The sequence below is a fragment of the Methylobacterium sp. J-118 genome, from assembly GCF_057836565.1.
Genome location: NZ_JBYQFA010000001.1, coordinates 3,725,652 through 3,840,994, shown reverse-complemented (window position 1 = coordinate 3,840,994; position 115,343 = coordinate 3,725,652). Strand labels below are relative to the sequence as shown.

The window sequence follows — 115,343 nt, the reverse complement described above, 5'->3', positions numbered from 1 at the left end:
CGCGGTGACCCGCTCGTTCTCCGCCCGGATCACCGAGCGGGCGGTGCTGGAGGAGGCCGTGGCCGCCCACGCGACGCGGCTCGGCGAGAAGCTGCGGCGGGAGGGGCTGGGCACCGACCACGTCACGGTATTCTACCACACGAGCGAGCACGACCGGGACGCGCCGATGCGCTCGGTCTCGACGACCGTGAGCCTGCCCGAGCACACCTCCGACACGCTGGCGCTGATCAAGGCGGCGCGGCACGGGGTGGCCAAGACCTGGCGCGAGCCGGGGGAGCGGCCGTGGCGCTACTCGAAGGCGGGGATCGTCACCAACGACCTAGTGCCGCTGTCGCACAGCCCGCGGGCGCTGATCGGCGCGCTGGACCGCGCGCGATCCGAGCCGCTGATGGCGGCGATGGATGCGTGCAATGCGCGCTGGGGCCGGGGCGCGGTGGTGCCGGCCCGCGCCGGGCTGGTGAGCCGGCGGGACTGGAGCACGAAGTTCGAGATGCGCACGCCGCGCTACACGACGCAGGTCGGCGAGCTGCCGGTGGCTTACGCTTGACTTTTGATGGTCATGGCTCGACGCCCTCACGGATCCCGAGGATAGACAGAAGATCCCGCCCCGCCCTTGTCAGGTGCCAGGCGTGCCGACCGGTCCAGCCTCGGGTCGCACGCTGCTCGACAAAGCCGAGCTCTTGTAGCACCGGCATGGCGGTCGGATAGGCGTCGAGCCGGAGGCCGCCCCGGTTGACCGCGACGGCGCGTAGAGCTTCGAGGTAGCGTCCGCGGACCGGGGCGTGCGGCTCGGTGGGCATGGCGCCCGGCTATTGCAGGCCGCCGGGGGAGTCCATCAGGCCCAGCCGGATAGCCAAAGCCAAAAGGTCGCTGTCGGTAAGCGACCCTCCGTCGACCAGCCACAGGGCGAAATCGTCGCTCCATGGCTCGACCTGGCGGCCGAGTGCTCGAAGAGCTTCGACGGCCTCACGGACCGGGTCGGCGTCGTCGAGCGTCACCACTGCACCGGGAAGCCCATGATGATAGCGGTTCTCACCATCGTGCGACGCATGCTCGGCGACGTCGCCTCATCGGCCAGCAGCTTCTTGGCCTGCGGGTGCATCTCGATCGCCTTGGCCACGTCGACCCGATGGCCGGACTGGAAGACGAACGGTTCGGCGTTCTCGTCCTTCAGGAAGGCGGCGGTCGCGGCGGTGATCTCGTCGTCCGTCACCTCGGATTTCCGGCGCAGGTCGCCGACGGATGGGATCTCTTTGGCCATCGATTCCCGTCAGTTGGTGGGGCAGATGGAGGGGTAGAACGCTGCCGGCGCTGAATTTCCCAGTGCGGTCAACGCGCGCTGGCGGAAGGGGTGGGATTCGAACCCACGGTGGAGTTGCCCCCACGGCGGTTTTCAAGACCGCTGCCTTAAACCACTCGGCCACCCTTCCTGGCGGCACCCGCGACCCCACGGTTACGGCCGCGAACGATGCCGCGTCAACCGGCGACGGACCGGTTGACCTGCGCAGCCATTCCGCCTATCCCACCGCCCACGCCTGACGCCGCCGAAAGCAGCGCTGCCGGTTCGATGCCGTTCCCAGGACGGCGTGGTCCGGCTGATGGCCGATTGGGGGATAGTTTAACGGTAGAACGGTGGACTCTGACTCCTCTAGTCCTGGTTCGAATCCAGGTCCCCCAGCCACCGAACATCCCGGCCTTCTGAAGTCGTCGAACGGCTGACCCAACCATTTGTTTGGCTCAGAACGGATCACCGCAGACGGTTGGTGTCGCCTGAAGCGTCCGACGCGCGCGGCATAATCGCCAGATCGCACATTCCAATCTTCGAAGGTCTCGACGCCGCTGGTTCCGCCGACCTACTCGGGCAGCGGTTTTCCCGTGGTCTCCGGCATGAACCACGGCACGATCAGGCCGATCCCGTAGACGCTGGACATCGCCAGGGCCGCGGCGGCGACGCCGCCGAACGAGGTCACGATCTGCCCGGCGATGATCGGGAAGATCCAGGCGATCAGCCGGGCCCCGTTGAACACGAAGCTGGCAGCGGTCGCCCGCACGGCGGGGGTGAACAGTTCCACGAGATAGATCGCCATCCACGAGAAGGCGAAGCCCAGGGTGAAGAACCCGTTCAGGAAGGCAAGGCCCATGAAGGGCACTAGACCGCCGCTCCAGAGATAGCATGCGAGCGACGTCGCGATGCAGCCGATATAGGTGACGACGAGGAAGGCGCGGCGCCCGAGCGCGTCGGCCACGAAGCCCGAGATCACGTAGGCGGTGATCGCGCCCAGGTTATAGATGATGCCCATGCGCGGGCCCCAGACATTGGCCGGCTCGCCCGCCGCTTTGGCCAGCCCCTCGGTATAGGCCGGCAGCCAGGACGAGACCGCCCACCAGCCGACCGTCGTGGCGAAGGACATCGCGGTGGCCAGCAGCACCCGGCGCCGGCTCTCCGGCTCGCGGAAGATCTCGGCCAGGGTGAACGGGCGCTGCGCGCCACGGGGCGCCTGCCCCGAATCGTCGGCCGTGGCGGACCAGCGCTGCGCCTTCAGCGCCTGCAGCCACTGCTCGGATTCGTCGAGGGCCCGCCGGAGGTACAGGCAGACGAAGGCGGGCAGCGCGCCGAGCGCGAACAGGATGCGCCAGGATTGCTCCCCCAGCGGGTTGGTGGCCGCCAGCACGGCCCACACGATGGCGGCGAGCACCGCACCGCCGCCGAAGCCGGACTGCAGGAAGCCGCATCCCTTCGGTCGCGCCCGATTCGGCCAGGTCTCGGCCACGAGCGCGATACCGGTGGACCATTCCGAGCCGATGGCGAGGCCGGTGATGAAGCGCAGGACCGCGAGCTGCGTGAAGCTCTCCGCGAAGGCCGTCATCCCGGTGAAGATCGCGTAGCCTAGGATCGACAGCATCATCATGCGCTTGCGCCCGATATAATCGGCCGCGATCCCGCCGATCAGACCGCCCAGCCCCCAGCCGAGCAGCGTGATCCCGATGGCGAGGCCCACATAGTAGGCCGGTGCCTGGGCCTGTTCGGGGTTCAGGATCGTGTTTAGCGCCGGTCTCAGGGCGTAGACAAGGGCCACCGCCTCGTAGCCGTCGAAGATCCAGCCGAGATAGCTGCCCCACAGGATGCGCCAGTGCCGCCGGGTCAGACCGGCGTGCCACGGTGCATCGGCGTCCTCGCGCAGCAGCGCCTCGCCCGAACTCATGCCATCCTCCCGACGACGATAATGGCCCGCACCGCTCTGTCGCCCCGCGCCCCCTGACAGGTCCCCGCGCTTCAGGCAACGGTCCGGGCGGGCTCGGCCTGGATCCGTCCGCGCAGCCACGCGATGACGCCGCCGGCGAGCAGGATCTCGATCTGACGCGGCGACAGGTCATGCCGCAGCCGGATCGTCTGCCGGCCCCCGCGGATCGTCGCCGTGATCGTCGGGCCGGCCGCCAGCGCCTCGGCGATGCCGGCGATCTCCACGGTGTCGCCGAGTTCCAGCCGGTCGTAGTCGGACGGGTCCTGGAAGGTCAGCGGCAGCACGCCGAAGTTGACGAGGTTTTGCCAGTGGATCCGCGCGAAGCTCTTCGCCAGCACGGTCTCCAGACCCAGATAGCGCGGGGCGAGCGCCGCGTTCTCGCGGCTCGATCCCTGCCCGTAGTTCAGGCCGCCGACGATGGCGTGGCCCGACCGCGCCGCGCCGCCCTGCTTGGCCCGCCGCGGATAGGTGTCGTCGATCGGCTCGAAGGTGAAGTCGCTCGTCTTGGGGATGTTCGACCAGTAGGGCATCACCCGCGCGCCCGCCGGCATGATGTCGTCGGTGGAGATGTCGTCGCCGGTCTTCAGCATCACCGGCACGCGGATGTCGGCCCCGAGCTTGCCGAGATCGGGCAGCGTGGTGATGTTCTCGGACTTCTCCAGGCGGACGGCGCGGGCCTCCGCCTCCGGAAGCGGCGCCACCAGCATGGTGGTGTTGCCCGGCACCATCCCGGGCGGCGCGATCCGCGGATAGGGCATGTCCAGCGTGCGCGGGTCGGTGATGTATCCCGTCAGCGCCGAGGCCGCGGCCGTCTCCGGGCTGCACAGGAACACGCTGTCCTCGCGGGTACCGGAGCGCCCGGGGAAATTGCGCGGCACCGTGCGCAGGGAGTTGCGCCCGGAGGCCGGAGCCTGGCCCATGCCGATGCAGCCGTTGCAGCCGGCCTGATGGACTCGGGCGCCGGCGTGGATCAGGTCGGAGAGCTGCCCATCCCGGATCAGGGTTTCGAGCACGACCCGGGTCGAGGGGTTGATGTCGAACGAGACCCGGTCGTGGGTGTTGCGGCCCTTCACGATGGCGGCCGCCACGGCAAAATCCCGAAACCCCGGATTGGCCGAGGACCCGATATAGGCCTGGTAGATCTCGGTGCCGGCGACCTCCGAGACGGGGACGACGTTGCCGGGGCTCGACGGTCTGGCGATCATCGGCACGAGGGACGACAGGTCGACCTCCTCGTGGTCGTCGTAGCCCGCATCCGCGTCCGGGCCGAGGGGCGTCCAGTCGCCGCTTCTGCCGACCCCGTCGAGGAAGGCCTTCGTCGACGCATCGGAGGGGAAGACGCTCGTGGTGGCGCCCATCTCGGCGCCCATGTTGGCGATGACGTGCCGGTCCAAGGCGGTCAGGCAATCCAGGCCCGGCCCGTAATACTCGATGATCCGGCCGAAGCCGCCCTCGACGCCGTGACGGCCGAGCAGCGTCAGGATCACGTCCTTGGCGCTGACCCAATCGGGCAGCGTCCCGGTGAGCTTCACCCCCCAGACCCGGGGCATGCGCAGCTGCAGCGGCTCCCCCGCCATGGCGAGCGCGACTTCGACGCCGCCCGCCCCGAAGGCGAGCATGCCCAGTGATCCGGCCGCGGGCGTATGGCTGTCGGAGCCGACCAGGGTCTGACCCGGCTTGCCGAAGCTCTGCATGTGGACGGGATGGCTGATGCCGTTGCCGGGCCGCGAGTACCAGACGCCGAAGCGGCGGCAGGCCGAGCGCAGGAACATGTGCTCGTCGGCGTTGAGCTGGTCGTTCTGAACGAGGTTGTGGTCGATGTACTGCGCCGCGAGCCCGACCTTGACCCGCTCGACGCCCATCGCTTCGAGCTCCAGCATGACGAGGCCGCCGAGCACGTCCTGCAGGAGGGTCTGGTCGATCCGAAGCGCGATCTCGCTGCCCGGCCTGAGGTCGCCCTGGACGAGGTGCGACTGGACGAGCTTCTGCGTGAGGTTCAATCCCACCGTGTCGTCTCCCCCTATCGCGCCGGGCTGTCGGCCGGATCGCGCCGCCGCTCGGCGTCGTCGTGTTCGGCCCAGACTAGTGTCGGGCCCTGTCCGTGGAAGTCGATCGCGTTACAGGGGGCGTTGCGTGTCGAGCTTGGCCGGACCGTATCAGTCTGACCCGGCGCTGATCCGAGTCGCCTCCCGGCGCTCGAGCGACACGCGGCGCTATGCCAGCGCGGGCGGCCGGGAACGGAGAGCCCGCTTTCGGTGCGGACCGTCGGCAAACCCGCACGCTTTCACCAACCTGTCACCGGTCTTTTCTGGACGCCCGACTTGAGATTGGGCGTCACGGCGCCATCCTGGCCGCATGACCCGCCGCAAGAGCGGGTCGAGACCAGTGCATTCGGAGGAAACCCATGGCGACCGCATCGGCCGACCGAGCCCGCAACGCGCGCGCGGCCTCAGCCGAACCCGACAGCGGACGGGACGCAGGCGCACTGGAGCGGCTGGGGGTGCGCTTCACCAACTGGGCCGAGCGCTGGTTCCCGGACGCCTTCATCTTCGTCGCCATCGCGGTGGTGATCGTCGCGCTGGGCACCCTGGCCAACGGCGCCCCGCCGGCCGCGATCGCCAAGAGCTTCGGGGACGGTTTCTGGAGCCTGATCCCCTTCACCATGCAGATGGCCTTCGTCACCATCGGCGGATACGTCGTGGCCGTATCGCCGCCCGTCCAGGCCTTGATCGAGCGGCTGGCCCAGATCCCGAAGACCGGTCGGGGCGCAGTCGGATTCGTGGCCGGTGCGACGATGATCTCGTCGTTCATCAGTTGGGGCCTCAGCCTGATCTTCGGCGGATTGCTGGTGCGGGCGCTCGCCCGTCGGACGGACCTGCGCATGGACTACCGGGCCGCGGGGGCGGCGGCCTATCTCGGGCTCGGCGCGACCTGGGCGCTGGGGCTCAGTTCCTCGGCGGCGCAGTTGCAGGCGAATCCGGCGAGCCTGACCAAGAACCTCCTGGCGATCTCCGGCGTGATCCCGTTCAGCGAGACGATCTTCCTCTGGCAGTCGATGCTGATCGCCGCGATCTTGTTCGTGGTCTCGGTCGCGATCGCCTACGCCTCGGCGCCTCGCCGCGAGACGGCGGCGACCGCCGAGACGCTCGGGGTCGACGTGGGTCGCGAGTCGTCCGACCTTCCGCCCGCCCGGCAGCCCGGCGAGTGGCTGGAGCATTCGCCGATCCTGACGATCCTCCTCGTGCTGATCGCCGGCGGCTGGATCGTGCAGGAATTCGCCCGCCAATCCTGGATTGTGGCGATCTCGAATCTAAACACCTACAACCTGCTGTTCCTCACGCTCGGCCTGCTCCTGCACTGGCGGCCGAAGCGCTTCCTGGCGGCGGTCGCGAAGTCGGTGCCCGCGACGGCCGGCATCCTGATCCAGTACCCGCTCTACGCGGCGATCAGCGGCATGCTGACCGGCCCGAAGAACGCGGCCGGCGCCTCGGCCTCCGACGCGATCACCCACGCCTTCGTCAGCCTCAACACCACCGGCAGCTTCCCGCTGACCATGGGCGTGTACTCGGCGATCCTCGGCTTCTTCGTGCCGTCGGGGGGTGGAAAATGGCTCCTGGAGGCCCCCTACGTCCTGCAGGCGGCCAACGAGCTGAAGGTCCATCTCGGCTGGGCGGTGATGATCTACAATGCCGCCGAGGCGCTGCCGAACCTGATCAACCCGTTCTGGATGCTGCCGCTGGTGGGCATCCTCGGCCTAAAGGCCCGCGACATCGTCGGCTTCAGCTTCCTGCAGCTGATCGTCCACCTGCCGCTGGTGCTGTTCCTGCTCTGGGCGCTGGCCTTCACGCTGACCTATCACCCGCCGGTGATGCCGTGAGGCCAGGGCATCGCGGCACAGCTTAAGCCCGCTCCCGCATTGACGCGTCCCGGCGCCGGCGCCTAGATCGCCCCATGTGCAGGCGCCCGCCCCGGACGGTTCGAGGCCGCGCGATCATCGGACTGGTCGCGCTCTACGCGCTGCTGCTTCAGGCCTTCCTCGGGTTCGCCGCACCGGCCCGCGCTTTCGCGGGACCCGGCGCGGTCCTCTGCACCGAGCACCCGACCGGCGGTCCGGACGACCGGCCGGTTCCGATCCACGTCCATGCCTGCTGCACCCTGGTGCAGGCGGGGGCTCTGGCGCTGCCGGTGTCCGGATCGGCCACGGCGATCCCGCCCACCGTGGCGGCCGTGCCCCTCGCCTGGCGCCCCGAAGCCGAGCTTCCGAGAACCGGCCCGCCGCCGCGCGTCGGCACCGCCCGAGGTCCCCCCGCCGCCTGACGATCCCATCCCCAGATCGCTCACCAGGCCCGGACCCTTTTCCATGTCGATCGTCTATCCCGGCACCGCTCCCATCGAGGGGGCGGGCGCCTTGCTGCGCGCCGCCTGCTCCGGCGTGTGGCGGCTCGGCCGCAGCGACTGCCGCCGCCGCTCCGTCCAGAGTCCCTGTCCGCCCGATCGCCCGACCGCGGATCGTCCAGTCGCCCTGCGCCGCGGCACCCTCGCCCTATTGCTGGCCGGAAGCCCCCTCCCCGCGCTGGCGGAAACCACCGTGACGCTGGAGGAACTCACCGTGGAGGGCGAAGCCCATCCCGGCTCTGGCAATCCCGCCCCATCGGCCTTCGGCGTCGCGGCGCCGCCGGGTTCGGCACCCTCCGTCATCGAGCACCCGGTGGGCGAGGTCGTCAGCGGGATCGGCCGGGACAACACCATCGCCGACAGGCCGGCGACCAGCCTCGGCTCGGTGCTCGTCAACAGCCCCGGGGTCACCGTGCGCCAGGGCAACGGCGGTCGCGACGTGATCGTCTCGATCCGCGGCAACAACGCCCGCTCCACCGGGGTGATCAAGAACACGGTCGTGCTGGAGGACGGTTTCATCCTCACCCAGCCGGATGGCGCCGCGCGCTTCGACCTCACCGATCCCAGGGCCTATAGCCGGATCGACGTGTTCCGCGGTCCGCAATCGCCGCTGTTCGGCAACTACGCCACCGGGGGCGCGATCGCGTTCCGCACCCGCACCGGCCGAGAGATCGACGGCTACGAGATCGGGCTCGATGCCGGGAGCTTCGGCTATCTCAGCCGGTACTTCACGGTCGGTGGCGTCAGCGGCCCGTTCGAGATCAGCCTGTTTTCCAGCGACGTCCGGGCCAATGGCTACCTGGATCACGCCGCCTACGACACGCAGACCATCAACCTCCTGGCGAGCTACACCCCGACGCCGGACAACCGCTTCACCCTGAAGGTGATCAACAACACGCTTGACACCAACCTCCCCGCCCGGTCCTCCCTCGCCCAGTACCGGATCAATCCGTACCAGCGCGGCTGCGCGACGGCGGCGAGCGCGGCGCCGGGCTGCACGACCTTCAACCTGCCGCGCAACGGCGCCTTCGGCGCCACCGTGCCGGTCACCGCGGACCAGGGCGGGTTCGGGCGCAACGACCGCCGCACCGTCGTGGCGGCGCGCTGGGAGCACGATATCGACGCATCCACCACGTGGCGCACGCAGCTCGGGTTCGACGAACGCAACTTCGACCAGCCCTTCTACGTGAACGCATTCCTGGGTTCATTCCCGTCCTGGAACGCCCAGAGCGACATCACGCGGCGCGGCGACCTGTTCGGCCTGCCGGCGGTGGGCTACGTGGCGCTCGCCTACACCACGATCGACATTCATACGCCCACCTACACCCTGACGCCCTATGCCGCGTCGCGCCTCGGAGCGCTGATCGGCGTTCAGGATGCGGGACAGTCCAATCTCGGTGGCCGGGCGCGGCTCGAACTGGGCCTGTCTGACCGCTGGACCGGGGTGCTGGGCCTCAGCGCCGAGGGGACTAGCATCACCGGCCGCAATCTCGCCTACAGCTACGCGGCGAGCGGCACGACCCGGACGGTGGCGGATGCCGACCGATCCTTCCTCAACGTCGCCCCCGAGCTGGCGCTGGTCTATCGGCCGGACGAGGCTTGGGCGTTCCGGGGCCGGGTCGCCACGGGCTACACCACGCCGGCCGCCTCCAACCTGTTCGTCACCCCGGCCGGGTTACCCGGCAACAACACCCAGCTGCAAACCCAGCACAATCTCGGGCTCGACCTCGGAGCGGATTGGAGCCCGGCCGAGAGCCTGCGCCTCAGCGTGACCGGATTCTACGAGTTCTTCCGCAACGAGCTGGTCTCGCAATCGCCGGGGGCGGGCCTGCAGAGCTACACGTTCAACGCCCCCGCTTCCGAGCATCGCGGTATCGAAGTCGGCGCCGATTGGGCCTTCGCGCCCGGCTGGCGGGGGACGCTGGCCTACAGTTTCGACGACCAGATCTACACGCGCTACGCCGAGCAGCTCAGCGCGGGCAGCCTGATGCGCCGGTTCGACCGAGCGGGCAACCGGATCCCCGGCGTGCCGGCCCACCAGCTCCTGACGCGCGTCGGCTACGACATCCCGGCCGGCCCGCTCGCGGGCCTCGGCGCGTTCGTAGAGGCCGTGGTCCAGGGCGACTTCTACCTCGACAATGCCAACCTCCTGAAGGCGCCGGGCTACGCGGTCGTCAACGCCAACCTGCACTATGCGAAAGATCTGATCGGCGGATATGCGAAACGGCTGAGCGTCTATCTCGAAGTCCGCAACGTATTCGACACGACCTATGTCGGATCGGCCCAGAATCTGTCGAATTCCATCAGCGGCGCGACCGGTCTTCAGAACAACGCCGCCGTGCTGGCGGGCACCACCGGGTCGGTGTTTGCGGGTGCGCCACGCAACATCGTCGGCGGGATGCGGCTGTCATTTTAGTAACCGCAGTCCGGCCCGCGCGTGGTGTTAAAGCTGAGCTTACACTAAGCTGCGGTCCGGGCAGTCGGTGCGCGCCGCGCGCGTGCAGCCCGGCCCCTCCGGCCGGTCGACGGCGGTTGAGGGGGGCTCGGGGGTCGGATGAGGCGGCGAAACGTGATCGCTGGGCTGCCCTGGATGTTGGCCGGCCTGCCGGTCGCAGCCCGGGCCCAGGCGCGGACCGTGGTGGCGGCGCTCTGGCCGTTCCAGGACGACGACGCCGAAGGCCGGGCGCTGTCGGCGGCGTTCGACGCAGCCCTGCGCGCGCGTGCCCAGGGGGAGATCGCGATCCACCATCGCTGGGGCGGAGCCGATGGCGAGCGCATGCGGGAGACCGCCGCCGATCTGGTCCGCGCCGCGCCGCAGGTGATCTTCACGTATCTCAACGCGCAGCTGCGCGCCGTCTCCGCGCTGACCCGCGGAATCCCGATCGTCTTCGTCGGCGCATCCGATCCGGTCGGCGCCGGCCTCGTCGCGAGCCTCAAGCGCCCCGGGGGAAACATCACGGGCTTCACCCTTTACGAGACCTCGCTCGGCGGGAAGTGGCTCGCCGCCCTGAAGGAAGCCGTGCCGACGATCGGACGGGTCACGCTCCTGCTGAACCCGAGCACCGAGATCCGTGGCGGCCATCTCTACGCGAACGCCTTCAAGACGGCCGCTGCCGCCCTGGCCATCGAGCCCGCCATCGTGGTGGCCGGGACAGCCGCCGACATCGATCGCGTCATGGCCGATCTCGCGCGGCAGGGGAACGCGGGCTTGATCGTGGCGCCGGGCACCTTCAGCGAGGCCAACGGGGACTGCCTCGTCGCGCTCGCCGCGAGCGGCAGGATTCCGGCCGTGTTCGCCATCCGGCGTTTCGCCTACCGCGGGGCGCTGATGTCCTACGGACCCGACCCCGCCGAGGCCGTGCGCCGCGCGGCCGTCTACGTGGACCGCATTCTCCGCGGCGACGATCCCGCGGCCCTTCCGATCCAGGCGCCCACGAAGTTCGACCTCGTGGTCAACCTCAGGACCGCCCGAAGCCAGGGTTTCGACATCCCGTCGGCGCTGCTCGCCCAAGCCGACGAGGTCGTCGAATGACGAGCCCCGTCACCGCGACCCGGCCGCGGAAACCGGGCCGGAAGCCGTTCCACCTGCCGCTCTCGGGGAAGTTCGCGGTCGCCTTCGTCGGTCTCGTGACGCTGGTGCTGCTCATCAACGGCGCGGTCGATCTGACGCTGAACTATCAGGAGGCCAAGCAGAACGCGATCACGGTCCAGCGCGAGAAGGCGCAGGGCGCCGCGGAACGCGTCGAGGCCTTCGTGTCCGAGATCGAGAACCAGATCGGGTGGACGACCCGGGCCGAGTGGCGCCGCGTCTCTCCGGAACAGCAGCGCTACGACTTCATCCGCCTGATGCGTCAGGCCCCTGCGATCACCGAGGTCGCCTATCTCGATCCGAGCGGTCGGGAGCAGCTGCGGGTGTCGCGCCTGGAGCCGGACGCCATCGCCAGCGGAAAGGACTTCTCGACATCGCCGCGCTTCACCCAGGCCCTCCAGGACAAGACATGGTTCGGCCCGGTCTACTTCCGGCGCGGCTCCGAGCCCTACATGACCGTCGCCGTGGCGCATGCGGGGCGCGATCCGGGGGTGACCGTCGCGGAGGTCAACCTGAAGCTGATCTGGGACGTGGTCAGTGCCATCCGCAACGGGGTGAGCGGGTACGCCTTCGTGACGACGGCGACCGGGCGGCTGATCGCCCACCCGGACCTCAGCCTGGTCCTGCGCGACACCGACCTGGCCAGCCTGTCCGAAGTCGCCGGGGCGCTGCCTGGAATCGCAGGCGCACGGGATTACGGGATCGCCCGCGGGCTCGACGGCGGATACGTGCTGGCGGCCCACGCCACCGTTCCCCGGGTCGGGTGGATCGTGTTCGTGCAATTGCCCCTGTGGGAGGCGATGGAGCCGCTGATCGAATCGATCATCCAGACCGTCGCGCTGATGGGCCTCGGCGTGCTGCTCGCGGCGGTGGCGGGCACCTTCCTAGCCCGGCGCATGGTGGTGCCGATCCGCCAGCTTCAGGACGGGGCCGAACGCTTCGGGGCGGGCGACTTCTCCGAGCGCATCGTGATCAACACCGGCGACGAGATCGAGACCCTCGCGCATCGGTTCAACCTGATGGCAGGCCGGATCCAGGAATCCTACGAGACCCTCGAAGCCAAGGTCGAGGAGCGGACCCACGACCTCAACAAGTCCCTCGACGATCTTCAGAAGACACAGAGCCGTCTCGTGCAATCCGAGAAGCTCGCCTCGCTGGGCCAGCTCACGGCGGGCATCGCCCACGAGATCAAGAACCCGCTGAACTTCGTCAACAACTTCGCGTCCCTGTCGAAGGAACTCGTCGACGAGCTCGCGGAGATGCTGCAACCGGCATCCCTCGATCCGGACACCCGCGCGGAGGTGGACGAGACCGCCCAATTGTTGAAGAGCAATCTCGATAAGGTGGTCCAGCACGGAAAGCGTGCCGACTCGATCGTCAAGAACATGCTGCTGCACTCGCGCACCGGGTCCGGCGAGCACCGGCCCGTGGACGTCAACGCCCTCGTCGAGGAGAGCCTGAACCTCGCCTATCACGGTGCCCGCGCATCCAAGCCCCGCTTCAACGTGACCCTCGTGCGCGACTTCGATCCCGCCGCAGGGGTCGCCGACATCTATCCGCAGGAGATCACGCGCGTCCTCCTGAACCTAATGTCCAACGCGTTCTACGCCACCGAGAAGAAGTGCGACGGGGCCGAGGCGGGCTACGCCCCGACCCTGGCCGTGTCCACGCGCGATCGGGGCGACAGGGTCGAGATCCGGGTGCGGGACAATGGCACGGGCATCCCGGACAACGTCAAGGCCAAGATGTTCGACCCGTTCTACACCACCAAGCCCGCCGGCGAGGGCACTGGGCTCGGCCTGTCCCTGAGCCACGACATCCTGGTGAAGCAGCATGACGGCGCCGTCGATGTCGCCACCGAGCCGGGTCAGTTCACCGAGTTCACGATCACGCTGCCGCGCGGTGGCGTGGCGACGGCCGGTCCCGGTCCCGCGGGCGTGGCCGTGGTCGAGCCGAGGAGCCAGCCATGAACGTCCTGATCCTCGTCGTCGATGACGAACCCGATGTCACCGAGCTGTTTCGCCAGCAGTTCCGCCGCGAGTTGCGGGCCGGACGTTTTGAGATGGCCTTCGCGCATTCGGCGCCGGAGGCCCTTGAGCGCGTCCAGGCCGCGAGCGGGCCGAACCTGCTGCTGATGTTCTCCGACATCAACATGCCCGGGATGACCGGGCTGGAACTGCTGCCGCTGGTGCGCAATGCGCGGCCCGAGGTGCCGGTGATCATGATCACCGCCTATGGCGACGCCGAGACCCGCGCGCGGGCCGAGGCCGCGGGGGCCGTCGGCCTGATCACCAAGCCCATCGATTTCACCGCGCTGAAGGCCGAGATCGACCGGCGGCTCGCCCTCCGCGCGGTGACGGAATGATCGACGGTCTCCCCAGCGCCAAGATCCTGGTGGTCGACGACGAGCCGGATCTCGAGACGCTGATCACCCAGAAGTTCCGGCGGCAGATCCGGCAGGGCGTGGTCACGTTCCTGTTCGCGCGTGACGGGCAGGAGGCGCTGGACAGCCTCGCGGAGCATCGCGATGTCGACATGGTGGTGTCCGACATCAACATGCCGCGCATGGACGGACTGACGCTGCTCGCCAGGATGCAGGCGCTCCCCGAACGGCCGTCGATCATCATCGTCTCGGCCTACGGTGACATGGCCAACATCCGCACGGCGATGAACCGGGGCGCCTTCGACTTCCTGACCAAGCCGATCGACTTCGCCGATCTGGAGACCACGATCGCGCGGACGCTGCGGCATGTCGAGGTGCTGCGCGAGGGGCGGCGGCGGCAGGCGCTGGCGGAGCGCGCGCACGCCTCCCTGGCGCGCTACTTCTCGCCGAACCTCGCCGAGCGGCTGGCCGGGGACGCGTCGGGCCTGGAACTCGGCGGCCACCGGCGCGACGTGGCCACCCTGTTCACCGACATCGCGGGCTTCACCAGCCTCGTGGAGAGCCTCGACCCGACGCTGCTCGCCGAGATCCTAAACGGCTACTTCGCCGAGATGACCGACGTCGTCTTCGCCCACGAGGGGACGGTGGCCAAGATCGTCGGCGACGCGCTCCACATCCTGTTCGGGGCGCCGGGCGATCAGCCGGATCACGCCGCCCGGGCCGTCGGCTGCGCGCTGGCCCTCGACCAGGCGGCCGAGGCGTTCCGGGCCCGCTGGCGCGAACGCGGGATCGCGGTCGGCATGACCCGGATCGGCGTGCATGCGGGGCCGGCGATCGTGGGGAATTTCGGTGGCGGCCGTTATTTCGATTACACGGCCTACGGCGACACCATCAACACCGCGGCCCGCTTGGAGAACGCCAACAAGGCGTTCGGGACGCGGATCTGCGTCAGCGCGACCACGGTGACCCGCGCCGGCACCTTCCGCGGCCGGCCCCTCGGGGATCTGCTCCTGCGCGGCAAGCAGGAGGCCTTGCGGGCCTTCGAGCCCCTCACCGAAGCCGCCTGCGGCGACGCCGCGCTGGGCCAGTACCAGGACGCCTTCTCCAAGCTGGAGGCCGGCGAGACCGCTGCCCTGCCGGCCTTCGCGGCCCTGGTCGGACTGCGGCCCGACGACGGGGTCGCGGCCTATCACCTGAAGCGGCTGCTCAACGGTTCGAGCGGCACGCGGATCGAGATTCCCTGACGCCGTCACCGATCGGCCTTCGACTCGCGCCGGTCGAGATATTAAGTGCCCGGAGACAGATTGGCAGCGCCTGATAGATGGTCCGATGCCCGCGACGGTCACCGGGTCTCACGGTGGTCACACGGCATCGTCGGCCGGCCCGCGGCCGGACTTAACCCTTGCGCGATCGATCGGAATCGTGGTGGCCGGGAGAGCGGCGTATGAGGCGGCGCGACGTCATTGCGGGGCTGGGTGGCGCGGCGATCTGGCCGACGTCCGGTCGGAGCCAGACCAAAGGGCAGCGCCGGCTCGGGATCCTCCTCGTCTACGGCGAGACGCATCCCGACAGCCCCGTGATCGTCGAGACCCTGCGGGACAACCTGCAGCGCGCGGGATGGGTCTGGGGCAAGAATCTCGCGGTCGATCTCCAGTACGGCGACGGCGATACCGAGCGTATGCGCCGGCAGACGGACGCCATGCTCGCGCGCAGGCCCGACCTCGTCCTCGCGCAGGGCATCGTCGGCGCGACCGTGCTGCAGCGCGCGACCGCGACCACGCCCGTGGTGTTCATGATGCTGCAGGATCCGGTGGGCGCCGGTTTCGTCAGCAGCCTGGCACATCCCGGCGGCAATCTCACCGGGTTCACGAATTTTGACTTCGGGTTCGTGGGGAAATGGCTTCAGTTGCTGAAGGAACTCAGCCCGGGCGTCGACCGGGCGCTCGCCCTGATCAATCCGGACTACCCCGCCCGTCTCGCGGGCTACGCCGCCGAACTGGCCCGGATCGGCCCGGACCTCGGAATCGATGCCCGGATCGCCGGCGTCCACGACGCCGCCGAGATCGAGCGGGCGATCACCGGCTTCGCCCGGGAGCCGCGGGGCGGTCTGATCGCGCTCCCGGACGCGGTCACGGGGATCCACGGCCCTCGGATCATCGCCCTGGCCGCGAGCTGCCGCCTGCCTGCCGTCTACGCCTACGAGGCGCAGGTGCGGCTCGGCGGCTTGGCCGCCTAAACGACCAGCGTCGCCCAGGACGTCCAGCGGGCGGCCGGCTATATCGACCGGATCCTGCGCGGCGCCGTGGTCGGCGACCTACCGGTGCAGGCCGCCGAGCGATTCCTCACCGTGGTCAATCTCAAGACGGCCGCAGCGTTGAATCTGACGATCGCCCCTTCGCTGATGGCCAAGGTCGATCACCTGATCGAGTAGCCCGGGCCCGCCGGGACGCGACCGTCACGGCGGGGATCACCGCGGCGCCTCAGCCGAGAGCCGGCAGGCGTCCGTCCGGCGAGTAGCGGTCGATCGCCGAGGGCAGATCGCGCGACAGACGGGCGACCAGTTCGCTACGGCTCAAGCCAGTCCGCTGCTCGAGGGCCGTGAGGGTCTCCGGCCCGATCACCCGCTCGAGGTCTGCGGCCGGGATGTCGCGGTTCGGCCCGTGATCGATCCAGGACTGCGCCGTCTCGGCATGCCCGCCCTTGCCGAAGTGATTGACCAATTCGCCGATCCCGTGGGCGAGGAGACCGCCCACACCCACGGAGCCCGCGCCCCCGAGCAGGCGATCCAGATTGCCCGGCGCCGCCGTGCCCGAACCTGCGGACACGGGCGGGACGCGCGGGGCGGCGCTTGAATTCTCACCGTGGCTACCGAGCCATTCGGAGATCTTGTCGCGGTGCTGGTAGCCGGCTACGGCCAGCAAACCCAGCAGCGCGGTCATCGACGGGTATCCCTCACTCATCGGAGTCTCCTTTTTGCGAATGGGCTCGTCGGCCCGGCTGATAGACGGCGATAGGCTGCCGCTGCTCCCGCCCGACCTCCGGGGTCATCCCGTCCGTTCGATCGGGATGGGTGCCATCGGGGGCCGGGCTCGGGGGTGGGGCCGGCCGGCGCCACCCCCGGTCGCGGCCTCAGTGCTTGCCGGTGACCTTGTCGGCCAGGCTCTTGGCGCCGTCCTTGACGTCGCCCACCGTCTTCTGCGCCTCGCCCTTCAGCTCCTGCGCCTTGCCCTCGGCCACGAGCTTGTCGTTGCCCGTCGCCTTGCCGGCCGCCTGCTTGACGTTGCCCACGGCCTCGTTGGCCAGGCCCTTGATCTTGTCGCCGGTGCTGCTCATCGCGTGCGCTCCTTCAGGTTGAGGTTGCGGTCGAGGTTCGCGGTTGCGGGTTGGCCGGGCCCGCGCCGGTGGTGCCGGCCCCAGCAGCCCGCGGGGGCCGACCGGATCGCGCCGGGTCAGACGCGCCGGGTCTCGTAGGTGCCGAGCAGCGTCGCCGGCTTGGGCGCGCCCAGGCGCCCGCCCAGGAAGGCCGCCAGCGCCCCCAGGACCAGGGCGATCGCCGCGTAGAACGCCCCCTGCGTGGCCGCCGACTTGGCTGTCACCGCCGCGGCCTCGGCCTTCTGCTTGGCCGTGGCCACCGCCTGGTCGTACTGCTTCTCGTAGTCCTGGATCTGCTGCTTGGCCTGATCGACCGGGATGTTCTGCGCCTTGGCCAGGGCGTCGGCCGCCCGCGCCTCGGCCTGCTGCTTCTGCCCGGCATCACCCGTGAACAGCGCCTTGACCGCCGCCACCGCCGCGTCGCGGGCCGCCTGCGGGTCCTGGCCGGCCGCCTGCTGGCGCACGGAGTTCTCGATCCCGTCGAGGGGGTTCGAGATCTTCGACAGGGACGGCGCCGCCGCCTGGGCCGCCGTCTGCACGGTCCCGCCCACGAGGTTGCCCGCCCCGCCCAGCGCCCCCGAGACGGTGCTCAGCGTCCCCCCGACCAGCCCGGTGGCCGCCGAGGTCAGCAGGTACAGGACCACGAGGGTCGTCACCGCCCAGGACACCAGCCCGTGCAGCGCGGCCGCCCCCGGCAGGGTCTTGCCCGAGAGCCGGCCCGCGATCGCCCCGCCGGCCAGCGAGGCGACGATGCCCGAGGCCACGAACCACACGCCCGCCGACATCGACACGGTCGAGGCGGCCGGGTTGTCGGCGGCGTTGGGGCCCACCGAGGCCAGGCCGACGCCGACGCCGATCAGGTTGACGATCACCTGGGTCACGAGGGCGGTCACGGCGCCCGCGAAGATGGCGCCCCAGGACACCTGGTTGAGCAGGACGGCGCGCGTGTCGGCATGCGCGTCGGGGGAAAGCGGTGTCGCGGCGGTCTGGATGGGGGTCACGCTGTCACTCCGGAAAAGGGATCGTCGAGGATCTGAAGCGCCCGCCGCCGACAGGGATACCGGTTCGGCGTCGGCGGGCGCGTCGAGGCGAGGGGATGGCTCAGTCGCGGGTGGCGCTGACCAGCAGGCCGAGGCCGAAGCCGGCCAGACCGGCGATGAGCAGCGAGGCGAGCGGGTATTCGGCGACCTGATGGCCGACCTCGCGGGTGCCCCGGCGCAGGTACTGGCTGCCGCGCGCGTAGGCGTCCTCGGCGTAGTCCGAGGCCTCGTCGGCGGCGTGGCGGACGCCGCGCTCGGCGCGGTCGTAGTGATCCTGGGCGGCGCCCTGGGCGCGGCGGGCGCGGTCCTCGACATCGCCCGATCCGACGACGTCGCCCACGGTGTCGCGGACCTTGCCGCCGATGTGGCGGGCGGTGTCGGCGACGTGCCCGGCCGCGTCGCGGACGGTGTCCTTGGCCTGGCCGTACAGGCCCTCGGCCTGTCCCGCCGCCTCCCGGGCGCGGCCCTCGGCCGAGTCCCGATGCGAGCCGGTCAGGTCGCCGACCGCGCCCTGCACCTTCCCGCCAAGCTCCTTCGCGGCGCCCGTGATCCGATCCGTGTCCACCATGTCGTTCTTCCTCTCTGTTCTGTACGTTCCGGCGACCCGCCGGGCCGCCACGCGATGCATGACGCTCAGCCCCGGACCCCGGCCGGGTTTCGGCGGGGGATTGACGTTGGCGTCCTGGACCGCACGCTTGCGCTCCCCGGCCGGCTAACGCGCTCGAGCCGTCCGTTCGTCCGGGGTTAGGAAAGACCGACCGTCAGATGTCGATCGCCCCGCCCGTTACAATAGTGCTTTCGTACCGGTATTCTGAAATTCAGCTACCGGCCGCGTGAAGTGGAAACCCGTTTTCGCGCCCCCAGACGAGCGCCTCGGTGCGTCGGTGGACGCCGAGCTTCCGGTACAGCGCAGCCCCGTGATTGCGCACGGTGTTGCGCGACAGGCCGAGCTTGCGCGCGATGGCGTCGTCGTCGAGACCCGCGCAGATCAGGTTCAGGATCTGACGCTCCCGCACCGTCAGGTTTGGGGCGGATCCGTCCGCGCTCTCCCGGCCGGGGCGGCGGAGGTTGGCGAGCTTCTCGATCAGGCCGCGGCTGAACCACGAGGTATCGGCCATCACCGCCTCGATGGCGCCGAACAATTCGCGCTCGGTGTGCTTGCGGTCCGTGATGTCCTGCAGAACCAGCAGCACGAAGTCGGCATCGTTGATGGTGACCCGCTCCGCGGAGACCATGCAGTCGAGGTTGGATCCGTTCTCGTGACGCAGGCACACTTCGACGCCGAGGACGCTCCCGTCCCGGGCGACCGCGGCCTCGAAAGCCGCCCGCTGGGCATGCGCGACCCAGAGACCGGCCTCGTCCAGGCTGCGCCCGACGACCCGATCCTCACCGAGGCCGAAGACCCGCCCGAAAGCCTCGTTGACGCCGGTAACCGTGAAGTCGTCCGCCCGGACCAGGATGGTCGGGATCGGCGTGAGCCGGAACGACGTGGCGAACCGCTCCTCGCTCTGGCGGAGCGCGGTCTCGGCTTTGCGGCGCAACTCCAGATCGGCGAAGGTGAACAGCATGCACGGCTCGTCGCCCATCTCCATGGGCTGCCCGGCCACGATCACGAAACGCCGTCCGCCATCCGGCAGGTCGAGGCAAGCCTCCATCTGCGGGATCGTGCCGCCCTCGTTGAGACGCGAGACCGCCAAATCCCGGTTGCGGGCATTGGCGAGCACGTCGACCTCGTAGACGCTCCGTCCGATCACGGCCTCACGGGTGTAGCCGGTCATCTCCAGGAAGCCGTGATTGACCTTGACGTGACGCAGATCTGCGAGCCGCGTGATCAAGGCCGGCGCCGGATTGGCGTTGAAGGTCCGCTCGAAGCGATCCTCGGCCTCGAACTGGTCGGAGACGTCCTTCAGGATCAGGGCGAGGCAGCTCGGGGCACCATCGCGGTCGGTGGCGACCAGGCTTCGGAGCGAGTGGACGAAATCGCAATCGGGCCGGTCCGCGCGGGTGACCTCGACCACCACATCGTGGAAGGTTTCGCCGGCGACGACGCGTTCGATCGGGTAATTCTCCGGCGCCCGATGGTTGCGGTAGCGGAGCGAGAAGCGCGCGCGATAGGCATCGACCGTCGAGCCGAGCTCGTCGAGCGTTTCGACCCCGTGCATCGCCAGGGCGGCGGCGTTGGCATAGGCGATCGACTGGTCGGGCTCGACCAGGATCACGCCCTCGCTAAGGCCAGCGATGATCTGCCGAAGTTCGTGCCTGTCGACGCCCTCCGTCACGATCCGACCGGTTCCCATCCGCGCGCCGCTGCCCCATCGGCAACGCGGCTCAAACGGGTCGCGCGCAACGTGGTTCCGGTCGGTCGGGAATTATCACTGGTATACTTGCATCATTGGCGCCGTCGATATCGACCAGAGATGAGTGCCGGCCGCTCTTTGCGTCGAAGAACCCGACGGGTTCCAGACCATCGGTCGATGTGAATCATTCGAACGGGCAACCGGTCGGCAAACAGCGGGAACCGCCCAGCGATGCCAGTTCCGGTCACGCCCAGATGCAGGGGCAACACGGCGACAGGCCGCGCCAAAACGATTCGGACGGTGTTGCGAAAGACCCTCGCTCGCCCCTCAGCGCGATCCTGTGACGCCTGACCCAATCCTCGGTGGTGCCGCGATCGTCCGGCACGCCCGGGCGTCTTCATGGACAACCTGATCGGCCTGGTGCCGCGGTTGCGCCGCTATGCCCTGTCGCTGGCCATCGACCGGCTCGCTCCCGCGTTCCAGTTCAGGCTCCCGCCATCCCGACGACTGCTTTCATCTGTTAGGCGATGGATCGGGGCGCATCCTCAACCGTGCCGCAAGGAGAACGGAGCGCAGCTCGGCCGGGCGAGCCGGCTTCGACAGGATCGGGATGTCCGGCGCGCCCAGGTCCGCGCGTACGCGCGTCGCGTCGTGGCCACTGATCACCACCGCCGGCAGCGCGCGCCCCAGGAGGCCGCGGACCGCCGCGATGCACTCCGTTCCCGTGACGCCGTTCCCGAGTTCGAAGTCGGTGATGAGGAGATCGATCTCGGCGACGGCGTCGGGGATCGCGGATTCGGCCAGAACCCGGCATCCCCAGGTCTCGAGCAGGCTCGCCGTCGCCCTCAGCACGGCCTCGTCGTCCTCGACCAGAAGCACCCGCAAGCCGCCCATCGTCGGGGACGGGTCGCGTGCATCCCCGGCCGCCGCGGGCCCAGGGTCCCGGGTGACCGGCAGGTTGCCGATGCTCACGCAGGTCCCGCGGCCCGGTACCGAGCGAAGCGTCACCGTCAGGTCCAGCAGAGCCCCGAGGCGGCGAACGATAGGCAGGCCGAGACCGACTCCCTCAAGATCCCGGTCGCCGCGTTGGCGGACCCGGTAGAACTCGTCGAAGACCCGCTCCTGATGCTCGACCGCGATCCCGGGACCGCGATCGTAGACCTGGATGGCGAGGCGGCCCCCCCGTCGGCGGCAGGCGATCAGGATCGGCCGGCCGGGGGCGTACTTGATCGCGTTGTTGACGATGTTCTGCACCATCGTGGTGAGCAGCGCCCGGTCGGTGTTCACGACGCACTTGCAGGGACGCGCGCGCAAAGCGGTCCCGTCGCGCAGCGCCGCCTCGGAATTCTGGCGCCGCACGTCCTCGATGATCGCGTCGATCGACACGGGCTCCGGACGGGGCTCCAACTTGCCGCTGTCGAGGGTCGAGATGTCCAGCAGCGACTTGAACAGGCGCGAGACGCTCTGCAGGGACCGGTCGATGTTCTCGACCATCTGCAGTTCGTCCCGACCCAGCCTGGCGCTCCGCAGGCAGGCGGTGAACAGGCTGATCGCGTGGATCGGCTGGCGCAGATCGTGGCTCGCCTGCGCCAGGAAGCGCGACTTGGACAGATTCGCCTCTTGCTCGCGGGCGTAGGCGCCGCGGAGACGCTTCAGTAGGGTGTAGATGTAGGTCGGCACGAGGAGCGTGATGGCCGTCAGCGTCAGGACGACGAAGGGATTGTCGCGCCAATAGGCGTTGCAGTACGTCGTGACCGCGATCGAGATCAGGGCGGCGGCCGTAGAGGCCGTCAGGGCGCCGGTCCCGTAGCGCAAGCCGTTGCCGACGATCAGTCGGATCACGATCATGTACAGCGGCAGGAACGGGGCGCCGCCCACGGCCATCGCGTAGGTCATCCCACCCAGGTCGAGGAGGACGGTGATCACGCGCCGCGGTGTGTTGCCGCCGGGATGCCGGGCGATCCAGCCGTACAGCGCTACGGCAAAAAGCCAGTGGCACGTCACCAGGTACGCGACGAACCGGGCCTCCGGCGGGGCGATCCCGCCGAGGATCTGGGGCAGGAGATACAGGCAGACGCAGCCGATGATGACGGCCCGGATGAGCGCCTGGGCCTTCTCGTTGTCGTAATCCTCGTCCGGCCGGCTTCGCGATAGGGTCATCGGCGGCTCAGGGCTGCCCGGCGAGGCGCAGCGCGGCGCCGATGCCGTCCCGTGCCTTTGCTCGGAGCACCCCTCCGGCGTCCGCTCCGGGCCGGCCCCGGCGCGCTGTCCTCGACTCGTCGAGTCCAGGGGCCCTGTCGCGTCGAAGCTCGGCCGCGGCCCCGTCATCCCCCGAGGCCGGCATTGGCCGCCTTCGCGGCGGCCGCGGACCGGGAGGGGACGTCGAGCGCCCTCAGGAGCGACGAGACATGAATACGCACCGTGAAGGGCGAGATGTCGAGCTCCCGGGCGATCTCCTTGTTGGTGCGCCCCTGGGCGACTAGGCGCAGCACCTCGTGCTGGCGCCGCGTCAGGGGCGGGAGCGGACAGCGCGGCGTGCCGAGGCCCGAAACGGCGCTGCGCCGGATCACCAATTCCCCGTCGCGGATCGCCGCGATCGCCCGGGTGATCTCGCACGCGGGCAGCGATTTGCCGATGAACCCGTCGGCGCCATCCGCCATCACCGCCCGAATCAGGCTCTCGTCCTCGATCATCGACACGACGACGATCGAGGCGCGCTCGAATTCCACGCGCAGCGCGCCGATCGATCGCCGCGGATCGAGGCCGGGAAACAGGAGGTCCAGGAAGAACGCCTGCGGCGGTGGCCCGGCACGGGCCGTCGCCAGGACCTGCTCCATCGTGGCGGCCTCCCGGACGAGAGCCTGCGGGTAGAGCCGTTCGGCGATCTGCCGCATGCCCTCACGGAACAGCGGATGATCGTCGGCGACGATCAGGGTCTCGCAGGCTGAGCCGTTCATTCCACTCCCAGAAGCGGCATCGCAATCGGTCCTCCGAGGCCGCGTCGACGCTGCCAGACCGGGAAAGACCTGCGCCTCGTCAAGCCTGTTGCGATAGGTCCTGCGCACCAATAGATCGGTTTTTTCCGTCTGCCCAGAAGTCGGTTTGGTGGATGCCTAGGCAAAGACCACGATGTTTTTGAAACAATATAATCAATCTTAGTCGATTGAAGGATCTTTTATAAGAAAATACAGCACGAGAATTACATCATTGCGTGTTATTGGACCTGAAGAATATCAGATATCGAACACGATAGTAGTGGGCACCGAGTGCAGGTCGACGACACGGTTTCCGATCGCGGCACAGCCCGCCCCGGCGCGGGCAAGCCGATGCTCTCGCCGAGCCGCATCGTGATCGTCGGCGGGTTGGTGGCTGCGGGCGCAGTGGCGGGCGTGCTGCTTGCGGGCGGCCGCGAGGCGGCCGAGGCCTGCCAGGCGTCGCTGGGCATGATGCGGCTGTTGAAAACGACGGCCGAGCCCGGCGGCGCGGTGCGCATCCGGACCGGCAATGACCTGTCGCCGGCCTTCACCGTCGCCGACGGGCCGATCAACCTCGAGATGTCGCGCGTAGTGCTACCGGTACACCGGAGTGGACAGGGGCCATATTCTGCGCGGGCGCATTAGCTGGCCATAAGAAAGTCCGCTGCAATTATTGCAAATTTAGCAGTCGTATTGCTTAGAATAGTCAACTATTTAGGCTGTAACTGGATGATAACTCAAAAAATATTCAGCATCTAAGCTGAAAAACCTGATTTCCGCGGCCAGCTCGGCCGACGACACTACCCAACCCGCCGAGCGTCTTCTACCGTCACGCACCGGTACCGAATCGGCACGACTACATCCGATCGCATGACCCTGACCGCCGACCAAATCCTCGATCTCGCCCCGGATGCGGCCAGCCGCAAGGCCGGCCAGGATCAGGCGAAGCCGGCGCTATGGCACGGGCTCGGGCGCACCGGCACCCTGGTCTGGGGCGAGATCAAGGGCAGCGGAGCCGCGCCCTACCGGACGGTGGCGGATCCGGCCGGGCCGGCGGCCAAGTGCAGCTGCCCGAGCCGGAAATTCCCCTGCAAACACGCGATCGGACTGATGCTGGTCGGGGCCGCCGCGGCGCTGCCCGAGGCCGAGCCGCCGGACTGGGTCGCCGCCTGGAGCCGCGGGCGGGCAAATCGCGTCGCCGCGAGCCGAGCGGGAGACGCCGCCAAACCCGTCGACGCAACCGCACAGGACCGGCGGCGGCAAGCCCGCGCCGAGAAGGTCTCCGCCGCCCTGGATGAACTCGACCTGTGGCTGCGTGATCTGATGCGGCGCGGGCTCGCGGCGGCCCGGGCCGAGCCCTACGCGTTCTGGGACCGCATGGCCGGGCGTCTGGTCGACGGGCAGGCGCCCGGCCTCGCCCGTCGGGTCCGCGCCCTGCCGGGCCTCGCCGCGGCGGGGTCCCGGCCGGGCGCGGCTGCCCCCGAGACGGCTCTGGCCCTCGGCATCGGCCGGCTCGTGCTCCTCGTCCGGGCGGCCCAGCGCCTCGACGCGCTCGCGCCGGAGCAGGCGGCCGGCGTGCGCGGTGCCATCGGCTTCCCCGTGAGCGCCGACGCATTGGCGGCCCGTGCGGGGGTACCCGACGCGTGGGCCGTCCTCGCCCACACCGTCACCGAGGAGGACAGGCTGACGGTCCGCACCGTCTGGCTCGTGGGGCGCCGGACCGGCCTTCCGGCTCAGGTGATCGATTTTGCCGCCGGGGCGGGAGCTCTGCCGCTCGTGCCGTCCCCGGGCCAGGATTACGTCGGGAGCCTCGCCTTCCATCCGGGGGACCCGCCGCTCCGGGCGGTCCTCCGCGACCGCACGGTCGTGGCCGCCGCCGCCGCGCTGCCGGGCGCTGGGAGCGTGGCGCTGGCCCGGGACACCTTCGCGGCAGCCCTGGCACGCGCACCCTGGACCGAGGCCTGGCCGGTCTGCGTGGCCGGCGTGCGGCTCGGGCATCTCGCGGGCGGCGGCGGCCTGGCGGCGGGCGATTCCACCGGCTGCCTGCCCCTGCGGGCCGACCCGCACCTCCCCGCCGTGCTGGCGGTGTCAGGGGGCCATCCGGTCGATCTGTTCGGTCTCTTCGATGGCTTCGGCCTCCAGGTCCTGGCCGTGGGCGCCGCCGGGCGCCGCTTCGCGGTCCCGGCGCAGGATCCGCGCCCGATCCTTCTGCGGGCGGCCTGATGGACGCCGTATCGCCCGGATCGACCGCGGTCGCGGAGGCCTGGGATCGGACCCTGGCGGCCGCCCTGCTCGGGGCCGACCGCGCCGGGGCGCATGGGACCGACGGCGACCTCGTGGTGTTCGACCCGAGCGGCGATGCCGGCGCCATCCTGCTGGAGCGGCTCGCCGCCCACGGGATACACCGCCTCGCCGGGTCAGGCTTTGCGCCGGACGCGCTGGTGCCGGTGACCGTGCGCCCACCCGCGGGTGCCGAATGCCCGCCCGCGGCGGCGTCGCGCCTCGCCTTGCTCCTGACCACGGGGGACCGGGCCCGCTTGGCGGAATGGTGCGATCTCGCGGGCGAGGCGGGGCTGCGGGCCCCGGCCTGGCTGCTGCCGGCACTGGCGGCCCGCCGCGGCGACCTGCCAGAGGCGGTCGCGCGGGTCGCCGGCGCCGAACTCCCCTGGCTCGACCGGGCCTGTGCCGGCGCGGGCCAGCCGGAGGCCACGCCAACCGCGCCCGACTGGACCCTGGGCGCTCCCGCGGAGCGCCAGGCCGCCTTCCGCAGCTTGCGCGCAGGCGACGCCGCGGCGGCGCGCGCGGCCCTCGCAGCCGGGTTCACCGCCGAGAAGGCGGGGCTGCGCGCGCGGTTCGTGGCGGCCCTGGCGGTCGGGCTGTCGGAGGCGGACGGTCCGTTCCTCGAAACCTGCCTGAATGACCGCGCCGCCGAAGTCCAGGCGGAGGCGCAGTACCTGCTCCCCCGCCTGCCGGGTTCGGCCTTCGCGGCCCGCATGGCGGCCCGGGCGCGGGAAGCCCTCCGGATCGAGGCCAAGCGCCGGCTGCTCGGAACCGCCTACACCCTGAGCGTCACCCTGCCGGAGGAAGATCCGGCGCTGGCCCGGGACGGAATCGCCCCGCGTGCCCATGCCGGGCAAGGGAGCGGCATCCGGGCCGGGCTGCTGCGGGAGGTGCTGGCGGAGTCACCGCTCCACGCCTTGGCCGAACACCCGCCGCGGCGCTGGATCGAGCTGGCGCTGCGCACCGACTGGTCGCGCGAGATCTGCGCCGGTCTGCTGACCGCTGCGCGCCGCGCGGGCGAGCCCGCCTGGAGCGAGGCTCTGGCGACGGTGCTGGGCGAGGCCTGCGCCGGGCGGCTCCCGGGCGTCGCACCCTCCGAAGCGCTCCGGGCCGACTGGGCGGCGGCGGCGGCCCTGCTGCCGGCGACGGATTGGGAACGGCTGGTGGAGGGACTCATCCGGGCCGACGCGACGGCGAACGTGCTCGTGCATCTCGGACAGGGACCGTCGCGCTTCTCCGAGCCGTTCACGCGCGGCCTGCTCGGTTGGCTCGCCGCCCTGATCGGGCGCGGCACGGTACCGGACCCGCCCTGGCAGCTCGGCCGCCTGATCGACGGCTTGGCCGAGCGGGCTTCGCCAAGCCGCGATGCCGCGGCCGCGGCGGGCGCACTCCGCGACCGGTTCCCGCAGGACGGCGACCGGCATCTGGCCGGCGCCCTCGCTCGCCTCGCCGAGACCCTGGAGCTGCGCGCCGCCATGCGGCGCGACTTCGCCGCCTGACGTGACCCTTTCGGAGACCGCCCCACGATGAGCCCGACCGACACGTCCGCCACGGCCCGGCTGCGCCTGGCCGCCGAGGAGGCCTTCGCGGAGGAGATCGCGGCCCTGTGCGCCGCCGACGACCGGGCCCGGCCGCCGAACTGGCGGATGTCGCCGCAGGCGGTCGTCACCTATCTGATGGGCGGGTCGCTGCCCTCCGGCGCTGCGATCAGCCAGAAATACATCGGTGACCGGCGGCTCATGGAGATCGCTGTGGCGACGTTGGCGACAGATCGGGCCCTGCTGCTGCTCGGGGTTCCGGGGACCGCCAAGAGCTGGGTCAGCGAGCATCTCGCGGCGGCGATCTGCGGCACCTCGCGGCTCACCGTGCAGGGCACGGCCGGGACCAGCGAGGAAGCGATCCGCTACGGCTGGAACTACGCCCTGCTGCTCGCCAAGGGGCCGAGCCGCGACGCCGTGGTTGCCTCGCCGGTGATGCGGGCGATGGAGCGGGGCCAGATCGCCCGGGTTGAGGAGCTGACCCGCATCCCCTCGGAGACGCAGGACAGCTTCATCACCATCCTGTCCGAGAAGACCTTGCCGATCCCCGAACTCAACGACGAGGTGCCGGCCCGGAAGGGCTTCAACCTCATCGCCACCGCCAACAACCGCGACCGGGGGGTGAACGAGTTGTCGAGCGCGATCAAGCGCCGGTTCAACACCGTGGTGCTGCCGCCGCCTGCCACGATCGAGGCCGAGATCGCCATCGTGGAGACGCGGGTGGCCGCCCTCGGGCGCGCCTTCGAGATCCCGGCCCAGCCCCCGGGCGCCGACGAGATCCGCCGGGTGGTGACGATCTTCCGGGAGCTGCGCGAGGGCGTGACCGCGGACGGGAAGGCCAAGGTGAAGCAGCCCTCGGGGACGCTCTCCACCGCCGAGGCGATCAGCGTGGTCGGCAACGGGCTCGCGCTCGCCGCCCATTTCGGCAACGGCCGGCTCACAGCGCGGGACCTCGTCTCGGGGATCGGCGGCGCCGTGGTGAAGGATCCCGTGCAGGATGCCATCGTCTGGCGGGAATACCTGGAGACCGTGGTCAAGGAGCGGCCGGACTGGTCCGACTTCTACCGCGCTGCCCGCGAAATCGGCTGAAGGCGCGTCATGGCCGAGATCCGGATCTTCGGCATCCGCCACCACGGCCCGGGCTCGGCCAAGTCTCTTCGGGCGGCGCTCGACGGGTTCACGCCGGATTGCCTGCTGATCGAGGGGCCGCCGGAGGCCGAGCCGCTGCTCCCGCTCGCCGCCGATCCCGGCATGAGCCCGCCGGTGGCGCTCCTGGTCTACCGGCCGGACCGGCCGCGCTCCTGCGCCTTCTTCCCCTACGCCGGGTTCTCGCCGGAATGGGTCGCCCTGCGCCACGGCCTCGCCACCGGGATCCCGGTCCGCTTCATCGACCTGCCGCAGGCCGTCCGGCTCGCGGACGGGTTTCCGCCCGGGCCGAGGCCTCCGGAGGCCGCGGCAGCCGATGCCGCAGCGGAGCCCGCGATCGAACGCCCGGACCCCGCCGCCGCGATGCGGCGCGATCCACTGGGCGAGCTTGCGCAGGCGGCCGGGCACGCCGACGGCGAGCGCTGGTGGGACGCCCTGGTCGAAAGCCGGGGCGGTGAGGCCGGCGACGTGTTCGGGGCCATCGCGGAGGCGATGACGGCCCTGCGCGAGGCGGAGCCGGAGGGGGCCGAACCCGAGGACGCGGCCCGTGAGGCGCAGATGCGGGCCGGCATCCGGCGCGCCGCCCGGGACGGGTTCGCGCGGATCGCCGTGGTCTGCGGCGGGTGGCACGTCCCGGCGCTGCTGCGCCACGACGCGCGCGGCCAGGCCGCGGCCGACACCGCGATTCTCAAGGGCCTGCCCAAGGCCAAGGTCGCCGCCGCCTGAGCACCGTGGTCCTATCCGCGGCTGGCGGCGTCGAGCGGCTACCGGGCCGGCGTGCTGTCGCCCGAATGGTACGACACCCTGTGGAACCACGAGGGCCGGGTCGCGGCCGGCTGGCTCGCCCGGGCGGCCGCGCTGCTGCGCGCGGCCGATCTCGACGCCTCGCCGGCCTCGGTGATCGAGGCCACTCGCCTTGCCGAGGCCCTGGCGGGCTTCCGCGGCCGGGCGCAGCCCGCCCTGGAGGATCTCGACGAGGCGGCTCTCGCGACCCTGTGCTTCGCCGACCCGGCTCCGATGGCCCTGATTCGGCGCAAACTCGTGATCGGCGAGCGCCTCGGCGCGACCCCGCCGGGCAGCGCTGGCACCCCCGTGGAGGCCGATTTCGAGGCCCAGTGCCGGCGCCTGCGGCTCAAGCCCGGCGCGGAGGCCGGCGAGATCACCCTCGACCTGCGCAAGGAGACCGACCTCGCCCGCAGCCGGTTCCTCAACCGGCTGCGCTTGCTCGACATCCCCTGGGGGACGCCCCGCCACGCGCGCGGGCGCGGCACCTTCAAGGAGGCGTGGGCCCTCGCCTGGCAGCCCGATTGGGTGGTGGAGCTGGTGGCGGCCTCCGCGGATGGCGGCACGGTCGCGGAGGCCGCCGCCGAGCGGGTCCGCGCCAAGGCGCGGGGCGCGACCCGGATGGCCGAGCTCGCGGCGCTGATCGGCACGCTGCTCGATGCCGACCTCGCGGCGGCGAGCGGCGACGTGATCCGGGCGCTCGATGCCCGCGCCGCCGTCTCGGCGGACGTGTTCGACCTGATGGAGGCGTTGCCGCCGCTCGCGGAACTCGCCCGCTACGGTTCGGTCCGGGCCTCCGACACGGCACCGGTCCTGGCCCTGGTGCGGGGGCTGCTGCCCCGGGCCGCCGCCGGCCTCGTCGCCGCCTGCCAGAGCCTCGACGACGCGGCCGCCGCCGCCGCGAAGACCCGCATCGTCGCGGTCTCCGGGGCGGTCGCGCTCCTGGAAGATCCGGACCTCACGTCGGTGTGGCGGGACGCCCTGCGGGCGCTCGCCGACCAGGAGCATGTCCACGGCCGGGTGGTCGGCCGGGCCGTGCGCCTCCTCCACGAGGGTGGCGCCCTGACGGATGCCGAGGCGGGCGACCATCTGCGCCGCGCCCTGTCGCGGGCGACCGGGGCTCTGGCGGCGGCGGCCTGGATCGAGGGTTTTTTGGAAGACAGCGGCACGACGCTGATCCACGGCCGGGGCTTGCTCGCCTTGGTGGATTCCTGGCTCTGCGGCCTGTCCCAAGAAACCTTCGCGGAACTCTTGCCCCTGGTGCGCCGGACCTTCGCGACGCTGGCCCCGGCCGAGCGCCGCGCCATCGGCGAGGCCGTGGCCCGGCCGGAGGGCGCGGGCGCCGGCGACGGACTCCCGGGGGCGACGTTCGATGCGGCGCGCGCCGAGCGGGTGCTGCCGATCCTGCGCCTGCTCCTCGGGCCCGAGCCCGCTGCCTGGGAAAAAACATCGGAGGCGACGGCGTGAGCGAGACCGAGCGCCTGCGCCGCTGGCGCCTCGTCCTGGGCGGCGGCCCGGCCGACGGCACCGGCTGCTCCCTGTCGGAGCGCGACCTGCGGATCGATCAGGCGCTCGGTGCCCTCTACGATTCCGACCGCAAGGGCGGGCTCGGCGCCTCCGCGCCCTCCGTGCCGCGCTGGCTCGGCGATATCCGCGACTACTTCCCGGCCTCCGTGGTGCAGGTGATGCAGCGCGACGCGTTCGAGCGGCTCGACCTCAAGCGCATGCTCACCGAGCCCGAGATGCTGGAGGCCGTGGTGCCCGACGTGGCGCTGGTCTCGACGCTGATCGCGATGCGCAGCCTGCTCGGCGGCCGGACCAAGGAGACCGCCCGGCTGGTGGTGCGCCGGGTGGTCGAGCAGCTGATGCGCAAGCTCGAAGAGCCGGTGCGGCAGGCGGTGAACGGCGCGATCGACCGCTCCCGGGTGAACCGGCGGCCACGCCATGCCGAGATCGACTGGAACCGCACCATCCGGGCGAACCTGCGCCACTACCAGGCGGACTATGGCACGATCATCCCGGAGACCCGGCTCGGCCACGGGCGCCGGAGCCGCGGCTCCCTGAAGGACGTGGTTTTGTGCATCGACCAGTCAGGCTCGATGGCCGCCTCCGTGGTCTATGCCAGCATCTTCGGCGCCGTGATGGCCTCGCTGCCGGCGGTCTCGACCCGGCTCGTGGTGTTCGACACCGAAGTGGTCGACCTCTCTGACACCCTCGATGATCCGGTGGAGGTGCTGTTCTCGGTGCAGCTCGGCGGCGGCACCGACATCAACCGGGCGGTGGGCTACTGCGCCTCGCGCATCACCCGGTCCGAGGACACGATCCTCGTGCTCATCTCTGACCTCTACGAGGGCGGCGTCATGGAGGGGCTGCTCGGCCACGCGCAGCGCCTCGTCGCCGCCGGGGTGCAGTTCGTGGCGCTGCTGGCCCTGTCGGATTCCGGCGCCCCGGCCTACGACCGGGCGCTCGCAGCCCGGCTGGCGGCCTTGGGCGTGCCGGCCTTCGCCTGCACGCCGGACCTGTTCCCCGACATGATGGCGGCGGCGATCCGCAAGGCCGACCTCGAAGCCTGGGCGGCCGCGGCCGGCATCGCGGCAGTGCGGGCGGATCCGGGGCCGGACGCCTGACCCTTCAGCGGGCACCGATCGGGTGCGACCTGTTCAGCCGCGCTCCAACCCGTTCGCGCGCACGCATTGACGGGCCGCGTGCCATCCCTGCGTAAAGCCCCGGCGTCTCGCCGATCTCGGCACGGGCCGACCGATGATTTGCAGAGGACTGGATGCAGAGAATCCGTCCTTGTTTGCTGATCGGATCAAAATTCTGCGCGTCTTCCGCCTCGGCGCAGACCTGTGCGGAAAAGTACCGGAGCGACGGCATCCCGATGCTTCAGCCGCTCACGTATCAATCCTGGGCCATCATCCCCGGCGTGAACCCCAAGGTCGCATTCGACCGGACGACCCAGGCTGTCCTCGCGAAGGGCGTCATGGCGATCCGCACGGGCCTGATCACCAGCCAGACGCACTGGCTGGCCGCCCGCAACGCGCGGTTCGGCGAAGGGCGACAACGCGCTCTACCGGGAAACCCCGACCGAGCGCCTGCACAGGGTTGCCGGTGAGCACTACGTCAACGGAGAACGTGGTCCCACCGCAATTGCGGGTTCCGAGCACACCTTTGTTAAGGCGCTGTCAAACTTGCGGAAAATGCACCGGTGGCGCTCCCAAGGGGAATCGAACCCCTGTTTTCGCCGTGAGAGGGCGACGTCCTAGACCGCTAGACGATGGGAGCTTTCCGGCGGTGCGGGGGTGCTATAGCCACGTGCCGCCGGGGGGGCAAGGGCCTTCCTTGGGAAATCCGCCGCGACCGGGCGGATCGAGCGCGGACAGGGATCGTGGTGGATAGGGATATCGAGGACCGCACCGGGATCGTCGCGGAGGGTGGCCTGCGGCTCGACCGCGCCCTGGTGGCGCTGTTTCCGGACCTGTCCCGAGCCCGGTTGCAGGATCTCATCCGGGACGGCCACGTGACCAGGGATGGCGCGCTGGTGCGCGATCCCGCCCAGAAGGTCGCGGCCGGTGCCCGCATCGCCCTGACGCTGCCCCCGCCGGCGCCGGCCGTACCGGCCGCGGAGGCCGCGGATCTGCCGATCGTCTACGAGGATGGCGACCTGATCGTCATCGACAAGCCGGCAGGCCTGGTGGTTCACCCCGCCCCCGGCCACGAGAGCGGGACCCTGGTCAACGCGCTGATCGCCCATTGCGGGGCGAGCCTGTCGGGGATCGGCGGGGTGCGCCGCCCCGGCATCGTCCACCGCCTCGACAAGGATACGAGCGGGCTCATCGTCGTCGCCAAGAACGACGCCGCCCATCAGGGGCTCACCGCACAGTTCGCCGATCACGGCCGCACCGGGCCGCTGGAACGCGCCTACGCGGCCGTGGTCTGGGGCCTGCCCCAGCCGCGCGCCGGCACGATCCGCGCGAATCTCGCCCGCTCCCGCTACCACCGTGAGAAGATCGCCGTGGTCTCCGACGAGTCCGGCCGGCACGCGGTCACGCACTACGCCGTCACCGAGGTCTACCCGGAGGCCGCCCTGGTACGCTGCCAGCTGGAGACGGGGCGGACGCACCAGATCCGCGTGCATCTTGCCCATCGCGGCCATCCCCTGCTCGGGGATCCGGTCTATGGCGGCGCGTTCCGGACCAAGGCTGCACGCCTGGCACCGGATGCCCGGGCCGCCCTGGAGGCTCTGGGGCGACAGGCGCTGCACGCGGCGCTGCTCGGGTTCAGCCATCCGCGCACCGGCGAGACGCTGCGGTTCGAGAGCCCGCTCCCCGCCGATCTCGCCGCGCTCGTGACGCATCTGCGGGCCGGCGTGAGGGATGGCACGGTGCTGTAACCGCTCCCCTGCGGCGTGCGAAAGATCACCCCGTACCGCGTCACATCGTGCCATGGTACGACCAAATCGGCCGATGGCGCGTTGGTGGCGACGTAGGTGTCCTCAATCGCGACCGGCTCGCCGGCGGCTCATGCGAACATGGGTTGCCGACAGGGTCGGCTCAAGAGCGGCCCGAGTGGACGGCACTGTTGTCCGTCGCGTCCGCCCGACAGGGGGACATAGGTTCAGGAGATTGCCATGGCCGGTACGCTGCCCGTGCTCGCCAACGAAGGTGGCCTGTCGCGCTACCTCGACGAGATCCGCAAGTTCCCGATGTTGGAGCCGACGGAGGAGTTCACGCTCGCCAAGGCATGGCGGGACGCGGGTGACCGCGAGGCCGCGCATCGCCTCGTGACGTCGCACCTGCGCCTCGTCGCCAAGATCGCTATGGGCTACCGCGGCTACGGTCTGCCGATCGGCGAGGTCGTGTCCGAGGGCAATGTTGGCCTGATGCAGGCGGTCAAGCGCTTCGATCCGGACAAGGGTTTCCGGTTGGCGACCTACGCCATGTGGTGGATCAAGGCCGCGATCCAGGAATACATCCTGCGCTCGTGGTCGCTGGTGAAGATGGGCACCACTGCCAACCAGAAGAAACTCTTCTTCAACCTGCGCAAGGCCAAGGGCCGGATCTCGGCCCTGGATGAGGGCGACCTCAAGCCCGACCAGGTCGCACACATCGCCACCCGCCTGGGCGTGCCCGAGCAGGACGTGATCGACATGAACCGGCGTCTGTCCGGCGACACGTCGCTCAACGCGCCCCTGCGCGAGGAGGGTGAGGGCGAGTGGCAGGACTGGCTGGTCGACAACGCCCCGAGCCAGGAAACCGTGCTCGCCCGCGAGCAGGAGGGACAGAACCGTCTCTCGGCCCTGCGCGACGCCCTCGGCGTGCTCAACCCGCGCGAGCGCCGCATCTTCGAGGCCCGGCGGCTCGCCGAGGATCCGATCACCCTGGAGGATCTCTCCGGCGAGTTCGGGGTCTCCCGTGAGCGGGTCCGGCAGATCGAGGTCCGCGCCTTCGAGAAGGTGCAGGAGGCGGTCAAGCGCAACATCGCCAACCGGGAATTGCCGCGGGCGGGTATCGAAGCCCACTGATCCCCGGGGTAGGCGCGCCCGTCGCGCCTCCCCACCGCCGGGGCCGCGGCGCTCACTGCCAGGCGTCGAACGCGCTCCTCATCACCTGCGTCCCGGCCGAACCCTTCTCGAACGTCAGGACCGCGCGCCGGCCGGACGTGTAGCGCAGGGCCAGATCGAACCAATTCCGGTGCAGCAGCATGTCGGTGTTGCGCTCCACGTCGTTCGGGAGCGACGAGAGCCCGATGAGGAACAGGTTGTCGCGAACGCGCACCGGCAGGCCCGAGACCGGGGAGCCGCGGGCGTTCTGATCGTCCTTCGCCTGAAGCAGGCCGACATCCTGGACCATCCGGCCGCCGCCACCGCCGGTCTGGCTGAAGGCCAGGTTCACCGTGTGGGACGCCGGCAGGGTCGTGTCCAGATTGCGCTGGATCGTCATGACCAGCGTGAGACCCGCATCCGGAACGGTCACGGTTGCCACCACGGCGTTCTGAAGCGGCTGCCCCTGCTCACCGTTCACCGTATCGAGGCGCCAGGTCACCCGGCCCGGGAGCGATGTCGGCTGCGCATTCTCGCCGCCCGCCCCCTCTTCGATGAGTTCGGCCCGCTGGGCGACCGAGACCGTCGACTCGTTGGCCGGCGCGGCGGCGCGCGGCGGCGCGGCGCTTTCCTGTCGCGGAGCGGCGCGTGGGGCGGGCGTCGCGTCACCGCCGACGCGGTCGCCGAACTTCGTCTCGCCCTCGGGCTGCTGCGTGTTCGCTGTTTCGGCACCCCCCGAGGCGAGGATCTGCGGCCGGTCGCGGAGCAGGAAGGCCGCAACGGCGATCAGGGCGATGACCACGGCGAGCACGCCGCCGACGAAGACATTGCGCAGCACCCGGGATCGGCCGGCGCGCGGGGGCACGACCTCGATGCGTGGGCGTTGGCGGGCGTTGCCGGGATCGATCGCCGCCGCGGCGGGATCGGGATCCCCGGCCGGTGGGGCTGCGGCGGCCGGCGCGAACGGCTCGGGCGCGGCCGCCTGGGCCGGGCCTGGGCGCCGCGGGGTGATCGCGATCGGGGCCTCACGGGGCTCCGGCTCGGGTGTGAGCGTCGGCGGTTCGTAGCGCGCCTCCACGGGCGCGTCGTCGGGCGCATTGAAGGGCGGCCTAGCGGCGGGAAGGGTGGGCTCGGGAGACGGCTGGGGGGGCGACGGCTCCGGGAGCACGGGCTGCACGGCGGGCTGTCGGGCGGCCTCCGCCGCCTGCGCGGCATCGTTGGCCGGGGCCGGAAGTCCGCCGTGATCGACTTCGAGCCGCTCGATCGCGGCGTCGAGGGCCCGGCGCTCGAGGTCGATATCGGCCTCGGATAGCGGCGGGTCGAGGGAGCGGAGCTGGCTGATCAGGGCGTTGCGCGCACGGTCGTAGACCGCCTTGCGCAGGGCGGGCGTTCGATCGGGCAGCGCATCGAGTGCGCGTGCCAGAAGCGGGTAGTAATCGGCCATGTGCCCCTGATCCGCCCCTACGGCCGCTATCCGGCGATGCCGGTCGGTGGCCGGAAGCCGAACACCGCGCCCGTCCCGGCCGGGTCGGTCACGGCCCTCGGCCGGTGATGTCGTGTCCTCCCAGCGCGAGGCCGCGGCCGAACGCCGGTCGTGTCTTCGTTGGCCGCCGGCCTCCAGGACGGCTGCCGAGCCGCGTGTCCGTTTTAGATCGCGGTCACGCGGCGTGGATACAGACGGGATCGTCGAAAAGACGCGTCGTCAACGGGATAGCGTTCCGCGCGTCAATCCTCGAAGGGGTTGTGCATGAGGATCGTGTCGTCGCGCTCCGGCGAGGTTGACAGCAGCGCCACCGGCGCGCCGATCAACTCCTCGATCCGGCGGACATACTTGATCGCCTGCGCCGGCAGGTCCGCCCAGGACCGGGCACCCGCGGTGGTCTCGGACCAGCCGGGGATCACCTCGTAGACCGGCTCGACGCGGGCCTGGGCGGCCTGGCTCGCCGGGAGGTGATCGATCGGCTTCCCGTCCAGCATGTAGCCGGTGCAGACGCGGATCTCCTCGAAGCCGTCGAGGATGTCGAGCTTGGTCAGGGCGATCCCGTGGATGCCGGAGGTCCGGACCGTCTGGCGCACCAGCACGGCGTCGAACCAGCCGCAGCGGCGCTTGCGTCCGGTGTTGACGCCGAACTCCCGGCCGCGGCTGCCGATGGTCTCGCCGATTTCGTCGAACAGCTCGGTGGGGAACGGCCCCTCCCCGACCCGAGTCGTGTAGGCCTTGGCGATGCCGAGCACGTAGCCGATCGCCCCTGGGCCGAGGCCCGAGCCGGTGGCGGCCTGCGCGGCCACGATGTTCGACGAGGTGACGAAGGGATAGGTGCCGTGATCGACGTCGAGCAGGGCACCCTGCGCCCCCTCGAACAGGATCCGCTTGCCGGCCCGGCGCTCCTCGTCGAGGAGCCGCCAGACCGTGTCGGCATAGGGCAGGACCTTCGGTGCGATGGCCTTCAGCTCGGCCAGCAGGGTCTCGGCGTTGACCTCGTCGATTCCGAGGCCGCGCCGCAGGGCGTTGTGGTGGGTCAGGACGCGCTCGATCTTGGCCGGCAGTGCGTCCGGGTCGGCGAGGTCGACCACGCGGATCGCCCGGCGCCCGACCTTGTCCTCGTAGGCCGGCCCGATCCCGCGCTTGGTGGTGCCGATCTTGAGGCCGGCATTGGCGGTCTCGCGGAAATGGTCGAGCTCGCGGTGAAGCGGGAGAATCAGTGTCGCGTTGTCGGCGATACGCAGGGAGGCGGGCGAGACCTCGACGCCCTGCGCCCGGATCCGGTCGATCTCGTCCACGAGGTGCCAGGGATCGACCACGACGCCGTTGCCGATCACCGAGAGCTTGCCGCCGCGCACCACGCCCGAGGGCAGCAGCGCCAGCTTGTAGGTCACGCCGTCGATGACCAGCGTGTGGCCGGCATTGTGCCCGCCCTGGAACCGGACGACGATGTCGGCCTGCTCGGACAGCCAGTCGACGATCTTCCCCTTGCCTTCGTCGCCCCACTGGGCGCCCACAACGACGACGTTGGCCATGTCTGCCTGCTTACCCGCGACGGAAACCGGGACGGCGCCATCCACGGGTGCAGGCGGCGCACGTCGTGAGCCGTTTCCGCGATCCAGGCAGCGAAATCAAGCAATCCGGCCGCATGGCGGCCCCCGAGACCGGTCGCGGCGGATTACTTCGCCTCGGTTCCCGGCGAACGCCCCGGCAATTCGTTCGGCTTGATCACCGGCATCGAGCCGGACTGGTCCGGGCTCACCACGGTCCCGGTCGTTCCGGTTTCGGGCGGCTTGATGACGCCGTCGTTCTGCCGGAGCCTGTCGCTGAGCGACTGGTCCCGGGACGGCGTCTCGGTCGCCGGCGGCCGGGCCGGGTCGGGCGTCTGCGCGTCGGCCGACCCGGCAAGGGTCGTCGCGGCGAATGCGGTCGCCGCGAGGGCGGCCAGCAGGAGCGTCTTCGGCAAGAGGAGCCTCCCCGTTTCGGGATACGAATTCGGGGAGGAACAGACGGAGCGTGGATCCGTTCCTGCCGTCGGCTCGGGCTGCGGCAGCGCCCCCGGGCGGGATCCGGGCCTCAACCCTGGCGGGCCGTCTCGATGTATAGCTCGCGCAGGCGTCGGGTGAGCGGACCGGGACTGCCCTCTCCGATCGGCCGGTTGTCGATCTCGACCACCGGCATCACGAAGGCCGAGGCGCTGGTGTAGAACGCCTCCTGGGCCTCGTAGGCCTCCGCGACGGGGATCAGGCGCTCCTCGATCCGCAGGTCGGCCTCCTGGGCGAGCCGCAGGACCGAAGCCCGGGTGATGCCGGGCAGGAGCGCCGTCGACAGCGGCCGGGTCACCAGCACCCGGTCGCGGCTGACGATGAACGCCGTGGACGAGGAGCCCTCCGTGACCGCCCCGTCCTCCACCATCCAGGCCTCCGCGACGCCGGCCTCCGCGGCCTGCTGCTTGGCGAGCACCTGGGCCAGCAGAGCCACCGACTTGATGTCCCGACGCTTCCAGCGGAGATCCTCGACGGTGATCACCCGGGCGCCGGTCTCGACCAGCGGGTTGGCCAGCACGGTCTTGGCCTGCGTGAACATCATCACGGTGGGCGCCACATCCCCCTTCGGGAAGGCGAAGTCGCGCTCGGCGACGCCGCGCGTCACCTGCATGTAGACCAGCCCTTCGGTGACGCCGTTCCTGGCGACCAGCTCGGTCTGCAGGCGCTCCCAGCCGGCCGCATCGTGCGGGTTACGGATACCGATCTCGCCCAGGGAGCGATCCAGGCGGGCGAGATGCGCGGCGTTGTCGACGAGCCTGCCGTCGAGGATCGCCGAGACCTCGTAGATCCCGTCGGCGAACAGGAAGCCGCGGTCCATGATCGGCACGCGGGCCTCCGCGAAGGGGAGGAATTCGCCGTTGAGGTAGACGATGCGGCTCATGATGGTGGCTCTCTATCGAAGTCTCAGGTCAAAAATCCGAATGGCGCTTATCGACCGCGTTGCCTGCATGGCCAACACCATTCGGACGTTGGCCACCCCAGACGAACACACCGGCCAGTCCCGCGATCGGCGTGACCAGGGCTGCGATGGCGTAGACATTGGCACCTTGAGCCACTGCGAATGCACCCAGGGCTATGGTGCCCGACGCGAGAGCCGTGCCGAGAAACAAGCACAGATGCCGATAGATCCGCGCGTGCGAAGCATCGGCCACCATGGTCCGTAGCTGAGCCCGTCGTTCGTCGTCATCCGTTTCCAAGGCACGAAAGTATGCGTCCAGGAAGCGCGCGCCACTGCCCGGAACGAGCGCTTCGAGGTCCGCCACGACACCGAGATCGGGCCAAGCGCCGTTCGACGGCTTCGGTGGCCCGGACATCTCAGTGTTCGAAAGCCTTCAGGAAGAAGGCGGCGAAGCCCACGCACGCCCCGGATGCGGCGATCAGCAGTGAACCGTAGGATAACAGCCGCGTAAAACGCTCCTCGCGCGCGAGCAGCTTCTGAACCCAGAGATCTCGATCGGACCTGCGTTCTGCGAGCGCGACGATGCGCTCGGCAGATCCGGGCAGGACCTGCTCATACTTTTCCAAATCGCTTGGCGCGGGCAATGCGGAGGAATCGGCCATGCCGAACCTCATAGCACGACCTGCGCCTTCCCGGCGCATTCAGGCCGCGCCGAACACCCGCGAAAAAATCGTGTCGACGTGCTTGAAGTGATAGCCGAGATCGAAGCACGCCTCGATCTGCTCGGGGGTGAGCGCGGCGGCGACCTCGGGATCGGCCTTCAGCAGCGCCAGGAAATCGCCCTCCCCGCGCCAGACCGGCATCGCGTTGCGCTGGACCAGCCGGTAGGAATCCTCGCGGGAGACCCCGGCCTGGGTGAGCGCCAGCAGCACCCGCTGCGAGTGGACGAGGCCGCCGAGGCGGTCGAGGTTCTTCTGCATGGTGGCCGGGTAGATCAGCAGCTTCTCGATCACCCCGGTCATGCGGGCCAGGGCGAAATCGAGGGTCACGGTGGCGTCGGGGCCGATCATCCGCTCCACGGAGGAATGCGAGATGTCGCGCTCGTGCCAGAGGGCGACGTTCTCCAGGGCCGGGGTGACGTACCCGCGCACCATCCGGGCCAGGCCGGTGATGTTCTCGGTGAGCACCGGGTTGCGCTTGTGCGGCATGGCCGAGGAGCCCTTCTGGCCCTCGGAGAAGAACTCTTCCGCTTCCAGCACCTCGGTGCGCTGGAGATGGCGGACCTCGATGGCCAGACGCTCCAGCGACGAGGCAACGACGCCGAGCGTCGCGAAGAACATCGCGTGGCGGTCGCGCGGGATGACCTGGGTCGAGACCGGCTCGGGCGTCAGGCCCATCTTCGCCGCGACGTAGTCCTCCACCCGGGGATCAATGTTGGCGAAGGTGCCGACCGCCCCCGAGATCGCGCAGGTGGCGACCTCCGCGCGGGCCGCAACGAGGCGCGCCCGGTTGCGCGCGAACTCGGCATAGGCCTGGGCGAGCTTGAGACCGAAGGTCACCGGCTCGGCATGGATGCCGTGGGAGCGGCCGATGGTCGGCGTGTGCTTGTGTTCCAGAGCGCGGCTCTTCAGCGCCGCCAGCAGCGCGTCGACGTCGGCGATCAGGATGTCGGCGGCGCGCACGAGCTGCACATTGAGGCAGGTGTCGAGCACGTCCGAGGAGGTCATCCCCTGGTGGACGAAGCGCGCCTCGGGACCGACGATCTCCGCGAGATGGGTCAGGAAGGCGATGACGTCATGCTTGGTCACCGCCTCGATCGCATCGATACGGGCGACGTCGAAGACGGCGTCCCTGCCCTTCGCCCAGACCGTCTCGGCGGCTGCCTTCGGGACGACGCCGATCTCGGCGAGCGCCGTGGTGGCATGGGCCTCGATCTCGAACCAGATCCGGAAACGAGTCTCGGGCGACCAGATCGCCGTCATCGCGGGGCGGCTGTAGCGGGGGATCATGGGGCCTCGGCAGGGTCCGGAACACGTGCCAGGCGGGTAGCATGCACCGCCCCGGGCGCTCAATGCGGATCCGTCATGGCGGAACGGCACCGGATGCGGAGCGTCAGTCCGCCCGTACCCAGCCCTGGCCCATCAACCGCTCCTGCGGCAGGAAGCGGGACTTGTAGTCCATCTTGCGCGAACCCTCGACCCAGTAGCCGAGGTACAGATACGGCAGGCCGAGGCGCTGGGCGCGCCGGATATGGTCCAGGATCATGAAGGTGCCCGGCGAGCGCCCGGCCTCAGCGGGATCGTAGAACGAGTAGACCATCGACAGACCGTCGGCGAGGACATCCGTCAAGCAGTAGGCCAGCGGCGGGCCCGAACCGCGCCCGGTGATCGCCGTGTCCGGCCCATGCCGCCGGTAGGACACCAGATGCGTGTCGACATGGCTGTCCTCGACCATCATGGCATAGTCGAGCACCGTCATGTCCACCATGCCGCCGTCGCCGTGCCGGGCATCCAGATAGCGGCGGAACAGGGCGTATTGCTCGGAGGCCGGCCGGTTCGGCTCCGGCGTGCCGACCCAATCCGCATTGCGGGCCAGGGTGCGCCGCTGGCTCGCGCTCGGCTCGAACGCATCGACCACCACGCGTACCGAGATGCACGCCCGGCAGGTCTCGCAGGCCGGCCGGTACGCGATGGTCTGCGAGCGGCGGAATCCGCCCTGCGTCAGGATCTCGTTGAGATCGCGGGCGCGCCGTCCGACGAGGTGGGTGAACACCTTCCGCTCCTCCTGACCCGGCAGATAGGGGCACGGCGAGGGCGCGGTGAGGTAGAATTGCGGTGTGTCGCGCGGATGACTGGTCACGCTCGGTCTTGACCCTGCACCGGGTCTGTCCTCTCGGCGCCGGCATGCCAATGTACAGGCGTGGCGGCCCGGCTCAATGCCCAGGGCCGCCGCCGGGCGAGATTTTCACCGCGGCACAGACGCCTCAGCGTGCGTGGACGACGGCGAGGCCGAGCAGCACGTCGTGCCCGAGCCGCCGGTCGGACCGGACGAGGCCGAAGGCGACGTCCACGCACCACAGCAGGAAGGTCGAGACCGCCACGTAGAACAACAGGGCGTGGACGGCCGCCGTGATGATGTCCACCCGGGCACCGCTCTCGGGTGCCACGACCCGCAGGCCCATCAGCCGCTGCCCGATCGTGCTCTGCCGTGCACCGCCGACGGTGATCGCGCTGTAGATGATCCCGCTCGCCGGCAGGACGGCGAACAGGGTCCAGCCCAGCCCGAAGGTCACGACGCCCACCACCGTGATCAGCAGCGTCAGAAGGGCGGTGAAGCCCATGATGAACAGGATGTCGAGGAGGTAGGCCACGGTGCGGCCGCCCAGGCTCGCGCGCACGAACGGGACGGGCAGCGAGGCCGTGTAACCGGGCGTCTCGAATCGCGGGGCGTAACCAGATTGCGTGTTCTGCATGATGTCGCGTCCTGCAAGCGAGGCTGCGCGAGATGAAGTGGGTGCGGGGCGCGGGGGTCGCAAGGGGCCTCCGCGCGGAGCCGCTCGGGCCGGTCAGCGCTCGACCGGGTCGCCGGCTTCGGCATCGGGCGTGTCCAGATAAAAGCGCTTCAGCATGTACAGCGCGGGACCCGACAGGCTGCGACCCTCGGTGCCCAGGGCCAGGAGGGTTGTGCCCGCATCGAAGCGGCAGGTGAGCCAGTGCTGGCGGGTGCCCTCGACGTAATCGACCCGGACCGTATCGGCCGCCGACCCCGGTGCGGCGCGCAGCAGGCGGATCCCGGGTTGCGGCGCGATCGCCGGTAGCGCCCGGCGACAGGTGGCGACCCGCTCGCGCCGCTGGGTGTCCTGGCAGGCCGCGAGCCCGCCGAGGAAGCCCGCCGCGACCGCCGCCCCGAGGAGCCAGCGGTGCGCGGGCTTCACGGTTGGCTGCGCAGGCGCTCGGCGACCCGGGGGGCGTGATAGGTGAGGACACCGTCCGCTCCGGCCCGCTTGAAGGCCAGCAGCGCCTCCACCATCGCGCGGTCGCCGTCGAGCCAGCCGTTCCGCGCGGCCGCCTCGATCATCGCGTACTCCCCCGACACCTGATAGGCGAAGGTCGGCACCTGGAACGTGTCGCGGACCCGGCGGATGATGTCGAGATAGGGCAGCCCCGGCTTGACCATGATCGAATCGGCGCCCTCGTCGAGGTCGAGGCGCACCTCGCGCAGGGCTTCGGCCGAGTTGCCCGGGTCCATCTGATACGTGCGCTTGTCGCCGACGAGCGCGGCCTTGGTGCCGATCGCGTCGCGGAACGGCCCGTAGAAGGCGCTCGCATACTTGGCCGCGTAGGCCATGATCTGCACGTCGAGGTAGCCGGCCTTGTCGAGCCCGGCCCGAATCGCGCCGACGCGCCCGTCCATCATGTCGGAGGGCGCGATGATGTCGGCCCCGGCCTCGGCCTGGATCAGGCTCTGCTCCACGAGGATCGCCACGGTCTCGTCGTTGAGGATCGCGCCGCCCCTCATCACGCCGTCATGGCCGTGGCTGGTATAGGGATCGAGGGCCACGTCGGTCATGATCCCGACCTCGGGGACCGCCTGTTTCACGGCGCGCACGGCCCGGCAGACGAGGTTGTTGGCGTTGAGCGCCTCCGATCCCGTCGGGTCGCGCAGGGCCACCTCGGTGAACGGGAAGAACGCCACGGCCGGAATGCCCAGCCGCGCCGCGCGCTCGGCGTCGCGGACGATCTCGTCCACGGAGAGCCGCTCGACCCCCGGCATCGACGCGATGGGCTCGCGCCGCCCGGTCCCGTCGATGACGAACATCGGCCAGATCAGGTCGTCGACGGTGAGGGTGTGCTCGCGGACCATGCGACGCGACCAAGCAGCCTTGCGGTTGCGGCGCGGGCGCTGGGTGATCTTGAGGCCCTCGACGCGGGCGGCCTCCAGGGCGAGGGGACGCGGCTCTGGCAAGGTGTCTGACATGCGGCTTCGCTACCGTTCGCGCGGCCGACGCCGCGGATCGCTCGGCGCAGGCGCGCCGGAAGCGCCGGATTAGCACACCGGGCCGAGGCGGCGAAACCCGACCGTTGACGCAGAGTCGCGGAACCGCTTCAACCCGGCATCCCCGCCGCCATCAATCAGGATCCCGGCCCTCATCATGCACCGGCCCCTCCCCTCCGCGAGCACGCCGTAGTGCCCGGCTACCTTCCGATCCGGCGCAAGGCCCCCCGGCCCGGCGAGATCCCGACCGACCGGATCGAGCGCGCCCAGGGCCCCGCCTCCGGCACATGGGACACGGTGCTGATCTGGTTCATGCGGCTCACGGCGCTGCTCTGGCTGCTCAAAAGCATCGCATCCTGGGCCACGATCCTCGACGTCATCCCCGGGGCGCGGCCGTTCGAGACCGAGCCGTTCGGCCGGCAGGCGGCGATCGTCGCCTTCGCTGTGGTGGACGCCGCGGCGTCGATCGGCCTGTGGCTGACGAGTGCTTGGGGCGGCGTGATCTGGCTGCTGGCCGTGACATCCGCAATGACGCTCGCGGTCCTGACACCGCAACTCCTGCCGATGCCGCTCGCGCTGCTCGTATTCGGGGGCTGTGTGGTGACGCTGTACTTCCTGCTGTCCTGGCTGGCCGCGCAGGAAGCACGGTGAACGAACCGTTCTGATCTTCGCTTCAGTTTGTCTTTACCGCGAAGTGTAAATCGGGAATTCATCCTGTCGCTTAAATCGCCTTTCATTCCCGAGCGATAGCTTATCCATCATCAGCTGCACCGCATCGAACGGACACCGCAGCATTGGATGGCGAGGCAGAGATGAAGACGCAGAGCGCCCGGGTCACGCAGATCGAGACCGCCGACGAGCCGCTGGCCGGGAAAGGCTCCTATCTGGAGGCTCTCCACCTGGTGGAACGGCTGCACCGCCGGCTCCTCGACGTGATCAAGGACGAGTTCGAGCGCCGCGGCCGCGAGGACGTCAACAGCGTCCAGGCCCTGCTCCTGTACAACATCGGCGACAAGGAGCTCACCGCGAGCGAGCTGCGGACGAAGGGCTACTATCTCGGCTCCAACGTCTCCTACAACGTCAAGAAGCTCGTGGAGTCGGGCTACCTGCACCACGCCCGGTCGAAGACCGACCGCCGCTCGGTCCGGATCAGCCTGACCGACAAGGGTCGCCAGGTGCACGAGATCATCCAGGGTCTCTACGACAAGCACGCCCGCACGATCGCGCCGATCGGCGGCATCTCCGACGACGACTTCAACCGGCTCAACCTGGCGCTCGGCCGTCTGGAGCGGTTCTGGACCGACCAGATCCGCTATCGCCTCTGACGTGCCCTACCAGAGGTTCAGAAGTCCCAGGATCCCGGCGATGACCGCGTAGGCGAAGCCGGCGTTGATCGCGACGCCGAACAGGCCGATGACCAGGCCGCAGATCACCACGATGCCGTCCCGCTCGACGAGGCCGAGGCCCACGAGGCAGACGGCGAGCCCGAGAGGGATCTGCCCGACGATGGGCGCGGCCACGATCAGGGCGAGCGCCAGGGCCAGCAGCGCGACGCCCATGCCGCGCATACCCAGCGCGGTCTCGAACACGCTCATGCGCGGGCGCGACCAGCGCTCGAGGCGCCGCAGCACCGGCACCGCCCGGGTCACGGCGCGCCGCACGTCGGCCAGAGCGATGGAACGGCCGAGCAGCATCCGCGGCAGCCAGGGCGCCGACATGCCGGCGGCGATCTGAACGGCCACGAGCAGCAGCAGCAGGCCGCAGATCAGCGGGATCGGCGGCGGCATCGGCAGGCAGTTCGGCAAGCCGAGCAGCACGACGAGCAGCGCGAAGGCGCGATCCCGGAGGACCGCGACGATGTCGCCCACGGTGAGGCGCTCGCCCTCCTGGCTCGCCAGCACCGTGAGGACGTCCGACGTTCGTGCACCGGAGGTCAAGGATCCGCCAACCTTCGCTGTCCCGCGGGCGCTCTAGCCGAGATCCTGTGGCAGGCCAAGCATGGCAGCTTTGCGACAGGGCGGCACGGAGCCGACCGCAAACGGTCGCGATCAGAAAACGGCGGCCGCAGACCGAGCAACGGTGATGTTTCTTGAAGATCTATCGATGAATCTCATCGTCTCCTGCGACGCTGCGGAACCAAAGGCGATGCTTTTTTTCCGTTGATACGTCGGGCGTATCTCTCGTTTTGCTCGGGTTCGTCAGACATCGTCCCTGCATCAGGGCCGATCGGTGCGACTCGTGCGTATCTTATCGAGGCAGAGCGGCATTTTCATCTGCGCGGCCACGGACCTTCTCCGTTGCGCGATGTTGCCCGCCGGAGCCCGGGCCGGGGAAATCGACACGCTTCTGTTCGGCAGCCTCGACGCCGCGGCCGCGACCTTCGTGACGACCGGGGTGAAAATCGGCCTGCCGGCCCTCGATCGTGACGGCGCCGTCGTGCTGGCGAGCCTCGGCGGCGGAGGCCGGGACGAGCGCGGCCCGGACGGCGCCCGCCGGCGCTACACGGCCGCCGGCGCCCTGGTTGTCGGCTACCAATGGTACTTCGATTGGGGCGTGGTCGCAGCCTTCGCGGGCCCCGAGTTCACGCGGGAGATGCTCGTGGGCAACCGGGGGCCGGCCCTTCTGCCCGCCCGTTACGCCCTGCGCCTCCACGGCGAAATCTGGGCGCGTCCGACCGAGGCGACTTTGCTCCAGATGACCGTGATCGTGGGCTCGGCGCGCGACAGCCTGTGGGCCCGCGCAGCCTGGGGTTACCGCCTCTGGGGGGCCTATCTCGGGCCGGAGCTCAGTCTGTACACGGACGCCACCGGCTATCGGAAATGGAACTTCGGCCTGCATGCCACGGATTTCGCCGTCGGTCGGTTCGCTGTCCGCGTCTCCGCCGGCGTCCAGACCGAGACCAGTCGGCGGACGACCGGTCCCTATATGGCGCTCGCGGTCTGGTCGCCCTGGTGAGCGGCATCGGGCCGGCTACTCAAGGACTCCAGGAACGCGGCGGCGTCGCGGCGGATCTCGGCGCGCCGCTTGTCCGTCATGCCGCGCAACGTCCGGTACGGCATCGCCATCCGGGGATTCTGCGCCAGCCGATCCTCGTTCTCGAGCAGAAAATTCCAGTACAGGTAGTTGAACGGGCAGGCCGCGGCTCCTGACTTGACCTTCACGTCATACGTGCAGGATCCGCAATAATCCGACATCCGGTCGATATAGGCCCCCGATGCAGCATAGGGCTTCGAGCCCATCACGCCGCCATCGGCCCAGAGTACCATCCCGTGCACGTTGGGCAGCTCGACCCATTCGTAGGCGTCGGCGAAGACGATCAGATACCATTCCTCGACCTGCGCCGGATCGAGGCCGGCGATCAGGGCGAAGTTGCCCGTGACCATCAGGCGCTGGATGTGGTGGGCGTAGGCATGGGCGCGCGTGTCCGAGACCACCTGGGCGATGCAGTTGAGCTCGGTCTCGCCCGACCAGTAGAACCACGGCAGCGCCCGTCCCGCTTCCAGGGCGTTCGTCTCGCGATATGCGGGCATCCGCGCCCAGTAGACTCCTCGGACGTATTCCCGCCAGCCGAGGATCTGCCGGATAAACCCTTCGACGCAGTGCAGGGGCGCCGCGCCCTCGCGATAGGCCCGCTCGGCGGCCCGGCAGACCTCTTCGGCGGTCAGCAGACCGGCATTGAGGGCCGGCGAGATCAGCGCGTGGTACAGATAAGGCGCACCGGTCTTCATGGCGTCCTGATAGTCACCGAAGGTCGGCAGGCACGTGGCGATGAAATCCCGCAGCGCGGCGAGGGCATCGTCCCGCCTCACGGGCCAGGAGAACGTGGCGAGATCGCCGAAATGCCCGCCGAACTCGCGCTCCACCAGGGCGATCACCTCCCGTGTGACCGCGTCCGGCTGGAATCCGATCCGGTCGGGTACTCGATGCCCCCGCGGCAGGCGCTTGCGGTTCTCGGCGTCGAAGTTCCAGCGCCCGCCGACCGGCTCGCCGTTCTCCATGAGCAGACCGGTGCGGCGGCGCATGCCGCGGTAGAAGGTTTCCATCCGCAGATGGTGCCGGTCCTCGGCCCAATTGGTGAAATCCGCGCGCGGGCAGAGGAAGCGGTTGTCGTCGCGGATCTCCACCGGCACGGCGAGCGTCTCCCGCCAGTCCTGCATCATCGCCCAGACCCGCCATTCCCCGGGCTCGGTGACGACCACGCGCTCGGGACGGTGCCGAGCGACCGCCCGCTCCAGTTCACCGGTGAAGCTGCCGGTATTGCCAGGGTCGGTCAGGCGAACGTAGTCGACGGTCACGCCCTCGGCGGCGAGGTCGGCCGCGGCGTGGCGCATAGCGGCGAACAGGAAGGCGATCTTCTGCTTGTGGTGGCGGACATAGGTCGCCTCGTCCCGCACCTCGACCATGAGCACGACATCGCGCTCCGGATCGAGGTCGATCAGACTCGAGACGCGGCGGGTGAGCTGGTCGCCGAGGACGAAGCGCAGCGTTCCACAGGATCCAGCGGGGCGCTTTACGGGCATCGCCTCAGCCCTTCGTCCGCAGGTTGGAACGGCCGCCATCGACGCCGATCACCTGACCGGTGATCCAGGCCGCCTCGTCCGAGACCAGGAAGGCGGCCAGCGCACCGACATCCTCCGGCCGGCCGAGCCGCGGGATGGCGTGCATCGCGGCGATGCCCTGGGCGAGGGTCTCGTTGCCGGTGATCGCGGCGGCGAGCGGCGTCCGGGTCAGCGACGGCGCCACCACGTTGACGCGGATCTGCGGGGCGAGTTCGGCCGCCAGCGACAGCGCCAGCCCCTCGACCGCCCCCTTGGCCATGGCCACGGAGGCATGCGCCGCGAAGCCCTGGGCGACCGCGACCGTCGAGAACAGCACGATCCCGGCGCCCGCCTCGCCACCGCCGCGCTTCAGCGCACCGGCCGCCGCCTGTACCGCCGAGAAGGCGCCGAGGGCGTTGATTCGGAAATCGGTCTCCACGTCCGCCCGCGTCAGCCTGCCCAGGGGACGCAGATTGATGGTCCCGACCGCGTAGACGAGCCCCGCGAGGTCCGGGCCCGCCTCCGCCGTCGCTGCGGGGAAGAAGGCGGGATCGGCGATGTCGCCGGCGCTGAACGTGGTCTCGCCAAGTCGCTCGGCGGCCTCGGACAGCCGATCGCCGTCCCTGGCGGCGAGATGCAGGGCATAGCCGCGGGCGCGCAGGGCGGCTGCGGTCGCCAAGCCGATCCCCCCGGTTCCGCCGTAGATGATGACCCGTCCCACGTGGAACCCCCGCGCTACCCAATCCGATGGGATCAAGGTAAGGCCCGTGGCGGTGTCGGGCAGGCGATAGGCCTGCGCGCAGCACGTGCACAGAGTCGCAGGCGGGAAGCATGAAGTTCGCGTTCGCCGGCATCGATTTCCTCGGCGGCGTGTTCGAGGGGCTTCTGAATGCCGGCTGGACGCCGATCAAACTGTTCACCCGCCCCTGCGACGGGATCTACGACCACAACGACGTGATCGTCGCCCGCGCACGGACGCTGCGCCTCCCGATCCAGCTCTCGCGAATCCGGGAGCGCGACATCGAGGCGATCCAGGCCGAGCACGGCAAGGACTGGGCGCTCGTGGTGGCGGGCTATCCGTGGCTGGTGCGCGGCTGGCGCGGCCGCGCCGCCTACGGGTTCAACATCCATCCGTCGCCGCTCCCGATCGGGCGCGGCCCCTACCCGCTGTTCCGCGCCGTGCTCGACCGTTACGAGACCTGGGGCGTGACCGCCCATGTGCTCGCCGACGGCTTCGACACCGGCGACATCCTCGCCCAGGACATGTTTCCGCTGAACCCGCAGGAGAATCACGAGACCCTGCTGGCCAAATGCCAGATGGCGGCCCGGCGCCTCGTCGCCGGCCCCCTCGGCCGCGACCTGCCGAACCGATGGCGCTTCACCGAGCCGCAGGGAGACGGCTCCTACTGGCCCCGCGCCAGCGATTCCGACCGCACCCTCGATTTCCGGCAGGACGTGACCGCGATCCTGCGGCGGGTGCGGGCCTTCGGCACCGTCGAGACGATCGCCCGCCTGGGCGAGACCCGGGTCTTCGTCGCCGAGGCCCAGGGTTGGCAGGAACGCCACACCCACGCGGCCGGTGCGGTGGTGCATCGGCACCGCCGCCACATCGTGGTCGCGGCCCTGGACGGATACGTTCAGATCACCCGGTGGTCGCCGCTGCCGCTGACCGAGGCGGCCCAGATCGGCCGCTGAACGGAGCGGGGCGGGAACCGATCCGGGATCGGCGGTGTTTCCGCGGTCCCTGGTGGTCACGGAGCCCGACATGTCGAAACGCGCAAGCCTCGCGGCCGCCCTCGGGTTCGCCGCCCTGTTCACCGGATCCGCCTTCGCGCAGGCCGTGATTGTGGAGCCAGACGAGTTCGGCCCCGACGACGATGTCGTCGTGCGCGACTACATCGTGCGCCGTCCCGTCGGGCCGGGCCCGATCGTCGGCTCGATCCCGCTGCGGCCGGGCAGCATCGTGCCCGAGGATGTGCGGCTCGCGCCCTTCACGGAGGCCCCGAACCCGCGCCTGCGCCGCTTCGGCTACTTCGTGGCGCCGGGCGACAAGATCGTTGTGGTCGATCCCGCCACGCGCGCGGTGGTGCGCATCCTCGACCGCTGACCACCGGCGCCGCGGCGCTCACCAGTCGCTCAGCGGCGCGCGCTTCCAGCGGTTCGGCGCCACGCAGCGGTACTCGTAGGCTTGGTCCCAGGCGTGGTCGCCGGGAAGGCAGGCCTCGCCGCTGCTTCGGGGCGGGTGTGGCAGCGTCTCGCGAATGGCGGCGGCCTCGACTCGGCCGGCATCGCTCACGCGGAACACCGGCGCACCGCCGATCCCGTAGATCAGGTCCCGCCCGTCGAAGCCGAGGCTTCGGGTGAAACCACCCTGGCGCGTGCCGTCGAGGCCGATCATCTGCCCCGGGCCGAGCAGGAGCGGGACGCCGGTGAAGCGGGCCGCGGCGGCGTCGATCCCGATGCCGTAGGTGCCCTCGCCCTGGAACGAGAGTCCGCGGTCGGTGACGGACCCGGAGAGATTGCCCACCAGGATGCCGTATCCGGTGTGGGCGCCCGGCACGCCACCGGTGGAGACCTGCAGGCCGACCCGCTGGCGGTTGCGATCCGTCGTCGGCGATTGCGCCGACACGTCGATCTCGGCGCCGATGCAGGAGGCGACTGGGTCGGCCTCGCTGGTCATGTCCACGCAGTTGAAGTTCCCGGCCCAGGACGGCCCGACCGGCCCGAGGCCGTTGGGCTCCTTGAAGATCGTCCCGTTGACCGCGACGTTCTGGGCGCCGGCGCTGGCAAGCGCCCGGTTGTGCTGTTCGCCGGTGATCGTCCACTCGTAGCCGGCGTTGTGGGGCCCGGAGGAACCGAGCACCCAGAGCGCCTTGTAGGTATGGGTGGCCTCCCCCGACCCCTCCGGCACGTGCCGGTCGACCCGGAGGGTCGAGACCGGATCGAAACCTCCGGGTCGGTTCCACAGGAAGACGTGTCCGCCATCGAGCCCCGGCACGCCCGTGCCCTGGACGTTCTGGGAGAAGTTCTGCGGCCAGGGGAGAGCCGCCGTGACGGTCGGCGGCGCCCCCGGCGCTTCGGCTAACGCGGGGGAGGTCAATCCTCCGGAGAGAGCGAGGAGGCTCGGCAGCAGCGCGAGGCCCGTGTGCAGACGCATGGTCGTTTCCCGATGACCCTCCGGTGTACCCCCGAGCGGCCACCGGGGTGAGGAATTTAACAGCGGATCGGATAGGCCCCGTGGTCCGGGGAACGACCGCACCGTCGTTCCAGGGCCATGCGGCCCCCGGCCAGGGATCCCGGACAGCGCCGGGGTCTGATATCGACACGGGTGGCAAGCAGGGAGCGGTTCACGATGAAGGTGCTGCGATTTCTGAGAGCCTGGTTCCTGATGTCCGTCCCGCTCGGCCTGATCGTGGGCAAATTCATCAAGGCCGGCAAGGGCCCGCCCGCGCGCGGTGACGACCGCCGATAGGGCGTCGGCCTCGCGGACCTGCGCAGTCGTCAATTACATATTAGTAAATCGACTGCATTTTTACTGAACTCGCGCCATGTTGGCCGACATGGGCAGGAACATCGGCCATGTCTCGCAATGCCACGTCCGGCAGCGGCGCCGTGGAACGACGCCGTACCGCACGAAAACCCACGGCGCTGCTGGCCTTCGCGCTGCATCCGGATGGGGCGCGGTTCCCCTGTCAGATCAGGAATATCTCCGACCGCGGCGCGATGCTGGAATTTCTCGGCTCACACGTGACGCTGCTGGAGAACGCGTTCGAATTGGTGCTGACCGACGCCAAGATGCGTTATGCGGTCAAGGTCGTCTGGCGGAAGGAGCGGACCGCCGGCGTGGTGTTCTGCCTGGACGGGGAATGACGCGGGGCGAAACACGATCGGCACAGACGCGCCGGTCGGCTGCGGCCTTGCAATCCGGTCCGGATCCGTCGAGGCCCACGGGGGAGCCGCACCAGCGAGGATGGTCGGCCGAGCGACGGACGCACGGATAGGTCATGACGAGCGGCAATGGGGTGGCCGTGGGGCAGGACGGCTGGCTCTACTGGGTCGGGCGGGCTGGGGAAGTCGAAAGATTCTACGGGGACACCGCCCTGTCGCGCCGGATCCTCCGACGCTGGGCGCGGCTGATCAACCGGCGGGCCCGCCGGCTGGACGGGCTCGGGATCCGGCACGTCCACGCTGTCGTACCGGACAAACTGGCTGTCTATCCCGGCACCCTCGGCCGCGCCTTCCCGGGTCTCGACGACCCGCCCGTCATGCGCCTTGCGCGGCTTCTGGCGGACGCCGGCCTCGCCCCGATGGTCGATCTGCTGACGCCGCTGCTGGCGGCGAGGGCCGACGAGCCGGTCTATCTGCGGACGGACACGCACTGGACGTATCGCGGCTATCTCACGGCCTACCGCGCCCTGTGCGAGGCCCTGGACGCGCCGGTGACCGAGCATGTCTTCGCGGGCACGCAGACCTGCGAGCGCTTCACCTTCGACCTCGGCGAGAAGCTTCAGCCGCCCGTCGATGAAGCCTATGTCGCCTACGACTTCCCGCGCCGCGCCGAACGGGTCGACGCGAACGCGCTGGTCCTGGTGCGCGAGACCGGACAGGTGGTCCGACAGCGTGGCCTGTTCGTGGGGTCGCGTGTCGTGATGAGGAACCCTGCGGCTCCCGATCCGCGCCGGGTGGTGCTGTTCGGGGATTCGTACATCTACAGCCCGGGGGCACGCCTCACCGCCATGCTGGCGGAGACGTTCGGCGAAGTCCACGCGATCTGGTCGGCCAATCTCGATTGGGCCTATATCGAGGCGACCCGGCCCGACATCGTGATCTTCGAGATCGCCGAACGCTTCCTTCGCCAGGTTCCGACAGATCGGATCCGCATCGACGCCTTCGCGGAGCGACGCGCGCGACGCGCGGTCAGGCCGACCCTGCGTCAATGGCTCGGGCGGTACCTCCGGTAGATGGACGCGCGGCCCGAGCTTCGTTCCCGCAGGCGAGCGGCCTGTGTCAGGGCGAAGCCGTTTCGGACCGCCGCCCACACCGTCCGTGAAAAAGCCCTGCCGCGCAGGTGCGGCAGGGCTTCAGGTCGTTTCCGGCGGAAGGATTCAGTAGCCGCGGCCGTAATAGCCCGGACCGCTGCGGTCGAAGGCCCCCGCAGCCGCGGCGCCTGCCGCGGCGCCGGCGATCCCGAGGCCGACGGCGGCACCCGTCGAGAGGCCGCGGTGGCGGCGGTAACCGTAATCCCGGTTCCGGCCATAGCCGTGGTCATAACCGCGGCCGTACCCGTCGCGGTAGCCACCGCCGTAGCCATAACCCTGCGCCTGTGCGCCGCTCGCGCCGATAGCTCCAAGGCTCAGCGTCATGGCGGAGATGAGTACAAGTTTACGCATCGATCGACCCTTCGCAGTTGCGTTGCGGGGCCAACACCAACCGCGTCGATGGGTTCCGATCTGCCTGTGCATGCACGGCGGCTATGAGGTTCGACGACGTGATGCGTCCGGCAGCCGACCATGCGTGCGGCCGGCGGTCCCGCCCGGACGAAGGCCGGTCGTTCCACGGTAGCGGCCTGCCCACATCGGCGGCCGGCTCATACTCCGTAACGGCTACGCTCTATGCTTCCGCATGAGGTCGATTTACGCCCTCATGAGTGTATTGCACGCCCACGCAGCGCGACAGACTGACCAGGAAGTCCGACATGTCGACGTTGTTCGCGGATCCACTCGGTCGGGCCCTGCTGACCCTGCTGACGACCGATCACGGCCTGCCGGGTGCTCCGCAGCGGAGGAAGCTCCTGTACGCGCTCCAGGACCTCCGCGCGGAAGCCGAGTCGCAGGGCGCATCGGCTCAGGTGCGGGGCGCGATCCGCTCCGCCCTGTGGGCCCTGCGCGCCGAATTTCCGACGGCTTACGCGGTCATGCCCACCACGGGCGCCGACGTGTCCGTCGATCGCTGAAGCGCCGCGCGCACCGGCAGTCGGACGACGAAGCAACGGTTCTCCGGGCCGATCAGCAATCTCCATCGGGCTGCTCTGACCGTGGGTCCAAGGTATCCGGGATGCGTCGCGTGCGTATGGATGCTCTGATGCCGGCTCATTACTGTATCGACCCGCTGGATCCGTATGCGGAGCGCGAAGTTCTGGTCTCGTACGACGAGGCGCGCCCGTTCGCGTTCCTCAGAGCCGCGATCGATCAGGACGGTTGCGATCTTCTTCCCGACCTGTCCGACGAATGTCGCAGGATTCTCCAGCTGGAGATCGCGGTCTACCACGGGCTTATCCAGCCCTGCGAATGGGCCCAGCACGCGGTCGACGTACCTTCCGCTCCGAACGCCGCCTGAGCGCGATCCAACGCACTCGCGAACGCGTGCGCGCTGCCGGTTGTCGGCACCGGGACCAGGGTTGGATGCCCGCGCCCGTAGCGCTCTCCGTGACAGACTGCCCCCGCGTGACCACGCCCGACGTCCGGGCTGCTGCCAGCCGCAAGCGGAACGCTGAACCCTCTCGACCCGCAGGACGTTACGGGGACCGGACTCATCGGGACGGCTGCCATGCGACACGTCAAGTTCAGGTTGATGGAGCCGGGCCTGCGCCCGCGGCGCACGCGGCTGGAGATCCCCGGTTGGGCGGGAAACCCGGAGCCCCGCACCGACGGGGCGCAGGAATATGCGTGGCACTGCCTGCCCTTCTCGGAGGCGGCCAAGGCGGGAATCGAGCTGTTCTACCCCTACGAAGCCGAATTGCGCGTCAGCACCCGCGATGGCGCGCTCGTCTTCGAGGGCGATTTCGGCGAACCGCCGGAGCCCGGCATGCAATGGCCGCCGTTCCGGACCTTCGGCGACGCCTACTACACCTATCAGATCCTCCTCGACCTGAAGGTAGAGGATGGCTGGGCGATCAAGACCGAGACCCATCCCCGCTTCTATACCGACCGGTCCGGGACCGTTCCGGTCGCGGTGCCGGCGCTCCTGCGGAACTGGTGGCCGATGATGTATTTCATGGTCTTCAAGTCCCCCGACGAGGGGCGCACCCATGTCTTCCGGCCCGGCGAGCCGTTCATGCAGGTGACCGTTGTGCCGGCGGAGGCCGATTTCGAACTCGTGCCCATGCCCGAGGAGGAGGCCGCCGAGCGCGAGCTGCAATCCCGGCGGATCTATGCCAGCCGGTCGACTTTGGCGTCGGATTCGCAGTGGACCTCGGCGACCAACACCGTGTTCGACGGGACCTACCGGCGCATCCTGGGCGCGGCCAAGAGCACGCGCTGACGGACCGCAGAGAGGGGCGCGCCCCTCTCCGCGGCCGGCTGCTCAGTAGCCGTAGGGGCGGGAGTAGCCGTGGTGATGGTGGTGATGGTGGTGGAACCGCCGGAAGAAGCGGTGGTGGTGGTGATGGTGGTGGTAGAAGCGGCGGTAGAAGCGGTGGTGATGGTGGTGGTGGTGATGGTAGTAGTACTGAGCCTCCTGGACCGTCGCCTCGCCCTCGGTGGCGGGCGCTAGCAGTTCGGCCTTCGCCTCGGCCGCGTCGGATTCCTTGAGGAGCGCCACCGCGTCGGGAATCGGCTTCAGCAGGTCGGCGTAGCTCTCGGCCTGCATGGCCGCCTTGAGGCCGGTCGGGGCCGGCATCGCGGCGAGCGCCGGGTCGACGGCGGCCAGGAGCGTGACGGCTCCGATCAGGCCAGCGACTGTCTTGTCCATTGACGGGATCCTTTCAGGAACAGCGCCGGCGGCCCCCTTGACCGGTTCGATAGCCGCGGCGCGGTCTGAAACACCGGGCGGGAGCGGACCGTTCCGGCCCCGGCGCCTCGGGGGAAAGTCAATTTCCCGGCATATTCCGTGCCCCGCACCTCGGATCGGCAGGATCTAGAGGGATTGGATAATGAAACCGAATTTAGTGGACGTCGTCCAAGACGAGTCTGGTAGACATTCGGCGCCGGGTTGCTTCGCTCCACGATGGATGACTGAGGGGCGCCCAGGCCCAGCGTCACACAGCCTTGCCGACAGGGATGATACGCGATCCAGGGGCGGTGCAGCGCCGAGATTCCGGAAGCGGCCGCACCCGAATCCCGGTCGATCCTGGCCCCCAACGCGGGATCGAGGCTCCGATCGTCCGGCGCGGCCTCATCCCCCCTTGCACGTCCGGAGAACTTTAGACTAATTCCAATCTGAGATGACCGACCACGATGGAACACGGGCTTGGCGCGCCCTCACCCCCGGGCAGCGGACGATGTTGCAGCGTCTGGGTGCCGAGGGGTCGTTGCATTCACTCGGGCCCTGGGAGATGCGCACCGTGCGCTCCCTGCTCGAACGCGGGCTCGTCAGGCCGAGACTCCCCGGTCGGACCGGCCGCGACGTGCCGGGATTGTGGTTCCTGAGCGCGAAGGGCCGCCGCATCCTGCCGCGCGAGCCGTCCGCAGCCAGCGGCGCGGAGGCTCGATCCGTGCCGCCACACCCCCAGACGGCCGCTGTGGAGATGCCGCGATGAGTTCGAAACCGACCGTCACCACCGAGCGGGCCCCGCCCGGCGCCGCGACCTACGACCGGGGCACGATCGCCCTGCACTGGCTGACCGCCGCCCTCGTGCTGATCCTCTGGTTGATCGGCACCTTCCTCGAAGATCTTCTGCCCAAGGGTACCCTGCGCACCGGCATCTGGTCGGCGCATTTCGATGCCGGTTTCGTCGTTGCCGCGCTGATTGTCGGGCTCCTTCTCTGGCGACGGACGCGGGGCCGCAGCTTTCCGGTCGCGGATCCGGGTCCGCTGCACCAGTTGGCGAAGGCGACGCATGGGGCCCTGTACGGGCTGCTGTTCGCCGTCGTCGGCCTCGGCATCGCCAACGCCTTCGTGCGGGGTGTCCCGCTGGTCGGATCCATCGCTCTGCCGCAACTCGGTGATGCCGCGTGGCGCAGGCCGTTGACGCAATGGCACGGCCTGGCTGCCAACATCCTGATGGTCCTGGCCCTGTTCCACGCCGCGGCGGCGCTGGTGCACCATTACCGGTGGCACGATACGATCCTGCGCCGCATGCTGCCCGTGAAGCCGTGACGGTGATGTAGCCCCCTGGCACCGAGCGCCCCGGCCGCCGCCGCGAAGGTGATGCTTTGGTCCTCGCGACAAGGATTCTGGTCGGAAACGGCCGATGTCTTTGAGAGAGCGGCCTCGAGTGTGAAAACCCTTTTAGTCGGCAATCCTGCCCGGCGTGGTATTCACGATCGGCGGGTGCTCTGAATAGTGATCCGCAGATTCGGAGGTAGACCGCCGTCCCCCGATGCGTTCGAACACCGAACGCAATCCGTGCTGAGGCCCACAGACGCCGGTGCGCATTCTTCTGGTCGAGGATAACCGCCGGCTGGGCGCGCTGATCGGCGATGCCCTGCGCGTCCAAGGCTTCGTTGTCGACCTCGTCCGGACCGGCGAGGATGCGGAGGCCGCGCTGGCCACGGCCGCGTACGATGCCGTCGTCCTGGACCTCGGGTTGCCGGATCGCGACGGCATGACGCTCCTGCCCAGCAAGGGCGGGGGCCGGCCCGGCTGCCCGATCCTGGTCCTGACCGCGCGGGACAGCACCCAGGCGCTGATCGACGCCCTCGACGGCGGCGCCGACGACTACCTGCGCAAGCCCTTCGAGATGGAGGAACTCCTCGCCCGCCTGCGCGCGCTGATGCGCCGGCCCGGGCAGGCGTTGGGGCTGCGCCTGACCGGACGCAACGTCGAGTTCGACACGGTCCGCCGGCAGGTCCGTATCGCCGGGTGCGACGTGGAGATGAGCCGCAAGGAACTCGCGGCCCTGGAACTGCTGCTACGCCGGACCGGGACCGTGGTGTCGAAGGCCCATTTCGAAAGCTCCCTGTACGGCTTCGACGAGGAGGTCGGATCGAACGCCATCGAGGTTCTCATCCACCGCCTGCGCAAGAGGCTCGCGGGCGCGCATGCCGAGCTGGAGATCCACACGCTGCGGGGAATCGGCTACGTTCTGACCGACGCTCGCCCGTGAGGCCGGTGCGTTCGACCCTGTTCACGAGGCTCGCGGTCGCGACGGTGACCCTGTTCGTCCTGGCGATCGGGGTCGCCACCCTGTTCCTGTACGACCGCTTCGAGACCCTGAACGGCCAATTCCGCGAGGGGACGCTCCGGAGCTTCGCCTACACCCTCGCGCGGGAAGTCACGGCCGATCCTGAGAACGGCCGCGACGGGCATACCGGAACCGTTGCCCATCAGGTCATCGACGACGGCGGCGTGTACGTCCTGCTGACGCAGCAGGGTCAGCTGCTGGCGGCTGCGCCGGGCATCGCCGCGCCGCTCGTTGTGCCGGAGGGCCAGCAGGAGCAATTCTTCATGCTGCCGCGCCCAGGGCAGGCGCCGCTCTATGGCCTGTCGAGCACCGTCCGGACAACGCAACCGCCGCTGATCCTGCAGATTGCTTTCCCCAACGGGCCCCTCGTGTTCGATACGGTGCTGGAGGAGTTCGTCCAGGACATCGCCTGGATCTGGATCCCCTTCCTGGCCGGGACGGTCGCGGTCAACCTGCTGGTGACACGTCTCGCGCTGCGTCCGCTCCGCAGGGCCGCCCAGGAGGCGGAGCTGATCGAACCCGGCAATGTCGGTACCCGCCTCTCGGAGGGGGCGATGCCGGACGAGGTCCTGATCCTCGTCCGGGCCGTCAACCAGAGCCTGGCGCGGCTGCAGCAGGGCTACCTCGTCCTGGAGCAGTTCGTCGGGGATGTCGCCCACGAGCTGCGCACGCCGCTCGCCATCATGAAAACCCGGATGGCCATGGCCGGCGGCACGATCGCGCGTCCGATCACGGAGGATCTCTGCCGTATGGAGCGCCTCGTCGAGCAGCTCCTCGACCGGGTCCGGCTCGGCGGCCTCCACGTCGAGGCGGACGACGTCGTCGACCTGTCGATGGTCGCCCGCGAGGTGACGGCCATGCTGGGTCCCGCCGCGATCGCCCGGGGCTTGTCGATGGAGCTCCTCGGCGCGGAGCGGCCGGTCCCGGTCGCGGGTCTTCGCGATTACCTGGCCCGGGCCCTGCGCAACCTCATCGAGAACGCCCTGATGCACGCGCCTCCCGGCACGACGATCACCGTGACCGTCGAGGCGGCGGGCGCGCTGAGCGTGCGGGATCGCGGCGGCGGCTTCGGGCCCGATCTGCTGGCACCGGGGGCCGTACAGGGACGGGAGTTCCGCAGCGGCCGGGAGGACGGGATCGGGCTCGGGCTGTCGATCGTCGAACGGACCATGACGGCGCATGGCGGGCGGCTTGCCCTGCGCAACGCGCCGGACGGCGGCGCCGTCGCAATCATGGACTTCGCGCAAGAGGCCCGGGCAGAGCCGTCACTATTGCTGGCCGGAAACCGGGCCTTGAAATGACCTTGTTCTCGCCGCGTCCTGACCCGCACGCCGTAAGGTCTGCGTAAGCTTGAGGGCTAGGATCCGCCGCGGCAGCGATGGGTCCGGTCCGACGACGCGTGTTCGACGGCGGGGCCGGACCGACCCTACTCGATGCCCTGCCGTTCCGGCGGTCCGTCCAGCCGGTGCGCGCCGATAGTCGGCCCGGACGCCCCCTTCCATCAGGCACACAGCAGATGAGCGAACCGCCCCCAGCGGCTCTGCGTGTCCCCGCGTTCGTGCAACGGCGCGGCGGGGCAGAGGGTACCTGCGACCGATCCGGTCGATCCAGCCGGTTGGGCTGGGACGCCCTGCGCAACCCCTACCTGTTCGACGTCCCGGTCCTCGGCGACCTGTCCGGGCTGGTCGAACTGTTCGTCCGCGCCCCGCGGGATCTGCCGCCCGAGACGATCGTGCCGGGCCTGTTCCTCAGCCACGATCCGCCGATCTTCTGCTGTCAGCCGCGGCCCAAACCCTTCGGGGTCGCCCATCACATGGCGGCGCGATACCCGGACGTTCCGTTCATCTTCCTGCATCCGCTGACGCACAGCCTCGAACGTGCGGCCTTCGCGGTTTCCCTGGCCGTCCAGCACCGCCGCTTCCGGACCGCGCACCCCCGTGCCCGGCTCATCGTCCTCGCCAACACGCCCGGAGAGGAGCGGCTGCTGCGCGGTCTCGGGGTCGATGTCCATCTCGCGCCGCAGAACATGTTCGTCGACGAGACGATGTACGTCCCGATGCCCGAGCAGCCCCGGCATTTCGACGCGATCTACAACGCGCAGATCGCGCCGATCAAACGCCATGCGCTGGCCCGAACCGTGCCGAGCTGCGCCTACGTGACGAAGCTGTTCGGGACATGGTCGCCCCGGCTGAAGCGGGCGCAGCTCGACCGGTTCGTCCGGTCCCTGCCGCGGGGGCACGTCATTCTGAATGCGCTGACGCCCGACGATGTCGTGCCCATGGACCATGTGGCGGTGAACGGCGCCATGGCCTCGGCGCATGTCGGCCTGTGCCTCTCCCGGATCGAGGGGGCCATGTACGCCAGCATCGAGTACCTGCTGGCCGGGCTCCCCGTGGTCACGACCCGGAGCAAGGGAGGCCGGGACCACTTCTCGCATCCCGACACCACGCTGGTCGTCGATGACGATCCCCGGTCCGTTCAGGACGGGGTCGCGGCGATGAAGGCCCGGGCCCTGCCGCCGGACTACGTGCGCACCACGACGCTGCGGCTGGTCACGGCCGAGCGGGAGCGATTCAACGCCTTCATCGACGGCTTGCGCGGGCACGCCACGGAGCGGGGTACCGACGGGCGCTGGTCGTTCCCGTACCGCCACAAGCTCAGCCGCTACGCCTCGCTCGCCGACTTCGAATCCGAGCTGACGGCGGCCCTGTTGGCGCAGAGCACGCGCAGGCCGCCTGATCAGCCGGGCTGAGCGGGTCCGGCGTCGCGCGCGCGGCCTGTCCCTCCGGCGGGCGGGAGGATCGGATCCGGGTGGGCCATCGGTCGGCCTGCGCCCGGACGTCGCTCGGGCTCCGCCGACTTCGGGCCTGCTCGAAGACGACCGCGGATACAAATCTTCCGGCGTGACCTCGACCTCGGATGCCGGAGCCATATTTCAGCGGTCGGGCCGAAGGTGAGCATGGACGATTGCAGCGAGGGCTGGCCGCCAACGGCATTGCGGGTCAGGCCAGCCAAATCGATCGCAGTCATTCGATAGCAAGCGAGATTTCGATGAACGAAATGACGATTGACAAAACCAATACCATAACTTTCGAGATGGAAGGTAAGTGCCCGTTCGGAGGCGACCGGATTGGTGGTGCTTTCGGCGGCAAACCCGCGCTGGAGAATTGGTATCCCCACCGCCTCAGGGTCGAGCTCCTGCACCAGAACGGGGTGTCGGCCGATCCCCTCGGGCCGGACTTCGACTACGCGGCCGAGTTCAATAAGATCGACCTCGACGCGCTCAAGCGGGACATCAAGCAGTTCCTGACCTCGTCGGTCGCCTGGTGGCCGTCCGACTACGGCAATTACGGACCGCAGATGATCCGCATGTCCTGGCACGCGGCCGGGACCTATCGGATCGCGGATGGCCGCGGCGGCGCCGGCACGGGCATGCAGCGCTTCGCGCCGATCAGCAGTTGGTGGGACAACGGCAACACCGACAAGTCGCGCCGTCTCCTGCAGCCGATCAAGCACAAGTACGGCAATGCCCTGTCCTGGGCCGACCTCATGGTCCTGACCGGCAATTGCGCCCTGGAGATCATGGGTCTGCCGACCTACGGCTTCGGCGGCGGCCGGCTCGACGCCTGGGAGGCGGACAACGCCACCTACTGGGGTCCCGAGGTCGTCGACATGGGCACGGTGTCGAGCTTCGACGACATGGTCAACCGCGACAAGCGCTGGCGCGGTCAGAACGGCGACGCCGATTACGACCTGGAGAACCCGCTCGCGGCCTCCCACCAGGCACTGATCTACGTCAACCCCGAGGGGCCCTATGCCAGCGGTGATCCGATGGCCTCGGCGCGTGACATCCGGGTCACCTTCAGCCGCATGGCCATGAACAATGAGGAGACGGTGGCGCTGATCGCCGGCGGTCACGCTTTCGGCAAGAGCCACGGCATGGTGCCTGCCAAGGAAATCGGCCCGCCCCCCGAGATGGCGCCGATGGAGGCCATGGGCCTCGGCTGGCACAATCCGAAGGGGGCAGGGTCCGGCAAGGACACGATGACCAATGGCATCGAGGGCAGCTGGACGCCCGACCCGACGAAGTGGGACAACGCCTACTTGGAGAACCTCTTCAAGTTCGAGTGGGAGCAGACCAAGAGCCCGGCCGGGGCGCTCCAGTGGACGCCGAAGGACCCGAATGCGCCGCGGACCCCCGACGCCCATGTCGACGGCCAGATGCATCCGCTGATGATGATGACCTCGGACATCGCCCTCAAGGTGGATCCGGAGTACCGCAAAGTCTGCGAGAAGTTTCTCGGCGACTTCGATGCCTTCACCCAGGCCTTCTCCAAGGCGTGGTACAAGCTCACGCACCGCGACATGGGTCCGAAGCACCGCTACCTCGGCCCGGAGGTCACGATCGAGGACGGGCTCCTGTGGCAGGACCCGCTGCCCGACGCGGCTTACGCGCCGATCGGTGATGCGGAGATCGCCGCGCTGAAGCAGGCAATCGGCGCGACCGGCCTGTCGGTCTCCGATTTGGCCTTCGCGGCGTTCTCGGCAGCCTCGACCTACCACGACAGCGACAAGCGCGGCGGCGCCAATGGTGGCCGTCTCGCCCTTGCCCCGCAGAAGGACTGGACCGTCAACCGCCGCGCCGCGCCGGTGGTCGAGGCCCTGCGCGGGGTGATGGCGCGGTTCAACGACGGGCGCAGCGACGGGAAGCGGGTCTCCCTCGCGGATCTGATCGTGCTCGGCGGCTGTGTCGGCGTGGAGAAGGCCGCGCAGGATGCTGGCGTCGCCGTGACGGTGCCGTTCACCCCCGGGCGTGTCGACACCACGCAGGAGCTGACCGACATCGAGATGTTCGAGTGGCTGAAGCCGGTGACGGACGGGTTCCGGAACTACGTCGATGACGGGTTCGGACAGATGACCCGCAGCGTCTCGCCGGAGGAACTGTTCCTCGACAAGGCCAATCTGATGACCCTCACCGCCCCGGAATGGGCGGTCCTGACCGGCGGTCTGCGTGCGCTCAACGCCAACCACGACGGGTCGAAGCGCGGCGTCTTCACCGATCGCGTCGGCGCGCTCACGAATGACTTCTTCCGGGCGGTGACCGACACCGACCTCGTCTGGGAGAAGGCCGATGCGGAGGCGATGACCTTCGTGCTCAAGGACCGCGCGAGCGGGCAGGCGCGCTTCGAGGCCACGCGCAGCGACCTCGTCTTCGGGTCGAACCCGCAGCTGCGGTCGATCGCCGACGCCTATGCCGGCAGCGATGGTCAACAGCGGTTCGTGGCCGATTTCGTCCGGGTGTGGGACAAGGTCATGATGCTCGACCGCTTCGATGTGAAGGGCCACAAGCGCTACGCGGCCATGGCGGCCTGATCGTCTGACCTCGGCGTGCGCCGGCTCAACCGGCGCACGTTGGCATCAGATCCGCGCCGTCTCGATCGGAGACGGCGCGGATCGCGAACGCGCGCGCGAAGCCCGGCGCAGCCGGCGTTTCGGCGGGCTACTGCACGTGGAGCGTGAGTTTCATCTTCGGATGGATCCCGCACTGGATCACGAAGTCCCCGGGCTCCTTCAGCGTCAGCGTGGCCTGCTTGCCGGGCTCTTCATCGCCGGCGTCGAACGAGAACTGATCGGCCTCGATGAAGGCGTGATGCACGGCGTTCTCGTCGCCGTTGACCAGGGTGATGGTGTCACCGCGGTGCAAAAAAAGGTCGGTCGGATCGTAGCGTCGGCCCTTCTGCAGCACGATCCGGACGGCGCTCGACAGGCTGGCCTGGGCCGGGCCGAATGCGAGCAACGCCATCACGATCGCGATCGGTGCGCCGACGAGAAGCGGGCGGTGTAGATTGCATATTGCCACGGATACAACCTGGAAAAATCAAATCTCGAGCCGGCAATGTAGCATCGCTAGGATCGACATCTCTTAATATGTGTTGGAATAGCCATTCTTATTTGGCGGCGCTTTGCACGACATGTGCGCGGAGAACCGTATTTTCATAATGCTGGAATCGCAATCTTAATTATAGGCTGTCGCGTTCCCAAGGATGCGTAGTCTCATGCGCCGGTCAGGACGCGCATCGCCATTTCCGGAAGGCGCCGGAGTAGCAGCCGATAGTGGTGCTCCCCAACTGGCGCCCGTTCGGCGTCGCCGGATGCGTAGCTCGGCAGGCGATACCGCTGCGCTTGCCATCTCCCGGCTGCGGACCGCGCGAATGCTTCAGACCCGGACCTCCTCCGCATGGAGGCCGCCAATGCGCAGATGCTCTGGGATATCGCTGTGGTCGTAGTAGCCGGCCTCATGGGCCATCGCATCGAGGGCGGCGATCGGGTCTGCTGCTGAGCCGGTCCAAAGGATCGTCCCCGTTGATCCCTGACGCACCTGAAACACACGCATCGACTGCTCCCATGCTGCCCGCATGGTCAAGCGTCTCGACGAACCACCGTTCCGCGTGGCCGCAATCGATATTTCAGCTGTCGAGGCCTAGGCCGTGGATCAGGGCGCGGATCGGGTCGAACCGGGTCGCGGCGGTCTGCACCTGGTCGGGCGCAGAAACCGGTCGATCCATGGCCGGCTCGTTCCGCGCGCTGCGCGTGAGCGCCGCCTGACGCGTGCGAATCCTGCGCTGCGCCACCTTGTGCCGCCGGGAGGTGTCCGGCTTCCGTACCGTCTGCACAGCCGCTGGCGACGGGGCGGCTTCGGCGACCGGCCCGGCCATCGACGGCTGCACCTGGGCCGGCGCGGCCTCGGCCGCCTGCGCCGTCGCGATCAGGGCGCCGGACAATGCCGTCGAAACGCTCTGTCGTGCCGGCGGATCGACCCAGGCCACAATGCTGGGCGAGTCGACGGCGCCCACGCTGAGCGCGCGAACCCGCCTCGGCTGATCCTCGTAATTACCGGGATGCAGGAGGTGTGCAGCGGCCAGAAGGCCGAATGCAGCAACCGCAGCCGTCGTGAGGGTGGACTTATAGTGTTCCATGGCCCGTGAACGAACGGCTCAGCTAATGGTTCCGCTTCGGTGCGTGCCGATCCGCTGCGCGTGATCGTGGCGGTCACGACGTCCGAGGCCGGCCTCGGAGAGGGGCGTGTTCGACCGGCCGACAGCCGTCGATCAGCGATCCAAGCGTCCTGAGATTTTCATCCGCAAGGCAGCTGCTACGGGAACTTGCCGCGGCTGTTGAACGGCTGCGCATCCAATTCATGACCCGACATTGGCCGCGTATCGACGATCGGAGAATTGGGGTGCTCGCGTCGGCGTCAGGTCTTTTTTGGCCCGGGCCGCGGCACAGGGACATCGACAATCTGTCCTGTGATGGGATTGAGGATCAGCATGAGTGAGCATCTCCGGTGGGGTTGCCGAGAGAACGTCGGCGGGCCCCCGTGGGATCGCGGCGGACCGTGCAATTGCGCACAGTTGGTTAAGGGTCCGCTCACCCTGCCGTCGAGCCACTGAACGAGCCCCCTCACCGCCTCGGCGACCCGGCGGATCGACAGGCGCGATCCCATCGATCCAGAGGCAACTTGCGGTTTGCGTCCGCGAGTGATCCGATCCGGACCGCGCCCAAAGAAGGCCGCCAAAACATCCGGAGGAGACCCCATGCTGTCGCGTAGACAGACGCTCGCTTTCGCCGCCATCGGCGGCTTCGTCCTCACCGACCGGCCGGGTTGGGCGGCCGACGAGGCCCCGACCGTGAAGACCCCCGTCAGGTTCCAAGTGCCGCCGGGTGCGTGCGACTGCCATGTCCATGTCATCCCAAATCCGGCCAAGTTCCCGTTCTGGAGCGGGCGCGCCTACACGCCACCGGTCGATCCGCCCGAGGCCCTGCTCGCCCTGCAGCACGCGCTCAAGCTCGACCGCGTGGTGATCGTGACGCCGAGCGTCTATGGCACCGACAACGCGGCGACGCTCGACGGCCTGCGCGTGCTCGGGTCGCAGCGGGCCCGCGGCGTCGCCGTGATCGGACCGGGGACCAGCCCAGCCGACCTCGATGAGCTTGCGAAGGCCGGAATCCGCGGCATTCGAGTCAATCTGGAGCAGGCCGGCGTGTTCGATCCCGCCGTCTCGGCCAAGGCGCTGGACAGCGCCGTCCAGCAGATCGGCCAGCGCCCCTGGCACCTGCAGGTCTACTCCCGCCTCTCGGTCATCGCCCCGCTGAAGCAGCAACTGTCGGCCCTGCCGGTCCCGGTCGTGTTCGATCACTTCGCCGGTGCCCAGGCTGCCCTCGGGCCCGATCAGCCCGGCTTCGGCGACGTGCTCGACCTCGTGCGCAGCGGGAAGGCCTGGGTGAAGCTGTCGGGTGCCTATCGCGCCTCCGACAAGGCACCGGATTACGCCGACGTGCTGCCGCTGGCCCGTGCCCTCGTGGCGACGAACCCGGACCGGCTCGTCTGGGGCAGCGACTGGCCACATCCGGACAGCACGCCGAGGCCGGACCGCAAGCCGACGGATCTCGCCCCGGCCCAGAACGTCGATGACGGCCGCCTGCTCGATCTGCTCGCCGAATGGGTGCCGGACCGCGCGACGCGGGACCGGATCCTCGTCGACAATCCCAAGCGGCTCTACGACTTCTAAGGGGCATCGCCGAATCGGCCGACGGGCGAGGTCACCGGAAGGTGGTGGCCTCGCCCGGTCGCCGTTCTGGTGTCAGGCGAATCCTCGATCGGAACCACGTCCGGCCGCGTGCCGCGGGCGTGGCGTCGTGCCATGATGGCGGCGGAGGACGTGACATGCACGACGGCGACGACGATCATACCCACGCGCACGAGCCCGGCGAGGCCGTGGATGCTTGGAAACACGATGGGGTTCGGGTGATTCGAGGGGATCGCCTCGACTCCAACACCGCACAGACCCCTGGCATGTTTCGCCAGGCGGCGATCAACGCCGCGCGGGTCGGCGCCCAGAAGATCTGGGCCGGCACCGTGGCGATTCAGCCCGATGCCAAGACCGGCGTCCACCACCACGGCGAACTCGAGAGCGTCATCTACGTGGTGTCCGGCCGCGCCCGGATGCGCTGGGGCGAGCGGCTCGAATATGTCGCCGAGGCCGGGCCGGGCGATTTCATCTTCGTCCCGCCCTTCGTGCCCCATCAGGAGATCAACGCGTCAACGGACGAACCCCTGCACTGCGTGCTGGTCCGCTCAGACAACGAGGCGGTGGTGGTGAACCTGCCCGATGTCGAAGCCGTCGAACCGCCGGAGGCCGTTTACTGGGTCGACCCGATCCACAAGCAGCCCGGTTGAGTGGCCCCGTCCAAATTCAGACTTTCTCGCCACGGACATGCCCGAGCATCGCAGAAGAGGGACACAATATATCCGACCAAAAATGGTCAGTTTCAGACGGAAAAACGGGCACAGTAATTCAATCGTTATGCAAGAAAGAGTTCGTAGGCTTGGCGATATTGCAATGGCGAAGGATATTCCTGCCCTCTAAGAACCTGTTTGACCGGTCCTTCCTCGCCTCGATCTCATCCTGAAGTCGCGTAGTGCCTTAAGGAGCTCTCCAGCCGGCCGCTCAGTACCTGCACGGCTCCTTCGAAGCTGCTGCGCAACACGTCGAGGTCAGGAGACGATCGGGTTACACATCAGTTGATACCGTCCCGCCACTGCAATCGCGCAGTTCGTATCCCGATGAGAACGAGTCCCAGATCCGGATGGGCGCGCAGGGCGGCGGCGCAATTTTTCTGATGGGAGAGCGAAGAGTTTTTAGCGGCACACCACGCCATTTCCGGAGTACTATGCTCGGAAAGGCTCGCCGCATCGTGCGATGCCGCAAATATTGATGCGGTGCAATAGGGACCGTATGCTGAACTCGACTGGTCCTAAACTCCGATCCAGTCCGGCCGCACGCGGTTGGTGCAGACCAGTCTTCGAGGCGGCCCGCGTCGCGGCCGGCCGCGCGTCCGATATCCGGGGAGGTTCACGGACTCCATGAGGAAGAACAAGGTCATCTCGGCGGATGAGGCGATCGCGCTGATCCGCGAGAACGACGTGGTCACTACCACGGGGTTCGTTCAGAGCTGCATCCCGGAGGCGCTCCACGCCGCCCTGGAACGGCGGTTCGTCGACAGCGGCTCGCCGCGTGGGCTCACCCTGATCATGACGGCGGGCGCCGGCGACAGCAAAGGGCTCGGCACCGGGCGCCTGCATCACCACGGCCTGCTCGCGCGTGTGATCGCGGCCAATTTCGGCCGCATGCCGAAGGTCGCCAAGGCGGCGCAGGACAACCTGATCCGCGGCTACAACCTCCCCCAGGGCGTGATCTCGCAGCTCTACCGGGCCTGCGCGGCGGGCCAGCCGGGCCTGTTCTCGAAGGTGGGGCTCAAGACCTATGTCGACCCGCGCCATGGAGGCGCCAAGGTCAACGAATTGACCACGGACGACATCGTCAAGCTGGTCGAGGTCGATGGCGAGGAGTGGCTGTTCTACACCGCCACCAAGATCGACGTGGCCTTCATCCGCGCCACCTCGGCCGATCCGTCGGGCAACCTCTCCTACGAGAAGGAGGCCCTGACCCTCGACTGCCTCGCCCAGGCCATGGCGGCCCGCAACAACGGCGGCATCGTCATCGCGCAGGTCGAGCGCATCGTCGACGACGGCTACCTCTTGCCCAAGGACGTGCGCGTGCCCGGCATCCTGGTCGACTGCGTGGTGGTCGCCGAGCCCGAGATGCACCGGATGAATTACGGCGTCATGCACGACGCCGCGCTCGCCGGCGAGATCCGCGTGCCCGTCACCGGCATCAAGCGGATGCCGCTCAACGAGCGCAAGATCATCGCCCGCCGGGCCGCCTTCGAGCTGCCGCCAAACGGCGTCGTCAATCTCGGGGTCGGCGCGCCGGAGGGGATCGCATCGGTGGCCAACGAGGAGAAGATCACCCCCTACATCACCCTGACCACCGAGGCCGGAGCCGTGGGCGGGGTCCTCGCCTCCGGATCGAGCTTCGGCGCCGCCACCAACGCCGACTGCATCATCGACCAGAACCAGATGTTCGACTTCTACGACGGCGGCGGCCTCGACATGACATGCCTCGGCATGGCCGAGTGCGACGCCGCCGGCAACGTCAACACCTCGAAGTTCGGCGGCAAGCTCAACGGCTGCGGGGGCTTCATCAACATCTCGCAGAACGCCCGCACGGTGGTGTTTGCCGGAACCTTCACGGCCGGCGGACTGGAGATCGCCGTGCAGGACGGCCAGGTCCGAATCGTGAGCGAGGGCAAGGCCCGCAAGTTCGTGACTCAGGTCCAGCAAAACACCTTCTCGGGGCCCTACGCGGTGGAGCGCGCCCAGCCGGTCCTCTACGTGACCGAACGCTGCGTCTTCCAACTGACCGCCGCCGGCCTGGAGCTGGTCGAGGTCGCGCCCGGGATCGACATCGAGCGGGACATCCTCGCCCATATGGACTTCGCCCCCGTGGTGCGGAATCCGGTGCCTATGGATCCGCGCATCTTCCGCGACGAGCCGATGGAGCTGATCGCAGACCTGCTCAACCTCGATCTGAAATCGCGTGTCAGCTACGACGGCGAGCGCAACATCCTCTTCATCAACCTCGAAGGCTGGTATTGCCGGGTGATGGGCGACATGGACGAGCTGCGCATGACCATCGTCGAGGCCTGCCGCAAGGCCGGCCAGCGGGTCAACGCCGTGATCAACCACGACGGCTTCCGGCTCAACGAGAACCTGGTCGATGATTACGCCGGGGTCCTGCAATACCTCCAGGCGAATTACTACGCGACCACGACCCGCTACGCGACGAGTGCGTTCCTGCGCTTGAAGATGGAGGAGGCGCTGACTCGGCGCGGCGTCGCCCCCCACGTGTTCGAGCGCAAGGAAGAAGCGCAGGCGTTCCTCAGCAGCACCGAGGACAAGAAGGCGCGCAAGCGGATCTCACCGGCGGTGGCGTCGGCGGCGTGAGGGCCGCGCGCCGCGCCGGGATGCGGCGGAACGATCCTTCGGTATAAGCGCCCGAAACCGGCCCGGTCGCGGGCCGCGCCGACGCGCTTTGCCGGGAGCCTTCGATCTGCGCCAGCATCTGCACCGCGTCCCGTTGCCGTCCGGTTCCGAGGGCTGGGCCGAGCGCGTCGCGACGCTCGCCCACGCGGCGCTGATCGACGAGTTGGAGACCTGGCCCAAGCCAGGCCTGGTGAGCTTGGTCGATTCCGGCAGCCACGACGACATGGATGCCGACACCCTGCGCTGCAGTGCGGCGGCGATCCGGCCGTTTTTCGCCGATCTGGCCGCGGCCGGGGCCCGGGGCGCCGCCATGGCGGAGTTGCGCGCGATCGGGATCCGGGCCGAGGCGGCGATGATGCGGGCCACCGGCGGCGTCAACGCGCATCGCGGCGCCATCTTCTCTCTGGGCCTGATCTGCGCGGCGGCAGGCGTGTCCGGCGCGGCACCGGCCTCGGCCGAGGCCCACGCTGTGGCGGTGGGCGAACTCTGGGGTCCCGTGATCGCCGGGGCCCCCGCTTCGCCGATGAGCCACGGGGGGCGCGTCGCGCGGCGCTACGGGGTCGGGGGCGCCGCTGCCGAGGCGGCGGCCGGCTTCCCGACGATCCGCGACATCGGGTTACCGGCGCTGCGCCATGGTCGGACCCGGGCACCGGACGATCCGGAGGCTGCGCGCGTGGAGTGCTTCTTCGCCCTGCTCGCCGTGCTCGACGATACGAACCTGCTCCATCGCGGCGGCGCGGACGGGCTGGCGGCGGCGCGCGCGTCCGCCGGGGCCTTCCGGGCGGCCGGCGGGGTGGCGACCCCGGGCTGGCGCGACCGGGCGGCGCGGATCCACCACGATTTCGTGGCGGCACGGCTCAGTCCCGGAGGCTGCGCCGATCTCCTGGCCGCAACGCTCCTCCTCGACGCCCTCGCGGCCCCTGGGCCGCCGGCCGATACGGTCGCATTCCCCCGCGGCCGAGGGCTCCCTACATGCGGCTGAACTCCGCATTTGCCCCGGCTTTATCGTGACCCTGATCAGGCTCGCGCTTCTCGCGCTCGTTGCCCTCTTCCTCGTGCCCGTCGCGATCTCCGCCACGCTCTACTGGCTGCGGACCAGCGGTGACTGGCGGCTCGCCGACCGGTCGAGCGCGGGTCTGCTCCCGCCGGCCGAGGCCGAGCCGGGCGCGGTCGTGCGCATCTTCTCCGCCCGCACGGTGAGCTGGCGCGGCATTGTCGCGACACACAGCTGGATCGTCATCAAGGACCGCGGCGCGCGCGCCTACCGGCGCTTCGACTGCACGGCTTGGGGGCAGCCGATCTGGGTCGACCGCTTCGTGCCGGATGGGCGCTGGTTCGGAAACGCCCCCGAAATCGTCTTCGCGGCGGATGGTCCGGAGGCCGAAGCGATGCTCCCGCGGATCCGGACGGCGGTGGCCGAGTACCGCTTCGCCCGCCCCGGCGACTACGTGGTCTGGCCGGGGCCGAACTCGAACACATTCGTGGCCGCGATCATGGCCGCGGTCCCGGAGATCCGGGCCAGCCTGCCGACCACGGCGATCGGCAAGGATTTTCCCTATGACGGTCGCTGGATCGGCTGGACGCCGTCCGGCACCGGCATCCGCATTAACCTGGGCGGCTATGCGGGGCTGACCCTCGGCTGGGTCGAGGGCCTTGAACTGAACCTGCTCGGCGGCGTCGCCGGTCTCGACCTGCGCCGCCCGGGAATCAAGCTGCCGGCTCTCGGACGGGTGGGTTTCTAGCGCATCGTTCCGGTCCCGAAGTTCCAGACGATGCGCTGGCGCGGCCGCCGATCGCTCAGGGCGCGAGGTCGTGAACGGGCTCTGTCACCGGCGTGGCGTTGCTGTTCAGGACGGTGCCGCTGACCGGGACCGGCTTCAGCACGGAGCGATCGATCCGGGGCGGCGTCTGAAGCTGAAGCGCGGCGCTGGTGTCGGCCCATTCCTGCGCGACGCGCTCGGGATCGTCGTTGAGCTTCGTGCCGTAGCTCGGGACGATCTCGCGGATCTTGGCCTGCCATTCCGGTGTCGCGACGTTCTTGGGGAACACCTTCTCCAGCACCTGCAGCATGATCGGCGCCGCCGTGGACGCGCCGGGCGAGGCGCCGAGCAGCGCCGCGATGCTCCCGTCCCGGGCATTGACGATCTCCGTGCCGAGCTTCAGCACGCCGCCCTTGTCCGTGTCACGCTTGATGATCTGCACGCGCTGCCCGGCCTGCCAGAGGCGCCACTCGTCCTTCTTTGCCTTCGGGAAATACGCCCGCAGCGCGGCGATCCGGTCGTCGTCCGACAGCATCAGCTGCCCGGCGAGGTATTCCACCAGCGGGAACTCGTCGATGCCGACGCGGACCATCGGCCAGACGTTGCTGCTCGTGGTCGAGCTGAGGAGGTCGAGATACGATCCCTCCTTCAGGAACTTGGTCGAGAAGGTCGCGAACGGCCCGAACAGGATCACCCGCCTGCCGCCGATCACCCGCGTGTCGAGGTGCGGTACGGACATCGGCGGTGACCCCACCGATGCCTTGCCGTAGGCCTTGGCGAGGTGCAGCGTGGCGACGTCCGGGTTGTCGTTGATCAGGAACGAGCCGCCCACGGGGAAGCCGCCGTAATCGTCGCCCTCGGGGATGCCGGACTTCTGCAGCAGGTGCAGCGCGCCGCCGCCAGCCCCGATGAAGACGAACTTGGCGTCGACGCTCTGCCGGGATCCGTCCGTGAGGTTCTTGGAGGTCACCCGCCAGGAGCCGTCCGGGTTCTTGGCGATGCCCTCGACCTCGGTCGAGAGTCGCAGCTTGAAGTGCGGCTGCTTTTGCAGATACGCGACGTATTGCCGGGTGACCTCGCCCCATTCGCAATCGGTCCCGAGCGGCGACCACGTGGCGGCGATCTTCTGCTTCGGATCGCGCCCGTCCATCATCAGCGGCACCCATTTGCGCAGCTGTTCCGGATCCTCCGAATACTCCATGCCGGCGAAGAGGGGACTGGCCTTCAGCGCCTCCCAGCGCCGCTTCAGATAGGCGATATTGTCGTCGCCCCAGACGAAGCTCATGTGCGGCGTGTAGTTAATGAACGTCTGCGGATCCTTCATCACGCCGGTCCGGACCTGATGGGCCAGGAACTGCCGGGTGACCTGGAACGCCTCGTTGATCTCCACCGCCTTGGCGATCTCGACCTTGCCGTTCTTCTCCGGGGTGTAGTTCAGCTCCGCGAGGGCCGAGTGGCCCGTGCCGGCATTGTTCCAGCCGTTTGAGCTCTCCATCGCGACCTGATCCAGGCGCTCCATCATCTGGATCGACCAGTCGGGCTGGAGCGCGTCCAGCCACACGCCCAAAGTGGCGCTCATGATGCCGCCGCCGATCAGCAGCACGTCGACCTTGCTGTCCGCAGAATCGGCCATCGCCAGGGAGGTCGGCAACGCAGCCGCCGCGAGACCGACCGCAGCTGTGCCGAGGATCTGCCTCCGGCTCAGCGGCAGCGCGGCCTGGGGGTGCCGGTGGTGGAAGCGCGCGGTCTCGTCGTCGGCAGGCATAATCGGATCCCGTATGTGCGAATCGGACGTGCCCGGCGAGCACCTCCGAGGTCTAGGAGAGGTTTCCTCGCGGCGAGCGGGATTACCCCCTCACCGGCTTCCAGGATCGTTTCCTCGGGACCTTCGCGGGGCGGCGGGACCGGGCCCGAATCGCACGCGAGACACACAACGTCACGCGCTCAGGCTCCCGTGCCTGCAAGAGCAGGGCAAGCATTGAACGACGCTCGGCGCATGTCGGATGGAACAACTTTGTTATTGCCCGTCGCAGACCGAAGTACCGGCGCCGTGGAGGCTGCCGGATCCGGTCCGAACGGTCGCACCACAACTGGCGACCATTGCGGGAGTGCGGGCGCTGGCCGGAACGGCTCAGCTCCTCGACGCCGATCTCATAGAGGATGATGTGCCGCAGGACAATCACCAGAAGCCCGGGAATTGGGCAGTCGCGGCAAGTCCTGTGCAAAGCCGCAATCGGTGCGGGCGAGGCGCCCCGCTCGGCGATCGGATGATTGGTTCGGCGCTTGGGACCGGCCGACGCTTCAAAGCCGGAACGCGGGCTGGTTCCGCAATGCTTTTAAAGACAAGCGCGACGACGTCCGACCTTGCCGGCAGCGTGGCAAGCCCATCCGAACGGACGCGCGCGTCGCAGGCTCAGTTGCCAGCGCGAGCCAAACGGGTGCGGCCGCCATCCGCCATCGTCGGCAACGAGTCCTGCGTGCCGGAGACGACGACGAGGCGCTGGACCTCGCCGCGGAGGAAGGCCTGGAGGAACCGGTCGTAATCGCGGAACGACACGCAGCCGTTCGAATCGCCCCGCGGTCCCAGCATGAAGGTATGGGCCAGCAACCCGACACGGCCGTAGACCGCATCGCTGCCCCCGACCGGCGTGAGCCGGATCGCGCGCACGCCGTGGAACAGTTGCTCGCGCTCGGTCAGCTCGTAGGTCCCGGGCGGCGTCGGCCCCCGCATCCGCACGTTGACGAGCCGCGGGTCGTCCAGACCCTCGCCGAGGCCGGAATGCGCCTCCAGGCGCTCGCCGCTCGGCAGGGTCACGGTCCGGGTGGCGATGTTGTAGACGGCGACGCCCGTCGTCGCGCTCGGCTCGCGCGTCATCGCCAGCGGCGGCGAGATCCGCCGTTGCGGTGCGACGTCGGCAGGCTTGCTCTCCAGGGCCGCGTAGGCCAGGGCCGGCGCGCGCTCGATCCCGAAGAACTTTTCGAGGAACGACCGGTCATCCGCCGGCGGTGCCGCCGGCTGGACCGGTGGGAGGTCGCGTCGCGCCACGCGTCGCTCGGCCCGGCGGGTGAGCGCGGATGCGCCGAGGCCCCGCAATTCCGGCGGGCGGGGGATCGGCAGCGGAACCGTGACGGCTACGCGCGGCGGCTCGCCGGTTCCGACCGTGGGGGCCGTCTCCGGGTTCGGTGCGGAGTCGAGCGGCGCGATCTGGGTCCAGGCCCAGCGCGACGGGCCGCCACCGGGGATGTCGCCCCAGGATCCCCCCGGTGCGGGCTCACCCGCCAGCGCGTCGGCGGGCGCAGGCTCCGCGCCCGAGGCCTCGGCGTTCCGATCGACGGCTCGTCCCTCGATTGTCGGCGTCATCGCGGCGCTGCGCGCTGCGGAATACCCGGTCGGGGCGGATAATTGCGGATCGCGGGTCAGGACACCGCTGCCGAGGAGCGCCATGGCCGCGGCCCCGGTCAGCACCGCGACCGGTGCCAGGCAGGAACGCCGCGCCCGCCCGATCTCGATGTGGTCCAGCGGCGTAGAATCGATCGCCATGCGGGTGCCCATGCTCCTCGTCGCGGAACGGGCGTTCGTCCGACGTCAGCCTCCGGTGACCCGGAAACCGCACGATGGACCGATCTGACCCGCTCATCCTGAGACAGCGGGGCCCGGCGGGCTTTTCTGGGGCGGCTCCATGGTCAATCTTGGATCGATCGGGACCATTTTCGGGCGCGGGGAAGCCAATTCCTCAAGTCTTCGGCATTCGTCTGTTTGTCGAAGACTGTGGATCCGGCACGCAACGCCTCCGCGCCCGCCGATGCCGGACCGATGGTGTTGCGCGTCCGCAGCCGATTTGGACGCGTCGCCCGCGGCCGGGCGCGCCCTACTCGTTGTCGATCTGACGCCCGAGCTGAGCGATGGCCCGCTCGTAGACGGACGCGGCGTTCCAGCCCTGGATCGCGGCGAAGTTCGGCTCGCCGGGCTGATAGCCCGCGCCGGCGCGCCATCCATGCGCCTTGAGGAAGTTGGCGGTGGACGACAGGGCGGCGCCGACGTTGTTGAGATCGCCGGTGCCGTAGGTCAGCACGTTCTTCGGCAGGAACTGCGTGTGTCCGACTTCGCCATGCGCGGCGCCGCGGGTATTCGCAGTGAGCAGGCCGCGATCGACGAGGGTCAGTGCCGCGTAGAGCTGGTCCGTGAAATACTCGGACCGGCGGCAATCGTAGGCGAGCGTCGCCACCGCCGAGAGGGTGTTGACGTTGCCGCGCACGGCACCGAATCCGGTCTCCATGCCCCAGATCGCCAGGAGCGGGCCGGGCGGCACCCCGTAGCGCTGCTCGATGGATTCGAACAGGGCGGCGTTGGTACGCTTGAGCGCCCGTCCCCGCGAGACGATCGCCGGGCCGCCGCGCTTCGCCAGGAACTGGTCCAGCGACAGCTTAAAGCTGTGCTGGCCCCGGTCGGCCGAGATCGTGGCCGTGGAGTAGGTGGTGCCCTGCAGGGCCGCGAGGCTCGCCGCGCTGGCCCGGCCGCGCGCTTCCTCGGCGAATTGGTGCTTCCACGTCTCGAAGCCGGCAGCATTGTTCCCGCATTGCGCGGCTCCGGCCTGGCCGGCGCTCAAGGCAAGCCCGGCGAGTGCCACCACCGCGAGGGTCTGGGGCCGCATCATGTCGATCACGCGAAACACTCCTCCGGCGCGTCCGCGCGCCTCATCCGCTTGGCGATACCCCGCCACATCTCGTCGATATCAGGGCGAGAAGATGTCGAAGAGGCGAACCCGGGTTTCGCGTCTTCACATCATCGCGCGTTCGCCGACCGGCCGCGGACCGGCCCAGGCCGGTCGCCCGCCACCGGGGCAACCGATCCCCGTCGATACCGCCGGAGCATCCGGGATCGGGGCTGGGAGAGCGGCCTGGCTTTGCACGCCCCACTGCACCCGGAGTATTTCGACGGCGGCCGGTCCCTTGCGACGGGAAGATCAATGCGACTTTGATGCGTCGGCTAATCAGTATCCCTGCGTCGAGACGGACGCGAGAGAATTGATTTGCCAACGAAACGATCGCGTCGGAACACTTCTTCCTGCCGTCACAACGTTGTCAAATGATGGTCATAGCTTTGCCGGCGGAAAAAGATCTCCGGAGAAGCGGTGTGGGACTCATGACGTACAGGGCGGTTCGACGTCCTCCGCTGTTCCGCGTCGCTTGATCACGTTTGGCGTCCCGTGATGTCGGCGATCGCATTGGCAGCCGGCCGGGCCACCTCGGCCGCTGGCGCGCGTGATGAACGGGCCTCCTTCGCCGTTCTCGCGCAGCCGATTCGGTCGAATCACTCCGTGTCCGGCGCAGACGCAACGTCCCCGTGGCTCTCCGGCCGATGGTCCCGTCACACACGCCGGTAGGTCCGAACCGGATCGAACGTCCGACGCCGGTGACCGCGCGGAGACGCTGTCTCTCATCAACCTTCGACCCGACACAGAGCGAGACCGAACACCCATGGCCCTTGGAATGCACGGCACCGGCTCATCGCGCGCAGGCGCGCTCGGCCCCGACCTCGACCGCGACGGCGTCGCCAAGGCCTACGGGCGCTGGGCGCCGGTCTACGATCTGGTGTTCGGGCCGGTCTTCGCCCAGGGACGCACCCTGGCGGCGGCGGCCGCGGAGCGGATCGGCGGCCGCATCCTCGAAGTCGGCGTCGGGACCGGCTTGTCCCTGCCGGCCTATCGCCGCGCCCGCAGCATCGTGGGCATCGATATCTCGGCGCCGATGTTGGAGAAGGCGCGTCAGCGCGTGGCGCGGCTCGGCCTGCGCAACGTCGAGCGCCTCGCGGTGATGGACGCGGAACATCTCGACTTCCCGGACGCCTCCTTCGACGTGATCGTCGCGCAATACGTCGTCACCGCGGTGCCGAATCCCGAGGCGGCGCTCGACGAGTTCGCCCGGGTCCTTCGCCCCGGCGGCGAGATCGTCATCACCACGCGGGTCGGCGCCGAGGACGGCCTGCGCCGCACCGTCGAGCACGCCCTGGCGCCGATCACGAGCCGGCTGGGCTGGCGGACCGAGTTCGCCTGGAACCGCTACACCGCCTGGGCGGCCGGAGCCCCGGTGGAGATCGTCGAGCGCCGGGCGCTGCCGCCCCTCGGACATTTCTCCCTCGTCCGCCTGCGCAAGCACGACGCCTGAACCCCCGCCCCGTCTCTCTCAAACCCGCAATTCGACGAGGAAGCACATCATGGCGAGCTTTCTGGAAGCTCTGCGCGTCCAGCGCTGGGACGATCACCGGTACTACCACCACAACCGCGTCAATCAGAGCCTGCACGTCGTCAGTGCGATCAGCTTCCTGGTGGCCTACGCCCTGGCCTTCAAGGACCCGGCGACGGCGGCGCTCATCGGCTGGCTGATCGCCATGACCTCGCGGCAGGCCGGTCACCTGTTCTTCGAGCCGAAGGGCTATGACCACGTCAACGACGCCAGCCACGAGCACAAGGAAGAGATCAAGGTCGGCTACAACCTTCAGCGGAAGATCGTGCTTCTGGCGATCTGGGCCCTGTCGCCCCTGCCGCTCTACTTCGATCCGAGCCTGTTCGGGCTGATCTCACCGCACCAGACGACGGCCGACCTGATCCGCAACATCGGCTGGATCTGGCTGTGGCTGGCGGTGGCGGGCCTGCTGTTCCGCATGGTGCAGCTGTTCGTCCAGCGCGACGTCCAGACCGGCTTCGTCTGGGCCGCCAAGATCCTCACGGACCCGTTCCACGACATCAAGCTCTACCACAAGGCCCCGCTCGCCCTGCTGCACGGCGAGTTGGTCGAGGAGCACGAGCCGCACGAGCACGGCGCCTGAGATCGACGCGGGCGCCGGGCCGCGACCTGCCCGGCGCCTGCCGCCGGATCAGGCCCGGTCCGGCGCGCGCAGGCCGAGCCGGGCGCCGAAGGCGCCGAGGCGAACCGCCGCCACTTCCCGGAGGATCGCGCGGCGGATCGCCTTGTTGCTCGGCGCCGCCGCATCCCACCAGCCATCGGCCCGCATGGCCTCGGCCGCCGCGACGATCCGCGTGGCCACCGTCTCGAAGGCCGCGTCGTCGTAGGCGAGGCTGAAGATCAGGCGGCCGGTCCCGACCCAGGACAGGGCCAGCCCCTCAGCGCGCAGGTAGAATTGCAGCATCCAATTGTAGCGCGACGGCTTGGTGTACAGGACCGTCCAGACGGTGGACATGTTGGCCACCCGGACAGGCAGGCCCGCCTGCGCGAGCCGGGCGTTGAGCCGCGCCGCGCGCCCGTCCCAGGTGGCGTCCAGGCTCGCGTAGAGGGCGGCGACCTCCGGCGTGTCCAGCCGGTCGAGGAACGCGCTCATGGCGCCCATCACGTAGGGATGGGCGTTGAAGGTCCCCCGGGCGAAGCAGATATCGACGGGCCGGTCGTCCCGATAGCGTCGCATCAGGTCGGCGCGTCCGCACAGGACGCCCACCGGCAGTCCGCCGCCCAGCGTCTTGCCGTAGGTGACCATGTCGGCCCGCAAGCCGAAATACTCTTGCGCGCCGCCGCGGGCGAGGCGGAAGCCGAGGAAGACCTCGTCGAGGATCAGCACGATGCCCCGGGCGCTGCACACCGCTCGCAGCGCGTGCAGCCATCTCGTGTAGGCCGCGCGGTCGAAGGCGGCCTTGCGGCCGCTATCGACCAGGGCCGAATCGGCCGGCGCCCCGGCATTGGGGTGCATGGCCTGGAGCGGGTTGACGAGCACGCAGGCCACGTCCTTCCGCCGCGACAGGACTCGCAGCGTCCGCTCGGACATGTCGGCCAGGGTGAGCGTGTCGCGGGTCGGGACCGGGTTGCCGATGCCGGGCTGCACCTCGCCCCACCAGCCGTGATAGGCGCCGCACAGGCGCACGATCCGGCGGCGTCCGGTGTGGTAGCGGGCCAGGCGCACCGCCTGCATCACCGCCTCGGTGCCGGACATGTGGAACGAGACCTCGTCGAGGCCGGAGAGCGCCTTCAGCCGCGCCACGTTGCCGGCGACCACCGGGTGCAGGGGGCCGAGCACCGGGCCGAGGGCGAAGACCCGCGCGCTCCCCTCCCCCAGGCAGGCCCGGTAGAAATCCACGCCGAACAGGTTCACCCCGTAGGACCCGGCGAGATCGTAGGCGACGTTGCCGTCGAGGTCCGTGACGGTGACGCCCTCCGCGGCGGCCGCCAGGGCGCCCGTCCCGAGATGCGCGCGGACGTGCCGGGCGTACTGGAACGGCACCCGGTAGAGCCCGGTGAATTGCAGGTCCGACAGGCCGTCGCGCATCGCCTCGGTCTCGGCGCGGGTGCGCGCGTACCGGGCCTGGAACAGCGCGGAGAGCCGCGCGAAGGCCGCCTCGCGCCGCAGCGCCACCGCCTCGTCCGGATCGTCGGAGCGGAAGAAGGCGTGCTCGGAATAGGCATAGCTCGGGATCAGCCCGGCGACCCGCCGCGCCATCCGGGCGTGGCCGGTGAGCGAGCGGTGCTTCGCCCGGGACAGTTCCAGGCGCTGCGCGGCGCGCGGCAGAGCGAAGACCGCGGCGGCGGCGGTGGCGGACAGGGCGACGAGGAGTGCGGACATCGTCCCACGTCGTATCGGAGGCACTTCACGGCATGATGACGATTCCCGGAACGTCCCTGCGACGGGCCCTGGCGCGGGTCGGCGCTCAGGAAGACCTCAACTTCCTGCTGACCAACCGCCTGCCGCGCCGGCTCGCGACCCGGTTCATGGGCTGGTTCAGCCGGATCGAGCAGCCGCAGATCCGCGACCTATCGATCGCGACCTGGCGCCTGTTCTGCGACGTCGATCTCGGCGACGCGCGCGAGACGCACTTTCCAAGCCTCCATGCCGCCTTCGTGCGGGCGCTCCAGCCCGGCGCCCGGCCGGTCGAGGCCGATTCCGCGATCCTGACGAGCCCGAGCGATGCGATCCTCGGCGCGCATGGCCGGATCGAGGCGGGGCGTCTGTTCCAGATCAAGAGCCTGTCCTACCGGCTCGCCGATCTGTTGGGGGGCGACGCGGCTCTCGCGCACGCGCACGAGGGTGGCGCCTACGCCACCCTGCGGCTGACGGCGGGAATGTATCACCGCTTCCACGCGCCGCACGACCTGCAGGTCGAGTCGGTGCGGCACATTTGGGGCGATACCTGGAACGTCAATCCGATCGCCCTGAAGCGCGTCGAGGCCCTGTTCTGCCGCAACGAGCGCGCCGTGCTGCGCCTGCGGCTGGCGGAAAGTGGCCACGCGGTAACGCTGGTGCCGGTGGCGGCGATCCTGGTGGCGGGTCTGCGCCTCGGCTTCCTTCCGGAGGGCGCAGCCCTGCGCGGGACGGGGGGGCGGACGCTGCCGTGTTCCGCCACGCTCGCCAAGGGTGACGAGATGGGCTGGTTCGAGCACGGCTCGACCATCGTGGTCCTGGCGCCGCCGGGCTTCGGGCTCTGCCCGACGCTGCGCGAGGGCGACCGCCTGCGCATGGGCGAGCCGCTGATGCGGCTTCCCGCACCGGCGGTTGTCGTGGGGTAACGAAGCGCGGGTTCGGGCGGATCCCCACCTCCGGCGTCACGGCGAGGCTGTCGAACACCGCCCGCACGCGCGCGTAGCCCGGGATCGGCCGATCGCGACGCCGATCCAGTCGGCCGGGCGGACAGGGCGTCACTCTTTCTCGATGACGGACACCTTGCCGTCCCGCTCGACGATGGCGACGGCGACTTTGTCGAGGTCGTCGAGGCCCTGTTGACGCGCGGCTGTGCGTACGTCGGCCTGCTGCATGCGCAGGCGCCGCATGTTGGTCTCGTCCCAGTCGCCGTCGCGGTAGACCACGATGGGGGTGCCGTCGACGATACGTTCGAACCAGACGACGCGCAGCTTGAGCCACGACACCGAGACGTGCATGAGCCCGACGGTGAACAGGGCGCTCATCGCCCCGGTGAACGAGTGGTCGTCGCCCAGGATCGCGCTGACGCTCAGGCCGCCGAACAGGAACAGCACCACCATGTCGATGGGCGCCTGCTGGCTGGCCGTGCGCCGGCCGATCAGGCGGATCACGAACAGGACGACGAGATAGGCCGACGCGGCCTTGAGGACGGTGTTCATGCTCAAGGCACCGCGTATTGCGACCAGGACAGGGTCTCGCCGGCGTCGAGGCGGGCGGTGAGGTTCACCCCGCCGCGGAACGCCGGAGACCCCGTGAAGCGGATCAGGGCATGGCTCTCGCCGGCCTGGACCGGGAAGACGAGGCGGATGTTGCCGCCGGCGATCTCCCAGGTGGCCGGCCGCGGCGTGATGCTCTCAAGGCCGAACTGGTCGACGAGGTCCTTGGCGATGGTCACCGCCACCTTGTCGCCGCCCGGCGGAACCTTGGTGTCGAAGCGGATGATCGTCGGGGCACCGAAGCGCACCACCGGCTCGTAGCGGATACCGATCGACCCGTCGGCATTGGTCAGGCCGCGCTCGCTGAACGGCCCATGTCCGAGCAGACCGCAGGCGCAGACCAGCACGAAGCCGAGCATGACGAGACGCCCCGCGACCTCGGCCTTCCGCCATCGGTCCTCGAAGACCGGGTAGAAGCCGTTCGCGATCTCCTCCGGCATCGGCGGGTCGTCGTGGATGACGTCCAAGGCGGTGGTGCTCCCTTCTCGTCGCTCAAGCTCCGGCCCCGGCGAGGCGCGGCATCGGAAAGCCAAGGTCGGGTGCCGCGTCCGGTTCCGCCGGGGTGAAATACGCCATGGCTTCCGCCCGGCCGCGCAGGGGGGCGCGGCTGACCTCGCGCCAGTGACCCGCATCGCTTCCGGCCGCGTGGCGGGCGGCGTCCGACACCAGGATCGGCACGCCATGCGCCTTCGTCGCCTGTTCCAGGCGGGCCGCGACGTTCACCGTGTCGCCCAGCACGGTGAACTCCAGCCGCATGTCCTCGCCGATGATGCCGCAGAACAGGTCGCCGTAGTGGATGCCGACCCCGATGCGGATCGCGGGATGCCCCTCCTCCTTGACGTTCCAGCGGGCGATGACCTCGACGAGATCCTTGGCGAAGGCGAGCGCCCGGGCGGCATCGTCCGGCCGCGGCTCGGGCAGGCCGAATACGACAAGGGCGCCGTCGCCCAGGAACTTGTCGACCACGCCGCCCCTCAGGCGAGCGATGCGCATCACCCGGCGCCGAAACGCGGTGAGAAAGAGCGACAAGTCGTGCGGATCGAGGTTCTCGGCCAGCGTCGTCGACCCCCGCATGTCGACGAACGCCACGGCCGCGTGCTGCCGTCGGCCGGCCCGGAGGGTGTCGTCCTTGTTGGCGAGCCGGTCGGACAATTCCTCCGGCAAGAAGCGGGCGAGGCTGGCCCGCCGCCCGGCCTCCCGGACGGCCGTGGTCGCGAGGACGGCCAGGAGGGTCACGACGCCGGCGACCGCCGCCCAGACGGCCAGGGCAATCCGCGAGACCGCCGCCTGCCGCTCGTCGAGCAGGCTCGCCTCATGCTCCTCCATCTCGCGGATCAGGCCGCGGATGGCATCCATGGTCGGCTTGCCCCGGCCCTCGGTGATGAGCCGCACGCTGCCGGCCACGTCACCTGCGCGGCGCAGGACAATACTCCTGTCGAGTTCGTCGTCGAACCGCATCGCGAGCGCCCGCAGTCGCGACAGCTGGGCGAGCTGCTCCGGGTTGTCGACCACGAGCTCACGCAGCCGGTCGAAGTGGCGGTCGAAGGCGTCCCGGCTGGCGAGGTACGGCGCCAGGAAGGCTTCCTGGCCGCTGATGACGAAGCCGCGTTGGCCGGTCTCGGCGTCCTGCAATGCGGACAGGACCCGCGAGAGGCGGGCATCGACCTCCACCGTGTGGCGCACCGCGTCGCTGCCGTGCTGACGGTAGAGGAAACCGGCGATCGCGAGCGCGGTCATCACGATGAGGGCGGCGAAGCCAGCGCTCATCCACGTGACGGTCCTGGACCGCACGATGGTGAAACGAAGCATGGTCTCCCAGAAACCTCTCATACCCGTCGGCCGCCTGTATCCGTCCGCCGCCTCAACGAAGTGGCCTGCCCGAAGCTCCACGATGGGGCATCACGTTGAGCGCCTGCGCTCGCCCTTCGGTCCGAAGTCCTCGCGGAAGCGTACCCCCTCCCCGCGACAACGAGGCGATGGCCGAATGGGGCGCAGACGGTGGCCGAGAGGTCCGACGTGTCCGTCATGTTAGGTGGTTCTCCGCAGGAATAGGAAGCGGGGCCGCAATTTGCTGCGCGGATCCGGCATCGGCGGGCGTCGGACGGCTTCTGAATCGACAGCTTGTCGAGGCGTTGCAGGCAGATGTCAGCGCAGGCCTTCCAACGGCGCGCGCAGCGCGCGGACCGACAGCATTGTTTTCTTGGAAAGCCTAAGGCCCGCGTTCGGGATGATGCCCTAGGCCCTGTCGGATAATCGGCCCTGAACCGCGCCGTTCAGCCCCGGTTAGGAAAAATGCCGGGCCCAGGCAGCCGTTTATCCTTGCGCGGTGGTGCCGCAGATCGGTGAAGGGCTGTGTTGGAAGGGGCTCGGCCACCGTCGGCAGGCCGTCGCCGAAGCGGATGGACCGTCTCCGGCCAGGTTCGGTCGGCGGCTTCGCGCCGATTGCCGCCGCACCCGGCCACATTCGGGAGGCGAACGCCCGATCCGCGCAGGTTCCGGGTCCGGTTCGCGCCAGACCCGCCGGTCCGGTTCTCGCGCCGGCCAGCCCGACGCCGTCGTCACGCCTGGTCAACGTGACCTCGCCGTCGCCCCGGCCGCCGCCCGGCGAGGCGCGATCCCGGCCCCACGCCCCTTCGACGCCCCGGTGACGATCGCCGCCCTTCCTTCAAGCTTGCTCATTTCGGCCACCGACGTCACGTCGCGAGACCTGACATGCTTCAGCCGTCCCACCTCGACAGTGCGGTCCCGTTGCGCATTCGGAGCGGACATCACCGTGAAGCTTGCGCAGCTGTTCTCAGGAGCGGCCCATCCTTCGAGGACGCCCCCTCCCGCCGTGACCATCACCACTAGCTCGCCGGATTGGAGCACGCGTCCGCCCGATATGATTTACGGCACCCGCTCGTCCGTCCGCGGTACGTGCATCGCGTACGAGAGCGCGCGGTCAAAGCGGCTCTCGGACACCGGTCCAACATCGACCTTCGCCACCACCGCCTCGAACTGTCCGTTTCGGGGTCGGCAAGACAGTGGGGCAGGCAATCAGGCCGCTTTGCCCCCGAGCACGAGACGGAGCGACCGGGCGAGTTCGTCGCGCCGATAGGGCTTGCTGAGGACGGGAAGCTCTCCGCGTCCGATGACTTGGCCCTCGTCGAGGTCGGCGACATAGCCGGAGGTCAGGAGCACTTTCAGGCCGGGGCGGAGTTGCTGCGCCTCGACAGCGAGTTGCGAGCCGTTCATGCCGCCCGGCATCATCACGTCCGAGAACAGGATGTCGATGCGTTCGACGCCCTTCAGATGGGCGAGGGCTTCGGCGGCGTTCCGGGCGACGATGACCCTGTAGTGAAGCTCCTCAAGGCTTTCCACCGCCATGCTCAGCACCTGCTCGTCGTCCTCGACGAGGAGCACGGTGTCGCCCTCGGCGGCGCGACGCAGGGGGAGCGATCCCTCCCGGCCCGTGCCCGTCTCTTCCCCCGCCGGGTCGGCTGAACGCGGGACGAGGATGCGGAACGTCGTGCCTTCCCCCACCTTGGAGTCGATGCCGACAAATCCGCCGGCGCTCCGGGTGAAGCCGTAGACTTGGGACAGGCCGAGGCCGGTGCCCTTGCCGACCTCCTTCGTCGTGAAGAAAGGCTCGAACACGCGCGCCAGGTTCTCCGGCGCGATCCCGCTCCCGAGGTCGGTGATCGACACCTCGACGAACGCGCCCGGTGAGATGCCGCGGTCGGCCACCGCGGCCGTGTCGAGATGAACGTTCCGGCTGCGTATGACGATGCGGTTGCCATGGCCGTCCCCGTCCATCGCATCGCGGGCGTTGACCACGAGGTTCAGCACGGCGGCCTCGAACTGCGCCGGATCGATCCGGATGGGGTCGAGCGCGGGATCGAGGTCGAAGACGAGTTCGATGGCACCGCCCGCGGCCCGTTCAGCCAGAGACCTGAAATCCAGGAGGAGGCGGTTCGGATTGAGCGTCTGCGGGCGCAGCATCTGTCGCCGCGAGAAGGCCAGGAGTTGCTGGGTGAGCTGCTCGCCCCGGCGCGCCGCTCCCATCGCCGCCTCCGCCAGGCGCAGGACGCGCTCGGTGTTCTCGGGCCTGCGGATGACCATGTCGAGACCGCCGACGATGACCGTCAGCAGGTTGTTGAAATCGTGCGCAACGCCGCCGGTCAACTGGCCGATGGCCTCCATTTTCTGGGCTTGGCGCAACGCCTCTTCGGTATTCCGCTGATCGGACGTGTCCAGGACGACGCCGGCCATGCGGACGGGCTTGCCGTCGGGGCGATACTCGGCTCGGCCCTTGGCCGCGATCCAGCGGACCGCGCCATCCGGACGCAGGATCCGGCATTCGAGATCCAGGGTGCCGATGTCCATCGCCGCGGCGAAGGTCGCCTCGACCGCTGACCGATCCTCGGGCACCACGCGGGACAGGAAGTCGGCCTGGCCCCAGGATGGAAGGGGTCGGTCGTATCCGAAGATGGCGTCGTGACGGCGGGACCGCCGTGCGGTGTCCTGGACCAGGTCGAGGTCCCAGGATCCCATCCCGGCGGAGTCGAGGGCGAACGCCAGGGTCTCGCGCGCCGCCTCGACCTCACGGGTGCGCTCCGCGACGCGGCGCTCCAACGTCTCGTTGGCGACCCGCAACCGCTCCTGAGCTTCCTCGCGTTCCAGGATGTGCTCGCGGGCCTGGTACTGGCGCCGACGGACGCGGAGCGCCGATCCGACCGCGCTGACCAGGGTCTCGGCATTGATCGGCCGTTCCAGCAGAACGACGTTGCCGAGCCGCTCGATCATGGCCGCGGCCCTGCCGGTTCTCCGTCCGGCCTGGCGGGTGGCCAGCACGATGAAGGGGAAATCCGACCAGGGAGGCTGGGCATCGACCCAGGCAGCGAGATCGGCGGCGCCGACGTCGAGGAGCGCTTCCTCGGTGACGATGGACGTGCCGGCGGCCACCTTCAGGCCGTCCAGCCACGCCGTGACATCGGCGCAGATTGCGGAGGCGGTGCCGGCCTTGTCCAGCAGCGAGGCCATCACGGACGCGTCGCGGCCGCGCGGGGCCAGGATCAGGACTCGATCCTCGTCATTTTGCGGCCTCGCCATCACGCGGTCCCCGCGCCGGCCGGGCCATTTTCGAGCATCGCCACCGCGCCCCCGTAAGTCGGGAGGCCGGACAGGACGCCCTGAAAATCCGTCAGAGCTTCGCCGACCTGAACCCCGATCGGCGAGAGCTTCAGTTCCCGGATGGTGCGCTCATGGGCGTTGATCCGGCTCTTGACCATCGACAGGGCCGTCCTGACTTCGCCCTTCGCCTCGAAATACCGGAACAGGAGGATGGCATCGCTCAGGTAACTCAGGTCGATATCGGACCGCACGTCGCCGATGACACCGTGCTGACCCAGGATCAGGAGCGTCAGGATACCCCGCTGGTTCAGGTAGTTCAGAAGTTCGTGCATCTGCAGCACGAGGTATTCCTCGCCCGGCATCGCATGGATGTATGCGTTCAGGCTGTCGAGGACGACGAAGCCCGAGCCGCGTCCCTCGACCGCCTCGCGCACCCGGCAGGCGAATTCCCCCGGCGACAGGGCCGCCGGATCGATCTGGACGATGGTGAGGCGTCCGCTGTCCAGATGGGGCTGCAGGTCCATGCCGAGTCGGGATGCGCGGATCAGCATCGTCGCCTGACCCTCGTCGAACAGGAAGTACGTCGCGCGGCCGCCGCGCTCCAGGTCCGCCAGCATGCACCGGACGGCCGTGGTGGTCTTGCCGACGCCGGAGGGGCCGAGAAGCAGCGTATTGGTGCCGGGCACCAATCCGCCGCCGATCAGAAGATCGAGTTCCTGCGACCCTGTGGAGGCGGGCTGCGTATCGAAGGCGGCATGGTGTTCGGCCGCCACGAGGCTGGGGAAGACTTTGATACCCCCAGTGTCCAGGACGAAGTCGTGATAACCGCCGCGGAATTTCACGCCGCGCATCTTCAAAATGTTGAGGCGCCGACGCTCGGCACCGAATTCCCGCTGCGACTGCTCCAGCAGGATCACGCCGTGGGCGATGCTGTGCAGCTGCACGTCCGAGGTCCCGTCATCGAGCAGGAGGACCGTGCAGTTGCGCGCGGCGAACATCTGTTTCAGGGCCAGAATCTGACGGCGATACCGCAGCGGGTTCTGCGCGAGCAGACGAAGCTCCGACAGGCTGTCGAACACGACGCGATCGGGCTTGAGATCGTCGACCCGGTCGATGACTTCCCGCACTGTCTCGCCGAGTTCGACCTCGGAGGGGTGCAGGACCGATTGTTCGCTGTCCGGGTCGAGGCCGAGTTCGTTGACGAGTTCGTAGACCTCGATGCCGTCGAGGGACCAACCATGCGAAGCGGCCGCTGAATCAAGCTCGTCGGCATTTTCGGACAGCGTGATGTAGAGGCCCTTCTCCCCGCGCCGCACGCCGTCGCGCAGGAACTGGAGCGCCAGCGTCGTCTTGCCGGTGCCGGGGGTGCCTTCGAGGAGGTAGAGGCGTCCGCGGGTGAGCCCCCCGGAGAGGACGTCGTCCAATCCTTCCAAGCCGGTCGACAGGATCGTCCGAACGAACGGGGCGGCAGGCGTCGGTCGATCAGTAGCCATAGGCACCACGATGGGAAAACGGCCTCCGGCCGCCAAGTTGTCGGCTTCGGGACACCAGTGAAGCATGATCCGACCGATAACGCGGCACGCTCGGTTTGGTCCCATCGCCTGTCGATCAGGGTGCATCGCCCAGGATGGTCGTCACCCGGCTCCGCGACTTCGTATCACGAGGGTGCGCGGGGCTCCAGAATCAGTCCAGTCATCCCGATATCCGGAGCGGTTCACGGTCGGCGTAAGTCGATGATATCTTTATGATCTATATTATAATTCCGGGATTTTTTTTAGGGTAATTAAAACGATTACAATAATGTCAGGCGGATTTGTATCTCGGATAGGATGGATTCGCATATTGTGCGATGATTGCTGGAAATCTGAGGGGCAATAAGGAGCAAATGCTGGCCAGCCTGCAGCGTCCTGAGCCGATCCGCGATCGGCATCCCTTTCTCGGTGCAAGAATGCACGACCCCATCTACGAACGCTCGCGCAAGGAGTCTTCCGGATTCGGAGGCTGAAGGCGCGTCCATGATTTGAGGCCGCAAGAGAATCTCCGGCATCAGCCCGGATATCGGAACCGGCTTGATGCCGCAGGTCTTTGATTCGACATCATCTATTTCCGACCGCCCGCGGCCACCTTGCCGGTTGATGCTCCCGGGAACAGATCTTGGGCTTTGTCGACCGATCCGCACGCCGTCACAAGATCGCGAAGGGATTCCTGCACCGCCGAAGCGCCGGGCCGTCCCCTGGCCGGTAGCCAACATCGCCGCTGACGCCATAAAATGTAAGTCTAGCTTTACGTCAAGCAAGCTTTACACGCACCGCACAGTCTGCCTATCGTGCGGCTCCGGGCGGGGATACGCCCGACGGCAGCGCGGGAGAGGGCATGATGGTCGATCGGTGTCTCTATCTGGCGGCGGCTGCGGGATTGATTCTCTTCGCGGCGCCGGCTGGCGCTATCATCGACCACCGGATCCGGTTCGGTCGCTGGCCCTATTGAGCCCACACGGCGCTCAAGCGTGGTCCGGATCCGCGATCCCGCAGGGATCGATCGGATTCGGTTTGGTTCTCCAAGATTCGATCGGACATGCACGGCCTCCGGGCCGCACACGGAGGCTGAAGCCTTGACCCTGGGGCAGACGACGGCAGGGCGAGCACCCGTCGGCGTCGAACGCGGATCGCGACGCAGCCGCCGAGGCTACGCGCGCAAGGCGACGTCGACGCCGAATTCGAGCAGGCGCTGGGCGAGGAGGACGGCCGTGGCCGCGTCGACCGCAGAGGCATCCGCTCCAACCCGGGCGACGAGTTCTGGATGCTCGAGGAACACCGGACCGCCGACCATGACCCCGATGGTTCTGTTGCAAGAGGCTTCGCGCACGGAGCGGATCGCCTCCGCGAGCTGGTCGAGCCGCGTCGCGTTGCTCAGCGTCAGGCCCACGACGGCGAACCATTCGGACGCCACCAGAGCGGCGATCTCCTCCGGGCTGGAGGAGAGGCCGCTCGACACGATCCAGCCCGCTCTGCGCAGGAACTGCTCCACGATCCGCACGCCGAATGTGTGCTGTTCGCCGGGAGCGCCCATCAGCAGAAGGCGCCGTTTCCCATCGAGCGGGATTGCCTCGCCGTCGATCCGGAATCGGGTCACGAGATGCTGAAGGCGGGCGACGCCCGTCGTCACCTCGATGAAATCGCACAGATCGTCGTCCCACATCCGGCCCAGCAGCGCCGCCGCAGGTGCCAGGAGATCGAGGAACAGGCGATCCAACGGATGGCCTTCCGCCAGCAGGACCGCGAAAGCCTCGATGACCGGCGCATCCTCCCGTGCGAGCGCCAGGTCGGTGAAGGCGGCGATCTGCTCAACGTCAGGCTTGAAGACCGGCTTCGACTCAGCCGTCACGAAACCGCGATGCAGCAGCATCAATTGCGGGAGGATCTCGGCCTGGACGACCTGCCCCAGGGCCAAGCACCGCGCTCTGGCGGCGTCGGCGGCGCGTTTGCGCGCATAGACTTGACGGGCTTCCGCCTCCCGCTCGGTTTCCGGGGGAGAGCTCTCGCCCCAGTGACCTTCGGACGAAGCAAGGTTCTGCATCGTCCCCCTCCCGGTGCCAATGCGTCGGTGGCCTTGGTGGCCAATCGATCGCGGGGTTGCATCAGAACCGCCATGCGGCGGAATGTAAAGGCCGACCAAAGAGGGTCGGATTGGGCCTGCGAAACGCGCGCGCCGCGCGGATGCATGGGGTGTCAGCCGCCCCGTTCACCCGCAGGCGGCCGCGGATTCCGGTCGCCCCGCGCGTTCATGCCAACCGGCTGCGTCACGGCGAGGCCGCTTGCCTGCCCCGGCGATGGGAGCGCCGCTCAAGGGCTACGAACTTCGCGATGACGGCCACGGACGCCTCGATCCACGGTCTCGATATGACCGGTACCCACCCTGCCTACCGTTCTTCGTGGCACCGGTCGCCCGGTCCGGCCGGCGACAAATAGCCGTGGCGTGCCGGCTCAAACTGTCGTGAGGTGGTTTCGTCGAACGACTTTTCGCGCGGTGGTGGCGGCCCTGGCGCTCGGCGCGATCACGGCAGCGCTCTGGCACCTGCACGCGGAGACCGACGGCCTCGCCATCGAGACGGTCTCGATCGACGGGACCCCGGCGACGGTCTTCCGTGAACGGGCCGGGGCCGCCGGCCCCGTCGTGGTGATCGCCCACGGCTTTGCCGGATCGCAGCAGTTGATGCTGCCCTTCGCGACCACCCTGGCGCATGCGGGGTACGTCGCGGTGACCTTCGACTTTCCCGGCCACGGCCGCAACCCGGCACCGCTGACGGGCAGCATCACCCGGGAGGACGGGGCCACCCGCAATCTGGTGGAGGTGACAGAGCGCGTCACCGAACGGGTCCGGGCGCGCGGGGACGGGCGCCTCGCCCTGCTCGGCCACTCGATGGCCTCGGATATCGTCGTGCGCGTCGCGCAGGTGTTGCCCGGCGTGGTCGCGACCGTCGCGGTCTCGATGTTCTCGCCGGCCGTAACGCGGGAGAGCCCGCGCGATCTGCTGATCATCGTCGGCGGCTGGGAAGGGGCCCTGCGCCGGGAGGCCCTGCGGGCGGTCGGACTGGTCTCGGACCCGGAGCCACCGCGTGAGAACGTCACCTACGGTGACCCCCGACTCGGCACGGCGCGGCGCGCGGCGGTCTCGGAGGGCGTCGAGCATATCGGCGTGCTGTATGCCCGCGCGAGCCTCGAAGCGGCTGTCGCCTGGCTCGATGGGGCCTTCGACAGGTCGTCGCCCGCGCCGAAGCCGCCCGATCGGCGTGGTCCCTGGATTCTGGTCCTGCTCGCGGGCGTCGTGGCGCTGGCGTGGCCGATCGCGCAATATCTGCCCGGGGTCAGCCCGACGCCCCGCGGCGCTGGCCTCGGCTGGGGGCGCCTGTGGCCGGCGCTCGTCGTCCCCGCCGTCGCCACACCGCTGATCCTGCGCATCCTGCCGACCCATGTCCTGCCGGTCCTCGTCGCGGATTACCTCGCGGCGCATTTCGCGGTGTACGGCCTGCTGACGGCCGGCTGCCTCTGGTGGCGGCGACAGCGATCCGCCCCGATGCCGGCCACCGCGCGACCCGTAGCGGTCGGGGCGTTGACGGCCGGAGCGATGGCCGTCACCCTCTACGGCTTCGTCGGACTGGTGCTGCCGATCAATGCCTACGTGACGTCCTTCGTGCCGGGGTCGAACCGGGTCATTCTCATCCTGGCGATGCTCATCGGCACCATCCCGTTCTTTCTCGCCGACGAATGGCTGACGCGCGGGCCGGGCGCCGGGCGCGGCGCCTACGCCGCCTCGAAGCTCGCCTTCCTGCTCTCGCTGGGGCTCGCCGTCGGGCTCGACTTCAGCCGCCTTTTCTTCCTCGTCATCATCGTGCCGGTGATCTTGCTGTTCTTCCTGGTCTATGGAGCGATCGGCACTTGGGCTTACCGGCGCACCGGCCATCCCTGGGTCGCCGGGATCGCCAACGCGATCGCCTTCGCCTGGGCGATCGGCGTCACCTTCCCGTTGCTGGCCGGATGATCGAGGGGAGGCGTTCTCGGGCCAGCCGCCGACCCGGCCTGTGTATCGGATCCGCTTCCGGACGATCCGGACCGCCCCCGTCCCTCCGCCGCCCCGGAACGTCAGGGACGGTATCCCGTGCCTCGAAGGCCAAGCTGTAAGCGAGGGTTTCCGCGTGGTATCGGCTGAGGATGGCCGTCCGTGAAACCCTCACCGCCGCGATATCCCCCGCGCCGCAGGCATGCCCGGGGGAATGGGCACAGTCCGGCCGAAGCGGCAGCGACGCGGCCAGATCGACCCGCCGGATGCGCGAACAGAACGCGTCGGACATCCCGAGGACGGAATGGATCCGACGCGCCGCCGCCGCATGCAAGGGCCGCTGACCCCATGCGACAGGCATCACGTTTCCCGATCGGCGGTGGAGCCATGGGTGATGCCATCCGCTCGCACGACTGGTCGGCGACCCCGCTCGGGCCGGTCGAGGGATGGCCAGCGGCGCTGAGCGTCGCGCTGGAGATCATGCTGAACTCTGCGCAGAGCATGTACCTCGTCTGGGGTCCGGACCTGACGTTCCTCTTCAACGACGCCTACTGGCCGATCCTCGCAGCATCCCGCGGCGACCTGCTCGGCCACCCGCTTCCGGCGGTTCAGCCGGATATGTGGGCCGTCGTCCGAGGCTCCGTGGAACGGGCCCTCACCGGCGAGGCCACCCGTCTCGTCGACGAACCGGTCGCGGCGGAGCGGCACGAGGAGGGAGCGACCCACCGGTCTTATTCCTTCGCGCCGGTTCATGACGGCGCTGTCGTATCGGGCGTCCTCTGCCTCGCCACCGAAGCCACGGACCGTGTGCCCGCTCGGGGGGCAGGGCCCGTCCTATATATTCCTACCGATCCGGCATCGGCCAGCGGCGCCGAGCGTCTCGAAGCCGCCCGAGCGGCCACCCGAGCAAGCCAGGCTCGCCTATCCCTAGCCGTCGATATCGCGCGCCTCGGCATCTTCGAGTGGGACACCGTCACCGGCGGCGTCGAGATGGATGCCAGAAGCCGCGAGATCTTCGGTCTGGCCCCTGACGGACCCGTCCATCAGGACGCGGTGTTCGCCCGGCTGGAGAAGGTGGACGTCGAGCGTGCCTATGCCTTGACGGAGGAGGCCCGCTCGCATGGTGCCGAGGTCGTGGCGGATTATCGTGTCATGCGCCCCGACGGCACGACCCGGACGATCCGGAGCTCCAATCAGCCGGTTCAGGAAAACGGTGGCCACCTGCGGATGGTCGGCGTCTTCCACGATGTCACCGGGCTGAGGCAGGTGGAGGCCGACCTGCGTGCCCTGAACGCGGACTTGGAGCGCAGGGTTATCGAGCGCACGCAGGCGCGGGGACGAACCTGGGCGGTCGCGCCCGACCTGATGGGGGCCCTGAACGAGCGCGGCTATTTCGAGACGTCGAACCCCGCCTGGGAGACGCTGCTCGGATGGTCGGAAGCCGACATCGCGCGCATTCCGATCTGGGATCTCCTCCACCCGGACGACGTGGAGCGCACAAGAACCAATTTTCGCGAGGTCTTCCAAGATCAGAGGCTCGCCAGGGAAGCGAACCGCTACCGGTGCAAGGACGGCTCCTACCGTTGGATCTCCTGGATCGGCGTGCCCGAGGACCGGCTCGTCTACTGCACCGGCCGCGACATCACGGTCGAGCGGGAGCGGGAGGTCGAACTCGCTGCCAGGACGGCCGAGCGCAACCTGCTCGCGACCATCGTCGAGAGCACCGACGTGATGATGATGGCCTGCGATCTGGACTACGGCATCCTCGCGCTCAACAGGGCCCATGCCGACACGTTCGAGCGCGTCTACGGCATCCGGCCAAAGATCGGCGATAACTTGCTGGCTCTGCTGGCCGACCAGCCCGAACACCTCGCCCGGGTCAGGCTCGGCTGGGCACGCGGGCTCGCCGGTGAAGAGGGCACCTTCGTCGAGGAGTTCGGCGACCCGCGTCGGGAGCGTCCCTACTACGAGATCAGCTTCCGCACGTTGCGGGATGGGAACGGCCAACGCATCGGCTGCTACCAGTTCGTCACCGACGTGACCGAGCGGTTTCGGGAACAGGCCATGCTGGCCAAGACGCAGGAACACCTCCGGCAATCCCAGAAGATGGAGGCCGTCGGGCAACTCACCGGGGGCGTGGCGCACGATTTCAACAACCTGCTGACCGTCATCAAGTCGTCCACCGACCTGCTGAAGAGGCCGAACCTCTCCGACGAGCGCCGCGCGCGATACATCGGGGCGATCTCGGACACCGTCGACCGGGCATCCCGGCTCACCGGCCAACTCCTCGCCTTCGCCCGCCGGCAAGCCCTCAGGCCGGAGGTGTTCGATGTCGGCCTGAGCGTCCAAGCCGTCGCGGACATGCTCGGGACGCTCATGGGCGCGCGCATCGCGATCACGACGGACCTTCCCGCGGAGGCGTGTTTCACCCATGCCGATCCGAGCCAGTTCGATACGGCTATGGTGAACATGGCGGTCAACGCGCGCGATGCCATGGACGGCGAGGGGCGCCTTACCATCCGCATCCAGGCGGCCGATGGGATGCCGGGCGGCGGCCCGCATCCCGCGATCCCGGGCCCGTTCGTCGCCGTGTCTGTCGCCGACACCGGCACCGGCATCCCGGCCGAGCGCCTGGAACAGATCTTCGAGCCGTTCTTCACCACGAAGGGCGTGGGCCAGGGTACGGGCTTGGGGTTGTCGCAGGTGTTCGGCTTCGCCAAGCAATCCGGCGGCGAGGTCAGGGTCGACAGCGAGGTGGGCGGCGGTGCGACCTTCACCCTGTACCTGCCGCGGGTGGAAGGGCAGGCACGGCTCGCGGACACGGGAGAGCCCGAGCCCTTGGTCGACGGTCATGGCACCCGCGTGCTCGTTGTCGAGGACAATGTCGCCGTCGGGACCTTCGCGACCCAGACCCTGGCCGAATTGGGCTACGACACCGTCTGGGCGTCGGACGCCGACCAGGCCCTGGCCGAGCTGGGGAAGGACGCCGACCGGTTCGACGTGGTCTTCTCGGACGTGGTCATGCCCGGCATGGACGGAATCGAGCTGGCGAGCGAGATCCGCCGACGGCACCGCGACCTGCCGGTGCTCCTGGCGTCCGGATACAGCCACGTGCTCGCCGAGAAAGGCACGAGCGGGTTCGAGCTCCTCCACAAGCCGTATTCGGTGGAGGCCCTGTCCCGCGCCCTCCGGAAGGTTGTGCGACGGCGGGGGGCACAGCAGCCGTCGATGGCGAAATCACCCCGGGCGACCCCTGCGCGTTAGCATGCGAATGCCCGCCTCGAAGCGGTCAGTTCGTTGATCGGCAGCGACCGAGGCCCAGCCGGTCGCAAGGTCTCGGTGACACGACAGATCCGGCTGATCAAACGTCGAGGTTGGCCACGCTCAGGGCGTTGTCCTGGATGAACTCCCGCCGCGGCTCCACGACGTCGCCCATCAGCTTGACGAAGAGGTCGTCGGCGTCGGTGACGTCCTTCACCTTCACCTGCAGCAGCGAGCGCACGTCGCGGTCGAGGGTGGTCTCCCAGAGCTGCTGGGCGGTCATCTCGCCGAGACCCTTGTAGCGCTGGAGCTGGAGCCCCTTGCGGCCGAAGGCCATGACCGCCTCGAACAGCGCCACCGGGCCGTGCAGGACGGTCTCGTCGGATTTGCGCATCAAGGTCGCGGGTTCGCCGTAGATCTCCCGGAAGGCGTCGGCCCGCTCGGAGAGGCGACGGGCCTCCTGCGAGGTGATCAGCCCCAGATCGAGGGTCGCCACCTGCCGGACGCCGCGCAGGGTCCGGCTGAGGCGGTAGCCGCCCTCGAAGGATTCCCCCTCCCAGCCCTGCTCGATCTCGTCCGCGATGGCGTCGAGGCGGCGCGCGGTCATGTCGGCCAGCACCTCGGCCTCGCCCGGCCGGGAGGCAGCCTCCGGTTCGAGGGCCCCGGCCAGCACCGCCTGCTCGACCACCGAGCGGTCATAGCGGGTGTGCAGGCCCTGAAGGATGTTCCGGAACGTACGCGCCTCCTCGACGAGGCTCTTGAGCTGGGCGCCGGCGAATTCCGCACCCGTGGACAACCGGAGGATCGCCCCGTCGGTGCCCTGGTCGATGAGGTAATCCTCCAGTGCGCGCTCGTCCTTGAGGTAGAGCGCCCGCCGGCCGCGCTCGGCTTTGTAGAGCGGCGGCTGCGCGATGTAGAGATGGCCGCGGTCGATCAGCTCCGGCATCTGCCGGAAGAAGAACGTCAGCAGCAGCGTCCGGATGTGCGACCCGTCGACATCGGCATCGGTCATGATAATGATGCGGTGGTAGCGCAGCTTCTCCGGGTTGAAACCCTCGCGGTCGGTGGAGGAGCGGCCGATCCCGGCGCCGAGCGCCGTGATGAGCGTGCCGATCTCCGCCGAGGACAGCATCCGGTCGGCGCGCACACGCTCGACGTTGAGGATCTTGCCGCGCAGCGGCAGCACCGCCTGGAAGGTCCGGTCGCGCCCCTGCTTGGCCGAGCCGCCGGCGGAATCACCCTCAACCAGCAGGATCTCGCATTTCGACGGATCGCGCTCCTGGCAGTCGGCGAGCTTGCCGGGGAGCGAGGCGATATCGAGGGCGCCCTTCCGGGTGACGGTCTCGCGGGCCTTGCGCGCGGCCTCGCGGGCGGAGGCGGCGAGCACGACCTTGCTCATCACGGAGCGTGCCTGCTGGGGATTCTCCTCCAGCCAGGTCGACAGGCCCTCGTTGAGCACGTTCTCGACCGCCGGGCGGACTTCGGACGAGACCAGCTTGTCCTTGGTCTGCGACGAGAATTTCGGGTCCGGCACCTGCACGGAGATCACCGCGGTGAGGCCCTCGCGGCAATCCTCGCCGGTGAGCGAGACCTTCTCGCGCTTCGATACGCCCGAGGAATCGGCGTAGCCGGTGATCTGGCGGGTCAGGGCGGCGCGGAAGCCCGCCATGTGGGTGCCGCCGTCGCGCTGCGGGATGTTGTTGGTGAAGGGCAGGACCGTCTCGTTGAACGAGTCGTTCCACCAGAGCGCGACCTCGACCCGGATGCCGTCGCGCTCGGCGCGGACGACCACCGGACTCGCCATGCCCTCGATCGGCTTGCGCGAGCGGTCGAGGTAGCGGACGAAGGCCTCGATCCCACCCTCGTAGTAGAGTTCCTCGCGCTTCTTCTCGGCGTGGCGCGCGTCGGTCAGCACGATGTGCACGCCGGAATTGAGGAAGGCGAGTTCGCGCAAGCGCTTCTCCAGCGTGCCGTAGTCGAACTCGATCATGGTGAAGGTCAGCGTCGAGGGCAGGAAGGTCACTTCCGTGCCGCGCCGGCCATTGCCGGGGCCGACGACGTCGAGGGGCGCCACGGCATCGCCGTGGCGGAACTCCATGGCGTGCTCCTTGTCGTTGCGCCAGACGCGGAGCTTGAGCCAGGCCGACAGGGCGTTGACCACCGAGACGCCGACGCCGTGCAGGCCGCCGGAGACCTTATAGGAATTCTGGTCGAACTTACCGCCCGCGTGCAGCTGGGTCATGATGACCTCGGCCGCGGAGACGCCCTCCTCCTTGTGGATGTCCACCGGGATGCCGCGGCCGTTGTCCGAGACCGTGCAGGATCCGTCGGCGTTGAGGGTGACGGTCACGAGGTCGGCGTGACCCGCCAAAGCCTCGTCGATGGCGTTGTCCACCACCTCGTAGACCATGTGGTGGAGGCCCGAGCCGTCGTCTGTATCGCCGATGTACATGCCAGGACGCTTGCGGACGGCGTCGAGGCCTTTCAGCACGCGGATCGATTCCGCGCCGTATTCGGCGTGCTCGCTCTGGGGGGTGTCGGCCATGTAATTCCTCGGGCAGGCGGGCCTTCACGCGGCGGAGGGGCTCGCGCCGTCAGGCGCCCACGCCTGAACTCTCACTCAATCTGCCTGATATAAGGGTTCCACCTTGAGATTGCACGATTTTTGCGCGGTCGCGGCAGACCCGATCCGCCCCTTTCTGACGCTCCCGCCTTAACGCGGCGTTAGCCTTCGATACCGTCCGCGCTGGCCCTGTCCAGCCGGTCGATCGCTTCCGCCGACAGGGTCAGCCGGGCGGCGCCGAGCAATTCGTCGAGCTGCGCCACGGAGGTCGCGCTGGCGATCGGTGCGGTGATCCCGGGGCGGGCGATCACCCAGGCCAAGGCCACCTGGGCCGGGCTCGCCCCATGCGCCGCGGCGACCGCGTCGAGGGCGTCAAGCAGGGCGAGGCCGCGGGGATTGATGTACTTGGCGACGCGGTTCTCCCGCGCCCGTCCGGCGGCGTCCTCCGCGGACCGGTACTTGCCGGTCAGGAACCCCGCCGCGAGGGAGAAGTAGCCGATGACGCCGACCTGCTCGGCCCGGCACAGCGGCTCCAGTTCGGCCTCGTAACCGCGGGCGGCGAGGCTGTAATCCGGCTGCAGGCAGTCGTAGCGCGGCAGCCCCGCGGTGGCCGAGAGGGCCAGCGCCTCGGCGAGCCGCGGCGCGCCGTAATTCGAGGCGCCGATGGCGCGGACCTTCCCGGCCACGATCAAGCGCTCGTAGGCCCGCAGCGTCTCGTCAAGGGGCACGTCGCCGTCGTCGAGATGCGACTGGTAGAGGTCGATGCGGTCGGTTCGGAGACGCTGCAGCGATGCCTCGCAGGCGCGCTCGATGTGGCGCGCCGAGAGGCCCTTTCCGGCCTCGCCCAGATCCATCCCGACCTTGGTGGCGAGCACGATCCGGTCGCGGACGCCCGGGCGGGCGGCGAGCCAGCGCCCGATCACCGCCTCGGATTCACCGCCGACATGGCCCGGCGCCCAGCGCGAGTAGACATCGGCGGTGTCGATGAAGTCGAAGCCGCGCTCCACGAAGCAGTCGAGGATCGCGAAGGAGGCGGTCTCATCGGCGGTCCAGCCGAAGACGTTGCCACCGAGGCAGAAGGGCGCGACCGTGAGGTCGGAGCGGCCGATGCGGCGCTTGTCCATGATGTCAGCCCTGCAGGAACGGATTGGAGACGCGCTCTTCGCCGAGCGTGCCGGTCGGCCCGTGACCGGGGATGAAGGCCACGTCGTCGCCGAGCGGCAGCACCTTCTCCATGATCGCCCGGATCAGCTGGTCGTGGTTGCCCCCGGGCAGGTCGGTGCGGCCGACCGAGCCCTTGAACACGACGTCGCCGACCAGGGCGAAGCGCGCATCCCGGCTCACGAAGACCACGCTGCCGGGGGAATGGCCCGGGCAATGGAGGATATCGAATTCGAGGCCGCCGACCGTCACCGCATCGCCGTCGTCGAGCCAGCGGTCCGGCGTCACGGCCCGGGCCTCGCCGAGCCCGTAATTGGCCGCCGTCTCGGGGAGCGAGTCGAGGAGGAACTTGTCGGCGCGGTGCGGCCCCTCGATCGGCACGCCGAGGCGTTCGCGCATCTCGTCGGCGCCGGCGGCGTGGTCGACATGGCCGTGGGTCAGCAGGATCTTCTCTACCTGCACGCCGTGCTCACGGATCGCCGCCTCGATCCGGTCGAGGTCGCCGCCGGGATCGACCACGGCGCCGACCTTGGTCGCGTCGTCCCAGATCAGGGTGCAATTCTGCTGGAAGGGCGTGACGGGGATGATCCCGGCGCGGGGCGTTCCTGGCATCGCGTGACCTGTCCTGACGGCGCCCGGCGGGCGCGTTCGCGCTCCTAGTAGCGCGATCGGCGGCCGCGCACACCCTCGCGGGTGAGCGTCAGGCCGGGCGCCGCGTCAGCAACGCGTCGAGCCCGCCGATCCGGACGAAAGGGGAGCCGAAACCCTACGATGCGTTTCGTCCCGGCCCCCTGCGCGGCGCTCGCCGGCTGGTCTCGCGCAGGACGGACGGAAGCGTCGTGGAAAGCGGCGCCGTCCAGATCCGTCCTTAAATCAGCCGCGTTGTGCACGCCCTGTTCGGGCGCGCGCCGGGACGGTCCGGCCCGTCCAGTCGCGTCCCCCGAACCCGGCCCGCATGAACGCCATCCTGATCAAGCTGTTCGCGACCGCCCTGACGCTCAGCCAGGTCACGACAAAGCCCGAGGCGGTGCGGACCCGATTCGATCCGGCCACGGACGGTCCCGAGGTGGTGCGGCTGCTGCGCGACGGCTGCGCCCACATGCGCAAGTCGTTCGACATCGAGGATATCAACCTCGACGACCTGATCTCCACCGCCATGGAGGATCCGTCGACCGTCGCCGGTCCGGCCGCGCCGAAGATCCTGCACGGGCTCGACATCAATGAGCTCAACGTCAGCTACAAGCAGTTCTGCAAGGGCGAGGACCCGGCGAACTCGCCCTTCGACGCCCGGGCGGTGATCGAGTTCTACGACAACGCTACCAAGGACCTGCCCAGCGCCGAGGCCCTGCGCGACAAGGCGCTGCCCGGCATGACCCGCATCCTCGACGGCGCCGGCAAGCCCTTCGCCGAGGCCTCCGAGCCGAACGGGCGCCGCATCGTTGTCCCGATCACCTCCGTCCCGACGCTCGTCCAGAAGGCCTTCATCGCCGCCGAGGACAAGCGCTTCGAGAGCCACCACGGCATCGACGAGCGCGGGGTCATCCGCGCCTTCATCGGCAACCTCGCCTCGCCGGGGCGTCCCGCCGGCGGCTCGACCATCACCCAGCAGGTCGTCAAGAATCTCTCGGTGGGTGACGACGTCACCTACGAGCGCAAGATCCGCGAGATGATCGTCGCGTCGCGGCTGGAGCGCATCCTCACCAAGCCGCAGATCCTCGGCCTCTATCTCAACGGCATCTATCTCGGCCGCGGGGCCTACGGCATCGAGATGGCGGCGGAGAGCTATTTCGGGAAGCCGGTGGCTCAGCTGACCCTGCCCGAGGCGGCGCTCCTCGCCGGCATGCCCAAGGGGCCGAATTTCTACAGCCCCGACAAGTATCCCGACCGGGCGCGGGAGCGGCGGGCCTACGTGCTGTCCCGCCTGAAGGAAGAGGGTACGATCACCGAGGCCGAGATGGCCGCGGCGATCAAGTCGGATCTCGGCCTGAAGCCGATCGAGGCGGCGCGGCGCGATGCCGGCTTCTATGTCGTCGATTTCCTCAACCGGGAGGCGCGCACCTTCGCGGGGGTGGATTCGCTCACCGCCGGCTCGCTCACGGTCCGCTCGACGATCAATGCCGGCCTGCAGCGAGGCGTCGAGGAGGCGCTGCAGGACGGGCTCGCCGCCTACGAGCGCTCGACCGGGCGCCAGACCTTTTCGGGGGCCGAGCTCAACCTCGCCGACAGCGTCCGCCGCATCCAGGCCGCGACGCCGGCGCCGGAGGCATCCCCGCAGGCGGCCCCTTCCGTCACGGGGGCCCGGGCGGATGCCGTGAAGCCGCCGGCCCGGGCGCTTCCGGGTAACGCGGCGACACCGCAGCGCAAGCCGGCCTGGCTGCTGGCCCTGGAGAGCGTGCGGCCGGTCCTCTACGACGTGCGCTGGCCGATGGCGGTGGTCCTGGAGACAGGGCGGGGCGGCATCAAGGTCGGGCTGGCGGACGGCCGCACGGCCTTCCTCGATCCCGGCATCGCCCGCGGGCGGCTGCAGCCCTACGACGTGGTGCGCGTGAAGCTGAGTCCCGGAAAGGGCGGCCCGCGCGCCCAGATTCGCGTCCGCCCGACCGTTCAGGGCGCGGCCCTCGTCGTGGAGAACCAGACCGGCCGGATCCTCGCCATGACCGGCGGCTTCTCCTACCCGTTGAGCCAGCTCAACCGGGTCACCCAGACGGTGCGCCAGCCGGGCTCGACCCTGAAGCCGCTGACCTATCTCGCGGCCCTGAACGCCGGGCTGCAGCCGAACACCCTCGTGCTCGATTCGCCCGTCACGCTGCCGCCGATCGGCGGGACCGGCGATTCCTGGTCGCCGAAGAACTACGAGGGCGGCGGCTCGGGGCCGACGACGCTGCGGCGCGGCCTCGAATTCTCGAAGAACCTCGTCACCGCCCGCCTGCTCCAGGGGGGCATCGCACCGAAGGCCCCCGCGAGCCTGAAGCGGGTCTGCGACATCGCCCTCGAAGTGCAGATCTACGCCGAATGCGAGCCCTATTATCCGTTCGTGCTCGGCGCCCAGCCGGTGCGGATGCTCGACCTGGCGGGGTTCTACGCGGCGGTGGCCAACGAGGGCGCGCGGCCGGCGCCCTACGCACTCGAATCGGTGGAGCGGGACGGTAAGCCGCTCTACACACACGCCCCCCGGGAGCCCGTCCGGATCGGCTCGGCCGACCGGGTCGCGTTCTACCAGCTCAAGACCATGCTCCAGGGCGTGACCCAGCACGGTACCGCGGCGGCCCTGGCGAAGGTCTCGGCCTACGTGGCCGGCAAGACCGGCACCTCGGAGAACGAGAACGACGCGTGGTTCGCGGGCCTGACCAACGAGATCACCGTGGTGGTGTGGGTCGGCTACGACAATGCCGATGGCAGCCGGAAAACCCTCGGCCGCGGCCAGACCGGCGGCCACGTCTCGGTCCCGATCGCCTCTGCGATCCTGCAGGCGGCCTGGGCCAACGGCGTGCCGAAGACGCCGCTGCGCGGCCCCTCCCCCGAGGCGCGGCCGTTCATCGCCGACTTGCCCGTCGACCCGCACAGCGGCGTGCGCGTCGCGGGCGGCGGCTTCCTCGAGCATTTCCGCACCAGCGGCGACGGCCGCATGGCCGACACCCAGTATCGCCTGGTGCCCCGCGAGACGCTCTACGCCATGCGGCCGGACGCCCAGGACGGCGACTTGACCGCGCCCGACGATGGCGCGAGCGTCGCGGGGGACTACGACGGCAACATGACCGGCGCGCGGCCGCCCGCCGACCCGCTCGATCCGTTCGGCGACCGCCCGCCACCGCGCAGCCGCCGTGCACAGGGGGACCTGGATCCGACGGGCCAGGACCCCTACAGGCCCTGGCCGGGCCAATCCGCGCGCTCGCCGTTCGGGGACGACGGCGCGCGCCGGCCCCGCCGCCGCGACCCGGACTACCTGTTCGGCGAAGAATCCGGCTTCTGACCGCCCGCCCCGAGAGAAGAGACACCCGTTGCGAACGCAGCTTCCCGCCGCCCTCGCCCTCGTGCTGACGGCCGCGATCCCGGTCGGCGCCCAGACGCCTGCCGCCAACACCGCCCCGGCACCGGCGACTGAGCGGATCCGGGAGGTGCCGTCGGTCGCGGCCGTCGATCCGGCCACGATCAAGCCGGGCCAGATCCTGTTCACCGATCACCGCGACAAGCCCGCGACCCCGGAGAACGGACTGATCCCGTATCTCGATTGGCAGAAGGCGCGGCCGGCCGAGGCCGCGGTGCTCGCGCCCTATCCCGGGTACAAGGAGCCGGACTACACCGTCACGGTGAACGGCGTGTCCAAGCCCCGGCACGAGACCCTGAAGATCTACGTGGCCGAAGGGCGCTTCGTGGTGCCGCGTCCGGCCGAGACGATTGACGTCGCGTCCTTCGCCAACCTCGCCTTCGTCCAGACGATGGATCCGGCGATCAAGCACCGCGCGGTCTCGGTCGCCGACGTGACCCCTAACAAGGACCCGGCGGCCGCCTTCGCCAAGCGGCCGGACCGACCCTGGTGCCAGGGGGCGGGCGCCTGCATCGAGTCCCGCTACGACCTCGAAGGCAAGCTGCCCCTTGGCGTCAAGCTCGCCAACAAGCTGGAGGAGGGCTCGTCGAAGAAGATCGCCGAATATGTGTCGTTCCAGAGCGAGCTGCGCGTGCTCGGGCCCGATCAGGGGCCGCCGCTCGGTGCGCTGACGAAGATCGACACGCCGGTGGTCGGCGGGCTGGAGCAGACGATCTTCTGGGTCAACCAAATCCTGCGCTTCGGCAAATTCCTGGCCGTTTTCCAGCCGATGCCGAACGATCCGGGCAAGACGGTGGTGACCGCCTACATGGCCCTGGCGATCAAGGGCGACGTCCTCGACCGCAAGGCCGAGTACGCCCGGGTCCCGGTCCTGAAGAACCTCCTGCCCGCGCAGGTGCTGATGGGCAATTCGAGCTTCAACACCGGCACGTCGATCAGCGCCGGCCTGCCGGTCTACGCCCGGAACCGGATCACGACCTTCGCGGATGCCCTGACGAAGCGCTGAGCGCGCTGGCTCACATCCCGCGATTGCCGATCGTCGGCAGGGTCGGCTGCGTGTAGGCGCGGTTCACGTCCCGCCGCGACTGCGTCCCGTTGGTGTTGGCGGAAGCCCGGTAATTGTCGAGGTTGAAGCTCTCGGCGAGGCCGCTGCGGGAGTCCGGACCGTCGGTGGCGCAGGCGCCCAGGCCGCCGACCGTCAGCGCGGAGAGGACGAGAAGGGTTAAACGCATGACATGTCCTGGCGGCGATCGAATCCGGCCGGTGACTGGGTCTTGGCCGGCGGTGATCGAACGAACGATGGGCAAGACATGGTCAGAGCCGCGAAGGTCCCGTCAAGGGCGTGCGAGCCGCGTAAACCCGTTCCGCCGCCTCCGATGCACGGCCGCCACGGAAAATCCACCACACCCCCGGTTTGCCGCGGATAGGGCCGGGCAATGGTGTTGAGCGCGGCCGATACCCCCTGGCGCAGCTGGGAGTTTTCGGGCGACAACGATCGGCGATGAGCAACGTCTTGCCCTTCCGTCCGCGCCCGACGGTTCCACGCCTCGCCCGCTGCGAAGTCGTGACCGTGGCCGGCGATATTCTGACCCTGCTGGAGCAACTCGAGGATGTGAGTGCGCGCGCCGCCGCGATGGGCCGTCCCGCCCGCGAAGTCGAGCAGACGGTGCAGCACCTCCTCGACGCGGTGAGCGCGGTCGAGCGCGCCCTCGACTGCATCGGCGAGGGTGAGCAGTCCGCGCCGGCCTGACGAGGGTCCGCGATCGCGGCGCGACGTTCCGGCGCCGGGGGTTTCCAACCCGACCCCCTCCATCCCGCGGCGCCCGTGTCAGCGCGTCCCCGACGAACCCTTCAGCAAAGACTGCAATCCGTGGTGCCCTCCTTTGACGGCGCCGGTCCGCACCCGTTCCTCGGAATGCGCGGGTCCGATGCCTTGCCTTGCCGTGCCTCGGGTATGGCCTCGGGGGAACCAGTTTTTGCAATCTAATCTTCCTGCTCCGCGGCGAATAAGGCACATCTCGTTGGAGATCCGAATCGGCACTGCACAGCCGCACTATTTCGGAACCCAATCCCACAGCTTGCGGTTGAGGGTCGGATGCTCGCTCTGGGCGTCGGTTCCGGAGGGCATTATGAGGCTTCGCACGGGCGGCATCGCGACTGTCGTCGCCGCCGGTTTGGTCATCGGGATCGGTGCCCGCGCCGAAGCGGCTGAACTGGGCTTCCTCGAGATGCTCTTCGGCGCCCGGCCGGCGCCGCAGCAGGTCCAGCCGACGCCAGCCCCCGCCCTCGAGAGCCAATCCGTACGCCGTGACAGGCCGCGCCTCGGGGCGGCCCGGCGGCGTCTCCAGACCCGCTATGCGGCTCTCCCGCTCAAGATTCATGTGAAGGAATCGGAGGTCAGCCCGCGCCAGACCCCGCTCGACATGAAGGATGGCGCCGCGTCGGCGCTTCTGAAGGACGAGACGCTGAAGCCGGGCGACATCGTCGTGCTCAATTCCGGCGCGCGGGTCTTCACCGGGAATCCCGACACGCGCCATGCGCTGCGCGATTTCGCACCGGTGCAGGGCTCGCACTACGTCAGCAACGGCACCCGCAAGGTGCTGGCCGGCCTGTTCACGCCGATCGGCCCGCGGCCGGGGCAGGAGGCGCGCCGCATGATGGCGCGCGCGAGCGTTCCCGTGGCGCCGATCGCGACGCCCATCCCCGCTCAGAAGACCGCCATGCGGATCATCAACCCCTGGCTGAGCGGGCAGTGACGCGCCCGAAACTCAGAAGAACCGCTCCTTGATCACGATCGTGTCGCCGGGCCGGACCGAGTAGGTCATCGGCACGATGCCGGAGATCAGGTTCCCGCCCGTGTCGCGGGTGAGGACGGCGTAGTCACGGGCGGCACGCGGGCCGAAGCCGGCCGCGATGGCCACGGCGGTCTCCACCGTCATGCCGTTCACGAACGGGTACTGGCCCGAGGTCGTCACCTCGCCGAGGATGTAGAACGGCCGGTAGGCGTCCACCTCCACCGTGACGTGCGGTTCCCGCACGAAGCCGGAGGCGAGCTTGGCCTCGATCGAGCGGGCCGCTTGCCCGGTCGTCTGGCCGCCGACCTGGACGACGCCGATCAGCGGCATCGCGATCCGCCCGGCCCCATCGACCGCGTAAATGTTCGACAGGTTGTCCTGGCCGAAGACGATCACCCGCAGCTTGTCACCCGCCGCGAGGGTGTAGCGCGCGGCGATCGAGCCGGTGCCGGTGGCATCGAGCTGGTCGGTTCGGAAGGTTGGACGCAGGCATCCGCCGAGCGCCAGGGTCGTGCCGAGGGAGAGGAGAAGAGCGCGCCGGTTCATCACCATCGCCGTCATGGATGCGGTTGACGGCTGGTCTAGGCTGTTAAGGTTAACGAAATCTGATCACCATCGCGGCGTCCGACGCGTTTGCTGAGACGCGAGCGTCTTAACTCTTGAGCAACCTTAATATCCGCTAATAGCAGCCGGGCGGCTTTACGTGCTGCCGGTCTGCCCCCGCGCTCAGAGCGTCCGCATGTCCCGTATTCGTCAACGCTCGAACGAAGCCCTGCCGGGTGCCCAGGACGGCCTCGGCCTCGCCCAGGTGCCGCGCATCCTGCGGCGCTCGCTGGGCTGGATCGTCGGGCCGACCCTGGTCGTCGCCCTGGGTGCGAGCGTCTTCGTCAACGTGGTCAGCCCCCGCTACACCGGCGAGTCGAAGCTCCTCCTCGAGAGCCGGGATCCGGCGTTCGCCCGGACCGCGCAGGAACGGGGCGACCAGCTCGCGCCGATCGACGAGCAGGCGGTGGCGAGCCAGGTGCAGGTCGTCATGTCGCGCGATCTCGCCCGGGAGGCGATCCGCCGCCTCAAGCTCGTGGGCAATCCCGAATTCGATCCCGGCGCCGGCAGCATCGGCCCCGTCCAGCGCGTGCTGATGATGCTCGGCATCGGGGCCAATCCCCTCGACCGCCCGGCCGAGGATCGCGTCCTCGACGCCTATTTCGACCATCTGCTGGTCTACCCGGCCGGCAAGTCGCGCATCCTGACGATTGAGTTCCGCGCGAAGGATGCGGTGCTGGCCGCCGAGGCCGCCAACACCATCGCGCGGCTCTACATCTCGTCCCTGGAAGCCGACAAGGTCGACACGGCGCGCTACGCCTCGACATGGCTCGGCGGCAACATCGACGGACTGCGCAAGCGCGTCGCCGAGGCCGAGGCAAAGGTCGAAGCCTTCCGCGCCAAGAACGGCCTGGTCGGCAGCACCGGGGCCACCGGGCGTCCGCTCAACGCCCAGCAGCTGGGCGAGCTGTCCAGCCAGCTCTCCTCCGCCCGCATCCTGAAGGCCGACCTGACCGGCAAGGTGAAGGCCATCCGCGACCTGATCAAGGACGGGCGGGCCTTCGAGATCCCGGATGTGGCCAACAACGAGGTGATCCGGCGCATCGTCGAGAACCGCATTTCCGTGCGGGCCCAGCTCGCCCTCGAATCGCGGACGCTCCTGCCGGCCCATCCCCGCATCAAGGAGCTCAACGCCCAGCTCGAGGATCTGGACGCCCAGATCAAGGTCTCCGCCGAGCGCGTGGTCCGCATGATGGAGAACGACGCCAAGATCGCCGGCGCCCGGGTCGAGAGCCTCCAGGCGGCGGTCGACGGCCAGCAGGACGTGGTCGTCCGCGGCAATTCCAGCGAGATCCAGCTGCGCGCCCTCGAACGCGAGGCCAAGGCGCAGCGCGAGCAGCTCGAATCCTATCTCTCGCGCTACCGCGAGGCCGCGGCCCGCGACGGCGAGGCCGCGACCCCGGCCGATGCCCGCATCGTGTCCCGGGCAGTGACCCCGGAGGTGCCGTCCTTCCCGAAGAAACTGCCGATCGTGGCCTTCGCCACGCTGCTTACGCTGATGCTCACGGCCGGCGCCGCCATCGCCCGCGCCCTGCTGGCGGACTCCGCCCGGAACGCGGCGGACCGGGACGGAGCCTTCGATCCGGCGCAGGACCGTCAGCGCCGCGAACCGGTTCTGGAGCGGCCGCTCTTCGCCTTCCCGGAGGCCATGCCGCCCGCCGGCTGGACGCAGGCGTCCGATGCCGAAGCCGCCGTGCAACCGCGACCGGCGGAGGCCCCCGTGGCTGCCCCGGAAGACTTCGATCTGGCACCGCTGATCGCGCGGATCAGCTCCGGCCCCCGGGCCGAGGATGCGCCCGCCGGCCGTCGGGTCCTGATCATGGAGACCGACGCGACCAACGGCGTGCCGGGCCTGTCCGCCGCCCTGATCCGCGCCCTCGGCCAGGCCGGGACCCTCGTCTCCGTCGCTCTGAACGCCGGGCGTCCCGGTGACACGCTCGGCTTCACCGATCTGGTCGCCGGCGAGGCCGCCTTCCTCGACGTGATCCAGGCCGAGCGCGACAGTGGCCTGCACCGGATCGAAGCCGGACGGCGTGCGACTGCGGTGCTGTTCGACGAGGCCGATGCGCTGACGCTGACCTTCGAAGCGATGGCGGAGGCCTACGATTGGGTGGTCTGCTGCCTCCGCGCCGCCCCGGGTGCCGTCGATCTCCTCGAACTGACCGCCGGCTACATGGACACGGTTGTGATCGCCTCGAACGCCTCGGCGGAGGACCCGACCCTGGCCGACCTCTACGCCATCGCCCAGGGCGCGGGCGCCGGACAGATCGTGGTGGCGCAGGACCGGCCGGCCTCGGCCGCGCGCGGCTTGGGCGGCGCCATGCTTCACCGCGACGCTGCGTGACGCTCGGCGCGTCGTCCCGGAGATGGGACGACGCGCCGAGTGCGCGACCGCCGGCGTCCCGCGAGTGGGAACCGATCGTCCGGGACGAGGCGTCAGGCCCCGCGCATCCGGCGCAGCTTTTGAAGGGCGGCGTACAGGCGCGGATCCCGCTTGATCCGGCGCTTGGCCCGAGTGAGTCCTTGCCGGACAGCCCCGTAGGTTCGTCCCGCCAGGGTGACCGGTACGATCGCCTCCACGAGCCCGATCGTCTCGTCGCAGATGCTGGCCTTGTAGCGGGCCTCGCCGACCCCGAGGTCGAAGCCGAGCCGTCCCCGTGCCGCCTGATCGCGCACGAGATGCTGCAGCAGGAGATCGCCGGGGCTGAAGCGGGCGATCTCGGGATCCGGGTCGAACGCAGTCATCATGCCGCTGTACCGCCGCGCGCTCACCGCGCCGCCGAAGGTCGCCAGGACCCGCCCGCTCTCGGCGAGGCACAGGGCGTGGATCTCCAGCGCCGGATCCGGGCCGGCGGCGGCGCTGGCCAGGAAAGCGCGGATCGCGGGATCGGCATAGGGATCGGCCACGCCCATTCCGGCGAACCGCGCCGCCTTCTGCGCGTAGAACGCCGCCAGAAACTGCTCGGCCTCGGCTAGCGTCTCGGCCCGGCGATAGGCGACCGGGCCCTTTGCCTCCACGAGACGCTTCTCTTTGGAGCGGAGCTTCTTGCGTGCATCGGCACTGAAGACCCGGCGGAGTGTGGCCTCCGGATCGGGGCCGAGCATCAACCCGTAGCCATCGCTCGCCTCGGGCTCGCCGCCCGCCGCGAACGGATTGACCGAACCCTCCCAGGTCCGGGGCTGATGCTGCAGGGCATAGACATCGATGCCGGCCGAACGACCGGCGTCGACCAGAGCCGCCGTGATGTCGCCGACCGATATCGCCGCCGCATCGCGGCCCGCGAACAGCGGCATATGATAATTTGCATGTGTCTCGCCCACAGTGCGGGCGACGCGCAGTCCGAATTCCCGCTCGAGCGTCAGCGGCAGGAGGATCCGGGCGCGGCCGTCCCGGTCGCGCAGGACCACGATCCGGGTCCTCTCCATCTGTCCGCGTGCCCGCAGATAGGCCATCGTCCAGTCGAAGCGCTGATAGGGGGTCTGAAGGCTCGTAGGATCACTCTCGATCCGGCGCCAGACAGCTTCGGCCGCCGCCGGATCGTCGATGATCTCCGCGGTAAGCATCACCCCCGACGGAGCCTCGATCATGTCCGTACCCGTCGCCTGGACGCCGAGCGCCATCGTCCGAAACCCCTGCTGGACCACGTGCGGTCGCCTATCGAGCAGCGATGTTCGACGCTATCCACTGAACAGGCAGTGACTTCCGAGCGCCGCCAGGCAAATCCGGTCCGTCCGATACGATCAAACCGGTGCCGTGGCTAATACAACCTTCCTGAACTTTCGTCCCGCCATCGACGCTTTCAAGTTTGTTTACCGCGCTGGACACAGGGTGTCGGTCTTGGGCCGATCGGCCCGGTCGGTCCGAGGCCATGCTGTCGTCGCGCACCAAACATCGGGTCTTCGCGACCGGGTTCCGCGCGATCCAGGCCGTCGGGGCGGATCGGTGGTTGACCCCGGCCTCACGCGGGCTCGGCGTCATCCTCACCTTCCACCATGTCAGCCCGGACCCGGTCGCTGCGTTCGCCCCGAACCGGCTGCTGTCCATCACCCCGGACTTCCTCGACCTCACCTTGCGTGAGCTCGATGCCCGCGGCTTCGAGGTGATCGGCCTCGATGCCGTGCCGGAACGCCTAGCGGAGCCGGATTACGGGCCGCCCTTCGCGGTGCTCACCTTCGACGACGGCTACCGGGACAACGTCGCGCACGCGCGGCCGGTGCTGGCGCGCCACAACGCGCCGTGGACGCTGTTCGTCACCAGCGCCTTCGCGGACCAAACCGGCCGCCTGTGGTGGATCGAGCTGGAACGCGCCATCGCGCAGCTGGACCGTGTGCGGGTCGGCATCGGATCCCGGAGCGTCGATCTGCCGGCCCGCAGCCCGCAGGAGAAGGCGCTCGCCTTCGACGCGCTTTATCGCGACCTGCGCGGCGGCGGTGAGGCGGAGATGCTCGCCCGGATCGCCGATCTCTGCCGCCAGGCCGGGCTGGCGCCGGGCCAGGTCGCGTCCGAATTGTGCCTGTCCTGGGCGGAGCTGCGCGCCCTGGCGGATGATCGCGCGGTGACCATCGGCGCGCACACGGTGAGCCATCCGATGCTCGCCAAGCACCCGGCGGCGATCGCGGCCTTCGAGATGGCGGAGGGGCGTGCGCGAATCGAGGCGGAACTGGGCCGGCCCGTGCGGCACGTCTCCTATCCGGTGGGCGATCCGGGCTCGGCGGGGCCTCGGGAATTCGCGCTGGCGCAGGAATTGGGCTTCGCGACCGCGGTGACGACCCGGCCCGGCCATCTCTTCAGCGGTCATGCCGGCCACCTGCACGCCCTCCCCCGGGTGTCGGTGAACGGCTGCCATCAATCGCGCGCGGCTTTGGCCGGGCTGCTCTCCGGTGTGCCGTTCCTGGCCTGGAACCGGGGCCGGCGCCTCAACGTCGCCTGACGGGTTTCACGCCGGGGATGGGACGCCGCGTCGGGTCCGTGGCGCGCCGGAGACCCGGCCGCGTGCAGCCTTCCGGCCTCTACCGCCGCCGCCGGTGCCGGTAGCCCGTCGAGAACGACGCGTATTGCCGGCCACGATGCGACCGGTAGCGCCGCCGGCTGCTTGAGGCGGTATCGGCCGCATCCTCAACCTGCGGGATCGCCTCGGCCATCGCGGCCGCCGGTGAGGGTGACGTATCGGCGGACGCGTAGCCGCCGGCCACGTTCTTCGCCGCGGGCCCGAACATCGCCAAGCATTGGTTGTAGGCGAGATCGTTCTTCAACCGCTCGCACTCGCCGATCGACCGCGGGGTTCCCTGGGCCAGGGCCGGCAGGGGTGCGAGCAGCACGATGAGGACGGCCAGAGGCGTGAGGCGCATGGAGGAGAGGAGCACGACGCGGGGTGTCTCGGAAGCGGACGCCGGGCTTGTGAACCCCGAGTGCGGCGAAATCGAGAGGTCGCTTCAGCGGTCGGGCCGCTCCATCCACCGGATCAGCGGCATCAGCGGGATGATCCAGGCGATGCCCAGGATCGAGTAGAGCACGGCCTGCACCGCCGCCGGCGTTTCCGCGATGCGGCTGTCGGCCAGGGCCATCGCCAAGGGGCCGTAGAGGCAGACGAAGGCCAGGATCGCGATCGTGCCGATCAGGGTTCGTGTGCGACGGCGCATGGCGTCCCGTAATAGTGATAGGGCGGGCCCCATGCACGGGCTATCGACCCGGCCTGCGCTTGGCAACGTCCAGGCTGCCGCGGCCTGCGGCGCCGCCGACGTTGCTGCGGTGAGGCGCATATCCTAACCCCGGCATGGGGTTCGGGGTATGCCGACCCGGGCGAAGGGATGCGGATGGTCATGCGAGTCGGGGGCGGCCGGCGATCGGGCGCGGTGCGCACGTGGCTTTACGTGATCGCCGCGCTGGTGGTGGCCATGGTGGCGGTCGGCGGCGCGACCCGGCTGACGGGCTCCGGCCTGTCGATCACCGAGTGGCGGCCGGTCACGGGGGCGATCCCGCCCCTGTCCGAGGCGGATTGGGCCACCGAGTTCGCCAAGTACAAGGACACGCCGCAATACAGCATCCTCAACCAGGGGATGGGATTGTCCGCCTTCAAGGTCCTCTATGGCTGGGAATGGGGGCACCGCCTCCTCGGCCGGCTGATCGGCCTCGTGTTCTTCCTGCCCTTGATCGTGTTCTGGTGGCAGGGCCGGATCAGCCGCCGCCTCGGACTCGGTCTCCTCGGCCTCGGCGTGCTCGGCGGCCTGCAGGGCGGTATCGGCTGGATCATGGTCGCCTCCGGTCTCCAGCCCGGAATGACCGCGGTGGCGCCGCTCAAGCTCGCCCTGCACCTCACCACGGCCAGCCTGATCCTCGCCGGTCTGGTCTGGCTGGCGGCGGGCGAGCGCGGGGCGATGCCGGAGCCGGCACCCGCGCGCCTGCGCGCGACCGCGATGTTCCTGCCGGCCCTGATCCTCGTGCAGATCTTCCTGGGCGGTCTCGTCGCCGGCTCGCATGCGGGCCTCGTCTACAACACTTGGCCCACCATGGACGGGGCGCTCGTGCCGCCCGCGGACGCCCTGTTCGCCATTCGCCCCTGGATTGAGAACTTCGTGGACAATCACGCCCTGGTGCAGTTCGACCACCGGGTGACCGCCTACCTCGTGATCCTCGTGGCGATCCTGCACGCGGTAGATGCGCGCCTCGCGGGTCCGTCGGGCGTGTTCGGACGCGCCGCCGGTATCACCGCCCTGGCTCTGGCACAGGCGATGCTGGGGATCGCCACGCTGCTCCTCGCGGTGCCGCTCTGGGCAGCGCTCGCCCATCAGGTCATGGCCATGGCGGTCCTGACCATGGCGACCGTTCACGCCCGGCTCAGCCGCGGATGGCGCCACGGGGGCGCCCGAGTTCAGGCCGGGGCCGCCGAGGCGCCTGTCGGGTTCGAGGGCCTTGTGGGACGCGGAATCTAGGCATTCGTGCAGTGCGGCAGCGGCGCCGCATTGCACGATATCTAAAACCACCCGTCATTTTCCTTGGGACAACTCCACGTCGGTACTCTGCACGGGGAACGATCATGACGTCTCATGCTTTAGACTGCAAGCGTTGCAGGAGGCCTTCGGATGTCTCTCGCGGAAGATGGTCGCCCGTTGTCCCTGACGTGGCATTACACGCCCCGGGAGATCGTGGCGGACGGCGTGATCCACGGGCTCGGCGTCGTGCTCGGTCTGGCCGGTGCCGTGGCCCTGGTGGCGACGGCGCTGACGGCGCATCTCGGCATGGGCGAGCGGGTCGCCGTCGTCGTTTACGCGACAGCCCTGGTGCTGATGCTCGGGGTCTCGGCCCTCTATAACCTGTATCCGGTGAGCCCCCGGAAATGGCTGCTGCGCCGGGCCGACCACGCCCTGATCTACCTGATGATCGCCGGCACCTACACGCCTCTCGTCGCCCTCGTCGGGTCCGGACCGCGCGCCTATGCGCTGCTGGCGTTGATCTGGGCCGTGGCCTCGGTCGGGATCGCCGTCAAGCTGCTCCTGCCCGGGCGCTTCGACCGGCTCTCCATCGCGCTCTACCTGATGCTCGGATGGAGCGGTCTCTTCGCCTATGAGTCCGTGATCGCGAGCCTCCAGCCGACCGCATTGTGGCTGCTCGCCATCGGCGGGGCGCTCTACTCGATCGGCGTCCTATTCCACATCTGGCGGACGCTGCCGTTCCAGAATGCGATCTGGCACGGCTTCGTTCTCGCCGCCACGGCCTGCCATTACGGGACGATCTGGGCCAGCCTCAACGGCCCGCCGATGACATGACTTGTTTCGGCTATGTAAAACTCTGCTTACCTTCT

At 69.3% G+C, this 115,343-nt stretch carries 99 protein-coding genes, 3 tRNA genes and 3 pseudogenes (1 of these 105 only partly in view); 52 read left to right on the top strand and 53 right to left on the bottom strand.

Going from position 1 to position 115,343, the window contains the following annotated elements; all coding sequences use genetic code 11:
• Positions 1–547 carry the end of a Y-family DNA polymerase gene (locus AC3IF3_RS18515; protein ID WP_489229808.1) on the top strand. 782 nt of this gene lie to the left of the window's left edge, so only the last 547 of its 1,329 coding nucleotides appear in the window; the start codon falls outside the window, past its left edge; its stop codon occupies positions 545–547.
• 10 nt (positions 548–557) lie between these two features.
• Here the strand turns inward: AC3IF3_RS18515 and AC3IF3_RS18510 are convergent, their stop codons facing one another.
• From AC3IF3_RS18510 to AC3IF3_RS18495, 4 genes are all read right to left on the bottom strand, one after another.
• Positions 558–800 (bottom strand): hypothetical protein, encoded by a 243-nt coding sequence (locus tag AC3IF3_RS18510; protein ID WP_489229807.1) that lies wholly within the window; start codon positions 798–800, stop codon positions 558–560.
• 9 nt (positions 801–809) lie between these two features.
• On the bottom strand, positions 810–998 hold the full coding sequence (locus AC3IF3_RS18505; protein ID WP_489229806.1) for a hypothetical protein: 189 nt from the start codon (positions 996–998) through the stop codon (positions 810–812).
• A complete protein-coding gene (locus AC3IF3_RS18500; protein ID WP_489229805.1) occupies positions 995–1,261 on the bottom strand; it encodes a hypothetical protein in 267 nt (88 codons plus the stop codon). The genes AC3IF3_RS18505 and AC3IF3_RS18500 overlap by 4 nt, the downstream gene beginning before the upstream one ends.
• A gap of 79 nt (positions 1,262–1,340) precedes the next feature.
• Positions 1,341–1,430: transfer RNA gene (locus AC3IF3_RS18495), tRNA-Ser, on the bottom strand.
• A 177-nt stretch (positions 1,431–1,607) separates the two neighbouring features.
• On the opposite strand from AC3IF3_RS18495, the gene AC3IF3_RS18490 reads away from it, so the two are divergent.
• Positions 1,608–1,681, top strand: a tRNA-Gln gene (locus tag AC3IF3_RS18490).
• A gap of 172 nt (positions 1,682–1,853) precedes the next feature.
• Here the strand turns inward: AC3IF3_RS18490 and AC3IF3_RS18485 are convergent.
• The gene (locus AC3IF3_RS18485) at positions 1,854–3,203 is read right to left on the bottom strand and encodes an MFS transporter (RefSeq protein ID WP_489229804.1); all 1,350 of its coding nucleotides are present in this window, start codon (positions 3,201–3,203) and stop codon (positions 1,854–1,856) included.
• Between the two features lie 71 nt (positions 3,204–3,274).
• A complete protein-coding gene (locus AC3IF3_RS18480) occupies positions 3,275–5,248 on the bottom strand; it encodes an aconitate hydratase (protein WP_489229803.1) in 1,974 nt (657 codons plus the stop codon).
• A gap of 398 nt (positions 5,249–5,646) precedes the next feature.
• On the opposite strand from AC3IF3_RS18480, the gene AC3IF3_RS18475 reads away from it, so the two are divergent.
• From AC3IF3_RS18475 to AC3IF3_RS18440, 8 genes and pseudogenes are all read left to right on the top strand, one after another.
• The gene (locus AC3IF3_RS18475; protein ID WP_243968449.1) at positions 5,647–7,119 is read left to right on the top strand and encodes a short-chain fatty acid transporter; all 1,473 of its coding nucleotides are present in this window, start codon (positions 5,647–5,649) and stop codon (positions 7,117–7,119) included.
• Positions 7,120–7,193: 74 nt separating this feature from the next.
• Entirely contained in the window at positions 7,194–7,559 is a 366-nt protein-coding gene (locus AC3IF3_RS18470) for a hypothetical protein (protein WP_489229802.1), read from the top strand.
• Between the two features lie 43 nt (positions 7,560–7,602).
• A complete protein-coding gene (locus AC3IF3_RS18465) occupies positions 7,603–10,053 on the top strand; it encodes a TonB-dependent receptor family protein (RefSeq protein WP_489229801.1) in 2,451 nt (816 codons plus the stop codon).
• Positions 10,054–10,206: 153 nt separating this feature from the next.
• The gene (locus tag AC3IF3_RS18460; RefSeq protein WP_489229800.1) at positions 10,207–11,169 is read left to right on the top strand and encodes an ABC transporter substrate-binding protein; all 963 of its coding nucleotides are present in this window, start codon (positions 10,207–10,209) and stop codon (positions 11,167–11,169) included.
• Positions 11,166–13,196, top strand: a complete 2,031-nt coding sequence (locus AC3IF3_RS18455; RefSeq protein ID WP_489229799.1) for a sensor histidine kinase — start codon at positions 11,166–11,168, stop codon at positions 13,194–13,196. The genes AC3IF3_RS18460 and AC3IF3_RS18455 overlap by 4 nt, the downstream gene beginning before the upstream one ends.
• Entirely contained in the window at positions 13,193–13,591 is a 399-nt protein-coding gene (locus tag AC3IF3_RS18450; protein ID WP_489217604.1) for a response regulator, read from the top strand. Before AC3IF3_RS18455 ends, AC3IF3_RS18450 begins: the two co-directional genes overlap by 4 nt.
• A complete protein-coding gene (locus AC3IF3_RS18445; protein WP_489229798.1) occupies positions 13,588–14,853 on the top strand; it encodes an adenylate/guanylate cyclase domain-containing protein in 1,266 nt (421 codons plus the stop codon). Before AC3IF3_RS18450 ends, AC3IF3_RS18445 begins: the two co-directional genes overlap by 4 nt.
• A gap of 200 nt (positions 14,854–15,053) precedes the next feature.
• A pseudogene (locus AC3IF3_RS18440) lies at positions 15,054–16,040 on the top strand (ABC transporter substrate-binding protein).
• A 49-nt stretch (positions 16,041–16,089) separates the two neighbouring features.
• On the opposite strand, the gene AC3IF3_RS18435 reads toward AC3IF3_RS18440, so the two are convergent.
• The 7 genes from AC3IF3_RS18435 to AC3IF3_RS18405 all read right to left on the bottom strand — a co-directional run bounded on the left by AC3IF3_RS18435 (position 16,090) and on the right by AC3IF3_RS18405 (position 23,275).
• A complete protein-coding gene (locus AC3IF3_RS18435) occupies positions 16,090–16,569 on the bottom strand; it encodes a YidB family protein (protein ID WP_243968434.1) in 480 nt (159 codons plus the stop codon).
• Between the two features lie 169 nt (positions 16,570–16,738).
• A complete protein-coding gene (locus tag AC3IF3_RS18430) occupies positions 16,739–16,942 on the bottom strand; it encodes a CsbD family protein (RefSeq protein ID WP_489216095.1) in 204 nt (67 codons plus the stop codon).
• 116 nt (positions 16,943–17,058) lie between these two features.
• The gene (locus AC3IF3_RS18425; protein WP_243971909.1) at positions 17,059–17,982 is read right to left on the bottom strand and encodes a PhnA-like protein; all 924 of its coding nucleotides are present in this window, start codon (positions 17,980–17,982) and stop codon (positions 17,059–17,061) included.
• A 100-nt stretch (positions 17,983–18,082) separates the two neighbouring features.
• Positions 18,083–18,589, bottom strand: a complete 507-nt coding sequence (locus tag AC3IF3_RS18420; protein WP_243971911.1) for a CsbD family protein — start codon at positions 18,587–18,589, stop codon at positions 18,083–18,085.
• Between the two features lie 250 nt (positions 18,590–18,839).
• Positions 18,840–20,300 (bottom strand): PAS domain S-box protein, encoded by a 1,461-nt coding sequence (locus AC3IF3_RS18415; protein ID WP_489229797.1) that lies wholly within the window; start codon positions 20,298–20,300, stop codon positions 18,840–18,842.
• 531 nt (positions 20,301–20,831) lie between these two features.
• Positions 20,832–22,478 (bottom strand): ATP-binding response regulator, encoded by a 1,647-nt coding sequence (locus AC3IF3_RS18410; RefSeq protein WP_489229795.1) that lies wholly within the window; start codon positions 22,476–22,478, stop codon positions 20,832–20,834.
• A gap of 164 nt (positions 22,479–22,642) precedes the next feature.
• On the bottom strand, positions 22,643–23,275 hold the full coding sequence (locus AC3IF3_RS18405) for a LuxR C-terminal-related transcriptional regulator (protein WP_489229794.1): 633 nt from the start codon (positions 23,273–23,275) through the stop codon (positions 22,643–22,645).
• 309 nt (positions 23,276–23,584) lie between these two features.
• Here AC3IF3_RS18405 and AC3IF3_RS18400 point away from each other — a divergent pair, with 309 nt between their 5' ends.
• From AC3IF3_RS18400 to AC3IF3_RS18370, 7 genes and pseudogenes are all read left to right on the top strand, one after another.
• On the top strand, positions 23,585–23,938 hold the full coding sequence (locus AC3IF3_RS18400; RefSeq protein ID WP_489229792.1) for a hypothetical protein: 354 nt from the start codon (positions 23,585–23,587) through the stop codon (positions 23,936–23,938).
• 225 nt (positions 23,939–24,163) lie between these two features.
• A complete protein-coding gene (locus AC3IF3_RS18395) occupies positions 24,164–25,516 on the top strand; it encodes an SWIM zinc finger family protein (RefSeq protein ID WP_489229791.1) in 1,353 nt (450 codons plus the stop codon).
• Positions 25,516–27,072 (top strand): DUF5691 domain-containing protein, encoded by a 1,557-nt coding sequence (locus AC3IF3_RS18390; RefSeq protein ID WP_489229790.1) that lies wholly within the window; start codon positions 25,516–25,518, stop codon positions 27,070–27,072. The genes AC3IF3_RS18395 and AC3IF3_RS18390 overlap by 1 nt, the downstream gene beginning before the upstream one ends.
• A 27-nt stretch (positions 27,073–27,099) precedes the next feature.
• Positions 27,100–28,200: an ATP-binding protein gene (locus AC3IF3_RS18385; RefSeq protein ID WP_489229789.1), complete on the top strand. Its 1,101-nt coding sequence runs from the start codon at positions 27,100–27,102 to the stop codon at positions 28,198–28,200.
• A gap of 9 nt (positions 28,201–28,209) precedes the next feature.
• Positions 28,210–30,507: pseudogene (locus AC3IF3_RS18380) on the top strand (DUF5682 family protein).
• A complete protein-coding gene (locus tag AC3IF3_RS18375; RefSeq protein ID WP_489229788.1) occupies positions 30,504–31,667 on the top strand; it encodes a VWA domain-containing protein in 1,164 nt (387 codons plus the stop codon). The pseudogene AC3IF3_RS18380 and the gene AC3IF3_RS18375 overlap by 4 nt, the downstream one beginning before the upstream one ends.
• A gap of 173 nt (positions 31,668–31,840) precedes the next feature.
• The gene (locus AC3IF3_RS18370) at positions 31,841–32,155 is read left to right on the top strand and encodes a hypothetical protein (RefSeq protein ID WP_489229787.1); all 315 of its coding nucleotides are present in this window, start codon (positions 31,841–31,843) and stop codon (positions 32,153–32,155) included.
• Positions 32,156–32,249: 94 nt separating this feature from the next.
• On the opposite strand, the gene AC3IF3_RS18365 is transcribed toward AC3IF3_RS18370, so the two are convergent.
• Positions 32,250–32,325: transfer RNA gene (locus AC3IF3_RS18365), tRNA-Glu, on the bottom strand.
• Positions 32,326–32,428: 103 nt separating this feature from the next.
• On the opposite strand from AC3IF3_RS18365, the gene AC3IF3_RS18360 reads away from it, so the two are divergent.
• Positions 32,429–33,433, top strand: a complete 1,005-nt coding sequence (locus tag AC3IF3_RS18360) for an RluA family pseudouridine synthase (RefSeq protein ID WP_489229786.1) — start codon at positions 32,429–32,431, stop codon at positions 33,431–33,433.
• A gap of 237 nt (positions 33,434–33,670) precedes the next feature.
• Positions 33,671–34,564 (top strand): RNA polymerase sigma factor RpoH, encoded by an 894-nt coding sequence (rpoH, locus tag AC3IF3_RS18355; RefSeq protein ID WP_243971931.1) that lies wholly within the window; start codon positions 33,671–33,673, stop codon positions 34,562–34,564.
• Between the two features lie 52 nt (positions 34,565–34,616).
• On the opposite strand, the gene AC3IF3_RS18350 is transcribed toward rpoH, so the two are convergent.
• The 11 genes from AC3IF3_RS18350 to hemB all read right to left on the bottom strand — a co-directional run bounded on the left by AC3IF3_RS18350 (position 34,617) and on the right by hemB (position 43,988).
• On the bottom strand, positions 34,617–36,026 hold the full coding sequence (locus tag AC3IF3_RS18350; protein WP_489229785.1) for a histidine kinase: 1,410 nt from the start codon (positions 36,024–36,026) through the stop codon (positions 34,617–34,619).
• Between the two features lie 281 nt (positions 36,027–36,307).
• Positions 36,308–37,600: an adenylosuccinate synthase gene (locus AC3IF3_RS18345; RefSeq protein ID WP_489217591.1), complete on the bottom strand. Its 1,293-nt coding sequence runs from the start codon at positions 37,598–37,600 to the stop codon at positions 36,308–36,310.
• A gap of 143 nt (positions 37,601–37,743) precedes the next feature.
• On the bottom strand, positions 37,744–38,031 hold the full coding sequence (locus AC3IF3_RS18340; protein WP_489217590.1) for a hypothetical protein: 288 nt from the start codon (positions 38,029–38,031) through the stop codon (positions 37,744–37,746).
• A gap of 110 nt (positions 38,032–38,141) precedes the next feature.
• Positions 38,142–38,993: a D-amino-acid transaminase gene (locus tag AC3IF3_RS18335; RefSeq protein WP_489229784.1), complete on the bottom strand. Its 852-nt coding sequence runs from the start codon at positions 38,991–38,993 to the stop codon at positions 38,142–38,144.
• Positions 38,994–39,021: 28 nt separating this feature from the next.
• Positions 39,022–39,375 (bottom strand): hypothetical protein, encoded by a 354-nt coding sequence (locus tag AC3IF3_RS18330; RefSeq protein ID WP_243971941.1) that lies wholly within the window; start codon positions 39,373–39,375, stop codon positions 39,022–39,024.
• Positions 39,376–39,427: 52 nt separating this feature from the next.
• On the bottom strand, positions 39,428–39,673 hold the full coding sequence (locus AC3IF3_RS18325) for a DUF2335 domain-containing protein (RefSeq protein WP_489217589.1): 246 nt from the start codon (positions 39,671–39,673) through the stop codon (positions 39,428–39,430).
• Positions 39,674–39,712: 39 nt separating this feature from the next.
• Complete coding sequence (purB, locus tag AC3IF3_RS18320; protein WP_489229783.1) at positions 39,713–41,020, bottom strand: adenylosuccinate lyase; 1,308 nt, start codon at positions 41,018–41,020, stop codon at positions 39,713–39,715.
• Between the two features lie 103 nt (positions 41,021–41,123).
• Positions 41,124–41,870: an arginyltransferase gene (locus tag AC3IF3_RS18315; protein ID WP_489229782.1), complete on the bottom strand. Its 747-nt coding sequence runs from the start codon at positions 41,868–41,870 to the stop codon at positions 41,124–41,126.
• A 124-nt stretch (positions 41,871–41,994) separates the two neighbouring features.
• A complete protein-coding gene (locus tag AC3IF3_RS18310; RefSeq protein ID WP_489229781.1) occupies positions 41,995–42,483 on the bottom strand; it encodes an RDD family protein in 489 nt (162 codons plus the stop codon).
• Between the two features lie 93 nt (positions 42,484–42,576).
• Positions 42,577–42,945 carry a hypothetical protein gene (locus AC3IF3_RS18305; RefSeq protein ID WP_243971951.1) on the bottom strand — a complete coding sequence of 123 codons (369 nt, stop codon included), beginning with the start codon at positions 42,943–42,945 and terminating at the stop codon, positions 42,577–42,579.
• The gene (hemB, locus tag AC3IF3_RS18300) at positions 42,942–43,988 is read right to left on the bottom strand and encodes a porphobilinogen synthase (protein WP_243971953.1); all 1,047 of its coding nucleotides are present in this window, start codon (positions 43,986–43,988) and stop codon (positions 42,942–42,944) included. The genes AC3IF3_RS18305 and hemB overlap by 4 nt, the downstream gene beginning before the upstream one ends.
• Positions 43,989–44,198: 210 nt before the next feature.
• Between hemB and AC3IF3_RS18295 the strand changes: the two genes are divergently transcribed.
• Both AC3IF3_RS18295 and ldtR read left to right on the top strand, forming a co-directional pair.
• On the top strand, positions 44,199–44,657 hold the full coding sequence (locus tag AC3IF3_RS18295) for a DUF6163 family protein (RefSeq protein ID WP_243971955.1): 459 nt from the start codon (positions 44,199–44,201) through the stop codon (positions 44,655–44,657).
• Between the two features lie 161 nt (positions 44,658–44,818).
• Positions 44,819–45,331, top strand: a complete 513-nt coding sequence (gene ldtR, locus AC3IF3_RS18290) for a transcriptional regulator LdtR (protein WP_243971956.1) — start codon at positions 44,819–44,821, stop codon at positions 45,329–45,331.
• 6 nt (positions 45,332–45,337) lie between these two features.
• On the opposite strand, the gene AC3IF3_RS18285 is transcribed toward ldtR, so the two are convergent.
• Positions 45,338–45,943 (bottom strand): exopolysaccharide biosynthesis protein, encoded by a 606-nt coding sequence (locus AC3IF3_RS18285; RefSeq protein ID WP_279598581.1) that lies wholly within the window; start codon positions 45,941–45,943, stop codon positions 45,338–45,340.
• 367 nt (positions 45,944–46,310) lie between these two features.
• Between AC3IF3_RS18285 and bcsS the strand changes: the two genes are divergently transcribed.
• Complete coding sequence (bcsS, locus tag AC3IF3_RS18280; protein ID WP_489229780.1) at positions 46,311–46,961, top strand: cellulose biosynthesis protein BcsS; 651 nt, start codon at positions 46,311–46,313, stop codon at positions 46,959–46,961.
• On the opposite strand, the gene AC3IF3_RS18275 is transcribed toward bcsS, so the two are convergent.
• Positions 46,928–48,526 (bottom strand): cryptochrome/photolyase family protein, encoded by a 1,599-nt coding sequence (locus AC3IF3_RS18275; protein WP_489229779.1) that lies wholly within the window; start codon positions 48,524–48,526, stop codon positions 46,928–46,930. The genes bcsS and AC3IF3_RS18275 overlap by 34 nt on opposite strands.
• A 4-nt stretch (positions 48,527–48,530) precedes the next feature.
• Entirely contained in the window at positions 48,531–49,265 is a 735-nt protein-coding gene (locus AC3IF3_RS18270; protein ID WP_489229778.1) for an SDR family NAD(P)-dependent oxidoreductase, read from the bottom strand.
• 110 nt (positions 49,266–49,375) lie between these two features.
• On the opposite strand from AC3IF3_RS18270, the gene AC3IF3_RS18265 reads away from it, so the two are divergent.
• On the top strand, positions 49,376–50,239 hold the full coding sequence (locus AC3IF3_RS18265; protein ID WP_489229777.1) for a formyltransferase family protein: 864 nt from the start codon (positions 49,376–49,378) through the stop codon (positions 50,237–50,239).
• 70 nt (positions 50,240–50,309) lie between these two features.
• Positions 50,310–50,651, top strand: a complete 342-nt coding sequence (locus AC3IF3_RS18260; RefSeq protein WP_243971966.1) for a hypothetical protein — start codon at positions 50,310–50,312, stop codon at positions 50,649–50,651.
• Positions 50,652–50,669: 18 nt separating this feature from the next.
• On the opposite strand, the gene AC3IF3_RS18255 is transcribed toward AC3IF3_RS18260, so the two are convergent.
• A complete protein-coding gene (locus AC3IF3_RS18255) occupies positions 50,670–51,701 on the bottom strand; it encodes a hypothetical protein (protein WP_489229776.1) in 1,032 nt (343 codons plus the stop codon).
• A 422-nt stretch (positions 51,702–52,123) separates the two neighbouring features.
• On the opposite strand from AC3IF3_RS18255, the gene AC3IF3_RS18250 reads away from it, so the two are divergent.
• Positions 52,124–52,414 carry a PilZ domain-containing protein gene (locus tag AC3IF3_RS18250; protein WP_489229775.1) on the top strand — a complete coding sequence of 97 codons (291 nt, stop codon included), beginning with the start codon at positions 52,124–52,126 and terminating at the stop codon, positions 52,412–52,414.
• Between the two features lie 134 nt (positions 52,415–52,548).
• Positions 52,549–53,505 carry an alginate O-acetyltransferase AlgX-related protein gene (locus tag AC3IF3_RS18245; protein WP_489229774.1) on the top strand — a complete coding sequence of 319 codons (957 nt, stop codon included), beginning with the start codon at positions 52,549–52,551 and terminating at the stop codon, positions 53,503–53,505.
• A 144-nt stretch (positions 53,506–53,649) separates the two neighbouring features.
• Here AC3IF3_RS18245 and AC3IF3_RS18240 read toward each other — a convergent pair whose 3' ends face one another.
• Positions 53,650–53,934, bottom strand: coding sequence for a hypothetical protein (locus AC3IF3_RS18240; RefSeq protein WP_243971971.1), 285 nt, complete (start codon positions 53,932–53,934; stop codon positions 53,650–53,652).
• 305 nt (positions 53,935–54,239) lie between these two features.
• On the opposite strand from AC3IF3_RS18240, the gene AC3IF3_RS18235 reads away from it, so the two are divergent.
• The 3 genes from AC3IF3_RS18235 to AC3IF3_RS18225 all read left to right on the top strand — a co-directional run bounded on the left by AC3IF3_RS18235 (position 54,240) and on the right by AC3IF3_RS18225 (position 55,804).
• Positions 54,240–54,497 (top strand): hypothetical protein, encoded by a 258-nt coding sequence (locus AC3IF3_RS18235; RefSeq protein WP_243971973.1) that lies wholly within the window; start codon positions 54,240–54,242, stop codon positions 54,495–54,497.
• Between the two features lie 110 nt (positions 54,498–54,607).
• Positions 54,608–54,880 carry a hypothetical protein gene (locus AC3IF3_RS18230; RefSeq protein WP_489229773.1) on the top strand — a complete coding sequence of 91 codons (273 nt, stop codon included), beginning with the start codon at positions 54,608–54,610 and terminating at the stop codon, positions 54,878–54,880.
• Positions 54,881–55,090: 210 nt separating this feature from the next.
• Positions 55,091–55,804 carry a hypothetical protein gene (locus tag AC3IF3_RS18225; protein ID WP_489217574.1) on the top strand — a complete coding sequence of 238 codons (714 nt, stop codon included), beginning with the start codon at positions 55,091–55,093 and terminating at the stop codon, positions 55,802–55,804.
• Between the two features lie 42 nt (positions 55,805–55,846).
• Here the strand turns inward: AC3IF3_RS18225 and AC3IF3_RS18220 are convergent, their stop codons facing one another.
• Positions 55,847–56,233 (bottom strand): hypothetical protein, encoded by a 387-nt coding sequence (locus AC3IF3_RS18220; protein WP_489229772.1) that lies wholly within the window; start codon positions 56,231–56,233, stop codon positions 55,847–55,849.
• A 783-nt stretch (positions 56,234–57,016) separates the two neighbouring features.
• Between AC3IF3_RS18220 and AC3IF3_RS18215 the strand changes: the two genes are divergently transcribed.
• The 5 genes from AC3IF3_RS18215 (at position 57,017) to katG (ending at position 63,980) form a co-directional block, all read left to right on the top strand.
• Positions 57,017–57,580 carry a cytochrome b gene (locus AC3IF3_RS18215; RefSeq protein ID WP_489229771.1) on the top strand — a complete coding sequence of 188 codons (564 nt, stop codon included), beginning with the start codon at positions 57,017–57,019 and terminating at the stop codon, positions 57,578–57,580.
• A 271-nt stretch (positions 57,581–57,851) separates the two neighbouring features.
• Positions 57,852–58,529 (top strand): response regulator, encoded by a 678-nt coding sequence (locus AC3IF3_RS18210; protein ID WP_489229770.1) that lies wholly within the window; start codon positions 57,852–57,854, stop codon positions 58,527–58,529.
• Positions 58,530–58,534: 5 nt separating this feature from the next.
• The gene (locus AC3IF3_RS18205) at positions 58,535–59,908 is read left to right on the top strand and encodes a sensor histidine kinase (RefSeq protein ID WP_489229769.1); all 1,374 of its coding nucleotides are present in this window, start codon (positions 58,535–58,537) and stop codon (positions 59,906–59,908) included.
• Between the two features lie 314 nt (positions 59,909–60,222).
• The gene (locus AC3IF3_RS18200; protein ID WP_489229768.1) at positions 60,223–61,359 is read left to right on the top strand and encodes a glycosyltransferase; all 1,137 of its coding nucleotides are present in this window, start codon (positions 60,223–60,225) and stop codon (positions 61,357–61,359) included.
• Between the two features lie 299 nt (positions 61,360–61,658).
• Complete coding sequence (gene katG / locus AC3IF3_RS18195) at positions 61,659–63,980, top strand: catalase/peroxidase HPI (RefSeq protein ID WP_489229767.1); 2,322 nt, start codon at positions 61,659–61,661, stop codon at positions 63,978–63,980.
• Positions 63,981–64,107: 127 nt separating this feature from the next.
• Here katG and AC3IF3_RS18190 read toward each other — a convergent pair whose 3' ends face one another.
• The 3 genes from AC3IF3_RS18190 to AC3IF3_RS18180 all read right to left on the bottom strand — a co-directional run bounded on the left by AC3IF3_RS18190 (position 64,108) and on the right by AC3IF3_RS18180 (position 65,584).
• On the bottom strand, positions 64,108–64,410 hold the full coding sequence (locus AC3IF3_RS18190) for a cupredoxin domain-containing protein (protein WP_489217568.1): 303 nt from the start codon (positions 64,408–64,410) through the stop codon (positions 64,108–64,110).
• 414 nt (positions 64,411–64,824) lie between these two features.
• On the bottom strand, positions 64,825–65,001 hold the full coding sequence (locus AC3IF3_RS18185) for a hypothetical protein (protein ID WP_489229766.1): 177 nt from the start codon (positions 64,999–65,001) through the stop codon (positions 64,825–64,827).
• 73 nt (positions 65,002–65,074) lie between these two features.
• Complete coding sequence (locus AC3IF3_RS18180; protein ID WP_489229765.1) at positions 65,075–65,584, bottom strand: hypothetical protein; 510 nt, start codon at positions 65,582–65,584, stop codon at positions 65,075–65,077.
• 618 nt (positions 65,585–66,202) lie between these two features.
• Between AC3IF3_RS18180 and AC3IF3_RS18175 the strand changes: the two genes are divergently transcribed.
• The 5 genes from AC3IF3_RS18175 to AC3IF3_RS18155 all read left to right on the top strand — a co-directional run bounded on the left by AC3IF3_RS18175 (position 66,203) and on the right by AC3IF3_RS18155 (position 72,296).
• Positions 66,203–67,177: an amidohydrolase family protein gene (locus AC3IF3_RS18175; protein WP_489229764.1), complete on the top strand. Its 975-nt coding sequence runs from the start codon at positions 66,203–66,205 to the stop codon at positions 67,175–67,177.
• A 155-nt stretch (positions 67,178–67,332) separates the two neighbouring features.
• Positions 67,333–67,845, top strand: a complete 513-nt coding sequence (locus AC3IF3_RS18170) for a cupin domain-containing protein (RefSeq protein WP_489229763.1) — start codon at positions 67,333–67,335, stop codon at positions 67,843–67,845.
• A gap of 687 nt (positions 67,846–68,532) precedes the next feature.
• Positions 68,533–70,515, top strand: a complete 1,983-nt coding sequence (locus AC3IF3_RS18165; protein WP_489229762.1) for an acyl CoA:acetate/3-ketoacid CoA transferase — start codon at positions 68,533–68,535, stop codon at positions 70,513–70,515.
• A gap of 118 nt (positions 70,516–70,633) precedes the next feature.
• The gene (mdcB, locus tag AC3IF3_RS18160; RefSeq protein WP_489231336.1) at positions 70,634–71,536 is read left to right on the top strand and encodes a triphosphoribosyl-dephospho-CoA synthase MdcB; all 903 of its coding nucleotides are present in this window, start codon (positions 70,634–70,636) and stop codon (positions 71,534–71,536) included.
• Between the two features lie 25 nt (positions 71,537–71,561).
• A complete protein-coding gene (locus AC3IF3_RS18155) occupies positions 71,562–72,296 on the top strand; it encodes a DUF3750 domain-containing protein (protein ID WP_489229761.1) in 735 nt (244 codons plus the stop codon).
• A gap of 55 nt (positions 72,297–72,351) precedes the next feature.
• Here the strand turns inward: AC3IF3_RS18155 and mqo are convergent, their stop codons facing one another.
• From mqo to AC3IF3_RS18140, 3 genes are all read right to left on the bottom strand, one after another.
• Positions 72,352–74,079 carry a malate dehydrogenase (quinone) gene (gene mqo, locus AC3IF3_RS18150; protein WP_489229760.1) on the bottom strand — a complete coding sequence of 576 codons (1,728 nt, stop codon included), beginning with the start codon at positions 74,077–74,079 and terminating at the stop codon, positions 72,352–72,354.
• 648 nt (positions 74,080–74,727) lie between these two features.
• A complete protein-coding gene (locus tag AC3IF3_RS18145) occupies positions 74,728–75,855 on the bottom strand; it encodes a DUF2778 domain-containing protein (RefSeq protein ID WP_489229759.1) in 1,128 nt (375 codons plus the stop codon).
• Between the two features lie 328 nt (positions 75,856–76,183).
• A complete protein-coding gene (locus AC3IF3_RS18140; RefSeq protein WP_243972030.1) occupies positions 76,184–76,969 on the bottom strand; it encodes a lytic murein transglycosylase in 786 nt (261 codons plus the stop codon).
• A gap of 823 nt (positions 76,970–77,792) precedes the next feature.
• On the opposite strand from AC3IF3_RS18140, the gene AC3IF3_RS18135 reads away from it, so the two are divergent.
• Positions 77,793–78,479: a class I SAM-dependent methyltransferase gene (locus AC3IF3_RS18135; RefSeq protein ID WP_489217560.1), complete on the top strand. Its 687-nt coding sequence runs from the start codon at positions 77,793–77,795 to the stop codon at positions 78,477–78,479.
• Between the two features lie 49 nt (positions 78,480–78,528).
• The gene (locus AC3IF3_RS18130; protein WP_243972008.1) at positions 78,529–79,140 is read left to right on the top strand and encodes a hypothetical protein; all 612 of its coding nucleotides are present in this window, start codon (positions 78,529–78,531) and stop codon (positions 79,138–79,140) included.
• Between the two features lie 48 nt (positions 79,141–79,188).
• Here AC3IF3_RS18130 and AC3IF3_RS18125 read toward each other — a convergent pair whose 3' ends face one another.
• Positions 79,189–80,880: an aminotransferase class III-fold pyridoxal phosphate-dependent enzyme gene (locus AC3IF3_RS18125; protein WP_489229758.1), complete on the bottom strand. Its 1,692-nt coding sequence runs from the start codon at positions 80,878–80,880 to the stop codon at positions 79,189–79,191.
• Positions 80,881–80,912: 32 nt separating this feature from the next.
• Between AC3IF3_RS18125 and asd the strand changes: the two genes are divergently transcribed.
• Positions 80,913–81,821: an archaetidylserine decarboxylase gene (gene asd / locus AC3IF3_RS18120; RefSeq protein WP_489229757.1), complete on the top strand. Its 909-nt coding sequence runs from the start codon at positions 80,913–80,915 to the stop codon at positions 81,819–81,821.
• A gap of 129 nt (positions 81,822–81,950) precedes the next feature.
• On the opposite strand, the gene AC3IF3_RS18115 is transcribed toward asd, so the two are convergent.
• The 7 genes and pseudogenes from AC3IF3_RS18115 to AC3IF3_RS18085 form a co-directional block, all read right to left on the bottom strand.
• Positions 81,951–82,391 (bottom strand): DUF421 domain-containing protein, encoded by a 441-nt coding sequence (locus AC3IF3_RS18115; protein WP_489229756.1) that lies wholly within the window; start codon positions 82,389–82,391, stop codon positions 81,951–81,953.
• A 2-nt stretch (positions 82,392–82,393) separates the two neighbouring features.
• Positions 82,394–82,915, bottom strand: coding sequence for a hypothetical protein (locus AC3IF3_RS18110; protein ID WP_489229755.1), 522 nt, complete (start codon positions 82,913–82,915; stop codon positions 82,394–82,396).
• Positions 82,916–82,940: 25 nt separating this feature from the next.
• Complete coding sequence (locus AC3IF3_RS18105; protein ID WP_489229754.1) at positions 82,941–84,215, bottom strand: adenylate/guanylate cyclase domain-containing protein; 1,275 nt, start codon at positions 84,213–84,215, stop codon at positions 82,941–82,943.
• Between the two features lie 819 nt (positions 84,216–85,034).
• A pseudogene (locus AC3IF3_RS18100) lies at positions 85,035–85,127 on the bottom strand (oxidoreductase); the annotation flags it as partial.
• Positions 85,128–85,484: 357 nt separating this feature from the next.
• On the bottom strand, positions 85,485–87,539 hold the full coding sequence (locus AC3IF3_RS18095; RefSeq protein ID WP_489229753.1) for an ATP-binding protein: 2,055 nt from the start codon (positions 87,537–87,539) through the stop codon (positions 85,485–85,487).
• Positions 87,539–89,053, bottom strand: a complete 1,515-nt coding sequence (locus AC3IF3_RS18090; protein WP_243972023.1) for an ATPase domain-containing protein — start codon at positions 89,051–89,053, stop codon at positions 87,539–87,541. The genes AC3IF3_RS18095 and AC3IF3_RS18090 overlap by 1 nt, the downstream gene beginning before the upstream one ends.
• A gap of 1,192 nt (positions 89,054–90,245) precedes the next feature.
• The gene (locus AC3IF3_RS18085) at positions 90,246–91,136 is read right to left on the bottom strand and encodes a cobalamin B12-binding domain-containing protein (protein ID WP_489229752.1); all 891 of its coding nucleotides are present in this window, start codon (positions 91,134–91,136) and stop codon (positions 90,246–90,248) included.
• 417 nt (positions 91,137–91,553) lie between these two features.
• On the opposite strand from AC3IF3_RS18085, the gene AC3IF3_RS18080 reads away from it, so the two are divergent.
• On the top strand, positions 91,554–93,098 hold the full coding sequence (locus tag AC3IF3_RS18080; RefSeq protein ID WP_489229751.1) for an alpha/beta hydrolase: 1,545 nt from the start codon (positions 91,554–91,556) through the stop codon (positions 93,096–93,098).
• 405 nt (positions 93,099–93,503) lie between these two features.
• The gene (locus AC3IF3_RS18075; protein WP_489229750.1) at positions 93,504–96,380 is read left to right on the top strand and encodes a PAS domain S-box protein; all 2,877 of its coding nucleotides are present in this window, start codon (positions 93,504–93,506) and stop codon (positions 96,378–96,380) included.
• A 97-nt stretch (positions 96,381–96,477) separates the two neighbouring features.
• Here AC3IF3_RS18075 and gyrB read toward each other — a convergent pair whose 3' ends face one another.
• The 3 genes from gyrB to AC3IF3_RS18060 form a co-directional block, all read right to left on the bottom strand.
• Positions 96,478–98,922: a DNA topoisomerase (ATP-hydrolyzing) subunit B gene (gyrB, locus tag AC3IF3_RS18070; protein ID WP_489229749.1), complete on the bottom strand. Its 2,445-nt coding sequence runs from the start codon at positions 98,920–98,922 to the stop codon at positions 96,478–96,480.
• 179 nt (positions 98,923–99,101) lie between these two features.
• The gene (locus tag AC3IF3_RS18065; protein WP_489229748.1) at positions 99,102–100,064 is read right to left on the bottom strand and encodes an aldo/keto reductase; all 963 of its coding nucleotides are present in this window, start codon (positions 100,062–100,064) and stop codon (positions 99,102–99,104) included.
• A gap of 4 nt (positions 100,065–100,068) precedes the next feature.
• Complete coding sequence (locus AC3IF3_RS18060) at positions 100,069–100,713, bottom strand: MBL fold metallo-hydrolase (RefSeq protein WP_243973731.1); 645 nt, start codon at positions 100,711–100,713, stop codon at positions 100,069–100,071.
• A gap of 343 nt (positions 100,714–101,056) precedes the next feature.
• Here AC3IF3_RS18060 and AC3IF3_RS18055 point away from each other — a divergent pair, with 343 nt between their 5' ends.
• Positions 101,057–104,071: a penicillin-binding protein 1A gene (locus AC3IF3_RS18055; RefSeq protein WP_489229747.1), complete on the top strand. Its 3,015-nt coding sequence runs from the start codon at positions 101,057–101,059 to the stop codon at positions 104,069–104,071.
• Between the two features lie 28 nt (positions 104,072–104,099).
• On the top strand, positions 104,100–105,152 hold the full coding sequence (locus AC3IF3_RS18050; RefSeq protein WP_243973733.1) for a hypothetical protein: 1,053 nt from the start codon (positions 104,100–104,102) through the stop codon (positions 105,150–105,152).
• A gap of 10 nt (positions 105,153–105,162) precedes the next feature.
• Here the strand turns inward: AC3IF3_RS18050 and AC3IF3_RS18045 are convergent, their stop codons facing one another.
• Positions 105,163–105,378, bottom strand: a complete 216-nt coding sequence (locus AC3IF3_RS18045; protein ID WP_243973734.1) for a hypothetical protein — start codon at positions 105,376–105,378, stop codon at positions 105,163–105,165.
• Positions 105,379–105,647: 269 nt separating this feature from the next.
• Here AC3IF3_RS18045 and AC3IF3_RS18040 point away from each other — a divergent pair, with 269 nt between their 5' ends.
• Both AC3IF3_RS18040 and AC3IF3_RS18035 read left to right on the top strand, forming a co-directional pair.
• Entirely contained in the window at positions 105,648–105,896 is a 249-nt protein-coding gene (locus AC3IF3_RS18040) for a hypothetical protein (protein WP_243973735.1), read from the top strand.
• A 271-nt stretch (positions 105,897–106,167) separates the two neighbouring features.
• Positions 106,168–106,902: a hypothetical protein gene (locus AC3IF3_RS18035; RefSeq protein ID WP_489229746.1), complete on the top strand. Its 735-nt coding sequence runs from the start codon at positions 106,168–106,170 to the stop codon at positions 106,900–106,902.
• Between the two features lie 12 nt (positions 106,903–106,914).
• Here the strand turns inward: AC3IF3_RS18035 and AC3IF3_RS18030 are convergent, their stop codons facing one another.
• Positions 106,915–107,493, bottom strand: coding sequence for a polysaccharide biosynthesis/export family protein (locus tag AC3IF3_RS18030; protein WP_243973819.1), 579 nt, complete (start codon positions 107,491–107,493; stop codon positions 106,915–106,917).
• A 187-nt stretch (positions 107,494–107,680) separates the two neighbouring features.
• Between AC3IF3_RS18030 and AC3IF3_RS18025 the strand changes: the two genes are divergently transcribed.
• The gene (locus AC3IF3_RS18025; RefSeq protein WP_489229745.1) at positions 107,681–109,888 is read left to right on the top strand and encodes a GumC family protein; all 2,208 of its coding nucleotides are present in this window, start codon (positions 107,681–107,683) and stop codon (positions 109,886–109,888) included.
• Between the two features lie 92 nt (positions 109,889–109,980).
• On the opposite strand, the gene AC3IF3_RS18020 is transcribed toward AC3IF3_RS18025, so the two are convergent.
• The gene (locus AC3IF3_RS18020; protein ID WP_489229744.1) at positions 109,981–111,165 is read right to left on the bottom strand and encodes a GNAT family N-acetyltransferase; all 1,185 of its coding nucleotides are present in this window, start codon (positions 111,163–111,165) and stop codon (positions 109,981–109,983) included.
• Between the two features lie 248 nt (positions 111,166–111,413).
• Here AC3IF3_RS18020 and AC3IF3_RS18015 point away from each other — a divergent pair, with 248 nt between their 5' ends.
• Positions 111,414–112,475, top strand: a complete 1,062-nt coding sequence (locus AC3IF3_RS18015; protein ID WP_489229743.1) for a polysaccharide deacetylase family protein — start codon at positions 111,414–111,416, stop codon at positions 112,473–112,475.
• A 79-nt stretch (positions 112,476–112,554) separates the two neighbouring features.
• Here the strand turns inward: AC3IF3_RS18015 and AC3IF3_RS18010 are convergent, their stop codons facing one another.
• Positions 112,555–112,893 (bottom strand): hypothetical protein, encoded by a 339-nt coding sequence (locus tag AC3IF3_RS18010; RefSeq protein ID WP_489231335.1) that lies wholly within the window; start codon positions 112,891–112,893, stop codon positions 112,555–112,557.
• An 84-nt stretch (positions 112,894–112,977) separates the two neighbouring features.
• Positions 112,978–113,184 (bottom strand): DUF2842 domain-containing protein, encoded by a 207-nt coding sequence (locus AC3IF3_RS18005; protein ID WP_489217542.1) that lies wholly within the window; start codon positions 113,182–113,184, stop codon positions 112,978–112,980.
• Between the two features lie 168 nt (positions 113,185–113,352).
• Between AC3IF3_RS18005 and AC3IF3_RS18000 the strand changes: the two genes are divergently transcribed.
• Both AC3IF3_RS18000 and trhA read left to right on the top strand, forming a co-directional pair.
• Positions 113,353–114,474 carry a COX15/CtaA family protein gene (locus tag AC3IF3_RS18000; RefSeq protein ID WP_489229742.1) on the top strand — a complete coding sequence of 374 codons (1,122 nt, stop codon included), beginning with the start codon at positions 113,353–113,355 and terminating at the stop codon, positions 114,472–114,474.
• 150 nt (positions 114,475–114,624) lie between these two features.
• Positions 114,625–115,308 (top strand): PAQR family membrane homeostasis protein TrhA, encoded by a 684-nt coding sequence (gene trhA, locus AC3IF3_RS17995; protein ID WP_243973743.1) that lies wholly within the window; start codon positions 114,625–114,627, stop codon positions 115,306–115,308.
• Positions 115,309–115,343: the final 35 nt, after the last annotated feature.

Coding starts and splice junctions, on each gene's coding strand:
- AC3IF3_RS18510 (WP_489229807.1), bottom strand. CDS start 800: ATGCCCACCGAGCCGCACGCCCCGGTCCGCGGACGCTACCTCGAAGCT.
- AC3IF3_RS18500 (WP_489229805.1), bottom strand. CDS start 1,261: ATGGCCAAAGAGATCCCATCCGTCGGCGACCTGCGCCGGAAATCCGAG.
- AC3IF3_RS18485 (WP_489229804.1), bottom strand. CDS start 3,203: ATGAGTTCGGGCGAGGCGCTGCTGCGCGAGGACGCCGATGCACCGTGG.
- AC3IF3_RS18475 (WP_243968449.1), top strand. CDS start 5,647: ATGGCGACCGCATCGGCCGACCGAGCCCGCAACGCGCGCGCGGCCTCA.
- AC3IF3_RS18470 (WP_489229802.1), top strand. CDS start 7,194: ATGTGCAGGCGCCCGCCCCGGACGGTTCGAGGCCGCGCGATCATCGGA.
- AC3IF3_RS18465 (WP_489229801.1), top strand. CDS start 7,603: ATGTCGATCGTCTATCCCGGCACCGCTCCCATCGAGGGGGCGGGCGCC.
- AC3IF3_RS18455 (WP_489229799.1), top strand. CDS start 11,166: ATGACGAGCCCCGTCACCGCGACCCGGCCGCGGAAACCGGGCCGGAAG.
- AC3IF3_RS18450 (WP_489217604.1), top strand. CDS start 13,193: ATGAACGTCCTGATCCTCGTCGTCGATGACGAACCCGATGTCACCGAG.
- AC3IF3_RS18445 (WP_489229798.1), top strand. CDS start 13,588: ATGATCGACGGTCTCCCCAGCGCCAAGATCCTGGTGGTCGACGACGAG.
- AC3IF3_RS18435 (WP_243968434.1), bottom strand. CDS start 16,569: ATGAGTGAGGGATACCCGTCGATGACCGCGCTGCTGGGTTTGCTGGCC.
- AC3IF3_RS18430 (WP_489216095.1), bottom strand. CDS start 16,942: ATGAGCAGCACCGGCGACAAGATCAAGGGCCTGGCCAACGAGGCCGTG.
- AC3IF3_RS18420 (WP_243971911.1), bottom strand. CDS start 18,589: ATGGTGGACACGGATCGGATCACGGGCGCCGCGAAGGAGCTTGGCGGG.
- AC3IF3_RS18410 (WP_489229795.1), bottom strand. CDS start 22,478: ATGACCCTATCGCGAAGCCGGCCGGACGAGGATTACGACAACGAGAAG.
- AC3IF3_RS18405 (WP_489229794.1), bottom strand. CDS start 23,275: ATGAACGGCTCAGCCTGCGAGACCCTGATCGTCGCCGACGATCATCCG.
- AC3IF3_RS18395 (WP_489229791.1), top strand. CDS start 24,164: ATGACCCTGACCGCCGACCAAATCCTCGATCTCGCCCCGGATGCGGCC.
- AC3IF3_RS18390 (WP_489229790.1), top strand. CDS start 25,516: ATGGACGCCGTATCGCCCGGATCGACCGCGGTCGCGGAGGCCTGGGAT.
- AC3IF3_RS18385 (WP_489229789.1), top strand. CDS start 27,100: ATGAGCCCGACCGACACGTCCGCCACGGCCCGGCTGCGCCTGGCCGCC.
- rpoH (WP_243971931.1), top strand. CDS start 33,671: ATGGCCGGTACGCTGCCCGTGCTCGCCAACGAAGGTGGCCTGTCGCGC.
- AC3IF3_RS18350 (WP_489229785.1), bottom strand. CDS start 36,026: ATGGCCGATTACTACCCGCTTCTGGCACGCGCACTCGATGCGCTGCCC.
- AC3IF3_RS18345 (WP_489217591.1), bottom strand. CDS start 37,600: ATGGCCAACGTCGTCGTTGTGGGCGCCCAGTGGGGCGACGAAGGCAAG.
- AC3IF3_RS18335 (WP_489229784.1), bottom strand. CDS start 38,993: ATGAGCCGCATCGTCTACCTCAACGGCGAATTCCTCCCCTTCGCGGAG.
- AC3IF3_RS18325 (WP_489217589.1), bottom strand. CDS start 39,673: ATGGCCGATTCCTCCGCATTGCCCGCGCCAAGCGATTTGGAAAAGTAT.
- purB (WP_489229783.1), bottom strand. CDS start 41,020: ATGATCCCCCGCTACAGCCGCCCCGCGATGACGGCGATCTGGTCGCCC.
- AC3IF3_RS18310 (WP_489229781.1), bottom strand. CDS start 42,483: ATGCAGAACACGCAATCTGGTTACGCCCCGCGATTCGAGACGCCCGGT.
- hemB (WP_243971953.1), bottom strand. CDS start 43,988: ATGTCAGACACCTTGCCAGAGCCGCGTCCCCTCGCCCTGGAGGCCGCC.
- ldtR (WP_243971956.1), top strand. CDS start 44,819: ATGAAGACGCAGAGCGCCCGGGTCACGCAGATCGAGACCGCCGACGAG.
- bcsS (WP_489229780.1), top strand. CDS start 46,311: ATGTTGCCCGCCGGAGCCCGGGCCGGGGAAATCGACACGCTTCTGTTC.
- AC3IF3_RS18275 (WP_489229779.1), bottom strand. CDS start 48,526: ATGCCCGTAAAGCGCCCCGCTGGATCCTGTGGAACGCTGCGCTTCGTC.
- AC3IF3_RS18265 (WP_489229777.1), top strand. CDS start 49,376: ATGAAGTTCGCGTTCGCCGGCATCGATTTCCTCGGCGGCGTGTTCGAG.
- AC3IF3_RS18260 (WP_243971966.1), top strand. CDS start 50,310: ATGTCGAAACGCGCAAGCCTCGCGGCCGCCCTCGGGTTCGCCGCCCTG.
- AC3IF3_RS18255 (WP_489229776.1), bottom strand. CDS start 51,701: ATGCGTCTGCACACGGGCCTCGCGCTGCTGCCGAGCCTCCTCGCTCTC.
- AC3IF3_RS18250 (WP_489229775.1), top strand. CDS start 52,124: ATGTCTCGCAATGCCACGTCCGGCAGCGGCGCCGTGGAACGACGCCGT.
- AC3IF3_RS18245 (WP_489229774.1), top strand. CDS start 52,549: ATGACGAGCGGCAATGGGGTGGCCGTGGGGCAGGACGGCTGGCTCTAC.
- AC3IF3_RS18240 (WP_243971971.1), bottom strand. CDS start 53,934: ATGCGTAAACTTGTACTCATCTCCGCCATGACGCTGAGCCTTGGAGCT.
- AC3IF3_RS18235 (WP_243971973.1), top strand. CDS start 54,240: ATGTCGACGTTGTTCGCGGATCCACTCGGTCGGGCCCTGCTGACCCTG.
- AC3IF3_RS18225 (WP_489217574.1), top strand. CDS start 55,091: ATGCGACACGTCAAGTTCAGGTTGATGGAGCCGGGCCTGCGCCCGCGG.
- AC3IF3_RS18220 (WP_489229772.1), bottom strand. CDS start 56,233: ATGGACAAGACAGTCGCTGGCCTGATCGGAGCCGTCACGCTCCTGGCC.
- AC3IF3_RS18215 (WP_489229771.1), top strand. CDS start 57,017: ATGAGTTCGAAACCGACCGTCACCACCGAGCGGGCCCCGCCCGGCGCC.
- katG (WP_489229767.1), top strand. CDS start 61,659: ATGAACGAAATGACGATTGACAAAACCAATACCATAACTTTCGAGATG.
- AC3IF3_RS18190 (WP_489217568.1), bottom strand. CDS start 64,410: ATGGCGTTGCTCGCATTCGGCCCGGCCCAGGCCAGCCTGTCGAGCGCC.
- AC3IF3_RS18185 (WP_489229766.1), bottom strand. CDS start 65,001: ATGCGTGTGTTTCAGGTGCGTCAGGGATCAACGGGGACGATCCTTTGG.
- AC3IF3_RS18180 (WP_489229765.1), bottom strand. CDS start 65,584: ATGGAACACTATAAGTCCACCCTCACGACGGCTGCGGTTGCTGCATTC.
- AC3IF3_RS18175 (WP_489229764.1), top strand. CDS start 66,203: ATGCTGTCGCGTAGACAGACGCTCGCTTTCGCCGCCATCGGCGGCTTC.
- AC3IF3_RS18170 (WP_489229763.1), top strand. CDS start 67,333: ATGCACGACGGCGACGACGATCATACCCACGCGCACGAGCCCGGCGAG.
- AC3IF3_RS18165 (WP_489229762.1), top strand. CDS start 68,533: ATGAGGAAGAACAAGGTCATCTCGGCGGATGAGGCGATCGCGCTGATC.
- mqo (WP_489229760.1), bottom strand. CDS start 74,079: ATGCCTGCCGACGACGAGACCGCGCGCTTCCACCACCGGCACCCCCAG.
- AC3IF3_RS18145 (WP_489229759.1), bottom strand. CDS start 75,855: ATGGCGATCGATTCTACGCCGCTGGACCACATCGAGATCGGGCGGGCG.
- AC3IF3_RS18140 (WP_243972030.1), bottom strand. CDS start 76,969: ATGATGCGGCCCCAGACCCTCGCGGTGGTGGCACTCGCCGGGCTTGCC.
- AC3IF3_RS18135 (WP_489217560.1), top strand. CDS start 77,793: ATGGCCCTTGGAATGCACGGCACCGGCTCATCGCGCGCAGGCGCGCTC.
- AC3IF3_RS18130 (WP_243972008.1), top strand. CDS start 78,529: ATGGCGAGCTTTCTGGAAGCTCTGCGCGTCCAGCGCTGGGACGATCAC.
- AC3IF3_RS18125 (WP_489229758.1), bottom strand. CDS start 80,880: ATGTCCGCACTCCTCGTCGCCCTGTCCGCCACCGCCGCCGCCGCGGTC.
- asd (WP_489229757.1), top strand. CDS start 80,913: ATGATGACGATTCCCGGAACGTCCCTGCGACGGGCCCTGGCGCGGGTC.
- AC3IF3_RS18115 (WP_489229756.1), bottom strand. CDS start 82,391: ATGAACACCGTCCTCAAGGCCGCGTCGGCCTATCTCGTCGTCCTGTTC.
- AC3IF3_RS18105 (WP_489229754.1), bottom strand. CDS start 84,215: ATGAGCGCTGGCTTCGCCGCCCTCATCGTGATGACCGCGCTCGCGATC.
- AC3IF3_RS18095 (WP_489229753.1), bottom strand. CDS start 87,539: ATGGCGAGGCCGCAAAATGACGAGGATCGAGTCCTGATCCTGGCCCCG.
- AC3IF3_RS18090 (WP_243972023.1), bottom strand. CDS start 89,053: ATGGCTACTGATCGACCGACGCCTGCCGCCCCGTTCGTTCGGACGATC.
- AC3IF3_RS18085 (WP_489229752.1), bottom strand. CDS start 91,136: ATGCAGAACCTTGCTTCGTCCGAAGGTCACTGGGGCGAGAGCTCTCCC.
- AC3IF3_RS18075 (WP_489229750.1), top strand. CDS start 93,504: ATGGGTGATGCCATCCGCTCGCACGACTGGTCGGCGACCCCGCTCGGG.
- gyrB (WP_489229749.1), bottom strand. CDS start 98,922: ATGGCCGACACCCCCCAGAGCGAGCACGCCGAATACGGCGCGGAATCG.
- AC3IF3_RS18065 (WP_489229748.1), bottom strand. CDS start 100,064: ATGGACAAGCGCCGCATCGGCCGCTCCGACCTCACGGTCGCGCCCTTC.
- AC3IF3_RS18060 (WP_243973731.1), bottom strand. CDS start 100,713: ATGCCAGGAACGCCCCGCGCCGGGATCATCCCCGTCACGCCCTTCCAG.
- AC3IF3_RS18055 (WP_489229747.1), top strand. CDS start 101,057: ATGAACGCCATCCTGATCAAGCTGTTCGCGACCGCCCTGACGCTCAGC.
- AC3IF3_RS18045 (WP_243973734.1), bottom strand. CDS start 105,378: ATGCGTTTAACCCTTCTCGTCCTCTCCGCGCTGACGGTCGGCGGCCTG.
- AC3IF3_RS18040 (WP_243973735.1), top strand. CDS start 105,648: ATGAGCAACGTCTTGCCCTTCCGTCCGCGCCCGACGGTTCCACGCCTC.
- AC3IF3_RS18030 (WP_243973819.1), bottom strand. CDS start 107,493: ATGGTGATGAACCGGCGCGCTCTTCTCCTCTCCCTCGGCACGACCCTG.
- AC3IF3_RS18025 (WP_489229745.1), top strand. CDS start 107,681: ATGTCCCGTATTCGTCAACGCTCGAACGAAGCCCTGCCGGGTGCCCAG.
- AC3IF3_RS18020 (WP_489229744.1), bottom strand. CDS start 111,165: ATGGCGCTCGGCGTCCAGGCGACGGGTACGGACATGATCGAGGCTCCG.
- AC3IF3_RS18015 (WP_489229743.1), top strand. CDS start 111,414: ATGCTGTCGTCGCGCACCAAACATCGGGTCTTCGCGACCGGGTTCCGC.
- AC3IF3_RS18010 (WP_489231335.1), bottom strand. CDS start 112,893: ATGCGCCTCACGCCTCTGGCCGTCCTCATCGTGCTGCTCGCACCCCTG.
- AC3IF3_RS18005 (WP_489217542.1), bottom strand. CDS start 113,184: ATGCGCCGTCGCACACGAACCCTGATCGGCACGATCGCGATCCTGGCC.
- AC3IF3_RS18000 (WP_489229742.1), top strand. CDS start 113,353: ATGCGGATGGTCATGCGAGTCGGGGGCGGCCGGCGATCGGGCGCGGTG.
- trhA (WP_243973743.1), top strand. CDS start 114,625: ATGTCTCTCGCGGAAGATGGTCGCCCGTTGTCCCTGACGTGGCATTAC.